The sequence below is a fragment of the Micromonospora sp. NPDC049203 genome (assembly GCF_043197215.1).
Taxonomy (GTDB): Bacteria; Actinomycetota; Actinomycetes; order Mycobacteriales; family Micromonosporaceae; genus Micromonospora.
The window spans coordinates 500,776-614,821 of record NZ_JBICSV010000002.1 but is presented as its reverse complement, the minus strand read 5'-3'; the positions used below and the strand labels follow the sequence as shown (position 1 = coordinate 614,821).

The window sequence follows — 114,046 nt, the reverse complement described above, 5'->3', positions numbered from 1 at the left end:
CCGGCCCGGATCCGCGCCGTGGAGACCGGTTGCTGCCCGCACACCGCCATCCGGGACGACATCGGGGCCAACCTCGACGCCGTGGACGAGCTGGCCGAGGCGGTCGGCCCGCTGGACCTGGTGCTGGTCGAGAGCGGCGGGGACAACCTGACCGCCACGTTCAGCCGGGGCCTGGTGGACCGGCAGATATTCGTGGTCGACGTGGCCGGCGGGGACAAGGTGCCACGCAAGGGCGGACCGGGGGTGACGTCCGCCGACCTGCTCGTGATCAACAAGACCGACCTGGCCCCGATGGTGGGCGCGGACCTGGCCGTCATGGACCGGGACGCGCGGGCCCGGCGCGGCGACCTGCCGACCGTGTTCCTGTCGATCGTCGGCGACCCGACGGCGGGGCGGGTCGCCGACTGGGTCCGCCACGAACTCGCCCACCACGCGGCAGTGCACCCGACCGCCGCGCGGGTCGGCCCGGCCTGATGCGCGCGTACGCCCGGCTGGTGGCCCGGGCCGACGGCCGGGGCGGCACGGTCCTCGCCGAGCTGCGCGGTGAGACGCCGCTGCTGCTGCGGCAGACGCCCGGCGGCGGTCGTGGCGTGACCGTGTACGTCGTCGGCGGTGCGGCCGGCCCGCTCGCCGGCGACGACCTGCGGCTGGAGATCGACGTGGGACCGGGGGCGGCAGTACGGCTGCACACCGTCGCCGCCTCGGTCGCCCTGCCCGGCCGGCCCGGCGTCGTGTCGCGGATGGCGGTCCGCGCCGTGGTGCGCGACGGCGGCGTACTGCACTGGCTGCCCGAGCAACTGGTCGCGGCCGCCGGCTGCGCCCACCTCGCCGAGTCCCAGGTGGAGCTGGCCGCGGGGGCGAGGCTGACCTGGCGCGACGAGGTGATCTGCGGCCGGTACGGCGAAACGCCGGGCGGCGCGGTCGTCCACACCCGGGTCGACTACGACGGCCGGCCGCTGCTGCGTCAGTCGCTCGCAGTGGGACCGGGCGCGCCCGGCTGGGCCGGCCCCGCGGTGCTCGGCGGCGCGTCGGCCACCGGGTCGCTGCTGGTGGTGGACCCGTCGCTGCCCCACGATCCCGCGACGGTCGAGGGCACCGTCGCCCGGCTGCCCCTGGCGGGTGGCCCGGCAACACTGTGGACCGCCACCGCTGCCGACGCGCACACGCTGCGCGCCCACCTCGAAGGTAAGCCGCTGCTCACCGAGGTGGAGTGAGGCGGGGGTCAACGGCGAAGGCCGGCCGCCTCGGCGTCGTCGCGGCGACCGGCCGGGTCGAGCCGGGCGATCAGGTCGGTGAGGTGGTCGAGCAGGGCGGTGTCGGCCGGTACGCCCGCCTCGGCGAGGCTGGCCCGGACCCGCTCGTCGAGGCGGGCGTGCTCGCGGCGGCCCCGGGCGGTCAGGTAGGCCCGGATACGCCGGCGGTCCAGCGGGTCGATCCGCCGGAACACCAGGTTACGGTCGACGAGCTGGTCGACCAGCTTGGTGAGGGTCCCCGGCGGCAACGACGCCTCGGCGGACACCTCGCTCATCGGATGGCCCTGACCGTCGGCCAGCAGGCAGAGCACCCGCCACGCCTCGGCGGTCAGGTCGTCGTCGGCCAGAACGGCGGCCAGCCGGCGGGAGAGCAGCCGTTCGGCACGGGTGAGCGAGCGCAGCAGATCGGCTGGCGCCCCGGGCACGTCTGACATGGGACTCCCTGGGCCGGTGGCCCTGCCATGGTAGCGACTCGTCCCGGTCCGTGGAGAGCTATGGTTTTCCCACGTCGGCCGGGCAATCATGGGCTCATGTCCGCGCCGGCACCGCCGTGGCTCACAGTCGATCGGGCCGTGGTCAGCATCGCGCTGGTCTACCCGATGCGCGGGCCGGCGGGGATGTTCGGCCCGACCTGCGAACTCTGCGCCCAGCTCGCGGTCGAGGAGATAAACGCCGCCGGCGGGGTGCTGGGCCGCGAGGTGCGGCTGGTGCCGGTCGACGGTGGGGCCCCGCCGGCCGAGGTGGCCGCCCAGGTGGAGGCGCTGGTGTCGGTGGGCGCCGTGCAGGGCGTGACCGGTTGGCACATCTCCTCGGTGCGGCAGGCGCTCGCGCCCCGGGTCGCGCACCGCGTGCCGTACGTCTACACCGCACTGTACGAGGGCGGTGAGCGTACCGAGGGGGTCTATCTGACCAGCGAGACTCCGGACGCCCAGCTGTGGCCCGCGATGCGGCTGCTCGCGGGGGAGCAGGGCGTGCGCCGCTGGTTCGTGGTCGGCAACGACTACGTGTGGCCCCGGCGTACCGCGCGGGCGGCCCAGCGGTACGCGCTGCGCGGCGGTGGCCGCGTGGTGGGGCAGGCGTTCCTGCCGTTGGAGACGCACGACTTCGACGACGTGTTGCGCCGGATCGAGCGCAGCGCGGCCGACGCCGTGGTGATGCTGCTCGTCGGCGCGGACGCGGTGCGGTTCAACAGGGCGTTCGCGCGTGCCGCGATGGACCAGCGCTGCCTGCGGCTCAGTACCCTGATGGACGAGAACATGCTGCTGGCCAGCGGGGCGGGCGCGACGCGGCGGCTCTACAGCACGGCGGGTTTCTTCGCCGGCCTCGTGACGCAGGAGAACCTCGACTTCCACGGCGAGTTCGCCCGCCGGTTCGGGGTGGAGGCGCCGCCGCTGGGCAGCCTGGGGGAGTCCTGCTACGAGGGCGTGATGCTGCTCGCCGCCCTGATCGGGCAGGCCCGCACCCTCGACGTACGGGCGATCGAGACGGCTGCCGACACGGTGGCGTACCACGGGCCGCGAGGTCGGCTGGAGCTGCGTCGACGGCACGTGCGCCAGCGGATCTACCTCGCCGAGGCCGACGGTCTCGACTTCACAGTGCTCGCCCAGATCTGACCGTCAGGTATCGACCCTTGACACGTCCACCCGGCCCGGCCCTAAGATGCTTCCTGCGTGAAGTATCTACCTCCGGGGCGGATACCGCGAATGCCTGTCCACCGTCGGCGGAATCTGTCCGCCGGCCATTGTGGTGGCGCAATTCTTCGGCGAAATAATCACGGCTGACACCGTTTCCCGTGGGGCGGTGTCAGCCGTTCTCGCACGCGTTCTCTCCGGGTGCCCGGGAAACAGTCAATTAAGGACTGGGAAACCTCCGCGCAATCATGCCGGTCAACGCTTTGCGTGCCCGTATCCGATGCGATGACCACAGGCGACGTCCACCCGTCGACCTCGGCATCGCCAACTCCACCGGACCGCACCGACCGTCCTTTCGCTACTTGAGTGCACCGCAGGGAGACTAGATGCCACTTCTTCGGGGCCGCCGCATCCTGGCGGGTGCCATGACCCTCGTCGCCGCGGCGGCCATGACCGCGTGCGGCAGCAAGACCAGTGACGCGGGCGGCGCGGCCGGCGTCACCGCCGACGTCTCCGGCGACACCGTCAAGGTGGGCCTGCTCAACTCGCTCTCCGGCACCATGGCGATCAGCGAGGTCACCGTCCGCGACTCCATCATGCTCGCCGTCGAGGAGATCAACGCGGCCGGCGGCGTCCTCGGCAAGAAGATCCAGCCGGTCGGGGAGGACGGCGCCTCGGACTGGCCCACCTTCGCGGAGAAGGCCGAGAAGCTCATCTCCGAGGACCGGGTCGCAGCCGTTTTCGGCTGCTGGACGTCGGCCAGCCGCAAGGCGGTCAAGCCGGTGTTCGAGAAGAACAAGGCGCTGCTGTTCTACCCGGTGCAGTACGAGGGGCTGGAACAGTCGCCCTACATCTTCTACACGGGCGCGACGACCAACCAGCAGATCGTTCCCGGGCTCGACTATCTCAAGGCTCAGGGAACGAAATCGGTCTACCTGGTCGGCAGCGACTACGTCTTCCCGCGAACGGCGAACAAAATCATCAAGGCGTACGCGGCGGCGAACGGCATGACGGTGGTCGGCGAGGATTACGCGCCGCTCGGGTCCACCGAATTCGGCACGATCGTCAACAAGGTCAAGTCATCCGGCGCGAAGGCGGTCTTCAACACCCTGAACGGCGACAGCAACGTGGCGTTCTTCAAGGAGTACAAGTCGGCCGGGCTGACCGCCGCCGCGATGCCTGTGGTGTCGGTGTCCATCGCCGAGGAGGAGGTCAAGAGCATCGGCACCCAGTACCTGGAGGGTCAGCTGACCGCCTGGAACTACTACCAGACCACGCCCGGCACGGCGAACGGCAAGTTCGTGGCCGCGTACAAGGCGAAGTACGGCGCGGACAAGCCGACGAGCGACCCGATGGAGGCCGCCTACGTCAGCGTCTACCTGTGGAAGGCGATGGTCGAGAAGGCCGGCGCGTTCGACGTCGAGAAGGTCCGCGGCGCCTCCGACGGAATCACCTTCGACGCGCCGGAGGGCCTGGTCACCGTCGACGGCAAGACCCAGCACATCGCCAAGACCGCCCGCATCGGCAAGGTCGGCGCGGACGGCCTGATCAGCGAGGTGTGGAACTCCGGCAAGCCGATCGCGCCGGACCCGTACCTCAAGACCTATCCGTGGGCGAGCGGCCTGAGCTGACGACGCCGGCCCCGGGCGGGCACCGCGACGCCGCGCCCCGCCCGGGTCCCTCGACCAGCAGTACGGGAGTACCCACCGTGACAGTCCTCTTCGGTCAACTCTTCACCGGCATCAGCATCGGCGCGGTGCTGCTGCTCATCGCGCTCGGGCTGGCGCTGACCTTCGGCCAGATGAACGTCATCAACATGGCGCACGGCGAGTTCATCATGGCCGGCGCCTACACCACGTACGTGCTGCAACAGAGCATCACCGGCGCCGGCCTGTCGCTGCTGGTCGCGCTGCCGGTGGCGTTCGCGGTCGCCGGCACGATGGGGGTGCTGCTGGAGATCCTGCTGATCCGCCGGCTCTACGCCCGTCCGCTGGACACCCTGCTGGTCACCTGGGGCGTGTCCCTGATGCTGCAACAGCTAGCCCGGGACATCTTCGGCAGTCCGAACGTGCAGACCCGCGCGCCGGACCTGCTCACCGGCAACGTGGCGGTGCCCGGCGGGCTGACGGTCGCCAACAACCGGCTGTTCATCCTGGCCCTGGCCCTGGCCGCGGTCGCCGCCCTCACCTTGGCGCTGCGGCTCACCCCGCTCGGGCGTCGGATCCGCGCGGTGGTGCAGAACCGCGACCTCGCCGCGGTGTCCGGCGTCCCCACCGCCCGGGTCGACCGGACGACCTTCTTCCTCGGCTCGGGCCTGGCCGGGCTCGCCGGGGTGGCGCTCACCCTTCTCGGCCCGATCGGCCCGACCATGGGCACCAACCTGATCATCGACGCCTTCCTGGTCGTCGTGGTCGGCGGGATCGGTCAGCTGAAGGGCAGCGTGATCGTCGCCTTCGCCCTCGGGGTCCTCCAGGCCACCGGGGAGTACCTCACGACCCTCAGCGTCGCCAAGGTGATCGTCTTCGTGGCGATCGTCGCGTTCCTCCAGTGGCGGCCACAGGGCCTGTTCACCCTGCGGACCAGGAGCCTCGCATGACCGCCGTGACACCCGCGCCGCCGAGCACCGCCGGCGCACCGGCCCCGGCCGGCATCGCGCCTCCGAGCCGGCCGGGTGGCCGGTCCCGGCTGCGTGCGGCGGCGGGGTTCGCGTTCGGCGCGGCGCTGCTGTTCGCCGTCGCGCCGCTGGCGCTGTCGGACTTCCGGCTGGCCCTGCTCGCCAAGTACCTCTGCGTCGCCATGGTGGCCGTCGGCATCGGCATCGCCTGGGGGCGCGGCGGCATGCTCACCCTCGGCCAGGGCGTCTTCTTCGGCCTGGGCGGCTACGCGATGGCCATGCACCTCAAGCTCGCCGACGCGGGTCCCGGTGGGATGCCCGACTTCATGCAGCTGTACGGGCAGCTCGACGAACTGCCAGTCTGGTGGCGGCCGTTCGCCAGCCCGTGGTTCGCGCTGCCGGCCACGGTTCTGCTGCCGATGGCAGTCGCCTTCGGGCTCGGCTCACTGGTGTTCCGCCGCCGGGTGCGGGGCGCGTACTTCGCGATCCTCAGCCAGGCTCTCGCCGCCGCCATGGTGATCCTGCTGATCGGCCAGCAGGGGACCACTGGTGGCACCAACGGGCTCACCGACATCCAGGGCTTCTTCGGCTACGACCTGGACGACCCGGTCAACCAGCGGATGGTCTACTTCATCATCGCCGGCGTCCTGCTCGCGCTGCTCGCGCTGGCCCGCCAGCTCATCCACAGCCGCTACGGGGAACTGCTCGTGGCGGTACGTGACAGCGAGGAGCGGGTCCGTTTCCTCGGCTACGACCCGGCGTCGGTCAAGCTCGTCGCGTACGTGGTGGCGGCGGGTATGGCGGGCCTCGCCGGCGCGCTGTTCGTGCCGGCGGTGGGCATCATCTCGCCCGCCCTCATCGGCATCGTCCCGTCGATCGAGTTCGTCATCGGTGTGGCGGTGGGCGGCCGGGCCACGCTGCTCGGGCCGGTGCTCGGCGCGGTGGCGGTCGCCTGGGCGCGTACCGCCCTGTCCGAACGTTTCCCGGGCACCTGGACGTACCTGCAGGGTCTGCTCTTCGTGGTGGTGGTGGCGTTCCTTCCCGGCGGCCTGGCGTCGCTGTGGGCGCTGGCCCGCCGCCGCGCCGAGCGGGCGGAGGCGCACCGATGAGCGACGACCGGCTGGACGGGCTGTCCGTCCGTGACGTGCGGGTCAGCTTCGACGGCTTCACCGCCGTCGAGGGCGTCTCGCTGGAGGTTCCCGCCGGTGACATCCGGTTCCTGATCGGGCCGAACGGCGCCGGCAAGACCACAGTGGTCGACGCGATCACCGGTCTGGTGCGGGCCACCGGCTCGGTGCGCTTCGGCGACCAGGAGCTGCTGGGTCGCCCGGTGCACCGGATCAGCCGGCTCGGCATCGGCCGGACGTTCCAGACGTCGACGATCTTCGAGGAGCTGTCGGTCGTGCAGAACCTCGACATCGCTGCGGGCGCCCGCCGCGGCTGGGCCACCCTGGCCCGGCGTCGGCGGGGGATCCCCGACGAGGTGGCGGCCGCGCTGGAGACCATCGGGTTGACCGGCCGCGCCGACCAGCTCGCCGGCACGCTCGCGCACGGCCAGAAACAGTGGTTGGAGATCGGCATGCTGCTGGTGCAGGACGCGCGGCTGCTGTTGCTCGACGAGCCGGTCGCCGGGATGAGCCACGAGGAGCGCGACGCCACGGGCGCCCTGCTGGAGACGGTGAGCCGGGATCGCACGGTGGTGGTGATCGAGCACGACATGGACTTCCTGCGTCGCTTCGCGCGCAGCGTCACAGTGCTGCACGCGGGGAGGGTGCTCAGCGAGGGCACTGTGGCGCAGGTCCAGGCGGACCCGCGCGTGCAGGAGGTCTACCTCGGCCACCCGGTCGACGCCGGGTCGGTCCCCAGCGGTCTGGAGGCATGATGCTGACCCTGCGTGGGGTGCACGCCGGATACGGGCGTTCCCGGGTGCTGCACGGCGTGGACCTCGCCGTCCCGCCCGACGGGGTGGCCGCGGTGCTCGGGCACAACGGCGCCGGGAAGAGCACCCTGTTGCGGGTCGCGGCAGGCCTGCTGCGCCCGACCGCCGGCACCGTCGAGCTGGACGGCGAGGACGTCACCCGTCTCGCGCCGCACGAGCGGGTGGCGCGTGGCATGGCGTACGTCCCGCAGGGCCAGCAGTGCTTCCCGCACCTGACGGCGGCGGAGAACCTGCGCCTCGTCGCCGACGGCCGGCGCGACGGCGCGGAGGCGACAGCGGAGGTGCTGGACCTGTTCCCGGCGCTGCGTCCGCTGCTGCGGCGGCGCGCCGGGCTGCTCTCCGGTGGTCAGCGTCAGCAACTCGCCATCGCCCGCGCGTTGATCACCCGGCCGCGGCTGCTCATGCTCGACGAGCCGACCGAGGGCATCCAGCCGTCGGTGGTCGCCGAGATCCAGGAGCGGATCGTCGAGCTGACCCGGCAGTCCGGCTTCAGCGCGCTGCTCGTCGAGCAGCACCTCGGGTTCGCGCTGCGGGTGGCGAACCGCTACCACGTCCTCGAATCCGGCCGGGTCACCTCGCACGGCGACGGGGGAGTGACGGCGGAGCGGGAGGTGCGCGCGGCCCTCGCGGTCTGACCGATACGTCGGTATCGATTTACATTGACGGCTGTCTTTACTAAGATCGTGGCTGGGAGTCGCCAAGCGCTGCTGGGCAGCAGTGCCGTCCACCTGGTGGGCGGCTTGAATCGATCGGCGTCCTTCTCCGGGGTGGGCACCCAGCGAGGGCCACTGGGCGTCGGCGCATCCACTGGAGCATCATGAGAATCTCACGGACAGCACGCCGTCTGGGACTGGCCGCGGTCGCAGTTCTCGTCGCCTCGTTCACGATGGTCGTGGTCAACCAGGCCGGTCCGGCCTCGGCGCACGGATCGGTCACCAACCCGCCGTCACGCAACTACGGATGTTACGAGCGCTGGGGTGCCGACCACCTCAACCCCACGATGGCGCAGACCGACCCGATGTGCTGGCAGGCGTGGCAGGCCAACCCGAACACGATGTGGAACTGGAACGGCCTGTACCGCGAGAACGTCGGCGGTAATCACCAGGCCGCGGTGCCGGACGGGCAGCTGTGCAGCGGTGGTCGCACCCAGAACGGCCTGTACGCCTCGCTCGACGCGGTCGGCGCGTGGACCGCGAAGCCGATGCCGAACAACTTCACGCTGACGCTGACCGACGGTGCCAAGCACGGTGCCGACTACATGTTGATCTACATCACCAAGCAGGGTTTCGACCCGACCACTCAGCCCCTCACCTGGAACAGCCTCGAACTGGTGCTGCGCACCGGCAGCTACCCGACCACCGGGCTCTACGAGGCGCAGGTGAACGCGGGCAACCGCACCGGGCGGCACGTCGTCTACACCATCTGGCAGGCGTCCCACCTCGACCAGCCGTACTACCTCTGCAGTGACGTGATCTTCGGTGGCGGCGGCAACCCGCCGCCGACGACCCCGCCGCCCACCACGCCGCCGCCCACCACCCCGCCGCCGACGACTCCGCCGCCCACGACCCCGCCGCCGGCCGGGAACGGTGCCTGCACCGCCACCTTCCGCAAGACGAACGAGTGGTCCGGTGGATTCGGCGCCGAAGTCACCGTCCGGGCCGGCAACGCCGCCATCTCCGGATGGACGGTGGCGTGGACGTGGCCCAACGGCCAGAGCATCACCAACTCCTGGAACGCGACGGTCACGTCGAGCGGCTCGTCGGTCTCCGCGTCGAACGTCGCCTACAACGGCTCCCTGAGCGCCAACGCCACCACCAGCTTCGGCTTCAACGCCTCCTGGAACGGCACCAACTCCACACCCAACCTCACCTGCACCGCTCGGTAACAGCGTCTGCGGTGGGGTGGCGCGTGCCGCACCACCCCACCGCCGGCGCCCTCCGCCACCATCAGGAACCGCGACGAGGTGAGGAACGAGCATGATTTCCCGGGTGAGCGTCAGCGGCTGGTACCGAAGCCGCTTCGTGTGGATCGAGGTGTGCCTGCTGGCCGCGTCGCTCGGCGCGGCCGCCGTGGTCACCTCGACCACCCCGAAGACGGACCCGGCAGTTCTCCGCCAGGAGATCCTGACCCGGATGCGTACGACCCTCGAACAGGCGGACCCGGCACAGCACCAGCACGCCGGGCACACCCCACAGGTGCCAACCGGAGAGCAGGCCGTGCCGGCGGTCGTCTGCGGAGTCCATGTCTACGGCCACGAGCCCACCGGGGCCGCCACGTTGGCCGACGTCCAGACGGTCTACGGCTTCCACCTCTGCGGCGTCGCCGAACAGAAGCGCCATTGGGACGGGGCGGTCAAACTCGTCGGCCCGGTGATCATGGACATGACCACCCGGCCTCCCGGCATCAAGGTGGTCGAGGCGACCGCCGGCGTCAGGTTCGTCGACCGGCTACGGGAGATGTTCCCCGACAAGTACGAGGAACTGGCACTCAGGGAGGCGTTGCCCGCATCGGAGATGGCCGACCTGCGGCGCCGGTACGACGCCGCCGCCGGCCTCTGACCACGCCGACCGGCCGGCTGGGGCGGCACGCGGCGGCCAACGCGCGACGTACGCGCTCGGTGAGCGGAGCGAAGCCTGCCGATTGTCGCCCCGGCCTGGCATGGTGGAGGCATGTGCCGGAACATTCGCGTGCTTCACAACTTCGAACCACCCGCGACCGACGACGAGATCGAAGCCGCTGCCCTTCAGTATGTTCGCAAGGTCAGCGGCGCGACTCGGCCGTCGGCGGCAAACGAGGAGGCGTTCGCCGAGGCGGTCCGCGTCGTGGCGGAGGCCACCCGGACCCTTCTCGACAGCCTCGTGACGAAGGCGCCGCCCCGCGACCGGGAGATCGAGGCCGCCAAGGCGAAGGCGCGCGCGGCCGAGCGCTACGGGCGTCGAGAGGATGATGGTCCCGCCCTGGCCGGATGACCGCCTTCGTGGTGCGGCACGGGGCCGAGCCGATGATGTCCGCGCAGCGCGACCGACGTGCTGCTTCGTGGTCGCGTGTCCGTCGTCGCTGCCGCGCGGTCTCGTCGTGGCCTCGCGGGCTTCGTGACCGATGAGGAATATCTGACCCGGCCGGGTACCTACCGTGGCGTCGCGCCGTCCGCCCGGCGAGTGGGGAGCCGGCGACGAGCGGCGGGGCGGCTCCTCGGTGTCTGTCCTGGGTCGGCGTTCGCGGCCGTTCGTGCACGCGCATCGCGGTCCGCGCCGTCGTACCCCGCGCCGTCGTGCCCCGCGCCGTCGTGCCCCGCGTAGCGCGGGTGACTCCGTGCCGCCCCGGCCTGGTCAGCCGACCCGGCGCCGTGTCCCCGGGCACGGATCCCATCGATGTCAAGAAATACCAGCATGTCGCGCCGATGTCGGGCGGCTCGTCGGCGCACCCGCGGCCCTGCGCATTTTGGAAGATGCACATCTGCCCGGCGGACTCGAAGATCGGTGCGTCGGGTCGGTCGGGGGGAGATTGCCGGTCGGCACATGCGAGAGGGGGAAGCGGTGTCGAACGGTTCCATCGCGTCCCGCATCCACGAGCAGGCTGAGCGGACGCCCACGGCGACGGCGTTGCGCTGGCGGGACCGGCTGGTCAGCTACGCCGAGTTGGTCGAGCTGGCCGCGAAGGCGTCCGCCCATCTGGCCGGCGTGCCGACGGGCGAGGCTCCGGTGGCGGTGCGCGCCACCAAGTCGCCGGAGTCGGTGGCGGCGGTGCTGGCCTGTCTCGCCGCCGGGCAGCCGGTGCTGCTGCTCTCCAGCGACCTGGGTGCGCAGGTCTTCGACGCGCTCGTCGAGCGGGCGGGGTGCGCCGCGGTCCTCGCGGTCGACGACGGGGGCCTGCGGGTCCGGCCGGTCCCGGTCGCCCGGACGGCGCCCGCGCTCCCGCCGGGCACCTGTCTGCTGCTGACGACCTCCGGATCCACCGGGCTGCCCAAGATCGTCCCGCTGCCGGCCGCCGGCGTGGGCCGGTTCGTCGACTGGGCCGCCGGCCAGTTCGGCGTCACCGCGGGCACCCGGGTGCTCAACTACGCGCCACTCAACTTCGACCTCTGCCTGCTGGACGTGTGGGCCACCCTGTGCCACGGCGGCGAGGTGGTGCTGGTCGACCCGGCCCGGGCGGCCCAGCCTCGCTACCTGCTGGAGTTGTTCGCGCAGGCCGGGCCGGCTGTCGTCCAGGCGGTGCCGATGTTGTTCCGGCTGCTCACCGAGGCGGGCGACGGCAGTGCCTTCCCAGAGGTCCGGCACGTCCTGCTGACCGGCGACCACACCCCACGCCGGGTCCGTGCCGCGCTGCCGGCCGTGTTCCCCCGGGCGACCTTCCACAACGTGTACGGGTGCACCGAGACCAACGACAGCTTCCTGCACACCTTCGGCCCCGAACAGGCCGCGACGGACGACGTGCTGCCCCTGGGCCGGCCCATCCCCGGGGTGGAGGTCGCACTGCTCGACCAGGGGCAGGTGCTGACCGGCCCCGGCACGGGCGAGCTCGTGGTGGCCACGCCCTTCCAGGCCGACGCCTACCTCGGTGACGAGGCCCCGGGGGACCGGTTCTTCCGCCGGGTCACCGACCGGGGCGAGCGCACCTGGTACCGCACCGGGGATCTGGTCCACCGGGGCGCCGACGGCCGGCTCACCCTGGCCGGTCGCAACGACTTCCAGGTCAAGGTCCGCGGCGTACGGGTCAACCTCGAGGAGATCGAGCGGGTCATCCAGACCCACGACCAGGTCGTCGAGGCGGTCGTCGTCGCGTTGCCCGACCCGGCGGCCGGCACCCGGCTGTACGCCGTGGTCCGTACCGGAGGCGACGGCCCGAGTGGCCTCGCCCTGCGCACGTACTGCGCCGCCCGGCTCACCCGGGTGGCGATCCCCGAGATTTTCCGCCTGGTCACCGAACCGCTGCCGGTGGGACCCACCGGCAAGGTCGACCGCCGTCGGGTCTGTGACCACCTGATGAGGGAGCTGATATGAGCCTCGCCGACGAGATAACCCGGTACGTGGTGTCGGAGTACCTTCCGGGCACCGCTCCCGAGGAACTCGATTCCAGCTACGACCTGCTCGACACCGGTGTGGTGGACAGCCTGCGGCTGCTCCAGCTCATCGCCTGGCTCGGCGAGCACTACCGGATCCCCATGGACGACCTGGACATCTCGCCGGACAACTTCCGGTCGGTCGACGCCATGGCCGCCTTGGTCACCACCGCCCGAACCCACGCCGCCATCGGCTGACCGGACGAGGACTGAAACTGATGATCGTTCGCACGAGGGAAGAGATCGAGCCCGTGGAGTGGGGCAACGGTCTCAGCTACCGGTACCTGCTCACGACCGACAAGATGGGCTTCACTGTGTGCCACACGGTCGTACGCGCAGGGACCAAGTCGCGGCTGGAGTACCGCCGCCATCTCGAGGCATGCTTGTGCGTCGGCGGTCAGGGCTCGGTGGTGACCGCGGACGGCTCCCAGACCTGGGAGCTGCGGCCCGGGGTGCTCTACGCGTTGAACGAGCACGACGCCCACTTCCTGATCGCCGCGCCCGACACCGATCTCGAGCTGATCAGCATCTTCAACCCGCCGCTCGTCGGCACGGAGCGACACAACCTGGACTCCGTCGAATTCTCGCAGTACTGAGGCCGGGCATGCGCTGGAATGACGAACAGCGGGCTTTGCGCGACGCGGCCGAGCAGGTCGGACGGCAGGTCGGCGCGGACCATCTGGAGCGGGACGCCAGCGGCGAGTTCTCCTGGGACGGGTGGAAGCGCCTCCGCGCGACCGGGTTGTTCGGACTGCCCTTTCCCGAGGCGTACGGCGGCCTCGGCCGTGACCTGCCGACCACGATGTACGTCCTGGAAGGGCTCGGTTACGTCTGCCGCGACGCCGGGCTGACCTTCTCCGCCTGCACCCACCTGGTCAGCACCGGAGTCCCGTTGCAGCGCTTCGGCTCTCCGGCGCTGCGGGAGCGGTACCTGCCGGAGATCGCCGCCGGCACGATGATCGGCGCGCACGCGATCACCGAGCCGGCCGGCGGCTCCGACGTGACCAACATGGCCACCACCGCGACCGCGCAGGACGACCACTTCGTGCTGCGCGGCAGCAAGGCGTTCGTCAGCAACGGCCCGATCGCCGACCTGGTGGTCGTCTACGCCCGTACCGGCCGCCCCGGTAACCCGACAGCGGTCACCGCGTTCCTGGTCCGGCGGGACTCGCCCGGACTGAGCGTCGGCGGGCCGATCGGCAAGATGGGGCTGCGCACGTCCCCGCTGTCGGAGGTGTTCCTCGACGACGTGCGGGTGCCGCGCGACCATGTCGTCGGATCGGTCGGCGCGGGCCTGCTGGTGCTCGACGCGGTGATGCGGTGGGAGATCCTGTGCGGTTTCGCCGGGGTGCTGGGCGAGATGCAGCACCGCCTGGAGCGGTGCGTCGAGTACGCCCGCACCCGCGTCCAGTTCGGGGCCGCGATCGGTTCCTACCAGTCGGTGTCGAACCGGATCGTCGACATGCGCATCGACCTGGAGACCTCCCGCAAGTGGCTCTACGACACCGCCGAGCGGATGGCCGCCGGGGAGAACGTCGCCACCGATGTGGCGATCGCCAAGCTGGTCGTCAGTGAGAGCAACGTCCGGTCCGCACTCGCCGCCGTGCAGGTATTCGGCGGATACGGCTACACCACCGAGTACGGGCTGGAAAAGGACCTGCGCAACGCGGTGTCCGGAACCATCTACTCCGGTACCTCGGAGATCCAACGTCAGCGGGTGGCGGCCCTGATGGGGCTGGGTCGGACCGCCCCGGCGGCCGGCTCGACAGGGGGGCGCACGACATGAGTGACATCGACCCGGCACTGGTACGGGCCACCGAGTTCCTGGACTACGACTCGCCCGTGGTGCGCGGCTTCGTCCGAGATGCCCTCGGCGACGACGCGGGCGGCTCGGACGTCGACAAGGCGGTCCGGTTGTACTACGCCGTGCGGGACGGCATCCGCTACGAGGTGTACGGCGCGGACCTCTCCCGCCGTGGGCTCACCGCCAGCGGGGTGATCGAGCGCGGCTTCGGTTTCTGCGTACACAAGTCGATCCTGTACGCGGCGGCGCTGCGCGCGGTCGGCGTGCCGAGCCGGATCGTCTACGGCGACGTCCGCAACCACCTGGCCTCGCCCCGGCTGCGGGAACTCGTCGGCGGCGACATCTTCCGCTTCCACAGCCTGACCTCGGTCCACCTGAACGGCACCTGGGTCAAGGCGACTCCGGTGTTCAACAAGATGCTCTGCAAGCTCTACCAGATCAGGCCGCTGGACTTCGACGGGCTGTCCGACAGCCTGTACCACCCCTTCGACGAGCAGGGCCGGCAGCACATGGAGTTCCTGCTCATGCGGGGGGAGTTCGACGACGTCCCCTACGACCTCGTGGTGGAGGGCATCCGTTCGGCCCATCCGCTGCTGTTCGCCAGCTCGCACACGACGGCCGCGGGCTCGCTGGTGGCCGAGGCGACGGCGCCGGACGGCTCCCGTGCCGGGGGTGACCAGGTCCCCGCCTGAGTTCCGGTCCGGTCGGCGGATCCGCGCGGCGTTCGCGCGGATCCGCCGTTCGGCGTGCCGTCGCGCCGCTTCGTCGCGTGGTGGCCGGGGCCGGCAACGTGAGAGAAGACAACGGAAGGCCGGCCTGGCGATCATGGAAGCAGCGCCGGCCGCTGCGACGCCCGCCACGAGCCGTGCGGTCAGCTGAACCGTTCACCCTCGCTGCCGGCAGCGTCAGCTACCGGAGTTCGGAGACCAACCATGGCGAAGATCGGCAAGAGGATGCGCGGCATGCAGCAGTCCTCGATCAGGGCGATGACCGCGCGGTGCCAGGAACTCGATGCCATCAACCTCGCGCAAGGGCTGTGCCAGGTGCCGCCGCCGCCGTCGTTGCTGGTCGAGAGCGCCCGCGATTTCGGGAAGGTGGACCACTCGTACAGTCCCGCCGAGGGCCTGGGCGTCTTCCGGGACGCGGTCGCCGACCGCCTCAAGCGGCACAGCGGGCTCAGCGTGGACCCGTCCACCGAGGTCGTGACCACGATCGGCGCGACGGGCGGTCTGCTGGCGACGCTCACGGCGCTGCTGGACGCCGGTGACGGCGTGCTCGTCTTCGAGCCCTTCTACAGCTACCACCTGTCAGCGCTGAAGGTGCTGAACCTGCGCCCCGAACCGGTGCGGCTCGCCGCGCCGACGTTCGAGATCACCGAGGAGGGCCTGCGGGCCGCCATCACCGAACACACCCGCGCGATGATCGTCTGCACGCCGAACAACCCGAGCGGGCGACGGTTCACCGAGGCGGAGCTGATGATCGTCTCGGCCGTCGCCGAGGAACACGACCTGCTCGTCATCAGCGACGAGGTGTACGCGGACATCTACTTCGGTTCCGACCCGCACCTCGCCCCGGCGACCGTCGGCGGCCTCGGCGAGCGGACGCTGACGATTTCCTCGCTGTCGAAGTCGTTCAGCATCCCCGGCTGGCGGCTGGGCTACGTCTGCGGCCCGGCCCCCCTGATGAGTACGGTGCGGCTCGCCGCCGACGCGCTGGTGGGATGCGCGGCCACCCCGTTGCAGGAGTTCGGCGCGCGGGCGCTGCGGATGGGTGACGACTACTACCGCGACCTGCGTGCCACGTACGACGGCAAGCGCCGTGCCCTGGCGGCCGGCTTCACGGCCGCCGGGCTGTCGCCCAACGAGCCCGAGGGTGCCTACTACCTGCTGGTCGACTGTTCCGCCATGGGAGTGGCGAGCGGGACGGAGGCAGCCGAGGTCCTGCTGGAGAGGACCCGCATCGGCACGGTGCCCGGCGAGGCGTTCTACCTCAACCCGCCGGAGCGGCCGTACGTGCGGGTGTCCTTCTCCCTCTCGAACGACGTGATCACCGAGGTCGTCACGAGACTGGCGAACGGGGTGCTGTGACAGGGCCGGGCCGGCGGCCCCGCACGGGGCCGCCGGCCCGGGCGCTGCCGTGCGTTCCGGCCGGCCTCACCGCTTGGTGACGGCGAGCACCTGACTGTAGTAGCGGGTGAGGTGCCGGTCGTAGTAGAGGAACTCGTAGGGCACGCCCTCGTGCTGGCCGACCTCCGACCACTCGTCGCTGTCCACCAGCTCGTGCAGGTCGCTGACCCAGTTCGCCTCGTCGGTGTACTGGCTCTCGAAGGCCAGCGGGCTGGAGAGCACGAGCAGGCCGCCCGGACGCAGCAGCCGCGCCGCCGCCGACACGACCTGGCGTGGGTCCGGCACCCGGTCGACGACGTTGAGCACGCTGACGAGGTCGAAGTGGCCGGCCTCCCGGGGCACCTGTTCGGCCGGCACCGGGTAGACGGTGGCCTTGTCGTCCGGCTTCGGGATGTCCGCGGCGTCCACGAGGCGGAAGTCCGGCCGCTCGGAATCACGCGGTGGCATGGGGAACCAGCCGTCGAACGGCTCGCCGCACAGCAGGCGCCGCGCCCACACGTTGAACATGTCGGCCGGTTCCGACAGCACGCGCTCCTCGTCGCCGAAGCCGCGGCGGGCCATCTCGTACAGGAAACGGCCCGTGCCGCCACCGACGTCGAAGACCCGGGCCGGCGGCTCCGCGGACGGCCACCACTGCACCACGAGGTCGGCCGTCGCGCGGGCGAAACGCCCCGCGACCGGCGGCTCGGCCCGCGCGAGGCGGCGGTCCGGCAGGGCCTCGGGCAGGACGACGTCCCCCCAGTCGGTGTACAGGTAGCTACCGAGGAAGGCCTGCGAGGCGTAGTTCTCCATGACCTTGGGTGAAACGGTCGACACGTCACTCTCCTGGTCGGCCCGGCGATTGGTCAGGCCAATGCTGCCCGCCGGAGATCGACCAGTCATCTCCCATGTTGCTTCATGCCGGCACGATGTGATGTTCCGTCCGCGCTCCCTCGGCGCGGGTCATCGCTCCGCCCGCACCGGCTCGCCGCCGGCAGGACTCCCGACGCTCTTCTCGGACACGAAATCGCTCCGGACGACCCGAAGCAGCGCGACACCCAGTCCCGCCGCGGCGGCGACGCCGGCCATGACGAGGAAGGCGGAGATGCCGAGCTGGGTGTAGGCGAGAGCACCCAGCAGCGGGCCCACGACCATTCCGGTGTCGGACACCATTCCGAAGGCCCCGAAGGCGCGCCCGAGCAGATGCCGCGGCACGCGGTTCACCCCTTGCCGGGTCACCAGGTACAGCACCGGCTGAGCCGTCATGAACAGCAGCAGGCCGGCACCCATCGCCACCACGCCGTCGAACAGGCCGACCGCGGCGAGACCGACCGCCTCGGCGCCGAGGGCGTACGCGGCGATCACCAGCAACGGCCGGGACTCCACGAACCCGGCGCAGGTCATGGCCACGACCATGAACATCGCCAGCCCGGCCGTGTAGATCGCCGAGGTGTAGGCGACCCCGTTGCTCGTGAACGTGTCGAGGTGCAGGGGGACCACCGGTTCCAACGCCGAGAACAGCGCGTTGTTGATCAGGTCGAGCACCGCGAAGAGAGCCACCAGGAGAACCAGCGGGCGGACGGCTCCCGTGCTCCATCGCTCTGCCTCGGCGGCCGGCGGCTCGGCCTCCACCGGCTCGGTCCGGAGGCCGAGCAACAGCACTCCGCCGGCGGCGGTCACCACCGCGCCGGCCAGGAACACCCCGGTGAATCCGAGTACGGGGTGCAGCAGACCGACCACGGCGGGACCGAGCACCATGCCGGCCGTGCAGCAGCCACCGAACCAGCCCAGCACGCGGGCTGATCCGTAGCGCGAACGGGCTCCCAACGAGCTGGCCAGCTGGTAGAGCACCGGCATGGTGAGCCCCTCGGCCACACCCCAGGCGAGCCGCCAGGCCAGCACCTGCCAGCCCGCGGCGGCGAAGGCCAGACCGAGCACTGCGGCTGCCGTCAGGCTCATCCCCAGGAAACCCAGCACCTGCGGACGTGGCGTGCGGTCGACCAGGATCCCGCCGATCGGCTGCGTCAGTGCCTTGGCCACGGCGAAGCCGCTGAACGCGGCGGCGATCTCCAGGGCGGACATCTGGAACCGCCCGGTCAGCTCCGGCACCAGGGGCACCAGCATGGTGTACGCGATGTTCATCATCACCGCGGACAGCAGCAGCGCCGCGATCCCGGTCCGTCTGCCGGTGGTCATGGATGCTGCGCTAGTCCCTCGTAACCGGCCACTGTCAGCAGGCCTTCGTGCACGGTCGTCAACCGCGGGCGGTAGACGTCGACGTCCTGCGGGTCGGCCGCGTACCACAGCCCCCAGAGGTGGGTGCCCTTGAAACCGTGCTGCTTCTTGAACGTGTCGTTGCCCCGGCCGAACTCGATGACGTCCCAGCCGCGCTCCACACCCTGCGCGAGGAGTTCGTACAGCATGAACGGATAGGGGCTCACCTCGTGGTAGACGCTGGCGTCGGTGCCGGCGCCCCAGATGTAGAGCCGGCGGTCGTGCTCAAGCGACACGGACACCCCGATCGTCCGGTCCTCCCAGACGGCCCGGATCAGACTGGCGTACGGCGTGGACAGCACCGCCTCCAGGGTGGTGCTGTCGTACAGCGCCGGCCAGCCGTGCTTGACCGACGAGCCGTTCGTCAGCTCGAGAACCCGGTCGATCTGCGCCACCGCGTCAGGGCCCGTCTCCTCGACGAGTTTGACGCCCTTCTCGGTGGCCCGGCGCCAGCGGCGTCGCCAGTCGGTCCGCTTCCTCGTCTTGACCTCGCCCATCACCGGGTCCGGTCCGCTGCCCGGGTTCTTGTAGTAGGCGGTGTCCAGGCGGGCGAAGACGTCGGGCGGCCGGACGGCGGCCCACTGGCGGGCCGGACCGGGTGGCAGGTTGAGCACCAGGACCCCGGCCGCACCGAGGTCTCGCGCCTGCTCGCGGGTCTCGTCGACCAGGGCGGCCACCGCCGACTCGTCACCGGCCAGATATGCCGGGCCGTAGACGGAGTAGATCGAGCCGACAGTGAGTACCGGCCGGTCCCAGACGACGCCGCTGCCGGTGTCGTTCTCGAGGCCCTGCCAGAACGGCGAGTATTCCAACAGGTAGCGCGGCGCCCGACCCGGGTGGATGACACGTCGCCGCTCGATGGTCGCCCGTGTCCACGCGTCGAGCCATTCCTGGGTGTCGAACACCGTCGGCCGGTGGGACTGCGCCTCAGAGGACGGCGTGACGGTCATGGAAACTCCTCCGTACCGCGGACATTCCACCTCTCAAACTAGGCCCGGACCGCGCTCGCGGGCGAGAGCCGCTTCCGAAGAGCGCATTTTCCGAGATGGATGTCCGAACACCCGCACGATCGAAGATGCTCATCGCGCCGGGCGGTTGCGACGATGGCGCTCATGACGCGATCCATCGCCTGGCATGACGGCATGACGGGCGGGGACCACGGCTTCGGCGGCCCTGCGGGCTCCGTGACGGCACCGGGCCTCGGCGCCGGCGCGCCGCTCGACGACGTGCTGCCCGAGCAGGTGAAGGACCTGAGCGAGCAGTTCGACGGCTACCTCGTCGAACTACGTGCCGCGCGGCGCGAGATCGACGAGTACGCGACGTACTGCGTGCGCAACGAGCTGCCGGTGGACGAGCCGGTGCTCGCGCAGCTGGTAGCCGCGACGCACCAGGTCGGTATGCGGATGGCCCGGCAGCAGCAGGCCCTGCTCGCCGCCTCCACCACGGACGCGGCGGACCTGCTGGGCGCGAGCGAGGCGGTCCTGCGGTTCGGCGTGGCGACGCTGGCCTATGTGCGGCACTCGCTCGACTGGTCCGCGAAGTCCTACGGGCAGTCGGCCCAGGTGCAGTTCTTCGGCACCCAGTCCGAGGCGTGGCCGACGATCCACTACGACCGCAACGGTACGCACGCGTCCGTGATCCGGGTCGAGCGCCAGCTGCTGGAGTTGCTCGGCCTCCCGCCTGACCGGTTCGCAATCGGGGTGACCTCCTCCGGCATGGCGGCGTACACCTGGATCGAGGCGTTCCTGCTGCGGGACCGGCTCCGTGCGGGCGACACGATGCTCCTGGCGCCCTACATCTACTACGAGGCGGCGCAGCAGCTCCACGCGCTGCCCGAGATTCGGGCCGAGCGGGCGACCGGGTACACCGTCGAGGAGTTCATCGCGGACGTCGTCCGGCTCCGCCCGAAGGTCATCTTCGTCGATCCGCTGGCGAACAACGTGCGGCAGCGGATGTTTGACCTCCCCGAGCTCTTCCGGCGGCTGCGCGAGGTGGTGACCGAACGCTGCACCGTGGTCGTGGACGGGACGATGACCGGCGCGTCGCTGCAGCCGGCACTGCTCGCCTCCGACGACCGGCTGGAGGTCATCTACTACGAGAGCTGCACCAAGTACCTCCAGTTGGGCATGGACTTCGCCCTCGCGGGTCTCGTGGCGTACCCGATCGAGCTGGCCGAGCGGATGGACATGCTGCGCCGCAACACCGGCCTGGTGCTCGCCCGGCACAACGCCGAGCTTTTCCCGCGCTACGAGGTCTCGGTGCACCGCAGGAGAATGCGACGGATCTGGGCCAACGCCGAGAGGGTGGCGACCCTCCTGCACGCCGATCCTCGGGTCAGCTCGGCCGGGATGGTGCACCACCCGGTGCTGCCGCACCACCCGGACCGGCGGCTGGCCGCCGACCTGCCCTACGGCAGCGGCATCGTGACGTTCCTGTACCACGATCACGTACGCAACGAATGGGACAATCTCGACACTGTGGTCGACCACATCCTGGTGCGGGCCAGGACGCGTGGCATCCAGGTCACCAAGGGCGTGAGCTTCGGCTACTCCGTACCGAGGGTGTGGGCGCAGAGCGTCAGCACCACCGAGGAGGAGTACAGATATGTGCCGATCCCCGACGACGAGCCGCGGTTCCTCCGGCTCTACGTGGGGGACCGGATGCATCAGGTGGAAGGCCTCGTCGAGGCCATCGCCGAAGCCATCGTGGGATGACAGGAGGCGGTATGGGTGACCTGATTGACGGCTTGGACGGATGGGTGCTCCGGCCGGGGGACCGTGACTACGACGACGCACGCGCCGCCTGGAACGGGATGGTCGACCACCGGCCCCGGATGATCGTCAAATGTGCGAGCGTGCGGGACGTGGTGGCCGCCGTGCGCACCGCGCGCGACGCCGGGCTGGAGATCGGCGTGCGGTGCGGCGGACACGCCGCACTCGGGCCGGCCGTGCCGGAGAACGGTCTGCTGATCGATCTCCGGCCGCTGCACGGTGTACAGGTCGACCCGGCACGTCGCACCGCCGTCGTCAAGGGCGGAACACTGCTCGGCGCGGTCGACCGCGGATCACTTCCGCACGGTCTGGCGACCACGACCGGAAGTGTCTCGCACACCGGGGTCGGCGGGTTCACGCTCGGTGGCGGCATGGGCTGGCTGGCCAGGCAGTACGGACTGGGCTGCGACAACGTGCTGTCGTTCGAGGTGGTCACGGCGGCGGGGGAGGTGCTGCGGGCGAGCCGGACCGAGCATCCGGACCTGTACTGGGGGCTGCGCGGCGGTGGCGGGAACTTCGGCGTGGTCACCGAGTTCGAGTTCCGGCTGCACGCGGTCGACCCGCGGGCGCTGGTGGCGGAGCTGACCTTCCCGATCGACGCCGGTCCGGCGGTGCTGCGCGGCTGGCGGGATCTCAGTGCCATTGCGCCGCGCCAGGCCACGTTCACCGCGTCGGTCTCCGACGCGGAGGTCACCGTCGGGTACGTCTGGGTCGGCGATCCCGACCAGGGCAAGGGCCTCGTGCCGGAGCTGTGCGGGCTGAGCCGGCCGGTGCGCGAGCGGGTGTACGAAGCGAGCTATCACGAGCTGCAGACCAGGGACGACGAGGCGGATCGGCACGGCCTGCGCCAGTTCTCAAAGGACCACTACCTGTCGACGTTCCCGGACGCGGCGATCGAGGCGTACCTGTCCCGTGGGGCGCGGGACGGCAGCGGCGAGGGACTGCCGGGCGGCTGGCTGGAGGCGTACGGCGGGGCGATCGCCGAGGTGCCGGACGAGGAGACCGCGTTCGGCCACCGGCAGACGCTCTTCGAGTTCGGGGTCCGCTCGTCGTGGACCGATCCCGCCGAGGACGCCGACCGGATCGCGGTGACGAAGCAGGTGGCGGCGGCGCTCGAACCGTTTGCCAGCGGGGTCTACGTGAACATGCTCAGTGACGACGGGACCGACGGTGTCCGCCGTGCCTACCCGCCCGCCAAGCTGACCCGGCTGGCCGAGGTGAAGCGGGCCTACGACCCGGACAACGTGTTCCACCTCAACCAGAACATCAAGCCGGCGCCCTGATCGTCGCCGACCCGCGAATGCGGAAACCCGCCAGGTCGCGTCCGGCGGAAGGGAGGACGCGACCTGGCGGGCCCGGATGGTTCAGGGCATCAGGCTGCCGCGATGGCCTCGATCTCGAGCAGCCAGGACTCGTCCCAGCATCCGGTGATGATGATCCCCAGAGCGGGCCGGTGGCCGCCGAGCATCTCCTGCCTGATCTTGGAGTTCATCTCCCGGTCGGAGCGATCGGCCAGGTAGGTGGTGACCTTGACGAGGTTCTCGACGGTCATCCCGGCCTCGTGCAGCACCGCCAGCACGTTGCGCCAGACCAGCCGGCACTGTGCCTCGAAGCCCTCCGGCACCGCTTCCTCGGCGGTCAACGGCGCTTGACCGGTGATGAAGAGCAGCCGCTGCGCACCGGTGACGAGCGCACCCTGGGAGAGCCCCGGATCGGCGAGATGCGGGGGATCCACGTTGGTGAAGTTCATGCCAGCGATGCTAAGAAGTCCCTACCCGGGTGTCATCCTCGTGCGTGCTCAGTTGCCCCGTGGACGACCGGGCGCTCCGGTCCCGCACGGCCGGGACGACGGCGATCAGCAGCAGCGCCGCGGTCAGCGCGAAACCGGCCGGGTAACTGAGGATGTCGGCCACGAAACCGAATCCCACGGCGCCTATCCCGAGCCCGGCGTCGTAGGCGAAGTTCCACAGCGCGCTCGCCCGGCCGAACTCGGCCTTGTCGACCCGCTCGAACAGCATCACCATCGTCACGTTCTGCCCCGCGCCGAAACCGATGCCGAACAGCACCATGCCCGCGATCACCGCGACCGGGCTGTCCAGCCAGACCACGCAGAGGGTGCCGACGGCCGCCGAGAGCACGGCCGGGACCAGCAGCCGGGACACGCCGTGACGGTCGGCGATCCAGCCCGCGGCCCAGCGCGCCAGCGCGACCAGGCACGACTGGATGAGCAGAGCCAGCGCGGCCAGGCCGCGTGAATCCGCCGACACCGCCAGCGGCAGGAAGGTGGCGAACACGCCCGAGGCCACCGCGAGTGCCGTGAAGATCAGCGTCGGGCGGGCCAGTGCTCCTGTCATCCCCTTGAAGACCCTGGGCTCCTGCTCGACCCGGCCGGCCCTGGACGGCAGGAGGAGCACGGCGATCACCCCGGCCAACCCGATCACCGTCATCGCCGTGAAGATCGTCGAGAATCCGACGTGGTCGGTGAGCCACACCCCGGCCGGCAACCCCACGACGGCCGGTATCGCGCAGATGACCCCGTACAGCCCGAGGGCTTCCCCGCGGCGTTCGGGTGGGACCAGTTCGGCGACGAGGGCGCCGCCGGCGACCACGAAGATGCCGAACCCGGCGCCCCGCACCAGCGACACCGCGATGACCAGCTCCACCGCCGCCGAGACGGTCAGCAACAGCGACGGCACCGCCAGCAGGAGCAGCCCCAGCGTCAGCACCGTCCGATAGCCCCATCGAGCCAGCAACTTCGGTGCGGCCAGTTCCAGCAGCACCGTGGACAGCATCATCGCACCGGTGGACAGACCGGCACCGACGTCGCCCGCGTCCGACCCGCCGGCATAGAGCGGGACGACCGACAGGAGCAGGAAGAAGTTCGTGAGCGCGCCGAACGCGGCCAGCAGCAACAGGACCATCTGGCGGTTCAGGATCGGCGTCGGAGTGGTCGTCCGCCCCTGGCGCTTCGAGAGGTCGGCCGCTCCCGTGCTGCGCGCCTGCTTCGCGGGTGGCGCCTGCGGGTCGACATCCATGACAGCGTCGTATCCCCTCACCGGCAATGTAGCCCAAGATTCGTGACAAGTGTGCCCATGCCTACCGACCAGGTCGACGTGATCCGGCAATTGAGCAATTTGGAACAAGATTTCGTGGCGTGGCCACAAAGTAGCATCAGAGCTGGCGTGACGATGTCCGCCGGAGCGGCGTTCCCGGTACAGCCGGCCCGAGTTGGAGGAGCACGTTGCCAGAGCACACGCGGTCGACGGCCGACGACAGCGGCGAGCCGCGGGTCCTCTCCGGCGGCCCGCCGGCAACCACGGGGCCGGTCGGCGACGTCGCCGGGCCGCAGGCGTCCGACCAGGTTAAGGACTTGGTCAAAGCGCTGGACAGCTGCGCCTGGGAGCTGAGCACGGCACGGCACGACATCGACGAGTTCGTCGGATATTGCGAGCGCAACACGCTACCGGTGGACGAGCCGGTCGTCGCCGCCCTGGTCGCCGCGGCCGACGCGGCCGGCGAGCGCATCGCCGAGCAGCGGCACCTGCTTCTGACACTGTCCGCGATCGACGCGAGCCTGCTGTCGGCGAGCGAGCTGGCGCTCCGCTTCGGGTTGGCCACGCACTCCTATGTCCGTGGTGCGCTGGAATGGCGTTCGGCCGCATTCGACCAGTCGGTGGCCGTGCAATTCTTCGACCTCCGGGCGCAGGGCTCACCAATCGTGAACTACGAGCGCTACGAGCACGATCCGGTGCGCCGGGTCGAGGCGCAATTGCTCGACGTTCTCGGCCTGTCACCGGAGCGCCATTCGATCAGCGCCACCTCGTCCGGTGTCGCCGCCTACACTCTGGTCGAGGCATTCCTGCTGCGGGAGCGGTTGCGCAACGGCGACCTGGTCCTGATGGCGCCGTACATCTACTTCGAGGCGTCCGAGCAGTTGGTCACGCTGCCGTTCGTCCGGGTCGAGCGGGCCTCCGGGTACGGCGTCGAGGAGATCATCGCCGATGTCGTGCACTACCGGCCGCGAGCCCTCTTCGTGGACCCGCTGTCGAACACGGCCGAGCAGCGGATGATCGACCTGCCCGGCCTGCTGGCCCGGCTGCGCTCGGTGGTCATCGAGCGGACCACAGTCGTGATCGACGGCACCATGCTCTCCGGTGGCATGCCGGCCGACCTGCTGAACAGCGACGACAAGGTCGAGGTGCTGTACTACGAGAGCGGCTCGAAGTACCTCCAGTTGGGCATGGACGCCGGCATGGCCGGCATGGTGGCCTACCCGGTCGAGTTGCGGGAGGCCTTCGACCGGCAACGCCGCAACACGGGATTGATCCTCTACCGGCACGGCGCGGACCTGTTCCCGCGGTATCAGCGATCCTTCTATCGCCGGCGGATGACGCGGATCGGCGCGAACGCCCTGCGGATCGCCGAGTTGCTGCGCGGCGACCACCGGGTCACCGATGCCGGCGCGGTCTTCTACCCCGGTCTGCCCGACCACCCCGACGTCCGGATCGCCGAGCGGCTGCCGTACGCGGGTGGGTGTGTGACGTTCCTGTTCCACGACCGGGACCGCAACACCAAGGGTGAGCTCAACCTGCTGTTCGACCGGATCTTCGCCTACGCCCGCGTCTCGGGCGTGCAGGTGACCAAGGGAGCCAGTTTCGGCTTCTCGATCCCACGAGTGTCCGCCGCGGACGCCTTCGCCGAGGGCGAGCCCCCCTTCCTGCGGCTCTACGCGGGCGACCGGGCCGACCAGCTCGAAGCGCTCGCCGAGGCGTTCGCCCAGGCCCTCGCCGACCACGTCGGCGTGTCGCCCCGCGATCTCGCGGGTGACGGCTCACCCCGGATTTCCCGAGTCCCATAACTGCCGCCCCAACGGGAGCCCTTGGATGCGCAATGTGCTCATCATCGACTACGCCGGCCGGGGCCACGCCTTCGCCGACCTGTTCGTGAGAACCGACCCGGACGTCACCGTGCACCTCGCCCCCGGTTGCGCGGCGATCACGGACGATCGCATCGTCTCGGCGCCCTGGCTGGACATCTACCACTCCGGCCCGGTCGTGGAGTACGCCCGGGAGATCGGCGCGGACCTGGCCATGCCGGCCCATCCCAGATCGCTGACCGAAGGGTTCGTCGACGAGCTGCGCGCCGCGGGGATCCCCACCATCGGCCCGGACCGGTCCGCGACCCGTCTCGAGTCCAGCAAGAAGTTCACGAAGGAACTGTGCGTGAAGTACGGCATCCCGACCGCGGGATACCGGTACTTCGAGGATCCGGCGGCCGCCATCGCGTACGTGCGCTCGGTCGACGGCCCGCACGTGGTGAAGGGCAACGAGTCGTGCCAGGGCAACGGCGTCTTCATCTGCGACACCGAGGCCGAGGCGATCGACGCGATCAACCGGCTGATGGTCTCCCGGGACTTCGGCCCCGGCGGACGAACCATCATCATCGAGGAGAAGCTGGTCGGCCGGGAACTCCTGTACTTCGCGCTGGTCGGCGGGGAACACCACCTGATGCTGCCGATGGCGGTCGACTACCCCCGGTCCGACGACGGCAACCGCGGCGTCATGTGCGGCGGCATGGGCGCCTTCTCGCCGAGCCCGGACGACACACCCGAGGAGATCGAGAGGTTCGAGCGTCAGATGCTGCGGCCGCTGCTTGCCGCGATCAACGCCGAGGGACTCCACTACACCGGGGTGATCTACGTCGGCTGCATGCTCGTCGGAGACCAGCTCCACCTCATCGAGATCAACGCCCGGATGGGTGACCCGGAGGCCGAGGTGGTGTTCCCCCGGATCACGACGAACTTCACGGAGGTGGCCGCGTCCATCCTGGACGGCAGCCTCGACCGGCAACCGCCGCTGGCCGTCACCGACGAGTGTTTCGTGAACGTCGTGGCCACCCAGGGGCCGACCAGGGAGCCCGGCCGGTCCTTTCCCGGCTGGCCCTACGGGGAGTACGGCCGCGGCTATCCCATCACCGGTCTGGACGCCGTGGACCGGGACCGCTGCCTCGTCTTCTACGGTGCCGCCCGCACCCGGCCCGACGGCCAGCTGATCACCGACGGGGGCAAGAGCATCAACCTGGTCGGTCGCGGCGCCACGCTCGACGAGGCGGCCTCGCACGCCTACCAGGCGATAGCCGAGGTGAGCTTCCAGGGCATCCGGTACCGCAACGACATCGCGAAGGCCATGCCGTGGGATTGACGCCGGACCAGGCCCGGCGCCGGTGACGACAGGGGGACCGTCCTGCGGGAGGACGGTCCCCCTGTCATTCCGGCAGGCTTCACCCCGGCAGGACGAAGGGGATGGTGAGCCCGTCGTGCGCGTGGGCGCACCGGCATTCCCCCTGGTCACCGAGCCCCGCCACGGTCCGCAACACGAGTTCGCGCAGCCGCTCGACGTTCTCGGAGAACACGCGGAAGACCTCGTCCTGTGCCACCGCGCTCTCCTCGTCGATGCCGGCGTCGAGGTCCGTGACGAGGGCGATCGAGGTGTAGCACATGGCCAGCTCGCGAGCCAGCGACGCTTCCGGAAGGCCGGTCATGTTGATCAGCGACCAGCCCTGCCGAGCGTAGTACTGCGACTCGGCGCGGGTGGAGAACCGCGGGCCGTTGATCACGACCATCGTCCCTCCGTCGACGGCGGGCTGCCCGAACTCGGCCGCGTTCTTCACCACCGCGGCCCGTCCGTCCGGGCAGTACGGATCCGCGAAGCCGACGTGCACGGCGCCGGTGTCGAAGAAGGTGGCGGCGCGGCCACTGGTCCGGTCGACCACCTGGTCGGGCACGACGAACGTGCCCGGCCCGAGCTCGGGGCGCAGCGAGCCGACCGCGCAGGGGCCGAGGACCTGGCGTACGCCGAGCGACCGCAGGGCCCAGAGGTTGGCACGGTAGTTGATCACATGGGCCGGGTGCCGGTGGCCCTTGCCGTGCCGGGGCAGGAAGACCACCTCGCGGCCGCCGACCACGCCGCGCACCAGACTGTCGGACGGCTCCCCGTAGGGAGTCTCGACGCTGACCTGCTCGGCTTCCTCCAGCAGCGAGTACAGCCCGCTGCCACCGATCACACCGACCGGCGTGCTTCCCGCCATGATGCCGCTCCTTCCCGCTGCTTCGTGGTGCTGGCGAACTCGGCCAACCGGCCGGCGGCGGTGGCGATCACCGCGTGACTCTTGCAGAACGCGAACCGGACGAGGTGCCGCCCCGCCTCGGTGTCGGCGTAGAACGCCGAGCTGGGGATGGCGACCACGCCCGCCTTGGTGGCCAGGTCCTGGCACAGCGCGGTGCCGTCGAGGTAGCCGACCGACCGGGCGTCCGCCTGGAGGAAGTAGCCCGCCTCGCAGGAGAAGCACTGCCATCCGGACGAGGTGAGCGCGTCCCGTAGCGTGTCGCGGGCGGCCATGAGACGCGCCCGGAGCTCGTTCAGCCAGCCGTGCCGTTCGGGCAGCGCCGCGGCGACGGCGTACTGGAACGGCGTGCCGCCGGCGAAGGTGAGGTACTGCTTCACCGTCCGCACGGCGGCGACCATCCGCGCGGGCCCGCACGCCCAGCCGATCTTCCAGCCGGTGGCGTTGAAGGTCTTGCCCGCGGAGGAGATGGTGAGCGTTCGTTCCGCCATCCCCGGCAGCGAGGCCAGCGGGACGTGCCGGATCCCGTCGAAGGTCAGGTGCTCGTAGACCTCGTCGGTGACGGCGATCAGGTCGTGCCGGCGGCAGACGGCGGCGATGTGGGCCAGCTCGGCCGCCGAGAACACGGTGCCGGTCGGGTTGTGCGGCGTGTTGACCAGCACCGCGCGCGTGCGTGGGGTCACCGCCGCGGCGAGCTCGTCGGGATCGAAGGTGAAGCGGTCGTGCTCCGGACGCAGCGGTACGGTGCGCCGGCGGGCCCCGGCCATGGTGATCGCCGCGCTGTACGAGTCGTAGTAGGGCTCGAACACCAGGACCTCGTCGCCCGCCGGGACCAGAGCGGCGATCGCGGCGGTGATCGCCTCGGTGGCGCCCGCGGTCACGAGGATCTCGGTGTCCGGGTCGTACGGTGTGCCGTAGTCGGCCGACCGCTGCTCGGCGATCGCGCGGCGAAGCTCGGGCACACCCGGCAGCGGCGGATACTGGTTGTGCCCGGCGAGCACCGCCTCCGCTGCGGCCTTGAGCAGTTCGGGAGGGCCGTCGCTGTCCGGGAAGCCCTGACCGAGGTTGATCGCGCCGGTTCGGTTCGCCAGCGCGGTCATCTCGGCGAAGATCGTGCTGCGGAAGGCCGCGAACTTGGGGACGAGCACGTCGTTGCTCACTCAGGCCACCTCCGTTCTCGCGCCGAACCCGGCGAGGTCGTCGACCACCCGGTGGGTGCCGAAGTCGGTCTCGCAGCCGGGCCGGCGTACGCCCACGGCCCGCCAGCCCGCCGTCCGGGCGGCGTCCAGCTCGGCCCGGCTGTCGGACAGGAACAGGATGTCGCTGCCGTCCGCGCCGATGGCGTGCGCGATCCTCCGGTAGGAAGCCGGGTCCCGCTTGGGGCCGCCGGTCACCGTGTCGAAGTGCCCCGCCAGGTAGCCGAGCAGATCCCCCTGGTCGCTGCGGGAGAACCAGAGCCTCTGGGCGAGCGCGGAACCGGAGGAGTAGATCCAGCAGGGCGTGCCGAGCCGGTGCCACTCGGCGAGTGCCGGCGGCACGTCCGCGTAGAAGACACCGGACAACTCACCGGCCAGAAAACCCTGCTCCCAGATCAGCCCGTGCAGCGTCTTGAGCGGGCTGTGCTTCGCGTTCTGGTCGTGCCAGTCGAGCAGCGTCCGTACCACGTCGTCGAGGTCGTAACCGTCGCCGAGCAGGCCGCGAACCCCGGCGACCACCTCGCGGGTGCCGGGGCGGTCCTGCCGCACCCAGCTCTCGATCCGATCGCGGGCGTAGGGGAACAGCACGTCGTGCACGGCTGACAGCGGGCTGACCGTGCCCTCGATGTCGAGGACGACCGCACCGGTCATGAGGTGGACGCGGGAGCGAGCAGTTCGTCGAGGGTCGGGATCCGGGACGCGATCTCCGAACCGGTGAACTCGGCCACCCAGCCGTCCTCCTCCTGGAAGAACCGGATGGCGCAGAAGTGCGGCCGGGTACCCATGTCGAACCAGTGCGTCGTGCCCGCCGGGACCGACATCAGGTCACCGGCCGTGCAGACCACGGCGTAGACCTTGTCACCGAGGTGGAGGTAGAAGCATCCGCTGCCCTCGACGAAGAAGCGGATCTCGTCCTCGTCGTGGGTGTGCTCGTTGAGGAACTTCGTCCTGGCCGCCTCCGCCTTGGCCGGCCACTCCGGGTCGGCGTCGTTCGGCACCATCCGGACCACGTCGACGAGCGGGTACGGGCCCTCGGCCGAGAGCCGCTCCACCTCGGAGGCGTAGGCGGCGAGCACCTCCTCCTGCCCGGCGTCCGGGGCCAGCGGGACGGTCGCCCAGCGCTCGAGCCGGATGCCGTGCGGCGCCAGCTCGGCGGCGATCTCGGCGATGTCCTCGGTGCGCGTCAACACGTTCGTACCGTCGTCCTTGGGCATGACCTGTAGCAGGGTCATCTCAGATCTCCTTGTCACTGATGGCACGTCATGAGCGGTCGACCAACAACGTGAGCTGGCACATCGCCTCCAGGCATTCCATGCGGTTGCGGGCGATGTCCAGCGTCGGCCCCCACGTGGTCGCCCCGTGATTGCCGATGAGCATCACCGGCGGCGCGTCCGCGGCGATGCGGTCGAGGACGTCGCCGGCGATGTGGGGCACGTGGGCGTGGTTGTCGAACACCGGAACGACGACCTTGGACGGATCGGAGAGTCCGAGCCCTTTGATGATCTCCAGGTCCGTGAACGTCACGTTGTCGGCGCCGCGCCGCGCCGCCAGGATCGCCGTCGCGGTGGCGTACGGCGGGTGGGCGTGGACGACCGCCTGGGACTCGGCGGACAACCGGTACAGCGCCGCGTGGATGGTGGTCTCGGCCGACGGCCTCGGGGCGTCGGCCCGCACCGGGCGCGCGTCGTCGATGCGGACCTCGACCACGTCGGCGCCGGTGATCGAGCCCTTGCTGACGCCGCTGGCGGTGATGAGGGCGGTCTCGCCACCGGGCATCCGGATCGAGAGGTTACCCGCGGTGCCCTCCAGCCAGCCGCGGGTGTAGAGCGCGGCGGCGGTCTCGGCCAGGGCGTTGCCCGCGCCGTCGACGGACCAGGTCATGAGACCGGCTCACCCACTGGCGGTGCCGACAGCGGCGTCGTCAGCGGGCGGAACGGCCCGGATTCGGTGACGACGGCGGTCACCAGCTCCGCGGGCGTGACGTCGAACGCGGGATTGAACACAGCGGTGCCCGCCGGCGCGACCTCCACCCCGCCGAACGCGGTGACCTCACCGGCCGCGCGCTCCTCGATGCGGATCTCCGTACCACTGGCCAGCGACATGTCCAGGGTCGACTCGGGTGCGACGACGATGAAGGGGACGCCGGCACGGTGCGCGGCCAGCGCGAGCGAGTAGGTGCCGATCTTGTTGGCCACGTCTCCGTTCGCGCACACCCGGTCCGCCCCGACCAGGACGCAGTCCACCATGCCCGAGGCCAGAGCGGCCGGCCCGGCCGAGTCGACCAGCATGCGGTGCGGGATGCCGGCCTCGGCCAGTTCCCACGCGGTGAGCCGGGCGCCCTGCAGCAGCGGCCGGGTCTCACCGAACAGCACCTCGGCCACGTGGCCGGTGCCGGCGAGAACGCGGATGGCGCCGAGCGCCGTGCCCCACGCCGCAGTGGCCAGACGGCCCGTGTTGCAGTGGGTCAACAGCCGTAACGGCTTCCGCCCGCACAACCGCCGGACGAGTTCGGCGGCCTCGTCGGCGGCTGCGCGGTTACGCTGCTCGTCCTCGACGAGGATCGCGTTCGCCTCGGCGAGCACGGCGTCGGCACCGCCGCTGAGCTCGCCGATCACCCGGCGTACCGCCCAGCTCAGGTTCACGGCGGTCGGCCGTGCGTCGGCTATCCGCCGGGCGTCGGCGCGGACGGCACCTTCGTCGCAGACGCCGTCGCGCGTGTGCGCCCGCGCCGACATCGCCACCGCGAGCGCACCGGCGACTCCGATGGCCGGGGCCCCCCGGATGGCCAGGCGCTGGATGGCGTCGATCACTTCGCCCGGCGTGGTGAGCCGCAGCAGCCGGTACTCGTGCGGCAGGGCGCACTGGTCGACCGCTTCGACGGCACCGTCCCGCCAGGCGATGGAGAGACTCATGCGCGTCAGTCTCGCAACCGGCCGGGCGGGCGGGCATCTTCGATCGTGCGGACAGTGCCGAGGGCGGATCCTCGGTCGTGCGGACGGCCAGCCCACGCGGGCCGGCAGTGGCGGTAGAGCAAGGCGAGAGGTGCGTTGCGTCTCCGGAATCGAGAAGCATGGCTGCATCGACAGAGATGCCGAGACCGGTAGGGGTGGCGATGACCACGAACGAACTCGACCGTGCGCCAGTCGGACCCGGCGGAGTTGATCGCAGGGAATGGGCCAGAGTGGCGGCCGAGGTGCTCGGGTGCGCGACCGAGACGATCGAGGAGCGCGCCGACACCGCATCCTTCATCGATCTGGGCGGCACCTCCCTGCGAGCGGCCGACTTCGCCGCCCGGGTCGAGCGCCGGCTGGGCGTCGCGCCACCGTTGCGCGCACTGCGGGCGGCCGTGCCGCTCACGGAGGCCATGGCGCAGGCGACCGCGTACCAGCCGGTGTCGGCCGGCGACGACAGCACCGCCGTGGACCGGCCGCTGCTGACCGGCCAGGCCGGCATGCTCCTGGCCGAGGACATGATCGACGGTCGCCCGGTGCGGGTGATCTTCACGGCGGAGAGCGCCGTACCCTTCGATCCGGAGCGGCTGCGGTCGACGCTGGCCGCGCTCACCCGCAACCACGAGGCACTGCGCACCATCTTCACCTCCGGCGCCGCCGCGCGTGCCGAGCGCGAGGCCGCCGCGTCCTCCCACGGCGGGTACGTCTCCGGGTCTCCGGGCGACGACTTCAGCCGCCGGGTGCTGCCCAGCTGGGAACCGCGGCTGATCGAGCAGCGGCTGTCACCGCCGGCCGGCGGTGACGTGGTGGCCATCGTCCACGGCCAGCTCTCGGCCGCGCCGGGGCTGCTGCGGCCGTTCGAGGAGCCGCCGATCCTGTTCGTGCACACCCGGGTCGAGGGCGGACCCGACCTGCTGAGCGTCCTGTTCCATCACACGTTGATGGACGGGTGGGCGCTGGGCCGGTTCTGGCACGCGTTCGCCCACGCGTACGCCACGGGCGTCGCCGAGCCCGGGCCTTCGCCCGACCTGATCGCGGCCTGGCATCGGGAGATCAGCGAGAACGGGCGGCTGGCGGAGCTGACCCGGCTCGCCGTCGAGGACCTCGCGGGGCTGCCCGACACCGTGCCACTGCCCGTCGACCGCAAGCGGCCCGAGGTCCCCGACGTGACGGGCGTGCACCTGCCGTTCAGCCTGAGCGCCGAGCTGCGGAACCGTGTCGAGGCGACCGCGCACCGGCTCGGCGTGCCCCACACCGTCGTCGTGTGCAGCGCCTGGGCGATGGCCGTGGGGCGTCGGGCCGGTCTGCGGGACCTGGCCATCGGCGTCGCGATGTCCGGGCGGGAGGCCATTCAGCTGCACGACGTGCTCGGGCTGTGCGTGCGGATCGTACCGGTACGTTTCCAGATCGGCGGCACCCGTACGGTCGCCGAGCAGCTGCGCGCCTGGGCCGCCTCCTGGTCCGCCGCCACCGGCCGCTCCGAGCTGCCGTTCGAGGAGATCATCCGGGCGCTCGGGAAGGAGGAGGTCCGCGATCGGACGCCGGTCATCCAGGCCGTGTTCGAGGCCCACGACGAGCTGGTGGGCGACCGGCTGCGCGCGGGTGGGCTGGACCTGCGGCTGCACGAGGGATACGGCGGCTCGTCCATGATGGAGACGACGCTGTTCCTCACCAACTGGGGTGAGCGGCCGTCGTTGCAGCTGGAGTACCAGCCGAGCGTCTTTCGGCCGGACGAGGCGGTCGCCCTGATCGAGGGCTTCACGGCGGCGCTCGAGGAGCTGGTCACGGACCTGGACGCGCCGGTGTCGACGGTGCGGGCCATCTCGGCGGGGCAGCGGCGGTGGCTGGAGGAGCTCTCCGACGGGCCGGCCACCGACTGCGAGGCGGATCTGTGGCACCTCTTCGAGGAGACGGCAGAGCGTTTTCCGGACGAGGTGGCGGTCGATGACCTGACGTACGACGAACTGCTCGCCGCCGTGCGTACCCAGGCCGCCGCCCTGGCCCAGGTCCGCCCGGGCGACCGCGTCGTGCTGGCCGTACCCCGCGGCGTCGCCGAGGTCGTGGCCGTGCTGGCGGTGCTGCATCGAGGAGCGACCTACGTGGCGGTGGACCAGGCCGCCCCACGTGACTGGCTCGCCCAGATCCTCCGCCAGGTCTCGCCCGTGGCCGTCATCGGCGCGCCCGAGGTGGCCGAGCTGGCCGGCCGGCCGTCGGTCGAACCGTGGACGCCTGCGATGCCGCTGGAACCCGGGCCTGAGCCGGCGCCCGCCGACCCGGGCCGCTTCGCGTACATCGCCTTCACCTCCGGCTCCAGCGGAAGGCCCAAGGGCGTTCCCGTGCCGCACCGCGCGGTGGTCCGCCTCATCCGCGACGCCGACTATGCGCGCAAGGGCCCCGGCGAGCGCTTCCTGCGGGCCGCGCCCCTGGCGTTCGACGCGTCCACGTTCGAGATCTTCGGGTCGCTGCTGTCCGGCGCCGGCCTGCAGGTCCTTCCGGACGGGCCGGTCGCCCCGACCGAGCTGGCCCGGTTCCTGATCGAGCGTGAGGTCACCGTCGCGTTCCTGACCACCGGCCTGTTCCGGCTCATGGCCGACCACCGGCCCGAGGCGTTCGCGCGTATGCGTCAGGTGATCACCGGTGGTGAGGTCACACCGCCACAGCAGGTGCGGCGCGTGCTGGAACGCCACGAGGGACTGCGGATCAGCCTCGCCTACGGCCCGACCGAGTGCACCACCTTCACCACGATCCACCACTTCGACTCGCCGGCCGAGGTGAGCGACCCGCTGCCGATCGGCCGGCCACTGACGGGCACACGGTTGTTCGTGCTCGACGACGAGGGTCACCCCGTGCCGCCAGGCGCGGTCGGTGAACTCTGCGTCGGCGGCATCGCGCTCGCCGAGGGCTATCTGGACCAACCCGAGGAGACCGCCCGCGCCTTCGGCGCGAAGGCGCCGGACACGGGCGAGCGCCTCTACCGCACCGGAGACCTGGTGCGTTGGGACGGTCGTGGTCGCCTCATGTTTGTCGGTCGCCTCGACCAGCAGCTCAAGGTACGCGGGTTTCGCGTCGAGCCCGAGGCGGTGGCGCGGCGGCTGCGCGAGCACCCGGGAGTGCGCGACGCGGTCGTCGTCGGCGAGGGCAAGGTCGCCGACCAGCGGTTGATCGCCGGGGTCATCCCTGAGGGCCCGGCCCCGTCGGCGGCCGAGCTGCGGGCCTGGGTGGGCCAGACGCTGCCGGCCTGGGCCGTGCCGGAGCTGTGGGCCTTCATCGAGGCGTTCCCCCTCACCAGGAACGCCAAGGTCGACCTGCGGGCGCTGGCCGCGCAGGCGGTGGCGATGGGGAGCGGGCGATGACCGGCCTTGAGACCGTCCTCGGCACGCACCCCCGGGTGGAGCGTGCGGCCGTGGGAGACGGTGTGATCTATGTGGTACCGGCCGACCCACGGCAGCCCGAGTTCGTCACGCGCTGGCGCCGGCTCTATGACGACCTCTACTCCGCCGACTCCGAGGCGGCCGGGCACACCTCCGACTTCAGCGGCTGGACCAGCAGCTACACCGGAGAGCTCATCCCGACCGACCAGATGGAACAGTGGCGCGGGGCGACCGTCCGCCGCGTGCGTGCCCTGAAGCCGTCGCGGGTGCTCGAGGTCGGCGTCGGGTCGGGACTGCTGCTCTGGCACCTGGCCCCCGACTGCGTCGAATACCGGGCCACCGACTTCTCGCCGGTCACCATCGCGAAGCTGCGGGCCCGGCTGCGGGGCGCGGGCGTTCCCTGGGCGGGCCGGGTGCACCTGCGGGCGGCCGAGGCCGTCGAGACCGACCGCTTTCCCGAGGGTTACTTCGACACGGTGATCCTCAACTCGGTGACGATGCACTTCCCCGGGCACGGGTACCTGCGCCGGTTCATCGAGCAGGCGCTGCGGGTGCTGGCGCCGGGCGGCCGGTTGTTCGTCGGTGACAACCGGAACCTGAGCCTGCTGCCGCAGTTCCTCACCGAGGTGCAGCGCACACGCGACCCCGCGGCCTCGCCGGCCGAGATCCGTGACCGGGTACGCGAGGCGGCCGTCACCCAGCAGTGGATGCTGCTCGCCCCGGAGTACTTCGTCGCCACGGCGCGGGAGCTGCCGGACGTGGTGGGCGTCGACATCCAGCTCAAGCGCAGCTCCGCGGTGAACGAGCTGACCAGCTTCCGGTTCGACGCGGTCCTGCACAAGGGGCCGGCACCGGTCCGCTCACTCGCCGGTGTGCCCCGGCTGCGGTTCGGCGATCTGCCCGACGGTGCCGATCTCACCGGACTCACCCGTCAGCTCACGGAGCGGGCGGGCGAGGACCTGCGGGTGACCGGTATCCCGAACCGGGCGCTGACCGCACTCGTGGCCGCGGCGGATGCCATCGAGCGCGCCGAGCCGGTCCCGCCCGGGGAGGCATGGGGTTGGCTGCCGGAGGATCTGCACCTCCTCGCCGAGCGCCTCGGCCGTACGGTCGTGGTGACCGCATCGGCGCGTCCGGACGAGATGGACGCCGTCTTCCTCGGCACCGACGCGGCCGAGCCGCTGACCGACCTCTACGAGGTGCGGGAACCGATCGAGTCGGCGGCGCACTACCTGAACCACCCACAGGCGGCGGAGCTGGCCGAGGACATACGCCGCTTCGTCGCCGAACGGTTGCCCGAGTCCGACGTCGCCCCGATCAAGGTCGTCAGCGCGCTGCCTCCGGCCGTCGAGAAGCGGCTGCGCGACCTCGGCCGGCACGACGGGTCGTGTCGTTGACGGCCGGTCCAGGCCGGCCGGACGGCCAGGGGCGCACGTCCGTCACGGGCGTTCAGAGATCACGGATCGGACGGTAGCGGACGGTGAGCTCGGCCAGCGGGTCTTCCTGCAGTGTCGCGCGCAGCCGGATCGGGGTGCCGCCCGGGTTGTCGTACAGCCGGATACCGTCGCCGAGCAGCACCGGTGCGATGTGCAGGTCGATCTCGTCGATGAGGCCGAGCTGGAGCAGCTGCCGGCCGATCGAAGCGGAGTGGATCTCGACGTTCTTGCCGTTGGCGGCCTTCACGGCGATCCGCAACGCCTCGGCGACGTCACAGGTCAGGAACGTGACGCCGGGCGACGGCTTGGCGTCCTCGGGGTGGTGGGTGAGGATGAAGACCGGTCCGTCCCAGTCGCCGTAGGGCTTGGTGTCGCCGTACTTGTCGTAGCCGTCCCGACCGCCGAGCACGGCGCCGAGGGTTTCGATGTACGGCTCGATGATCCCCGGAGTGTCGGAGAGACCGTCCATCCAGTCCATCGAGTGGTCCGGTCCCGCGACAAAGCCGTCCAGGGACATGGAGAAGTGCCAGAGCACCTTGCCGTCGGCGGTCTGTGGCGTGAATTCGTGCATGGTGACCCCCAGCCTGGTTGCGGTTTGCAATCGGTGCACCATATGCCAAAGAGGAGTGGATCGCAATCAATTCGGGGGTGGTGTGTGCCGCGTGTCGGAGCCGCCGGACGTCACCTGGGCAAGCTCGAAGAACAAAACGGACATTGAGTTCGATAGTCTTGCTCCCCGCTGGAGGCCCGTCCCGGGTCCACCGGTGACGGAACGGACCAGGAGGATGCCTGATGCGACCCCCCACTGACGACATTGAGCCGGCTCGGGCCGGCAGACGCGAGTGGATCGGGCTGGCGATGCTGGCCCTTCCCGCGTTGCTGCTGTCCGTCGATGCCAGCGTGCTCTTCCTGGCACTCCCGCAACTGAGCACCGACCTGGGCGCCACCGGCGTCGAGCAGCTCTGGATCATCGACGTGTACGCCTTCCTGACCGCCGGGTTCCTGATCACCATGGGCGGTCTGGGCGACCGGATCGGCCGGCGCCGGATTCTGCTCGTGGGCGCGGCCGCCTTCGGGCTCATGTCTCTGCTCGCGGCGTACTCGACCACCCCCGAGATGCTGATCCTCGCCCGGGCCCTGATGGGTGTCGCGGGCGCCACCGTGATGCCGTCGGCGCTCGCCCTGATCAGCAACATGTTCCGCGACCCACGGCAGATGGGCCTGGCCGTCGCGGTCTTCATCGGCTGTTTCATGGGCGGCGCGGCGGTCGGTCCGGTGGTCGGCGGTGCCATGCTGACCAGCTTCTGGTGGGGCTCGATCTTCCTTATCAACGTGCCGGTGATGCTGGTGATCGTGCTGGCCGGGCCGGTGTTGCTGCCGGAGTACCGTGGCCCGGACGGCGGCAGGATCGACCTGGTCAGCGTGGTGCTGTCGCTCGGTGCGATCCTGCCTGTCATCTATGGCCTCAAGAAGCTGGCGCGCGACGGGTGGGCGGTCCCGCCCGCGCTCGCCCTGGTGGCCGGGCTGGTGATGGGCTTCCTGTTCGTGCAGCGGCAGAAGCGCCGGCGGGATCCTCTGCTCGACCTGAAGCTCTTCCGGCATCAGGCTTTCACCGGCGCCCTCATGATCATGATCATCGGCTCGGTGATGATGTCCGGCATGTCGCTGATCTTCACGCTCTTCCTCCAGTCGGTGCGCGGCCTGACGCCGCTGGAGACCGGGCTCTGGAGCGTTGTCTCCGCGGCGGCGCTCGTCTCCGGCTCGATGACCGCGCCGATCCTGGCCCGGAGAATCCGCCCCGGCGTGGTCATCGCCATGAGCCTGGTCGCGTCGGTGGCCGGCTTCCTGCTGATGACGCAGGTGCAGAAGACCGGCCCGCTGGCCCTGCCGATCGTCGCCATCGCGTTGGTGTCGTTGGGCGCCGGCGGTTTCGCGTCGATCGCCACTGGTCTCGTGGTCAGCTCGGTGCCTCCGGAGCAGGCCGGCTCGGCGTCGTCGGTCTCGTCGATGAGCGGCGAGCTGGGCGTCGCGTTGGGCATCGCGGTGATCGGCACCATCGGCACGAGCATCTACCGTGGCCTGCTGGATGTGCCGGCGGGCGTGCCGGGAGGCGTTGCCGAGACGGCCCGGGAGAACATCACGGGCGCGGTCGCCGCGGTGGCCGGCCTCCCGAGTTCCACCGGCGCGGCCCTGCTCGAGGACGCACGCGCTGCCTTCACCACGGCGCTGCAGAGCGTGGCGGGGATCTCCGCGGTGATCGCCACGATGCTGGCGGTGGTGGCTGTCACGGTGCTGCGCCGGTTCCCACCCACGGGCGGGACGCCGGATGCCACGGGCGACGGCGATCCTGCGGCGGGGCCGGCGGTGACCAGGGAGGCGTCGGCCCAGGTCTGACGCCGCCGCGAAACGCAGACGCCACCCCCGCCGGGGGTGGCGTCTGCCGTTGTGGAGGGCGGGGGCGAGCCGGGACGATGCGGGCGGCCGTCAGTCGAACCGCAGGGCGACGTGGTGCTCCAGAGCCATCCTGCGGATCGCGGTCAGCGCGACCTCGAGCAGGACGCTGCGGGCGGCCGCCTCCCCCCGGTTGGGCTTCTCGGGAGAGAGCAGGTCGAGCTCTCGGACGACGAGGCGCTCAGCCGCCTCGGCGTACGGGGAGAAGAAGTCCATCTCGCAGTCACAGCCCAGCTGTCGCAGTGCCGCCAGCACCTGCGCCAGGTGGCTGCTGACGGGCGATTCCGGATCGACCCGCCAGCCGTGCTCCTTGATCAGGATTTCGACGTCCTCGCGTGCGGCACGCAACACGTCGGCGTTGTCCGGCCGGGGATCCTCCTGCGGGACCTGCGTGCGGTTGATGACGTCGAAGAGCCCGGGAAGGGGGAGTGCCTCGTCTCCGATCGCGGTGAGGAGGGCGCGGACCGTGGTGAGGTCGAGTTGGCCGATGGTGGTGAGCGCGCGGATCAGTCGTAGCCGACGCAGGTGTGCCTCGCCGTATACGGCCTGGTTGCGGCCGGTCGGCTCGCCCGGCGGGAGCAGGCGTTCGCGCAGGTAGAACTTGATCGTGGGAACCGGTACACCGGTCTGTTTGCTCAGATCCGATATTCGCATGGAAACCCCCATATTCCGCGGGCATCTGTTCCCTGCATCAGTTCGTCCCGCGAGCCCGGTGTGATTGTACTTTGACGGGCCATGTCGTGGCTGTGTGAAAGAAGACGGGTGCCCTGGTTGACACCAAAAGCGGCACCGACCGGAGCCGAGGCCGCTTACGGTCGCACTACGTAACTGTGGCGGATCGTTAACTCGCCGGCCCGACGGTGCCCGGAGTCGATTATCACTGCCGTTTTCTACCGTCGGGTAATAGCGATTGATTGAGGTGGGCCGTCAATTAGCGGACAGTATTGACGGGTGGAGTCCGGCGGCGCGCGCCTCAGGCCGCTGCCCAGCGTGGTGCGTCACGGGTGCCGCGACGGTGCTGGCGGGAATCTCATTGAGTCGCGTTGCCGACGGTCTCCCTCGTGCGGATGGATTGTGCGGGCATGCATATTGTCGATGCGGCACGTTTCCGGTGTCTTCTCTGTCCGTGCTAGGTAGCGTCGCGGCTACGGTGCGTGACGAGGTTGGCGCCCTCGCCCTGCTTCATCCAGGGCCGCGGCGTGCGCCGTGACCGGGTGTGGTGGTCCGGGGTCGGCTTGCCGCGGCGGACCACCGGGTGGGCCGACCGCAGGTCGGAGTGCTCGGGCCGGGGGTGAAGCGGGGTGCGCGGCGTCCGGGGCCTGCCAGGGGTCGTCCGGCGGTCGACGCGCGGCCGGCGTCGTGGGTGGGTGGTTCGGGCCGGCGGGCGCGGGCGGGGTGTCGGCTGCTGACCGTCCTGTGTCGATTTGTAATGCCAGTGTGGCCTGGTCTGTCCAGGCGGGCGAAGTCGTTTCTGAGAAGAGTCGGCGGACCGGCTGCTAATGGTGTAGAACGTCCGTATTCGAGCACTTCATGAATGAATGCTGCATCGACGGTGTCGATTTTAGGTTCAAGCATCGGCGAGTATCAGTATCCATTCCGGCAGATGTGCCCTGGGCTGCGGATTCCGGCGGCAGCAGATAGTTTCAATATCCAGAACTACTTCACGTGTGCGCTGCGTACCCGGGTGGTAAGTGGAGGGTATTGATCGCCCACAGGGGGTCGGCTAGCCTGTCTCCGGGGATCAAAGAGTTCCACATCGATCGATGGTAACGCTGTCCCGAGAGCAATTTGGGCGATTATTTTTATGTCGCTGTCCAGGCGACCGTAAATTGTCGTCAGAATTGCGCTGCCACTCTAGATTCGTCAACTGTCATGAGGGGGAGACCATGCAGGACGTTGCCGAACGGGCCGTGCTACGGGCGATCGAAGCCATGCACGAGCGGCTGGGCGATGAGCTGACCGTCGACGACCTGGCTCGCGCCGCGATGTTCAGCAAGTTCCACTTCACGCGGATCTTCCAGCGGTTCACCGGCGTCTCGCCCGGCCGCTTCCTGTCGGCGTTGCGCCTGCAGAAGGCCAAGCAGCTGCTTGTCTCCACGTCGATGAACGTCGCGGACATCAGCGTACGGGTCGGGTACAACAGCGTCGGCACGTTCAGCTCGCGCTTCAGCCGCAGCGTCGGCATGTCGCCGACCGTGTACCGCCGCCGCGCCGGCTACGCCGCCGCCATCCAGGCCGCCACCGACAGCGCGAGCCGCCGATCGAACGCCCGGCTGTCCTGCCGGCTGCGGCTGCCCGAGTCGGACGACGCGGTGATCTTCCTGGGCATGTTCGCCCACCGGATCCCGGAGGGCCGACCGGCGCGCTGCGCGGTGCTGGAGCAACCCGGCCGGGTCGTCTTCAACTCGGTGCCCGTCGGCACCTGGTACCTGCTCGCGCAGTCGGTGTCGCTGGACGGAGCCGGAACCGGGACGGACATCGCCGACCGGCCCGTGTCGGTCGCCACCTACGGCCCTTTCACGGTACGGGCCGACTCGACGATCATGGCGGATCTCGAACTGCGGCCGGCCCGCGACCTGGACCCGCCGGTCCTGCTCGCCCTGCTCGACGCACGCAAGTACGCGATGGAGCGGATGAGCGAGGAGCGGGACACCCAGCCGGAATTCGAGCGCAGCGCCGCCTGACCGGCGTCACTCCTCCGCCAATCGGACGCGGCCCGGCAGCCGGGACAGTGACCATCCGTTTCGCCACACCAGGAGGGAGCGTCATGACCACGGTCGGTACCGGCGTCCACGTCGCTCTCGACGGCGCGACGCTCGGCCTTCCCGATCTGCGCCGGATCGCCGAGGACCACGTGCCGGTCGCGCTCGGCACCCGGGTGCTGGAGCGCGCGGCCGTGAGCCGGCAGCAGGTCGAGCAGACCGTGCGGCAGCACCTCCCGGTGTACGGGGTGGCCACCGGCTACAGCGAGATGGTCCGCCTGCTCACCGAAGCGACCGACGAGACCGAGTTGCGGACCGGCCTGGTACGCGGTCACAGCGCCGCCGTGGGACCGCTGCTCGGCGAGCCCGAGGCGCGGGCCGTGACCACCGCACGACTGAACGCCCTCGCCAAGGGGCCGTCGGCGGTTCGGCCCGTGGTGCTCGAACGTCTCGCGCTCCACCTCAACGAGGGTCTGACGCCGGCCGTGCCGGAGACCGGACTGCTGGGCGCCGACGGGGACCGGGCCGCGCTGGCCCACATGGTCGGCACGCTGCTCGGCGAGGGGCACCTGCTGCGGGACGGGGTGCGGACGCCGGTCGGGCCGGTGCTGCGCTCGCTGGGCATCGAGCCGCTGCGGTTGGACGTCAAGGAGTGCCTGGCGCTGCTCAACGGCACCTCGGCCATGACGGGCGTGGCCGCCCTGGTGGCCGAGCACGCGCTGGCGCAGGCACGGCACGCCGAGATCGCCGCGGCGCTGGTCGTCGAGGTGCTGCAAGGCTCGCCGAGCCCGTTCCAGGCGGCCGGCCATGAGGCCCGCCCGCACGCCGGCCAGATCGCCAGCGCCGCCAACATGCGTGCGCTGACCGGCGGCAGCAGGCTGATCAGCGACCACGCGGACCGCCGTCGGCGAGTGGCCGCCAGGATGACGGGCGGCAACGGCGACGGGGCCGTGTTCGGCGCCGACGTCGTTCTCCAGCAGGCCTACTCGTGGCCCTGCGTCCCGCAGGTGATCGGCGCGGTCCGGGACACCCTCGGGCACGCCACGCGCACGCTCGAGATCGAACTCAACTCGGCCGACGACAGTGCGCTGTTCCCACCGGACCGGGACGTGCCCACCGGCCAGCCGGTCGCCTTCGTGATGGACTTCCTGACCATCGCGCTCGCCCGGCTCGGCGCGTCCTCCGCCCGGCGCAGCAGCCGGCTGCTCCACCGGCGCGTCGACGACGGCCTGCCGGAGAGCCTGATCAAGGGCGGTCCCGGCTCCGCCGGCACGCGGTACCGGGCCACCGCGCTGGTCGCGGAGAACCGGACGATCGGTCCGGCCAGCACCGGCGGCCCGCCCGGTGACGACGACGAGGACCGGGCCAGTGCGGGGCTGGTCGCCGCCTGTAACTGCCGGCGGGTCCTGGGCAACAACTTCCTCATCCTCGCTTTGGAGCTCCTCGCCGCCGCTGCGGCGGTGGACGTCTCCGGGCGCCTCGACCGCCTCAGCCCGGCTGCCCGGGTCACCTACAGCACCGTCCGGTCGCTGGTGCCCACCCTCGCCGACGACCGCTACCTGGCCGACGACGTCCAGTCGGTCGCCGACGAGTTGGCGCGCGGCACGTTGCTCGACGCCCTCGACGACGCCGGCATCAACCTCCAGTAAGGAGAAGTTCCCATGACCATCACTCCGGAAGCTCCGCAGGCGCCCAGCGCGCTCTCGCTGCAGCAGCAGTTCCTCTGCATGTTCGCCCAGGGCTTCGAGGCCGGGCCGTTCGGGCCGCACTACGTGGAGGTCGGCGGGTGGCGCATCCACGGACGCGTCGACGGGCAGGTCCTGCGCCGGGCGTTGGCCGACGTGGTGCAACGGCACGAGGCGCTGCGTACGGTGCTGCACCTGGAGAACGGCGGCGGCACCCAGAGCGTGCTGCCCGCCCGGCCGCCCGAGCTGCGCGAGGTGGAGCTGGACGGCTCGCCCGGCGTGGACCGGGACCAGCGCGCCGAGGAACTCATGATCGAGATGGAGACCCGGCCGTTCCCGATCGACGAGGTTCCGTTGATGCGGGCCGTGCTCGGCCGCTTCGACGAGCAGGACTCGGTGCTGGTGCTCTGCACCCACCACAGCGCCGCGGACGTCTGGTCGCTCCAGGTGATCCTGCGGGACCTGGCGGAGTGCTACGCGGCGCGCGTCGCCGGGGACGAGCCGCGGCTGCCCGAGGCGACCCAGTACCGCGACTACGTCTCCGCGCAGCAGGAGGAGGCCGCGGGGCCGACGGTGGCGGCCGCACGTGCCTACTGGCGTGAGACGCTGCGCGGCGCCCGGATCCTGGTCGAGCCGACGCACCGCAACGAGCAGGCCCCGGCGACGAGTTACCACCGCTTCACCACCGACGAGCACCTCAGCACCGAGGTGTCCCGGCTGGCCCGGGAGACGCTCAGCTCGCCGTTCATGGTGCTGCTCGCCGCGTTCGCCGTCTTCGTCCACCGGCGCACCCAGGCGACCGACATCACGGTGCCCACGTTCGCCCCGGGCCGCCAGCGCGGCTTCCAGGCCACGGTCGGGTCGTTCTTCAACTTCCTCCCGCTCCGGGTGGACCTGCGCGACTGCCGCTCCTTCCGGGACGTCGTCACCCGCACCAGGACTGCCTGCGTCGGCGCCTTCAAGCACGAGCTGCCGCTGCTGCACGTGCTCGCCGAGGCGCCCGAGCTGATGGCCTCGGTGAGCCCCGACGCGGTGCCGTGCCTGTTCCAGGCCGTCCAGCCGCCCTACCTCATGCAGGGCAAGCGAATCGGCGACCTCGAGTACACGGCGATCTGGCGGCGGGTCAAGCCGCAGCCGGTCGGCTCCGAGACCCCGGACGGCATCATCTGGTCGATGCACCTGGGCAAGACCGAAGTGGTCGGTGGGCTCAGCTTCAGCCGCCACCTGTTCGAACGCGCCCAGATCGAAGAGCAGGTGGCCGGATACCTCGGCGTGATCGCCGAGATGGCGGCCGACCCGGACGCGGCGATCTGAGAGGCTGACCCATGACCGTCACCGCGAACGACGTGCAGGGCGCGGCCCTGTCATCCGAGCCCGACGTCACCCCGGCCGTGCTGATCGAGCGGGCCAGGGCTCTGGGGTCCACCCTGGTGGCCCGCCAGCGGGAGACCGAGGAGCGAACGTACTACGCCGAGGACACCCACCGGGCGTTCCGGGACGCGGGCCTCTACCGCATCACGGTGCCTAAGCGCTACGGCGGCTACGAGTTCGGCTTCGACACCTTCCTGCAGGTCGTGATGATCCTGACCCGTGCCTGCGCGTCGACCGGCTGGATGTACTGCCTGGGCGCGGCGCACTCGCTGTTCGTCGGCACCATGTTCGGCGAGAAGGCGCAGGCCGAGATCTTCAAGGATCGTGACTTCATCGCACCGCTCGTCAACGCCCCGCACGGCACGGCCCGGCGCGCGGCGGACGGCGGCTGGATCCTGAACGGCGTCTGGAAGTACTGTTCCGGCGCGCCGTACGCGACCCACCTCATCGGCAACACGATGATCATCGAGGAGGGGCAGCCGCCGCGCCCGCTGCTGTTCATCGCGCCCCGCGACCAGTGGGAGATGCTCGACGACTGGGGCTGGCAGCTCGGCCTCAAGGGCAGCGGGTCGCACAGCATCCGGATCTCCGACGGGCACATCCCCGGCCACTTCGGCCTGGAGCTGGACTTCAACGAGATCTCGGTCACCGGTGGCACCCCCGGGCGTGACCTGCACGAGCACCCGCAGTACGGCGGTGCGCCGGCCAGCTCGATGGCCCTGGAGGGCGCACACATCGCGGTCGGCATGTGCCAGGGCGCGCTCGACGCGTACACCGAGTTGATGTTCTCCCGGCCCACGATCCTGCCGCCGTTCCCGCCCCGGGTGGAGGACCCGGACTTCCAGCTCTGGTACGGGCAGGCCAGCAGCATGATCGACGCCGCCGAGACGCTCGTGCTCGCCACGGCCCGGCGCTGGCACGAGCTGTCCGAGCAGCCGGTCGGTGCGTTCACCGCCGAGGAGGACCTGCGGATCGCGCTGACCTGCCGAGAGGCCACGTCACTGGCCTGGCGGGCCGTCGACGAGATCATCCAGCCGACCGGCGGCAGCACCTCCGTACGGGAGGGAGAGCGCCTCGAACGGGTCTGGCGGGACCTCTCCACCGGCCGTACGCACGTCAGTTCCGCCGTGCTGCTCACCACCATGGCCAACCGCGCGTACACCCAGATGCGGCTGCGGCGCGAGCACCGGTGACGGTGATCGCGGCGCCGGGGTCAGGCCGGCGTCGCCGGCCGCGGACACCGTCCGCCGGCTGACGGCGACCGGCCGGGACGCACCGGGCGGTGACACGGATGCGTGTCACCGCCCGGTGCGTCCCCGTCTCCCGGCCGGACGGTGCGGCCCGGCTGTGGGCGTGCGCCGCACACACCGGTGCGGCGTCGCGTGCGGCTCAGGGGGCGCCCTCCGGTGAGGGCCGGGGCACGGCCCGGAAAAGGCGCCAGCCGCTGCCTTCCACTCGGGAAGGCAGCGGCTGGTTCGCCGACCGCGACTGTCGGTCAGGCGCCGAGCCGGAGCCGCTCCGGCTCCGACTGCGGCAGCGCCTGCGGGGCCTGGCCGTCGTTGGCGGCGCCCGAGTCCACCCGACGCGCGTACTCGTCGAGCAGTTGCTGAGCCTGGTCGTTGGCCTGGCTGAACCGCGCTACCAGGTCCGCGCCGCCGACCAGCACGTCGTGCATGGCCTGCACGGCCGTGCTCTGGACGGGCAGGAAGTTGCCCATCACCGCCCCCCGGGTGGCGGGGGAGTCGGGACTGGCCCGGAGCTGGTCGACGGCGGCCCGCTCGTGCGGGTTCCGGTCGTACCAACCCTCGCTGGCGAGCAGGGCGATCGACGCCTCGGTGGAGGGGACGAACGCCCGCCCGTGGTCATAGACGGCGCGGGCGTTGCGCGGGCTGTTCAGGAACTGCATGAGGGCCAGCGCGCCGTCCCGGGTCCGCTCGTCCAGCCCGTCGCGCAGCCACAGCGACTCGCCGGCGATGACGCTTCCCGAGTAGCCGGCCCGCTCGTTGTACGGCATCGGGCTCGCCTGCACGTGGAACCCGGCCCGCCGGGCCGCCCGGACGATGGGACCGGCCTCGACCGAGGTGCTGATCATCATCGCCGTGTCCCCGGCGGCGAACGTCTCCATGCAGCCCCACCAGTCCGACGACTTGCCGGTGTAGAGGTAGTGGCCGGCCCGGTGCAGGTCCCGCCACCAGGTCGCGTAGGCCAGCATCTCCGGGGACGTGTAGTGCACCTTCTCGCTGCGCCCCGACCTGCCGTTGTCGTGGTCGGCGGTCAGCCCGCCCTGCTGGGCCACAGACTGCTGGAACAGCCAGCCGAAGTTGGGCCAGGTGATCCCGCCACGGCGCGCGCCGTTCCGGCCGGCGACGGCGGCGCAGGCGGCCTCCACCTCCGACCAGGTGGCCGGCGGCTCGGTGATCCCGGCCGCGCGCAGCGCGTCCATGTTGGAGTAGAGCAGGAGAGTGGAGGTGTTACGTGGCATCGACCGCAGCTCGCCGCCGAACGTGTGGTAAGCGCGCATGTTGGCCACGATGTCGTCGAGGACCACCGGCTCGCCGAGGATCTCGTCCCGCCCGCCCACCGCCTCGGTCACCGAGGTGAAGAACGGCCGTCCCTCCGGGTCGCGGAGGTCCTGAACCTCCTGGAGATACGTGTACTGGTACGAGGCGATGTGCGGCGCCGTGCCCTCGCGTGCGGCCCGGGCCATCTCCCGGGGGAAGGCGCCCACGTTGACGGCCTCGACGACGGCCCGGTACTGCGGATGCCTGCGGTTGAACTCCTCCGCCTGTCTCCGGACCGGGTCGACGAGTTGTTGCCACATCGGCCAGCGGTTCAGCCAGAGCTTGATTGTGATCTTGTCGGCTGATTCATGCATCAGTCCTGCCACCTCAGGTCGGCGCCGGGGATATTCATAGGGTTCTCATGCTCTGCGCCGTCAGCAGCTGTCGCATCTCCTCGCTTGCCCCGGACCGTCCGCAGGCGGGCACGCGGGAAGAGGACCTTCCCCGGCACGGCGGGCCAGACTTCAGATCCGGAGGCCGGACCTGAAGTGGAGGACTCCGCCATGACCGCACCCGTTCTCGCGCCGGGCGCGCCGGTGCACCTGCTCGTCCGGCGCCGCGCCGAGGCGGCGCCGGAAGCCACCGCCATCTCGTGGGGAGACGAGGCCGTCTCCGCGCGCGACCTCGACCGGCACGCCGCACGGATCGCCGCCGCGCTGGCCGGCTTCGCCGGTCGCCCGGTCGCCGTACGGGTACCGGCCGGACCGGACCGGTACGCGGCGCTGCTGGGGGTGCTGCGCGCCGGCGCCGTGCTGCTGTGGTCCGGCACCGGGGCGGCCGGCGAGCGCGGTCGCGCCATCCTCGACGCGGTGCGCCCGGCCGCCGTGCTGACCGGCGGTGCCGGCGACGAGCTGAGCGACTGGCACACCGGGCGCACCGGTGTACCGCAGATCGATGTGACAGCCCTGCCCGACGCGACCGCGACCGAGCCGTCCGTTCCGCCCGGGGCCTGGGCCTACCTCGCGCACACCTCGGGTTCCACCGGCCGGCCCAAGGGCGTGCCACAGACGCATGCCGCACTGGCGCAGTTCAGTACCTGGTTCGCCACCGAGTTCGGACTGGCTCCGGGCGTACGGGTGGCGCAGTGGGTGGCCCCGGACCACGACCCCGCGCTGTGCGAGACGTTCGCGACGCTGGTGGCCGGCGCGGTGCTCTGCCCGGTGCCCGACCCGATCCGCGCCCACCCCGGCCGCCTGCTCGCCTGGCTGTCGGCGGAGCGGATCGACGTCCTGCAGACCGTGCCCAGCTTCGCCCGCCAGTTGCTGACCGAGAGCACCGAGCGGTCCCGGGTGCCCCTGCTCCTGCGTCGCCTGCTGCTCATGGGCGAGGCAGTGCCGGAAAGCCTGGTCCAGGGATTCCAGGCCGCGGCGCCCCGGATGGCCCTGGCAAACATCTACGGCCCGACCGAGACGGTCGCCGCCACCTGGCACCGGATTCCACGCGGGTTCCGGGGCACCGTGCCCATCGGGCGGCCGATCCCCGGCCGGGACGTGCTGGTCCTCGACGAGCGGGACCGCGACTGTCCGCCCGGAGTGGTGGGTGAGATCGTGGTCGGCAGTCCGTACGTGACCCCGGGCTATCTCGGCGACGACGCCGGTGGGCCGGCCTTCCGCCCTGTGCCCGGCCGTGGGCCGGGGCCCTGGTACCGGACCGGCGACCTGGGCCTGCGCCGCGACGACGGGCTGCTGGAGTTCCGGGGCCGCCGGGACCAGCAGGTGAAGATCCAGGGGCATCGGCTGGAACTGGCCGAGATCGAGTCGATTCTGCTCGAGCACGGCTCCATCGCCGAGTGCGCCGTGCTCGCCGTGACCGGTGCCGACGGCATCGTCACCAGGCTGACCGCGTACGTCGTGCCGCGGGAGGGGCCGGACCCGGCACGGTGGCGCGCGCACATGCGGCAGCGCTTCGGTGACGTGATGCTGCCGATGACGTTCCGGGTTGTGCCGCACGCGCTGCCGCGCAACGAGACGGGCAAGGTCGACCGCCGCCGGCTGACCGGACTGGACCAGCCGCCGGCCCCGGCCGACGGACAAGACAGCAGCTCAGGAGATGCGCCGCGGTGACCTGAGCGGCCAGAGTCACACCTAACGGCGTTCGGACTCGAGGAGAATCAATGGACACAGTCACCACGCTGCCACGAGCGGAGCTGCTGCGGCGTGCGGCCGAGCTCGGCCCGCTGCTGCGGAACAACGCACAGGCGTCGGAGGAGCAGCGGCGGCTCAGCATCGAGACGCTCGAAGCGCTGGGCGGCTCCGGCCTGCTGCGCATGCGGGTCCCGCGGAGCTACGGCGGCTACGAGTCCGACATGCGGACCGTCGCCGAGGTGCTGGCCGAACTCGCGCGCGGCGACGGCTCCGCGGCCTGGACCGCGTCCGTCTGGCTGATCAGCAGCTGGATGGTCGGGCTGTTCCCCGACTCCGTGCGCGCGGAGGTGTTCGCCGATCCGGACGTGCGGATCAGCGGCATCCTCAGCCCGACCGCCATGGCGACGTCGGTCGACGGTGGCTACCGGGTCAACGGCAAGTGGTCGTTCAACACGGGCTGCCTGCAGAGCGACTGGAACGTCAACGCCGCCGTCCGGCCCACCCCGGACGGCCAGTTCGAGCCCGTCATGGTCCTCGTCCCGATGAGCGAGCTGCAGGTCATCGACGACTGGCACACCACCGGCATGCGCGGCTCGGGCAGCGTCTCCACCGTGGCGGACAACGTCTTCGTGCCCGAGGACCGGGTGCTGCCGATGGGTCCGGTGATCGGCGGGGCGCACCCGCTGCAGCAGGACCCCTCGGCGCCGATGTGGCGGGCCCCGTTCATGCCGATCGCCTGCATGACTGTGGGCGCCGTCGCCTACGGGCTGGCGCAGGCGGCGCGGGACGCGTTCCTCACCCGGCTGCCGGGCCGCAAGATCACCTACACCGACTACGACGAGCAGAGCGCCGCGCCGCTGACCCACCTCCAGGTGGCCGGCGCGACGCTCCGGGTGGACGAGGCCGGCTTCCACATCCTGCGCACCGCCGACCGGATCGACGCGAAGGCGGCCACCGGCGAACCGTGGACGATCGAGGAGCGGGTCCAGGCCCGGCTCGACCTGGGCGCCGCGTGCCTGCGCGCCAAGGAGGCAGTCGACCTGCTGGCCGGTGCGAGCGGCGGAAGCTCGCTCCAGCTCGACGTGCCGATCCAGCGCATCGAGCGCGACATCAAGGCGCTGAACCTGCACGCGATCATGCATCCCGACACCAACTTCGAACTGTACGGGCGGGTGGCCTGCGGGCTCGCCCCCAACACCCAGTACCTCTGATCTCCTGCCAGGAGGAGCGACATGACCACTCAGCAGCAGCCGGCCACCGCGGACATCGCCGAACGGGTCGCGGCCATCTGGACGGATGTCCTGGGCGATCGGTCCGGCACGTTCTTCGAACTCAACGGGCAGTCCATCGCCGCCGTGCAGATCGCCGCGGCGGTCGAGGAGCAGCTCGGTGTCACTCTCGACATCGGGGACCTGTTCGAGGACCCGGATCTGGAGACCCTGACCCGTAACATCCTGGCCCGCGTCGAGGGGTGACGGGGATGGCCGACCTGACCCACGTCACCCCGGCCGCTCCGCTGGACGACGTCGTGGCGATCCTGGAACGCGACGGGGCGGTGATCGTCGAGGACTTCGTCGACGGCGAGACCCTCGCCGGGCTCCGGGCGGACCTCGAGTCCGGCCTCGATGCGGCCGGCTACAGCGAGAGTGGTTACGACGGGCAGAAGACCAAGCGGCTGTCCAGCCTGTTCCACTGGTCGCCGCGTCACATGTCCACAGTGGTCACCCAGCCGCAGTACCTCGGTGCGGCCCGGCGCCTGCTGCAACACCCCACGCACATGTGGATCGGCAAGGTCCGGATGGAGGTGACGCCGAACATCCAGGTCAGCTTCACCCAGGCGATCCGCATCGACCCGGGGCAGGGACGGCAGCCGTTGCACCGCGACGACGCGATGCACCTGTGGCGGCATCCGGGCCCGCCGTGCCGGCTGCAGCTGATGCTGGCCATGACGGACTTCACCGCGGCGAACGGCGCGACCCTGGTCATCCCCGGCAGTCACCACTGGGACGACGAGCGGGCCCCGACGTACGCCGAGACGGTCCCGGCCGTCATGCCCGCCGGTTCCGCGCTGCTCTGGCCGGGCGGCGTCTACCACGGCGGCGGCGCCAACACCACTGACTCCTCGCGGATGAGCCTCTCCGTCGCGCTCGACCTGGGTAACCTGCGGCAGGAGGAGAACCAGTACCTCGCGGTCCCGCGGGAGACAGTGCAGACCCTGCCGGAGGAGGTGCAGCGGCTGCTCGGCTGGGACCGCTGCCCGCCGGGTCTCGGCCAGGTCGCGACCCAGGACCCGCATCTGTTGCTGGAGCGGACGCTGGAGGAACTCACCGCCCGGCCGCGCGGTGCGAATCCGTTGATGTAGGGCCGGCCGGGTCCCACCCGAACCGGTGGCGCGCCGGACATGAGCCGGTCCGTGCCGTCGCCTGACGCAGCCGGTGCGCTCTGCGAGAGCAGGCGCACCGGCTGCGTCGTGTGATCCCGCCGGAGACGGCCACCGCCCCGGCCGGCCGGGGCCGGCTCACCGGCCCGCCGGCGTACCCGTCACGCTCTCGCCTGCGGTGCGTTCCCGCTCGGCGGCGTACGCGGCTTCGAGGCGCTCGAAGGCGCCGGGGCCGTGCCGCGGGCTCGGCGGCGCGCCCAGGTGGCGTACCCGGAGCTCGTCCATGAGTTCGTCGAGGAACGCCGGGCCCGCGTCGCGCATGAACTGCTGTCGGCTGCGGAGCGCGTCGTCGCCGCGGCGCCAGTCGAGCCCCCAGTCGCCGAGGGCGTAGAGGATCGGCAGGGTCTGGATGCCACTCTCGGTGAGGCTGTAGAGAGCGCGCTGCCCCCGCGCCGCGGTGCCGCGGGTGAGGATCCCCGCCTCGACCAGCCGCACCAGGCGGTCGGCGAGGATGTTCGACGCGATGCCCTCGACCGATCCGGTGAGCAGCGCCCTGAAGTATCGTCGGTCGCCGAAGATGACGTCGCGGAGCACGAGCATCGACCACCGGTCGCCGAGCAACTCGACGGCGGCGTTGATCGGACACCCGGATCGTTGTTGCACGCTTCCTCCTTGACAGGTATGTCGCTCTACATATAGTGGTTGCGGAACGCAACCGCTACCGGGAAGAGGCGATGATGGGCCGCTTCGTGTACTGGATGAACGTGTCCCTCGACCTCCGGATCGAGCAGGTGCCGGGTGACAACGGCGCCGGCGAGTGGCTGCGCATCGACGAGGAGCTGCACCGGGAGTTCAACGCGCGGGCGCGCGCACTCTCGATCATGGTCCAGGGTCGCGTCATGTACGAGATCATGGAGGAGTACTGGCCACGCGCGCGGGGGGACGAGTCGCTGCCGGACTTCCTGCGGGAGTACGGCGAGATCTGGACCGCCGCGCCCAAGGTGCTGGTGTCCCGCACCCGCCGCCACGCCGACCACAGCACCCGGATCATCGGCGGTGACGACGCGATCGAGCAGCTCGCCGACCTCCGCGCCACCACCCCCGGTACTCTCGGGGTGGGCGGCGCGACGCTGGCCACGCAGCTGCTGCGGGCGAGGCTGCTCGACGAGCTGCTGCTCTTCACCCACCCGGCGATCCTCGGCTACGGCCGGCCGCTCTTCGACGACTACGACATGCCCATCGACCTCGACCTGATCGAGCAGCGGTCGTTCAAGCAGGGCGTCACGATGCATCGCTACGCCGTCTGCGACGCGAGCGAGACGAGCCCCTGACAGCGCTCAACCGGGCCCGCCGGTCGGTCAACCGCCCGTTCCACCAGGCTGAACCGTTCTCGTGGCGAGATCGAGGTCGGCGGCGCGGGCGAGCTGATCCCGGGTCCGGGCGTCGCTGAGAAGCGGCTCGTCGAACTCCCGGGAACCCGAACGGACGGCCGCCAGCACCCGGTCCAGGAACAGGAGCATGCTGTCGGCCGGCGGGAGCCGGTGCGACTCGGACGTGCCCCCGACGTCCACCCGCACGGTGGGGGAGAGGTCCGGCGGCGCCGAGAACGGGCGCTCGAAGTCCACACCGACGCCGGGGCCCAGCAGGTGGAGGGCGTTGCGGTAGCCCGTCGTGAAACCGAACTGGCCGACGAGCGTGCGGTCGCCCGGATAACCGGCCAGCACGCTGTAGGCGAGTTCCAGGCCGTCGGGGGCACGGTCGCCGACGATGACCTGGAGGCGGTCGGGCTCGGCATCCCACAGGACCCGGCCCAGGGACGCGAGGTAGGGGCCGGTGTCCAGCAGGGCTCCGCCACCCCGCGAACGGTCACGGCGGAAGTCGGTGGCGGGCACCGGCGGGGTGAAGACCGCGACGGCCTTGGTGAACGTCGCGTCCAGCGCGCCCGCCCAGGCGAACATCGGATGGTACGAGTAGCAGGTCGCCTCGGCCAGGACCAGCGACGACCGCCGGGCCAGTGCGACGGCCGACCGCGCCTCGGTCAGGGTCGGGAACGCGGGCTTGTCGACCACCACGTGGTGTCCCGACCGCAGGGCCCACGCGACGGCCTCGGCGTGCTCGCCGTTGGTCAGGGAGATGTAGACCAGGCCGGGCCTGCGGCCGGTCAGGGTACGCCAGTGCGTGCCGTCCCGGCGGCTCACCACGGTGATCGAATCGAAGGGAAGCGCCGCGGCGGCGGGCAGGACCCGCCGCTGCGCGAAGCGCGACCGGCCGATCAGGAGGAAGTCCACGCGACTCCTAGAGAAGGCAGGCCATCAGGCTGCGGGCCTCGACGTTCACGTAGTAGCCCGCCGACACCAGGCGGTCCAGCAGGCCCAGTGTCATCCAGCGGTGGGTGGGCGGCACGTCCACCTCCTGGCCGGGCCGCAGTTCGATGACCACGTGCCGGGTGTCGGCCCGCAGGAAGCGGCCGCCGTCCTCCGACTGCACCGAGCTGTGCCGGACCTGTGACACCGGGGCGGAGAGATACTCCACCAGCGGGGGAAGATCGGACGGGGTGCGGTAGTAACCGGGGGCCAGCTGGATGCTGGCGGCCAGCTCCAGCCGGTCCGTCAAGCCGGGCTGCACCAACGCCTGGACCAGGAACTCGAGCGCGCCGCCCCGGCGCCGGCAGAGGAACGCGACCAGGTTGCCGGGCACCGGCTCCAGCATCGGCTGGGTCCAGCTGGTGACCTCGCGGCTGGTCGCGGTGATCTTGAGGCCGACGACGCGGAAGTAGCCGCCGTCGCGGTGCCGGATGCCCTCGTCGTCGGCGATCCAGCCGTCCAGGCCGGACAGGGCGGTGCGGTGGACGTCGAGCGTGTAGAGCTCCTTCTGGTCGATCAGCCAGGTCATGGCGTCGGCCAGGTCGGCGTCCGAGCGGCTGCGGCGGTGCGAGGCGACCACGGCCGCGTGGAAGTCGTCCTCGGGGTCCGGCCCGTTGCCGGCGTAGGAGATGCAGGCCAGCACCGTACGGGCGTTCATGTTCACGTGGCCGGCGGCCAGCTGTGCCCGAAGTTGCCCGAGGGTGAGCCAGGCGAAGTCGTCGAGGCGCGGCACGTCCACGTCCGGCGGAATCTCGACGATCATGTTGCGGTTCCGTTTGTGCAGGTACCACGACGCGTGTTCGGAGAGCAGCCGGTCGACCAGCACCCGGCCGCGCGAGGGGCGCAGGAAGTGTTCCAGGTACGGGGTGGGCCGCCCACCGTGCACGCGCTGGTAGTTGCTCTGCGTGGCCTGCACGGTCGCGGCGTACTGCACCAGGCTGCTGTTGCCGGGCTCCATCTTGACCTGCATGAGGAAGTGCGGCACGCCGTGGAACCGCTTGACCAGGATGCCCAGGATGCCGATGTCGGGCTGCACGATGATCGGCTGGTGCCAGGCGGGCACGGGACCGAAGTTGGTGCGGACCGCGAGGCCCTCCACGCTGAAGAAGCGACCCGAGGTGTGCGCCAGCCGGTCCGTCAGCCGCCATTCGGGCAGCGCCGACAGCGGCACCTCCGTCACCTCGTACGTGGCGGAGGCAGACCGCTGCTTCAGGAACAGGTCGGCGTCGACAGGCCCGTCGGTGACGAGCGCCGAGGCGAGGAACCCGGGTCGCATCAGATCGGCCCGGACAGCGAGGGCAGTGGGAAGACGAGCTTCCCGCCGGCGGCGACGAACTCCCGCTCCCGTTCGAGGAAGCCCTGCCGGTGCACCCAGGGCAGCACGAACAACTGGTCGGGGCGGCGGGACTTGGCCTCCTCCTCGGAGACGATCGGGATTCCGGTGCCCGGGGTGACCGCGCCGTGCTTCTCCTCGCTGACCTCGCCGATGCACGGCAGGTCGTCGGTGGTCAGGCCGCAGTACTGGAGGATCACGTTGCCCTTTGTCGACGCGCCGTACCCGACGGTGTGCAGGCCGGCCCGGCGCGAGCGGTCGAAGAACGCGCGCACCTGGTCGCGGTGCTCGGCGACGCGGCGGGCGAACGTCTCGTACGGCTGCTCGGTGTCGAGCCGCAGCGCCGCCTCACGCTGCCGGACGCGCTCGATGCCGGCGTGGTCGATCCGGTGCTTCGACGGGTCCTTGACCAGGGTGACGCAGAGGCTGCCGCCGTTCACGTCGGTGATCTCGGCGGTGGTCAGGGTGAGCCCGGCCCGTGCCGCCATCCACTCGATCTGGCGCAGCTGGTAGTACTCCAGGTGCTCGTGGCAGATCGCGTCGTACGCGGGAATCTCCAGCAGCGGCAGCGCGTAGCTCATCTCGATCATCCACACGCCGTCGTCGGCCAGGATGTCGCGCACCTCGGTCATGAAGCCCAGCGGGTCGGGCAGGTCGTAGAACATCGCGATCGCGGTGACGATCTTCGCCTTGCGGTCGCCGTACCGCTCGGTGAAGCCGTCCCTGGTGAAGAAGTCGGAGATCAGGGCGATGTCGTCCGGGTAGTACTGGCGCCACTTCTCGCCGGTCGGATCGACGCCCACCCGGGTGACGTGCGACGGGTACGCCTTGAGCAGGGTCCCGTCGTTGCTACCGATGTCGAGCACCAGGTCGCCCGGACTCAACTCGACCAGGCCGGTAAGGGCGGCCACCTTGCCGTTCAGGTGATTGATCATGAAGGGGCGGATGCTGGAGCGGTAGCCGTAATGCTCGCCGTACATCAGCGACAGGTCGGCGGTGTGCCGCATCTGCAGGAGTCCGCAGCCGCCCAGGTCACACCGCACAAGCTCCAGTGGGGCGATCTGTACGTCCTCGCCGGGCCGGGGGAAGATGCCGGTGAGTGCCTGCATCCCCAGGTCCAGCACCGGCACCAGATTGCGGTTGCCGCAGATCCGGCAGGCCGTGCATTCGGTGACCGTTCCGGTGCCGATGGTCATGATGCCTCCCATGGTGAGTGACGGGCGCTCAGCGGTCGCGGCGCGCCGGCTTGTCCGCTCAGACCGCCACGGCCGGGGTGCGCCGTTCGACCGCCGTGCGGAACAGCGAGGCCACCTGCTCGACCTCGGCGTCGGTGAGTGACTGGTGCAGGGGCAGCAGAAGGGTCGTCGCGGCGGCGGCGTCGGTGCCGGGCAGGCGGGCGTCCGAGCCGTACAGCGGAACGCGGTGCAGCGGTGGATAACGGAATGTCGTGTAGACGCCGTTCTCCAGCAGTTCCTCGGCGATGCCGTCACGCAGCGCCGGATCCACCTGGACCCAGTAGAAGTAGTGCGTGGACCGGTGTTCCTCGGGCGGCTGCGGGCAGAGCCGCACGCCCCGCAGGCCCGCAAGCGCCCGGTCGTAGGCGGCGCAGATGTCGCGGCGGCGCGCCACGAAGCCGGGCAGGCGGCGCAGCTGGACCTGGCCGATGGCCGCGGTCATGTCGTTTCCGATGAGCCGCTGGCCGACCTCGTGGATGGTCTGATCCCACCAGCGGCGCGGGTCGCGGGCCATCGCCGCGAAGGCGCCGCGGTCCTGCATGCCGTGGTAAGCCAGGCGGTGGGCGCGCCGGGCCATCTCCGGATCGCGCAGATAGATCATGCCGCCGTCGCCGGTGGTGATGATTTTGCGTGAGTCGAAGCTCCAGATGCCGACGTCGGCGAAAGTGCCGCACGCCTTCCCCGCCACCTGGGAATAGACCGCGCAGGCGGCGTCCTCGACGAGCGGGATGCCGCGCTCGCGGCACAGCTCGGCGATCCCCACGACCTCCCCCGGGTGACCGCCGTAGTGCAGGATCGTCACCGCCTTCGTGCGCGGGGTGAGGCAGGCGGCGATGTCCGCCACCGACGGGTTCAGGGTGTGCGGGTCGACGTCGCAGAACACCACCCGGGCGCCGGAGGCGGCGATCGTGTTGGCGTTGGCCACGAAGCTCACCGAGGGCACCACGACTTCGTCGCCCGGACCGAACTCGAGCAGCCTGGCGGTCAGCCCCAGCGCCGAGGTGGCCGAGTTGAGGAAAAGCAACGTCTCCGGCGGTACGCCGAGGTGCTCACCGAAGGCGCGCTCGAACTCCCGCGTCCGAGGGCCGTAGCCCAGCCAGTTGCTGTCGAATGCCTCGCCGACCGCCGCGAGCTCCTCGGCACCCACACTCGGCTGAAACACGTTGATCATGCGGCGTCCTTCCGGCCTACGTCCAGCAGGGCCTGCGCCTCGGCGGTGGCCCGGTGGAGCGGGCGGCCGGGTCAGTGCCTTCATGCTCGGCGACCACGGCCGGCGGGTGCATCTTCGTCGGTGCCGTCCGCGGCAGCACGTGAACACCAGGCCGGCACCAGGGCAAGCGAAGAGGTGCGACGGCTATCGCGCCGGTGATGGCATCGATGCGCAACCAGGCGTTCTTTCCCCACACCAATCGGGAGCATCACATGACCACGGTGGAAACCGATGTCCGAGTCGAGTTGAACGGCGAGACGCTCGACGTGCCGCAGGTGCGCCAGGTTGCCGAGGAGCACGTGCCGGTAGTCCTCGGCGAGCGGGTGCTCAGCCGCGCCGCCGCGAGCCGGGAGCAGTTCGAGGAGACCGTCCGCAGCAACGTTCCGGTCTACGGCGTGACGACCGGCTACGGCGAGATGATCTACATGCTCGTCGACACGGCCAAGGAGACCGAGTTGCAGACCAACCTGGTCCGCAGCCACAGCGCCGGCGTCGGTCCGCTGTTCGCCGAGGCCGAGGCACGCGCCGTGGTCGCCGCCCGGCTGAACGCGCTGGCGAAGGGCCACTCCGCGGTTCGTCCCGTGGTGCTCGAGCGCCTCGCGCTCTACCTCAACGAGGGCCTCACCCCCGCCGTACCGGAGATCGGCTCACTCGGCGCCAGCGGAGACCTGGCCCCGCTCGCACACATCGCCAGCACCCTGATCGGCGAGGGCTACCTGCTGCGCGACGGCGACAAGACGCCGACCGGGCCGGTGCTGCGCTCGCTCGGCATCGAGCCGCTGCGGCTGCGCTTCAAGGAGGGCCTCGCCCTCATCAACGGCACCTCGGCGATGACCGGTGTGGGCGCTCTGCTGGCCGAGTACGCGCTGGCCCAGGCCCGACACGCCGAGATCGCCGCCGCACTGGTCATCGAGACGTTGCAGGGTTCGATGAGCCCGTTCCAGCCGGAGGGCCACGACATCGCCCGGCCGCACGCCGGGCAGATCGCGAGCGCCGCCAACATGCGCACGCTGATGGCCGGCAGCAAGCTCACCGTCGAGCACGCCGACCTGCGCAAGCAGGTGGCCGCCAGCAAGGAGAACGGCAACGGCAACGGCGGCAACGTCTACCGCTCCGACGTCTACCTCCAGAAGGCGTACTCGCTGCGGGCCATCCCGCAGGTCATCGGCGCGGTGCGGGACACCCTGTCGCACACCCGGCTCAAGCTCGAGATCGAGCTGAACTCGGCCAACGACAACCCGCTGTTCTTCACCGGCAAGGAGATCTTCCACGGGGCGAACTTCCACGGTCAGCCGGTGGCCTTCGTGATGGACTTCCTGACCATCGCGCTCACCCAGCTCGGCGTCCTCTCCGAGCGGCGCAGCAACCGGCTGCTCAACCGGCACCTCAGCTACGGTCTGCCGGAGTTCCTGGTCAAGGGCGAGCCGGGTCTCAACAGTGGCTTCGCCGGTGCGCAGTACCCGGCCACCGCGCTGGTCGCGGAGAACCGCACGATCAGCCCCGCCAGCACCCAGAGCGTCCCGTCCAACGGCGACAACCAGGACGTGGTCAGCATGGGCCTGATCGCCACCCGTAACGCTCGCCGGGTGCTGCGGAACAACCACATCATCCTGGCCCTGGAGTTCCTCGCCGCCGCGCAGGCCGTGGACGTCTCCGGCCGCCGGGACCGGCTCAGCCCGGCCGCCCGGGTCACCTACGACACGATCCGGTCGCTCGTGCCGACCCTCGACGAGGACCGCTACATGGCCGACGAGCTCGAACTCGTCGCCGCCGAGCTGGAGCGCGGCACGCTGCTCAAGGCCCTCGACGACGCCGGCGTCCGCCTGAACTGACGGGAGAGTCTCATGACCGGCACGCGGACCGCGTATCGCACCTGCCCGCTCTGCGAGGCCGTCTGCGGCCTGCGCCTGACCCTCGACGGTGACCGGGTCACATCGGTGACCGGTGACAAGGACGACCCGTTCTCCAAGGGCTACCTGTGCCCGAAGGGCGCCACCCTGGGCCGCCTCGACGAGGACCCGGACCGGCTTACCGGCCCGATGGTCCGCGAGGGTGAGGCGTGGCGCCGGGCGGACTGGGGCGAGGCGTTCGCGATCGTCGCCCGGGGGCTGGAGGGAGTCATCGCCGAGCACGGGCGGGAGGCCCTGTCGCTCTACTACGGCAACCCGACCTTCCACACCATGGCCGGCATCCTCTACCGGGGTCCGCTGGCCATGGCGCTCGGCACCCGCAACGTGTTCTCGGCGAGCACCGTCGACCAGATGCCCAAGCACGTGGCGTCCGGGCTGATGACCGGCGACCCGTGGGCGGTGGCGGTGCCCGACCTCGACCGCACGGACCACCTGCTGATCATCGGAGCCAACCCGGCGGTGTCGAACGGCTCGCTGTGCGCCGCGCCGGACTTCCCGGGGCGGATGCGGCGGCTGCGCGAGCGCGGCGGGCGCATCGTGGTGCTCGACCCGCGCCGCACCCGGACCGCCGAGCTGGCCGACGAGCATGTGTTCGTCCGGCCCGGCAGTGACCCGGCGCTGCTGTTCGCCATGGTGCACACGCTGCTGGACGAGGAACTGGTGACGATCCGGGTGCCGGTGGCCGGCCTCGACCGGCTGCGGGAGCTGGCCGCGCCGTTCACGCCCGAACTGGTGGCCCCGTTCTGCGGCGTCGACGCGGAGACCGTCCGGCGGCTCGCCCGGGAGCTCGCCGCCGCGCCCACCGCCGCCGTCTACGCCCGCATCGGCACCTGTACGGCCGAGTTCGGCACCCTCGCGCAGTGGTTGGTGGACGTGCTCAACGTGCTGACCGGAAACTTCGACCGGGCCGGCGGGGTGATGTACGCGAAGCCGGCCACCGCCGAGGTGCACAAGAGCCCCGAGCCGTTCACCGCGGGGCGTTGGCGCAGCCGGGTGAAGGGCTTCCCCGAGACCCTCGGGGAGTTCCCGGCCGCCACCATGGCCGACGAGATCGAGCAGCCCGGCCCCGGTCAGGTACGGGCTCTCGTCGTCGTCGCCGGCAATCCGGTGCTGTCCACTCCGGACGGCGGACGGCTCGACCGGGCGCTGGAGAGTCTCGACTTCATGGTGGCTGTCGATCCGTACCTGAACGAGACGACCCGGCACGCCCACGTCATCCTGCCGCCGCCGCGCACCCTGCAGATGGCGCACTACGACTTCCTCATCTCCACCATCCAGGTACGCAACTACGCCCGCTACTCCCCGGCGGTGGTGCCACTCGACGCCGGGCAGCGCAGCGAGGCCGAGATCCTGGAGCGGCTCACGCTGATCGCGATGGGACTGGGCGCGCAGGCCGACCCGTCCGGGCTGCCAGAGCAGATGCTGGGCCAGCTCCTGTCGGCGATCCCGGTGACGACCCGCGCCGAACTGGACGGCGAGGACGGCCCGGATCTGCTGCTCGACGCCATGCTGCGGATGGGCCCGTACGGCCTGACCCGCCGGAAGCTGCTCGACCACCCGAACGGGATCGACCTGGGCCCGTTGGAACCCCGGCTGTCCGAGATCCTCAAGACGCCGTCCGGGCGGGTCGAGCTCGCCCCCCAGCCGCTCGCCGAGGACACCGGGCGGTTGCGGGCGGCGATGATCCGCCCGCCCGCGCCCATGGTGCTGATCGGACGCCGGCACCTGCGCTCGAACAACAGCTGGATGCACAATGTGCCGACGCTCACCGGCGGCACCAACCGCTGCACCCTGCAGATCCACCCGGACGACGTGGCCCGGCTCGGCCTCGGCGAGCGGGCACGGGTCAGCTCGGCCTCCGGCGAACTGGAGGTCGAGCTGGAACCGACCGACACGATCATGCCCGGGGTGGTGAGCCTGCCGCACGGGTGGGGGCACCGGCGTACCGGCCAGCGGGTGGCCGCCGGTCGGGCCGGGGTCAATGTGAACGAGCTGACCGGTGGTGCCGTGGACGTGCCCTCCGGCAACGCGGTCTTCAACGGTGTGCCGGTCGCCGTGGCGCCGATCGGCGGCTCAGTAAGCGGCTCAGTAAAGCAATCTGGAAGATCTTAGGCCGCGATCGACGACCATAGACTCCCGCTCACCTAACCGAGTGGGGGGAACAGCGATGAGAAGACGGGCGATCCTGGTCGCGGGCGGATCGGTGGCGGGCGCGGTGATGCTGTCGCGGGGGGCGGCGGCGACCACCAGCGGGCCGGACGCGTCAGCCGCGGCCCACCACCACGCGCACGGTCCGGCCGGAGCCACCGCGCGCAAGGCGACGACGCTCAGCGTCACGCCGTTCCAGACGCGCATGCCGGTGCCGCCGGTCGCGGTGCCGAAGCGGCAGACGGCGGACTGCGACGAGTACGAGGTCCTGGTGCAGCCCGCCCAGCTCGAACTGGTGCCGGGTATCAGCACCGCGGCGCTCACCTACGGCGGCGGCTGGGTGGGCCCGACCATCTACGGCCGCACCGGCCGGCCGGCCAAGGTGACCTTCCGCAACAACCTCGACACGCACACCAACGTGCACCTGCACGGCGGCCACGTGAAGGCGATCGACGACGGGCACCCGATGGACATGATCCTCCCGGGTGCCGCCAGGACCTACTACTACCCGAACAACCAGCGCGGGGCCACGCTCTGGTACCACGACCACGTGCACGGCGACGAGGCCGAGCACACCTACCGCGGGCTGCACGGCTTCTACCTCGTCAACGACCCGGCAGAGAAGGACCTGGGGCTGCCGACCGGCTCGTACGACGTGCCGATCATGTTCACCGACGTCCAGATGGACACCGACGGTTCACTGATCTGGGGCTTCCCGAACGAACGTGACCTCGTCGTGGTCAACGGGAAGGTCAAGCCGTTCTTCCCGGTCGCCGCCCGCAGGTACCGGTTCCGTGTCCTGAACGCGACGAACGAGGGCAAGTACACGTTCAGCATCGACAAGGGGAAGATGTGGCAGGTCGGCTCGGACGGCGGTCTGCTGCCCGCGCCGGTGGCCCGGACCTCGCTGACCCTCAGCTCGGGCGAGCGGGCGGACCTGCTCGTCGACTTCACCGGCCTGCCGGTCGGCACCTCGGTGGTGCTCAGTGACGCCGTCAAGGGACCGGTGCTGCGTTTCGACGTGCGCTCCACCGCCGCCGATCCCAGCCGGTTCCCGCTCCGGCTGCGCCCGCTGCCCACGCTGCCCGTGGCCACCAAGCAGCGTGAGGTTCACCTGGGGTTCGACTTCAGCCAGGAGCCGCCGTACCCGATGGTCAACGGGAGGTCTTACGACCCGAATCGGGTGGACTTCAGCATCAAGCGTGGCACGACCGAGATCTGGACCGTCTACAACGACGACGTCGAGGCCGGCATCGACCACAACTTCCACCTGCATCTGACGCAGTTCCGGGTGCTGGGCCGCACCGGCGCGCCGATGACCGCGGACGACGCGGGGCTCAAGGACACCGTGCTGATCCCGGCCGGAACCTCGGTGCGGCTGCAGGCCACCTTCACCGACTACCTGGGCCGGTACGTCTACCACTGCCACTTCCTCGAGCACTCCAGCATCGGGATGATGGCGCAGATGGAGATCGTGCCCTGAGCCGGGCGGCGCCGGCGCGGCGCTGAGCACCGGCGGAGATGCCGTGCTGGCCACCCCGATGTGACGCTGTCGGCATGACCGTCATCTCGAACGTGGTTGCGCCGTCCGCATCCCCGTCCGCCCCGACCGAGTTGACCGAGTTGACCGAACGAGCCCGGGCCATGGTGCCCGGGCTCGTTCCACGACAGCGTGACGACGGCGGTCGCCGGCTGGTCGGGGGTACGCCCGCCCGGCCGTCCCGGCGTGGCGGAGCACGGCGATGACCGGGCCGCTGACCGGGGACGAGTACGTCGAGAGCCTGCGCGACGGCCGCGAGGTGTTCCTCTACGGCGAGCGGGTCAAGGACGTCACCACCCACCCGGCGTTCCGCAACCCGGTACGCATGACCGCCCGGCTCTACGACGCGCTGCACGATCCGGCCCAGCGCGACGTGCTGACCGCGCCCACGGACACCGGATCGGGCGGCTTCACCCACCCGTTCTTCCGCACCCCGCACACCGTCGACGACATGATCGCCGATCAGCGTGCCATCGCGGCCTGGGCGCGGATGAGCTACGGCTGGATGGGGCGCAGCCCCGACTACAAGGCGTCGTTCCTCGGCACGCTCGGGGCCAACGCCGGCTTCTACGCGCCGTACAGCGACAACGCGGAACGCTGGTACCGGGAGTCCCAGGAGAAGGTGCTCTTCTGGAACCACGCGATCGTGCATCCGCCGGTGGACCGTAACCGGCCGCCGGACCAGGTGGCCGACGTCTACATCCGGGTGGAGCGGGAGACGGGCGAGGGTCTGATCGTCAGCGGCGCCAAGGTGGTCGCCACCGGGTCGGCGCTGAGCCACTACAACTTCATCGCCCACTTCGGCCTGCCGGTGCGAAAGAAGGAGTTCGCGCTGATCGCCACCGTGCCGATGGGCGCGCCCGGCGTGAAGCTGATCTGCCGTCCGTCGTACGGGGCGAACGCCGCCGCGGTCGGCACACCGTTCGACTACCCGCTCTCGTCGCGGCTCGACGAGAACGACACCATCCTCGTGCTCGACCAGGTGCTGGTGCCGTGGGAGAACGTGTTCGTGTACGGGAACCTCGGCAAGGTGCAGATGTTCGCCGGCCAGTCCGGCTTCTCCGAGCGGTTCACCTTCCACGGCTGCACCCGGCTCGCGGTCAAGCTCGAGTTCCTCGCCGGCCTGCTCGCCAAGGCCCTGGAGCTGACCGGCACGAAGGACTTCCGCGGGGTGCAGAGCCGGCTCGGTGAGGTGCTCGCGTGGCGCAACCTGTTCTGGGGGCTGTCGGACGCCGCCGCCCGCAACCCGGTGCAGTGGAAGAACGGCGCGCTGCTGCCCAACCCGCAGTACGGCATGGCGTACCGCTGGTTCATGCAGATCGGTTACCCGCGGGTCAAGGAGATCATCCAGCAGGACGTGGCCAGCGGGCTCATCTACGTCAACTCCAGCGCCGACGACTTCCGCAACCCGGAGATCCGGCCCTACCTCGACCGGTACCTGCGCGGCTCGGACGGCTCGGACGCCGAGCAGCGGGTCAAGGTGATGAAGCTGCTCTGGGACGCGACCGGCACCGAGTTCGGCGGCCGCCACGAGCTCTACGAGCGCAACTACGCCGGCAACCACGAGAACACCCGGGTCGAGCTGTTGCACGCGCAGACGGCGACCGGGCTGGTCGACGGCTACAAGGCCTTCGCCGAGCAGTGCCTCGCCGAGTACGACCTGGACGGGTGGACCGCCCCCGACCTGTGGACGCCGGAACGCTGACGGACGGGCCGGACGCACGCCCGTGCGGTACGCCCCCGCGCCCCGCCTGGCTTTGCCGTCAGCCGGCCAGCCAGCGCAGCACCGGCTGCCCGGACTGCTGCTCGGCCTCCCGGTAGCGGGGCAGGATCGAGTCCGTCACCGTCCCGCCGGCCAGTCTGAACAGCGCGGTCGAGAGGCTCAGCTGTTCGAGCCGCCCGGCGCCGACCGACACCGGCACCCCGGCGGCGGCACACACCTCGGCGACGTCGGCACCGTCGTGGACGGCGTCCAACAGCAACAGATCGAGCGGCGGGACCACATACGCCGGCAGCAGCGCGCCGCAGAGGTGGTCGAGCAGCCAGGTGATGACCTCGTCGCCCGGCCCGCGTGGCAGGTCGAGCTCGCGATACCGGCCGGTCAGGACCGCCACCTCGGCCTCGGCGATGCGGCGCCGCCCGCCGGCGACCAGCGCGGCCAGCCCGGCGACGCCGAATTCGCGGTAGAGCAGCGTGGCCTGCCGGATGTGCGCGGAGCGCAGCCTCGGCGATGCGGGGCAGTGCCGGTCGTGGACGAGGATCGACCGTAACGCCGTGCGCGGCACGACCGCGGCCGCCGCGTAGCAGAGCCCGAGGACGTCGGCGAGCCCCTGCTCCAGCCCCCGGTCGGATCCGTCCGGCCCGACGTCCGCGGCGGCGTGCACCAGCCTGCGCGCGGCCCGGGTGATGCTCAGGAACGGCCGCAGCCCGGACAGCCGCAGGTAGGCACCGGGCTCGAGCCGGTGCCGGGCGGCCTTCGACGGGCCGATGGAGATGGACGTGCGCTCAGACGCGGCGTACGGATCCGGCAGAACCGACCCGACCGTGACGGTCATTCCGGCCACGTCCAGGCCGGCCGCCGTGAGCCGGTCGCGCAGCGGTCCCGCCGCGGCGAGCACCGCGTGCTCCGTACCGCTGCTGCCGAGGGCCAGCGGCGCGTCCGCCAGCTCGCGGAGCTGGGCGGCGGTGAGCCGGCGGGCGGCGGCGGCGTCGTCCGCGCACTCCCCGCTGTCGCCGTCCAGCGACGCGCCGGCCCGGCGCAGCAGGTCGATCGCCTGCCTGGCCGGCACGACGTCGTCCAGGGGCAGGTGGGGCTCGACACCGGAGAGGAAGGCCTCTACGTTCGCGAAGCGGCAGGGTGCCAGATGGATGCCGGCGAAGAGCCAGTCCCGCATCGTTTGCGTCATCAACGCCTCTTTCAGGTTATTTCCCTTGGATTGTGACAAGATCGGCGCGCGAATCAACTCGCATCGTGCTCTCTGCCGGGCGAGCACGCGCGGCGGAGACCGGTGGCACCGGGTGGTCCTCCAATCGTGCGTTGAACCCGCCGTCTGCGCTGCCCCGACGGCAGGCGCGTTCCCGGGGGACCGGGCACAGAGTTGGGCCCGTCGTGCGGGGGGAAGCACGACGGGCCCGGTTCGGGACGGCGGGGCTCAGCCCGACTGTGCGAGCGTCGGCTGACGCGGCCGGTCGACGGGGGCGCTCCGGGCGAAGGCGCCGCGCAGCACGCGCCACAGCGTCGCGGGGCGCATCAGCGCCTGTGGGGTGTCGACCATGCCCGCGGCCCGCAGGTACGCCGTGGTGACCTTCGGGTCCCGGGTCGCGGCGACCTGCACGAGCCGCAGGTAGCGCTGCACCATCCGCATCTTGAGAGACCGGTGGCCGGGCACGTCCGGGAAGTTCAGGTCGACCGTCGTGGTCATCTCCCACGGCGCGTCGATGCAGTCGCGGGCCAGGTCGCGGAAGTACGCGGCCGGGTCGGGTTCGCCGTGCGCGCTCAGGTGGCGCCGGATCGTCAGGGCGGCGACCGCGGCCACCGTCATGCCCTGCGCGTACACCGGGTTGAAGCTGGTGACCGCGTCGCCGGTGACCAGCAGGCCGGCCGGCAGGCGGGACATCCGCTCGTAGCGCCGGCGCAGCGTGACGGGATAGTGGAAGGGGACGGGCTCGTCGATCGGGCGGGCCGACTTGAGGGCGTCGGCGATGTCCGGGATCGCCAGCGACCGGATGAAGTCGTAGAAGCCCTCCTGGTCGGTCGGCGGGTGGTCGCCGAGCAGGCCGTAGGCGGTCAGTTCGACCTTGCCGTGGTCGGTCTGGGTGAAGATCGCGCCACGCGGCGAGGCGGGGTACGCCACCGGGATGATGGCCAGGTCGCCGTGCCACGGGTCGTCGTCCAGTTCGTAGTGCTGGGTCACGTATCCGAGGTTGATCTTGATGCGCTCCTCGGGGACCCGCTCGTAGCCGAACCGCTCCAGCATGGCCGGGGTCCGCGAGCCGCGGCCGGTGGCGTCGACGACCAGGTCGGCCTCGATCACCTCGTCCCGGTCGTTGTCCAGATCACGCAGCCGGGCGCCGGTGACGCGGGCACGGTCCGGTGTCGTCTCCAGCTCGACGATGTCGCGGCGCTCCAGGAACCGCACGCCGGACAGCTGCTCGACGCGCTCGCGCAGGTGACGTTCCATCAGCGGGGCCGTGGCGGGCACCGCGATGTAGCCGATGTCCTCGCGGACCAGCGGCCGCCCGTTGAAGTACCACCGGCACGAGCCGGCGTAGTCGCCGGTCGGGCAGCCGTCCGCCACGAGTCCCTCGATGAAGCCGGGGAACAGTTCCTCGGTCACCTGGAGGCCGCGGACGTGCATGGCGTTGATGTGCTTGCCCTGCGGGCGGCCGCGACGCGGTCCCCGCTCACCGACCAGCTTGTCCCGGTCGACGATCAGGACCTCGTCGTACCGCTCGGTCAGCACTCGCGCGGCGAACAGGCCGGCGTAGCTGCCGCCGAGCACCAGCGCCCGGCGTGGATTCTTCCCCATGGGTGGCTCCACCCTTTCTCTGTGCGATGCGGCTGCTTGACGGTCAGCCGGGCATCCTGCTCATCGGCGCGGAACCGAGCAGGCCGCCGTGCACGGCGAGGTCTGGCCGGTGATGCGGGCCGAGCGGGACGGCAGGAGGAACAGCACGGCTCGGATACGTCGGCGGGCCACCGAACGGGCCACCCGACCTGGCTGCGGAACACCCTCAGCCATCGGGATGAGCGTCGCAGTCAGACGGGCGGGCTCACATCTCCCCGCTTGCCCTCATCCGGCACGATCCGGCCGGTGGTCGCACGGGCCGCCGCGAACGCCGCCCAGGCGGTCAGCTCGACCAGTTGCGCGTCGTCCGACCGGCACTGTGCGACCAGTTCCGGGGTGACCCGGTAGGACGCGTACGCGGTCAGCAGCGCCACCCGCCCGGCCGGCCGGTCCGCCGCGGGCAGTTGCTGGACCGCCTCGTCCAGCCACGCCCTGGCGCTGATCCCGGGCCCCGCGAAGCCCGGATCAGCCAGCCGGGCCTCGACGAGTTCGCGCACCCGGGCCGGGACGCTCCGTTCGCCGGCTGCGGCGATGGCGGCGCCGGCGCGGTTCAGCGCCTGGGCGATGTGCGGCACGGTCGCGGCCCAGGCGGTGCCCGCCAGCGGGCCGGCCTCGGGCAGCAGGTCCAGCGACGAGCCCGCCGCGACCTCGACCCGGCCGAGCCGGCCCAGCACCGACGCCGCGGTGCGCCGCAGGACCCGTTCGGCCGGCCTCGGCACGGCCGGCAGCGGTGAGTCCCGCAGGAACACGTTGACCATGCGGTTGATGTAGTGGAAGACCAGCACCACCCCGACCAGCTCGGCCCGTTGCTCCGGTGGGAACGGCTCCGGCCCCTCGCCGGTCCGCGCCCAGCGGACCAGGGCGCGCAGTCGGGGCTCGGTCACCTCGTCGGTCCCGCCGGCCGCGATGCGGGCGGAGTCCGGCCCGGCGAGCAGGCCGGTCAGCGCGGCGCCGTGCACGTCCAGGCAGTACGGGCAGCGGTTGGCCACCGAGACGGCCGCGGCGACCGCCTCCTTGTCGGCGCGGCTCGCCCGGCCGGACACCACCAGGGTCTCCCGCAGGATGCTCCAGCAGGCGGCCAGCACCGGTGGCGCCGGGGCGTGCAGCGCCACCGGCGGGGCCAGCATCCCGAAGTCCGTCTCGACCTGGCGGTAGACCAGCGCGACCGGTTCGGGGGCGGTCTCCGGCGGCACCGGCCGGACGTAACGGATGTGGGCCGGCGCGATGCGTCGGGTCGCCGCTCTCAGCAGTCTTCCCATCGTCGTCCTTAGTCGAGTGCGTATGCGATCTCGGTGAGGTAGCGGCCGTAGTCCGAGTGGGGCATCTCGGCGCCCAGCTCGTAGCAGGCCTCGGCGTCGATGAAGCCCATGCGCAGGGCGATCTCCTCGAGGCAGGCCACCCGGACCCCCTGCCGCTCCTGGATCACCTGCACGTACTGGCTGGCGGCGAGCAGGCTGGCGTGCGTGCCGCAGTCCATCCACGTGTAGCCGCGGCTCAGCGGTACGAGCCCGGCCCGGCGCTGCCGCAGGTATTCCTGGTTGACGTCGGTGATCTCCAGTTCCCCGCGATCCGACGGACTCAGGCCGGCGGCGATGCTCACCACGTCGTTGTCATAGAGGTAGAGGCCGGTGATCGCCTGGTTGGAACGCGGCCGCCGGGGCTTCTCGAAGATCGAGACCAGCCGGCCCTCCGTGTCGGTCTCGGCGACGCCGTAGCGCTCGGGATCCGAGACCGAGTAACTGAACAGGGTGCAGCCGTCGACCGAGCGGGCCTCGTGCTGCAGCAGGTTGTAGAAGCCGGCGCCGTGGAAGAGATTGTCGCCGAGGATCAACGCGGACCGGTCGTGTCCTATGTGACCGGCGCCGATGAGGAACGCCTCGGCGATGCCGCGTGGCTCCTTCTGCTCGGCGTAGCTGAGGTTCAGGCCCAGCCGGGATCCGTCGCCCAGCAACTGGCGCATGTGCGGGAGCACATCCGGGTTCGAGATGATCAGGATGTCCCGGATGCCGGCCAGCATGAGTACTGAGAGCGGGTAGTAGAGCATCGGTTTGTCGTAGACGGGCAGCAACTGTTTGGACGTCGCCAGCGTCAGCGGGTACAGCCGCGTACCGGTGCCACCGGCGAGAACAATTCCCTTCACCATCGGGTCCGTTCGTCGAGTCGACATCTGCCGGAAAACCAGTATGTGGCGGGCCGGCAGACCCCCAGGTCTCCTGGAATGCGGTGCGCGCAGAACCCCGGCGAGCGGCCCGGCTGTTCGCACTCTCAGAGGCGCAGCCCGCTGGGAAACGGCGTGATACTCCACTTCACCGGGCCGTTCGGGCTCCGCTCATCCAGGAGGTCGGTAACAGTGACTGTCGATCAGGACACGGATATTCTGGCGGGATTCCGGTCCGATGACGCCAACTTCAAGTTGACGCTGTGGGATCCACGGAACAACGGAGTGCGGTACCTCAAAGCACTGCTGTACAGCGTCAGCGGCCGGCTGAGCCCGCAGGACCGCGAGCGGCTGCGCAAGACCCGGAACCGGGACGTCGGCGATCCGATCACCGTTCGCCACGACGGCGACGAGATCGACATGGACTACCTGCGGGCCGTGCAGGAGGTCGGTTTCCTCGCGGAACGGGTGCGCCTGGCCGGTGCGCGAATCGTCGAGATCGGCGCCGGATACGGCCGTACCTGCCACGCGTTGATGGCCAACCACGACGTCGCGGAGTACCACATCGTGGAGCAGGAGCCCTCGCTGCGGCTGGCCCGCGCCTACCTGCGCGCGGTGCTCGAGCCCGCGCAGTACGCCAAGGTGTCCTTCCACGCGGCCGCGGACGCCGGGCGGACGTTCCCGCGTGACGTCGACCTGGCGATCAACATCGACTCGTTCGCCTGCATGCCGCCGGAGGTGGTCCGCGGCTACCTGGGTCTCGTCGACGAGCGGAGCCAGGCGTTCTACGTGAACGGCCCGGTCGGCAAGTATCTGGACAAGGCGCTGGACGACCACTCGCAGGGCACCGAACAGGTGGCCTCCGCGCTGCGCGCCGGGCTGCTGACCGAGGTGATCGACATCTTCGACAGCGAGGCCGTGCGTAAGCAGTCGCGCCGGTTCGTCTCGGCCTACACGCCGGGGGACCGCTGGGAGTGCGCCGCCGAGGCGAGCACTCCAGTGTGGAGCCACTACTGGCAGGCGCTGTACCGTTCCTCCAGCGCGCGGCAGGCCGCGTAGCCCGGGAGCAGGCCGGCGTCCAGCGCTTCGGCGAGACTGGGCGCCGCCTGGTCCCGCGGCGAGAGGATGGGATCGATGTCGGCCGGGATCGGGAGCGCGAGCTGCGGGTCGAACGGCGCGAGCGCGAGTTCGTTCTCCGGCCGGTACTCCAGCGACAGCAGGTAGTTCATCACGGTGTCGTCCTCGAGTGCGACGAAGAGATGACCGACCCCGAACGGCAGGTACAGCGCCGGACACCGCTCCTGGTCAAGCTCCACGGCGTCGTACCGCCCGAACGTCGGCGAGCCCACCCGGAGGTCGACGATGATGTCGAGGGCGCGGCCGTGCAGGCAGTAGACGTACTTCGCCGTGCCGGGCGGGGTGACTGTGTAGTGCAGGCCGCGTACCGCGCCGCGGCGCGAGACGCTGAAGTTGACCTGGGCCACCGGAAACAGGGGACGTCCGAATGCCGACGACCGGAACGGCGTACGGAAGACGCCGCGCTCGTCCGGAAAGGCCGGCGTGTCGAACGCGAGGGCACCGGCGACCAGCTTCCTGGGTGCGGATGGAATAGTCACGGCACCAGGGTCGCCGAGTCGCCGGCGCCGGTCCACTTCCGGGTTGCGGCCCGGGCGTCACCAGCAGTTCGAGGGACCGTGACCAGCCACTCCGGCCGTCAGCGGAACGTGCGCATGGGCACGCTGCGCCACGATCTCCATCGCCAGCTTGCGGACGTCCAGCAGGGCCAGCAGGACCGGTGGGTCGAGCGGACCGGCGCTGTTGAACTCCAGCGCGGAACGGACCACCGAGCGCGGTGCGACGGTGATCGGGCCGAGGCTGGCCACCGACACCGACTCGTTCACGTTTGCCTGGTAGCCGTCCGGATGGCCGCATGATCCCGGCACCGCCTGGGCCAACAGATGCCAGGTGCCGCTGGGCACGTCGTCGAGCTCGAGATGCGCCGGGTCGGCGAGCACCGTACAGCGCACCGGGCGGCCCTGCGGAATGCGTTCGGGGAAAAGGCCGGCGAAGACCAGCCGCGGCTGGCCGTCCTGTGGCATCCGGATGCGGCACTCGACGCGACCACCGGCCGACGACGTGGTGTGGGCGTCTGTTTCCGTGACGATCTGCCGCGCGAATCCGGACTGGAGCCGGTATTCGGTGGGGGACATGCCCACACTACGGCTGAACCGGGTGCTGAACGTGCCGACGCTGTTGTAGCCGACCCGCTGGCTGATATCGGCGATCCGCAGTGGGGTCGAGACCAGCAGTTGCTGGGCGTGCTGGAGCCGCAGTGCGGAAAGGAAACGGCCGGGGGAGATGCCGGTGACCCGCTGGAAAACGCGCGTGAAGTGGAATTTGCTGAACATGGCCGAGCGGGCCATGTCGTCAATCGTCAGCGGTTGGCCTAGATTGTCGCGCATTGTCGTCACTGCGCGTTTGACGGCTATCTCAATTTCCTGTTCCATTGCGCCCATTCCGGCCAATTCCGAATGCTGGCGGCCTTGTGATGTCCGTCGCTCTTCCCCGAGGCTATCTCAGGGCGGGAGCGGGCGCAATCCGCCGCGCCATCAGTTTCCCGACGCCGAATCCACGCCGGGGTGCGGCACGTGGATGTCCTGGCCGGGGCCCCTCGCCGGGTGGCGGAATGTAGATAGTGGAACGCACTGCTGCGTACTGAGAATCAGTTGTCGAACATCGCCGGAACCCAGTCGAATCCGAAATAGCGGGTAGAGCCGGGCGGATGTGGCCGGGGGTGCTCCCGTGCCGACCCGCCGGGCCGGCGGCCCTGACTCAGGCGGCGCCGGCGTATTCCTCGGCGGGCCGGTTCTGCTCGGCCAGCCGGCTCAGCGCGTAGGTGCGGACGTCGAGCAACGCGAGCAGCACCGGCGGATCGAGGGCGCGGCCCGGCCGCAGCACCAGCTCGGTGGAGATCGGCTTGCCCGGCCGGATGACGATCGGCCCGGCGGTGGCCACGGCGACCGGCCGGTCGGCGTGATCGCGGTACGAGCCGGGTGGGCGCCGGTCGGCCGAAACCGACTGCGCGAGCAGGTGCCACCGGCCCAGCGGCGCGTGGTTGAAGGTGATGTGCCGCGAGTCGCGCAGCACCGCGCAGCGGACCGGGCGGCCCTCGGGGACGCGCTCGGGAAAGAGGCCGACGAACGTCAGGGTGTTCTCCGTGGGGCCGGCGGGGTGCACCACGCAGGAGAGGCTCGCGTCGCTCAGGGCCACCCCGTCGGAGTCGGTGCGGATCTCGCTGGCGTAGCCGGCGCGCTGCCGGAAGGTGGTGGGTGACATCCCGACGCTCCGGCTGAACCGGGAGCTGAACGTGCCGACGCTGCTGTAACCGACGCTGACGCTGACGTCGGCGACATTCATCGGCGTCGAGACGAGTAGTTCCTTGGCCCGCTGGAGGCGCAGCGCGGAGAGGAAGCGACCCGGCGACACCCCGGTGACCCGCTGGAACAATCGTGTGAAATGAAACTTGCTGAACATGGCTGCGCGAGCCATGTCATCGACCGTCAATTGTCCACCGAGGCGCTCGTGCATCGCCTCGATGGCGCGCAGAACTGCCTTCTCCGACGTATCCTGCATTCTTCCCCCAGGGCTGGGCCGCGCCGCAACAATGAGATTCCGGCCTTCTCGGCCGATCCGTCACGGCGAGCGGTGGAATGCGCACCGAACAGCGCACCCCCACGTTCATGTGTCGCCAGGCTAGCCACGGCCGAGTTGGGCGGGCAACCGGATAGGCCGTCCCGCCGGGCCGAGCGCAATATTGAAGTAGCAATTGGATACCGGAGATACCCGATCACAGCTCTCCGCCGGGAAATTCTTTTCCAGAATTGCTTCCCTCGTCCGGCACGCGGGATTTTCGCGTTCGATCTGCTGATACTGGCCACACCGGCGGAAGGAGCAGCCATGATCGTCGGCCGAGTCGCAGCCTCAGTCGTGCAACGTCAGGTACGCCATGTCACACCGGTCTCCGCGCTCTCCGCGAGCGGTCTGGTCGAGCAGGTGTACCAGCAGGTGGCGGACGAGATGCGCCTGGTGATCCCACCGGCGCTCATGCATTCACCGTCCCCCCGCGCGCTGGCCGCCTACTGGACCCTCATGCGCGAGCCGGTGCTGGCCAGCGGCGCCGCCGACCGGGCCTCGAAGGAGGCCGCCGCGACCGCTGTCGCGGTCGCCACGATCTGCCCGTACTGCGTCGACATGCACTCGGTCAGCATGTACGACCTGGCCGGCGAGTACGACGCGGACCAGCTCGCCGCCGACCGCGTCGACGACATGCGCGACCCCCGGCTGCGTGAGATCAGCCAATGGGCGCGGGGCGCGCAGGAGGCGCCCGACGGACTCGGGGTGCCGGCCTGGCTCACCCCCGCGCAGAGCGCCGAGCTCATCGGCACGGTGACCGCGATGCACTACCTGACCCGGATGGTGAACGTCTTCCTCTCCAGCTTCCTGCTTCCGCCCGGCCTCACCGGGCGGGCACGGCAGCGCATGAAGCAGGGGGTGGGCCGGCTGCTGCGCGACACGTTGCGCGCGCACCGCGAGCCCGGCCGCTCCCTCGACCTGCTGCCGGACGCGCCGCAGCCCGCCGACGCCGGCTGGGCGGCGGGCAACCCGTTCATCGGCGGTGCGCTGGCGCGGGCCGCCGCGACGTTCGACGCGGCCGGCGAACGGTGGCTGTCACCCGAGGTCCGTGCCGTGGTGCGCGAGCACCTCGACGGCTGGCGCGGCGCGGACACCGGCATCTCCACGGCGTGGTGCGAGGACCTGCTCACCCCGCTCGGCCCGGCCGACCGGGCGGCCGGACGGCTCGCGCTGCTCACCGCGGTGTCGTCGCACCAGGTGGGCGACGGGGTCGTCGCCGAGTTCCGGCGTCACCAGCCCGGAGACGAGGCGCTCGTGGAGGTCACCGGGTGGGCGGCCTTCGAAGCCGCCCGTCGCATCGGAGCCCGGCAGCGTCTCGCCGCACCCCGCACACCAGGAGACGCGCCGGCCGGGAATCGCATAACACGATGAAGTCTCACCCACACACCGCGTGAGGGAGTTTCCCGATGCCCACAGTCCTCGGTTCGTTACGCCGGATGGCCCTGACTCCGTCGTTCCACGACGTGAGTTTCGCCGGGCGCGGATTTCCGGTCACGCCCACCGACGCCACCCGCGCCCTCGAAGCCATCCCGCAGGCCGTCGTCTGCGGCTTCGAGTGGGGCATCGAACTGCGGGACCAGTGGGGCCTGGAGCGCCGGCTCGACATGGTCGACGCCGAGCTGCGCGGCTTCGCGTACGAGGGCGCGACGATGGCGTTGACCGTGCGGGACGCGATGGCGGGCGGCCGGGGAACCCGTACCCGGGAACTGCTGCGCGGACCGGGTGTCCCGCACACGTTCCTGACCTACATCGGCATCGGGTTCGCGATGGCCCGCCTGCCGCGTCCACTGTGGCGCGGTGTCCTACCCGACCTCACCGGCACGCCCTACTTCCCGACCATGAGCTGGCTGGCCGTCGACGGCTACGGCTTCGACCGGGCCTACTTCGACACCCGTAGCGTGGTGGAGCGCCAGCGCCGTCCGGCGCCGTACCCGTGGCAGGGCCGCGCCGACTACTTCCCCCGCGCGGTCGACCAGGGCATCGGGCGGGCGCTGTGGTTCATCCACGGCGGAGTCCCGCAGCACGTCGACGCCGCGGTGCGCGCCTTCGCCGCCGAGCGGCACGCCGACCTGTGGAGCGGTGTCGGCCTCGCGGCCACCTTCGCCGGCGGCTGCGACGAGACCGGTCTGGCGGTGCTGCGGCGGGCGTCCGGCGAGCACTGGCGGCACCTGGCACAGGGCGCGGTGTTCGCCGCCAAGGCCCGCGACTTCTCCGGCTTCGTGCCGGAACACTCGGCGAGCACGCTGCACACGCTGACCGGCCTCACCGTGTCGGCCGCGGCGACGCTGGCCGACGACATCAGCCTGAGCCGAGCCGAACCGACAGGCCCGCCCGACTACGAGTCCTGGCGGCAGCAGATCCGCGACCACCTCGATGCGCTCGCCCACTCCCACCCCTAGCGGAGGCCGTGACATGACAGCCTGGCACAAACTGCGACGGCGCGTCCTGACGCCGGACATCTCGGAGACCAAGGTCGCGGTTCGCGGCTTCCACGCCAAGTCGGCGGAGGCCGTCGACCGGCTGGAGACCGTCGGCAGGTCCTTCCTCACCGGTTACGGCGCCGCCGCGGCGACCGGCCGGCCGGCCGACGTCGAGGCCGAGCTCGCGCAACTGCCCGAGCTCTACCGCGGTTTCGCCTACGAGGGCGCCGGGATGGCCATGGCAGTGCTCGACGGCCTGCCCACCGGACGCGGCGGGCACGTGCGATCGCTGCTCGACGGGCCGGGCGCCGACCACATCTACATGGTGTACGTCGGGGTCGGCTGGGCGATGGCCCGCCTGCCGAGATTCCGCTGGTCCACGCTGTACGGCCCGGATCCGCTGCTGCGCTGGCTGCTGCTCGACGGCTACGGCTTCCACCAGGCGTACTTCAAGACCCGTCAGTACGTCCACGAGCGGTACCAGGCACCCCGGGCCCCGAACGTAGTGCCCGGCCCGGCGTGGCACACCAACCAGGTCATCGACCAGGGCATCGGCCGAGCGAGCTGGTTCGTCTGCGGCACCGACCCGGAGCGGCTCGCCGCGCTGTTCGCCACCTTCCCGGAGGAGCGCCGGCCGGACCTGTACAGCGGGGCCGGCCTGGCCGCCACGTACGCGGGCGGCGTCGACCGCGCGGAGCTGGAGTGCCTCGCCGAGGCGGCCGGCCCGTACCGGGGTCAGCTGGCCCAGGGGGCCGCGTTCGCCGCGCAGGCCCGGCTGCGCGCCGGTCTCGTCGTCCCGCACAACGAACTGGCCACCGAGGTGCTGTGCGGCACGGACGTGGCCACGGCCGCCGCCGCCACCGACCACGCCCGTGAGGGCCTGCCCGCCGACGGCGCAGTGCCCGCCTATGCGACCTGGCGTCAACGCATCGCCGACGCGTTCTCGGCACACACCGGGGTGGAACGGCGTCGCTGACCCCGTCTCGTGCGCCCGTCCGCCCGTCCATGTGAGGAGCCCCGATCGCCCATGTCCAGAATCGCGCTGGTGGGAATGGCGTGCCGATATCCCGACGCCACCACCCCCAAGGAACTCTTCGACAACGCCATCGCCGGTCGCCGGGCCTTCCGCCGGCTGCCGGACGTCCGGATGCGGCTGGAGGACTACTGGGATCCGGATCCCCGTACCCCGGACCGCTTCTACGCCCGTAACGCGGCGGTCATCGACGCGTACGAGTTCGACCGGATCGCGTACAAGGTGGCCGGCAGCACGTACCGTTCCACCGACCTGACGCACTGGCTGGCTCTCGACGTGGCCGCCGGAGCCCTGGCCGACGCCGGCTTTCCGATGGCCGAGGGCCTGCCCCGGGAGCGCACCGGCGTGATCGTCGGCAACACGCTCACCGGCGAGTTCTCCCGCGCCAACCAGCTGCGGCTGCGCTGGCCGTACGTGCAGCGCACGGTGACCGCGGTGCTGCGCGAGCGTGGGTTCGCCGACGAGGACCTGGACGCTCTCCTCGACGACCTGGAGCAGACGTACAAGAGCCCGTTCCCGGCGGTCGACGAGGACACCCTGGCCGGCGGCCTGTCCAACACCATCGCCGGGCGCATCTGCAACCACTTCGACCTGCAGGGCGGCGGCTACACGGTGGACGGCGCGTGCTCGTCCTCGCTGCTCTCGGTGGCCACCGCCTGCAAGGCGCTGGCGGACGGCGAGCTCGACGTCGCGGTGGCCGGCGGGGTGGACCTGTCGGTCGACCCGTTCGAGGTCATCGGGTTCGCCAAGACCGGGGCGCTGGCCACCGGCGAGATGCGCGTCTACGACCGCGGCTCGAACGGGTTCTGGCCGGGCGAGGGCTGCGGCATGGTCGTGTTGATGCGTGAGAGTGACGCGCTGCGCGGCAACCACCGCATCTACACCACGATCGCCGGCTGGGGCATCTCCTCCGACGGGCGCGGCGGCATCACCCGGCCGGAGACCCGCGGCTACCACCTCGCCCTCAACCGGGCGTACGCCCGCGCCGGCTTCGGCATCGAGACCGTGCCGCTGTTCGAGGGGCACGGCACCGGCACGAAGGTGGGCGACTCCAACGAGCTGACCGCGCTCAACCAGAACCGGCTGGCCGCCGACCCGGGCGCCGCGCCCGCGGTGATCGGGTCGGTCAAGGCGATGATCGGGCACACCAAGGCCGCGGCCGGTGTGGCCGGGCTGATCAAGGCGTCGATGGCGATGCACAACGAGGTCATCCCGCCGACCGTCGGCTGTGTCGACCCGCACGAGGTCTTCGAGTCGCCGGACGCCGCGCTGCGCGTCGCACGTCGGGCCGAACCGTGGCCGGACGACCGCCCGGTGCGTGCCGGCGTGACCGCGATGGGCTTCGGCGGCATCAACACGCACCTCGTCCTGGACCGCGGCGAGCCGGTGCGCAAGGTGCGCTACGGGAGCCGTACCCGGGCCATCGCGGCCGGCGCCCAGGACGCCGAGCTGCTGGTGTTCGACGCGCTGACCCCGGCCGAGCTGCGCGAACGGCTGAAGCGGGTGGCCGACTTCGTGCCGTCGATCAGCTACGCGCAGCTCAGTGACCTGGCCGCGACCCTGCACGGCGAGCTGCGGGAGCTGCCCTGGCGGGCGGCGGTCGTGGCGCACTCCCCGTCGGACGCGACGAACCGGTTGAAGGCGGTGGTCGACGCCCTGGACGCCGGCGAGCCGCAGTTGTTCGCCGACGGGGGTCGTACCTGCTTCGGACAGATCGGCGACGGGGAGATCGGCTTCCTGTTCCCCGGGCAGGGCTCCGGCAAGGGCACCAGCGGTGGCGCGCTGCGCCGGCGCTTCGCCGAGGCCGACGAGGTCTACCGCGCCGCCGCGCTGCCCCGCAGCGGCGACATGGTCGCCACCGAGGTGGCCCAGCCGCGCATCGTCACCGGCTCGATCGCCGGCCAGCGCGTGCTGCGGACCCTCGGCCTGGAGGCGGTCGTGGCGGTCGGGCACAGCCTCGGCGAGCTGACCGCCCTCCAGTGGGCCGGGGCGATGGACGACGAGACCGTGCTGCGCCTGGCCGCCCTGCGCGGCCGCACCATGGCCGAGCACAGCTCCTCCGGCACGATGGCCGGTCTGTCCTGCGGGCCCGAGCAGGCCGAACGGCTGATCGCCGGACTGTCGGCGGTCGTCGGCGGGCACAACGGACCCGGACAGACCGTGATCAGCGGCAGCGTCGAGGCCGTCGAGCAGGCCTGCCGGCGGGCCGAGGAGGCAGGCGTCGCGGCGACCCGGCTCGCCGTCTCCCACGCGTTCCACTCGTCGCTGGTCGCCGAGGCCGCGGGCGCCTTCGGCGGCCTGTTGCGCCGGGAGTCCTTCGGCACACCCGACCGGCGCGTGGTCTCGACGGTGACCGGTGAGGAACTGCCCACCGATACCGACCTGGCCGACCTGCTCACCCGGCAGATCACCGAGCCGGTGCTGTTCGCCCAGGCGGTCGCCGTGGCCGCCAAGAACGTCGACCTGCTCATCGAGGTCGGCCCCGGCCGGGTGCTCAGCGGCCTGGCGAGCGGCGTGGTGGACGTGCCGGCGGTCGCGCTGGACACCGACGACGAGTCGTCGGTCGGCCTGCTGCGGGTGCTCGGAGCGGCCTTCGTGGTGGGGGCCACCGACGTCGACCCCGCGCTGTTCCACGGGCGGCTGGTGCGCCCGCTGGCGGTGGGCACGGAGTTCAGCTTCTTCGAGAGCCCGTGCGAGGCCGCGCCGCAGGTGCCGGCCCGCAACCGCGGCGGGATTCCGGCGGCGCCGTCCAGCACGCCGGAGGCGCAACCCGTGTCCGGCCCGGCCGGTGAGTCGGTCGCCGACCTGCTGCGCCGGATGACGGCGGAACGGGCGGAACTGCCGCCCGAGCTGGTCGACATGAACAGCCGGCTGCTCGACGACCTGCACTTCAGCTCGATCACCGTGGGCCAGATGGTGAACCGGGTGGCGCAGAGCATCGGCATCCCGCCGAGCCGTACGCCCGCCAACTTCGCCACCGCCACCCTCGCCGAGCTGGCCGAGGCCCTCGAAGGACTGCGCGGGTCGGAGACGGTCGAGGGCGTCACCGAGGCCGCGCCGATCGTCACCGGCGCCGCCGACTGGGTGCGGTCCTGGCGGGTCGACCTCGACGAGCGCGACGTGCCGGCGGCGGCCGGCGTCGAGCAGCGCGGCAGCTGGCAGGTGCACGCCCCGGCGGAGCACCCGCTGGCCGAGCCGCTGCGGGCCGCGCTCGAGCGCGGCGACGTCGGCGGCGGCGTTCTGGTCCTGCTGCCGACCGACTGCGAGGAGGCGGATCTGGCCGAGGCGCTCGCCGGGGCCCGGGCCGCGGTGACGGGCGCCTCCGGTGGCCGGTTCGTCCTGGTGCAGCACGGGCGGGGCGCGGCAGGTCTGGCCAAGACCCTGCACCTGGAGGCGCCGCACATCCGCACCACTGTCGTACACATCGCGCCGGAACCCGACGCGGTGGACCGGATCGTCGCCGAGGTCGCCGGCACCACGAGCTTCACCGAGGCGTGGTACGAGGCCGACGGCACCCGCCGCGTGCCGGTGCTGCGCCCGTTGCCGGTGAGCGCGGAGCGCACCGAGGCGGCGCTCGACGAGTCCGACGTGCTGCTGGTGACCGGCGGCGCCAAGGGCATCACCGCCGAGTGCGCCCTGGCCATGGCCAAGGACAGCGGTGCCCGGCTGGCCCTGCTCGGCCGCTCCGACGCGGCCACCGACCCGGAGATCTCGGCGAACCTGGCCCGCATCGCCGAGCAGGGCGTCACCGTCCGGTACGCGCGGGCCGACGTCACCGACCCGGCCCAGGTGCGCGCGGCGGTCGAGTCGCTCACCGCGGAACTCGGCGGTCCGGTGACCGCGGTGCTGCACGGTGCCGGGCGCAACGAGCCGACCGCCCTCACCGGCGTGAACGAGGACCTGGTCCGTCGCACGCTGGCACCCAAGGTGGACGGCCTGCGCAACGTCCTCGACGCCGTCGGCGGCGGTGGGCTCAAGCTGCTGGTCGCGCTCGGCAGCATCATCGGCCGGGCGGGGCTGCGCGGCGAGGCGCACTACTCGATCGCCAACGAGTGGCTCGACGACCTGGTCACCCGCTACGGCGCGGACCACCCGGACTGCCGCGCCCTGGTGCTGGAGTGGTCGGTCTGGTCGGGCGTGGGCATGGGCGAGCGGTTGTCAGTGGTCGAGACGCTGGCCCGCGAGGGCGTCACCGCCATCACCCCGGACCAGGGCCTGGCGATGCTGCGCCGGCTGCTCGCCGACCCGTCGGTGCCGTCCACCGTGGTGATCAGCGGCCGGACCGAGGGCATCCACACGGTCGAGCGGGAGAACCCGCCGCTGCCGCTGCTGCGCTTCGTGGACCGGCCGCTGGTGCGCTACCACGGCGTCGAGCTGGTGGTGGAGACGGAGCTGAACGCCGGCACCGACCCGTACCTCGCCGACCACCTGCTCGACGGCAACCTGCTGTTCCCGGCGGTGCTGGGCATGGAGGCGATGGCGCAGGTGACCCGGGCCCTGACCGGCTGGACCGGAGCGCCGGCGATCACCGACGCCCGGTTCGAGCGGCCGATCGTGGTGCCGCCGGGCGGCAGCACGACGATCCGGATCGCCGCGGTGCGCACCGACGACGACGCGGTCGACGTGGTGATCCAGAGCGAGGAGACCGCGTTCGCGGCCGACCACTTCCGCGCCCGGCTGCTCCGGCGCGACACCGGCCCGGCCGGCGGCGCCCCCGACCAGGTCGGCGAGGGGATGCCGCCGGTGGCCCTCGACCCGGCCGTGGACCTCTACGGCGACGTGCTCTTCCAGGGCGGCCGGTTCCAGCGGCTGCGCGGCTACCGGCGGGCGCAGGCCCGGGACGTGGACGTCGTGGTCGAGGCGCTGCCGCAGACCGACTGGTTCGCCGCCTTCCTGCCCGGCGCGCTCGTGCTCGGCGACCCGGGCGTGCGGGACACCCTCATGCACGGCAACCAGGTCTGCGTGCCGGACGCGACGCTGCTGCCGGTGCGGGTGGACGAGCTGCACCCCGCCGGTGACCGGCTCGACCGGGCCGGTGAGCTGCGCTACTGCGCCACCGAGCGCAGCCGGGACGGCGACACGTACGTCTACGACATCGCCCTGCGCGACGCGGACGGCTCGGTCATCGAGCGCTGGACCGGACTGCACCTGCGGGCGGTACGCAAGCGCGACGGGCGCGGCCCGTGGGTGCCGGCGCTGCTCGGGCCGTACCTGGAGCGCACGATCGGCGACCTGGCCGGCATCCGGGCGGCGGTGGTGGTCGAGCCGGACGACCCGGGCGACGACACCGGCGACCACGTCGGCACGCGGCGGGTACGCACCGCCCGCGCGGCCTGGCGGGCCGTCAACCGCCCGGTGAACGTCCGGTACCGCCCGGACGGGCGGCCCGAGATCGACGGGAACCTGACGCTGACCGCGTCGCACGGCGCCGGTCTCACCCTGTGCGCGGTGGGGGAGGGGCAGCTCGGCTGCGACGTCGAGCCGGTCACCGCCCGGACGGAGGACGACTGGAAGGGGCTGCTCGGCCGGCACCTCGACCTGGCCCGCCTGATCGCCGAGACGTGTGCCGAGCCGCTGGACGTGGCGGCCACCCGGGTCTGGTCGGCGATCGAGTGCCTGCGCAAGGCGGGCTCCTCGGCCGAGGCCCCGCTCACGCTCGCCGGAACCGAACGCGCTGGCTGGGTCACCCTCGCCTCCGGCGACATCCGCATCGGCGCCCTGGCGGCGACGGTACGCGGCGGCGCCGTCGAGCCAGTGGTCTTCGCCGTACTCGCAAAGGAGGGCCAGTGAAGTACTTCGAGTATCGCCACACCGTGGGCTTCGAAGAGACCAACCTGGTGGGCAACGTCTACTACGTCAACTACCTGCGGTGGCAGGGCCGGGCGCGCGAGCTGTTCCTCAAGGAGCGTGCCGCCGAGGTGCTCGCCGATCTGCAGGACGACCTGAAGCTGTTCACGCTCAAGGTGGACTGCGAGTTCTACGCCGAGATCACCGCGTTCGACGAGGTCTCCATCCGGATGCGCCTGGTCGAGCTTGGTCAGACCCAGCTGCAGTTCGGCTTCGACTACGTGCGGCTCAACCCGGAGGGCGGCGAGACGCTCGTCGCCCGGGGGATGCAGCGGGTGGCGTGCATGCGCGGCCCGAACAACCGGACCGTGCCGTCGCGGGTACCGGAGGCGCTGGTGCGCGCGTTGGAGCCGTACACCCATCAGTTGGCGAGGGCCCGCTGATGACCGAGCTGCAGACCGAACGCGAACCGGTGCCGCAGGTGCAGGACACGGCCCTGCTGCGGCGCACCTTCGGCTCCTTCGCGACCGGGGTGACGGTGGTGACGACCGGCGGCGACGAGCCGCACGGCATGACGGCGAACAGCTTCACCGCGGTGTCGCTGGAGCCGCCGTTGGTGCTGGTCTGCGTCGACCGCAACGCCAACATGCACAGCGCCATGGTGCGGGCGGGCACCTTCGGGGTGTCGGTGCTCAGCGCCGGTCAGGAGAAGGTGGCCCGGCACTTCGCCGGGCGCCGGCCGATCGGCGTCGCGGAGTTCGCCGACACCGACTGCCTGCGGGGCGCCTGGTGCGACGCCCCACTGATCGCCGGCGCGGCCGCGCACTTCGAGTGCGAGCTGTGGCGCACGTACGACGGCGGCGACCACAGCATCTTCGTCGGCCGGCTGCTCAGCATGGCGGGCAGCAGTGACGAGGACGTACTGGTCTTCCTGCGCGGCCGGTTCGGGCGGATCGAGTGCGACGCGGCCGACCGGAGGGCGGCATGACCGCCGCCTTCACGCCCACCGACACCCCGTCGCGGGGGCGCGCCCTGCCGGGGCCGTCCCGGCGGTCGGCGCTGCGGCTGCTCGCCCAGATGAACCGCGACCGGCTGGCCATGATGACCGGCGCCGCACGGGAGTACGGCGACGCCGCCCGGCTGCCGGTCGGGCACAAGGCGCTCTACTTCTTCAACCATCCCGAGACTGCCAAGCACGTGCTGGCCGGCAACGCCGCCAACTACCGCAAGGGCATCGGCCTGGTGCACGCCCGGCGGGCGCTCGGCGACGGCCTGCTCACCAGCGAGGGCGAGCTCTGGAAGGAACAGCGCAAGGTGATCCAGCCGGCCTTCCAGAGCCGGCGGATCGCCGAACAGGCCGGGGCCGTCGCGGCCGAGGGAGCCCGGCTGGTCGACCGGTTGCGGAGCCGGATCGGCGCCGGCCCGGTGCAGCTGGTCGACGAACTCACCGGCCTGACCCTGGGCGTGCTCGGCCGCACGCTGCTCGACGCCGACCTGCACGAGTTCGACGGGATCGGCACCGACTTCGCCCGGGTGCAGGACCAGGCCATGTTCGAGCTGGAGACGCTCAGCATGGTGCCGATGTGGATCCCGCTGCCGCACCAGATGCGGTTCCGAAAGGCGCGGCAGCGCCTGGAGGTCGTCGTCGAACGCCTGGTGGCCGAGCGACGCGCGCGCAGGACCGACGCCGACGACGTGTTGTCCCGGCTCATCGTGTCGGCCGACCGCGAGGCCGACCCCCGCACGGGGCGGATGCGCCTGCGCGACGAATTGGTGACGCTGCTGCTGGCCGGGCACGAGACCACGGCCAGCACGCTGAGCTGGAGCCTGCACCTGCTGGACCGGCACCCGCAGGTCTGGCAGCGGGTGCACGACGAGGCGGTCGAGGTGTTCGGCGGCCGGGCTCCCGAGTACGACGACCTGCGGCGGCTGACCTACACCTCGGCCGTCATCTCCGAGGCCATGCGGTTGTTCCCGCCCGTCTGGCTGCTTCCCCGGATCGCGATCGAGGACGACGTGGTGGGCGGCTACCGGGTGCCCGCCGGAGCGGACGTGCTCGTCTCGCCGTACACCCTGCACCGCCATCCGGCCTTCTGGCCGGAACCGGACCGGTTCGACCCGGAGCGCTTCCTCGGCGACGCCGGGACGGACCGGCCGCGGTTCGCCTACATCCCCTTCGGAGCCGGCCCCCGCTTCTGCGTGGGTAACCACCTCGGTCTGCTCGAGGCGGTTCTTGTGCTCGCCCTGCTCTGCCGCGACCTGCGGCTGACCGGGCTTCCCGGCCGACCGGTCGTCGCCGAACCGATGCTGTCGCTGCGCATCCGCGGTGGACTGCCGGTAACGGTGCAGGCCGCCTGACCCCTGAATGGAGAGCCTCTTGTCAACGCCCACGATCGGACGGCCACGGCGGATGTTGCCGGCCCTGTTCGCGATCCTGCTGGTCGCCGGCCTCTACGCCATCGCCCGCGCACCGTCCGCATCAGCCTCGGAGCGGGCCGAGATCTCGTCCCGCTACCAGTTCACCGAACTCCCGATCGCCCTCCCGCCGGGTCTGCCGAACAACAACGTCCGCCGGGTGAACCAGGACTACCAGCACATCCGCTCCTGGATCTCGTCGGTCGGCGCGAGCATCGCCGTCAACGATCTCACCGGGGCGGGCGTCCCCCAGGACCTCTGCCTGGTGGACACCCGCAGCGACTCCGTCATCGTCACCCCCGTACCCGGAACCGGGACCCGGTATGCGCCGTTCGTGCTGGATCCCGCGCCGCTGCCCAGCGGCCCGGGGGTCGCGCCGATGGGTTGCACGCCCGGTGACTTCAACCAGGACGGTCGGATGGACCTGCTGACCTACTACTGGGGTCGCACGCCGATCGTCTTCCTCAACAAGCAGGCCGGCGCCTCGACGTCGCTCAGCAAGGCGACCTACCAACCGACCGAGCTGGTGCCCCAGTCGCCCTCCGCGGACGGCAGCTACCACGGCCCGCTGTGGAACACCAACGCGGTGGCGGTCGCCGACTTCGACGGTGACTCGCACCCTGACATCGGGGTGTTCAACTACTTCCCGGACAGCGGGGTACTCGACCCGGACTCCCCGCGCAACGTCGAGATGAACCACTCCATGTCCCGGGCGAAGAACGGCGGTGGCGCGCACGTGCTGCGCTGGACCGGCGCCACCGGCGGCGACCGGCCCTCGGTGAACTACCAGGAGCAGCCCGGCGCCGTGCCGCCGAAGCTGGCGTCCGGTTGGACGCTGGGAGCCGGCTCCGCGGACCTGGACGGCGACCTGCTGCCCGAGCTGTACCTGGCGAACGACTTCGGCAACGACCACCTCCTGCACAACGTGTCCACCCCCGGAAAGATCAAGTTCGCCGGTACGGAGGGACGCCGCGGCGCCATGACGCCGAAGTCGATGGTGCTCGGCCACGACTCGTTCAAGGGCATGTCGATCGACTTCGGCGACCTGATGGGCACCGGCCGGTTCGACATGTTCGTCAGCAACATCACGACCCCGTGGGGCATCGAGGAGAGCAACTTCGTCTGGCGCAACAACGCCGCGAACGAGCAGGAGGCGGGCCGGAAGCTCCGCAAGGGCATCGCCCCGTACGACCAGAAGGCCGCCGAGCACCAGATGGCCTTCACCGGCTGGGGCTGGGATGCCAAGATGGCCGACTTCGACAACAGCGGGCGCCTGGCGGTGGTGCAGGCGGACGGCTTCGTCAAGGGCACCATCAACCGCTGGCCCTGGCTGCAGGAACTGGCCATGAGCAACGACCTCATGTTGCAGAACCCGCACATGTGGCCGAAGGCCGAGCCCGGTGACGACATCGCCGGACACCAGAAGCTGGCGTTCTGGGCGCCGGGCAAGGACGGCAAGTTCCTCAACGTCAGCGAGGACCTCGGCCTCGCGGTGCCGGTGCCGACGCGCGGGATCGCCGTCGGTGACGCGGACAACGACGGTGGCCAGGACTTCGCGGTGGCCCGCCAGTGGGACGCGCCCGTCTACTACCGCAACGCCAAGGCCGGCAAGGGGAACTTCCTCGGGCTGCGGCTCTTCCGCCCGGCGCTCGGCGACGACCGGGCCCGTACGCCCGCGTACGGCGCGCAGGTCTGCATCAAGAGGGCCGACGGCCGGATGCAGATCTCGCAGCTCGACGGTGGCGGCGGGCACAGCGGCCGCCGCAGTTTCGACGTCTTCTTCGGGCTCGGCGACGCCGGCTCGCAGCCTGTCGAGGCCACCGTCAAGTGGCGTGACGCCAACGGGGTCGCCCGCAGCCAGACGCTCGACCTCACCAACGGGTGGCACGACGTAATGCTCACCGAGCAGGCAACGGAGGTACCAGGACGATGACCGACACCGAGGTTCGGACCGCGACGAGGACCCGGCCGGCAGAGCCGCTGGTCTCACCAGCCGCGGCCTCCGGAGAGGCGGCGCGTGAGCCCGCCCGCGTCGACTCCGCCGACCCCCGCTACAAGGCGCTGCGCAACTTCGCCATCTCGATGAGCGTCTTCAACATCCTCGGTTACACAGTGCTCGGCTTCGAGCAGCCGTGGCTCTGGCCGCTGCTGGCCCTGGCCGTCGGCTACACCGCCGAGATCGCCATCGAGTCGGTGGCGGCGTGGGCCAACGGCCGCCGGCCGGAGTACGCCGGCAACGGCGCGTGGGGCATGTACACCTTCCTGCTGCCCACCCACATCACGGCGCTGGCCTGCAACATGCTGCTCTACGCCAACGTGCACTTCTGGCCCATCGCGTTCGCCGTCGTGGTGGCGATCGGGCAGAAGTACGTCTTCCGTGCCCCGATCAAGGGACGGATGCGCCACTTCCTGAACCCGTCGAACTTCGGCATCACGATCACCCTGCTCGCCTTCTCGTGGGTGAACATCGCGCCGCCGTACCACTTCACCGAGTCGGTGCCGGACGCGATCTCGTTCATCGTCCCGTTCGTCATCCTCACGGCGGGCACCGTGCTGAACGCCATGCTCACCAGGAAGGTCCTGCTGATCATGGGCTGGGCGGGCGGCTTCGTCATCCAGGCACTGGTACGGCACTGGATCTGGGACGTCTCGCTGTGGGGCGCGCTGGTGCCGATGACCGGTGTGGCCTTCGTCCTGTTCACCAACTACATGATCACGGACCCGGGCACGACGCCCTCGACCGGCCGCGCGATGTTCATGTTCGGCGCCTCGGTGGCCACCGTCTACGGCATCCTGATGGTCTTCAACGTGGTCTACACGCTGTTCTTCGCGGTCACCATCGTGTGTGTCATCCGCGGCCTGTACTGGTGGGTGCGTTCGTACCGGGAGAGCCGCCGGCCGCAGCTGGCCCCGGCCCTGGCCTAGGCACGCCGCCACGCCGACCAGTGTGGGCGTCGCCGCCGTACCCGTGACGGCGGCGGCGCCCACACCGTCGCGCCCGAGCCCGGCCCCCGCCGGACGCTGAGGTCGCTTTTCAGGAGATGCCCCGGGTTCGGGCGTGAGGCCAGACTGGGCCCGGTCGCGTCGTCCGGGTGACACCCGGCCGCCCGGCACCCCAAGCCGCCGGGCGATCGCGGATGCCCCGAGCCCGAACTCACCTGGCGTTCAAGCGGGAGGCGTTTATGAGCATCGTCGACGTGAGGCGCAAGGCCTTCCACCATCTTCTGGTCAGCACCGTGCTGGTCTCGATCATCAACGTCACCGTCTGGTTCGGGGTCACCTTCTATGTGTACGTGCAGACGCGCTCGGTGTTCGCCACGGGAGTGATCTCCGGGCTCTTCCTGGCGATGTCCGCGCTGACCGGCATCTGGTTCGGCAGCCTGGTCGACCGCCATCCGAAGAAGACGATGATGCAGGTGTCGTCGGTGGTGTCGCTGGTGCTGTACCTCGTGGCCTTCGTGATCTACGAGACCGCGTCGCCGGAGTCGTTCACCGACCCGACCAGCGTGGTCCTGTGGACGCTGGTGGTGGTGCTGATGTTCGGCGTCGTCACGGGCAACGTCCGCCTGATCGCACTGCCGACGCTGGTGACGGTCCTGATCCCCGAGGAGTCCAGGGACCGCGCCAACGGCCTGATCGGTGCCACCATCGGGGTGGTCGGCGTCGTCACGAACGTGATCAGTGGCGTGCTCGTGGCGGTCGACGGCATGTTCTGGGTGCTGGTCCTGGCCCTGGTGGTGCTCGCCGCCTCTGTGGCGCACCTGCGCCTCGTGCCCGTTCCCGAGCGCGCGGCCACCGACACCCGTCCGGGTGAGGCGGCCTCCCACGGGCCGGCGCCCGACGTGGCCGTGCCGGGCGGCATGGTGGATCTGCGGGGCACCATTCGGGTGATCGGCCAGGCGTCCGGGCTGGGTGGCCTGATCGTCTTCTCGGCGTTCAACAACGTTCTCAGCGGCGTGTTCCTGGCGCTGATCACCCCCTATGGACTGACGCTGATGTCGGTCCAGGCGTGGGGGTTGCTCTGGGGCGTGCTGTCCACGGGCTTCATCGTCGGCGGGCTGATCATCGCCCGGACCGGCCTGAGCAGGAACCCGGTGCGGTTGCTGCTCATCGTGAACCTCTGCCTGTGGGCGGTCACCCTGCTGTTCCCGGTGCGGTCCTCGATCATCCTGCTGTCCGTGGGCATGTTCATCTACACCCTGCTCCAGCCGTACGCGGAGGCCTCCGAGCAGACGATCCTGCAGAAGGTGGTGCCCTACGAGCGGCAGGGGCGCGTCTTCGGCTTTGCGCAGAGCGTCGAGCAGGCCGCCTCACCGCTGGCCGCGTTCCTGGTCGCGCCGATCGCCCAGTTCCTGGTCGTCCCCTTCATGACCGACGGCGCCGGTGCCCGGGCGATCGGCGGCTGGTACGGCACCGGCACCGACCGCGGCCTCGCGCTCATGTTCATGCTGAGCGGCGTCGTCGGCCTGATCGTCACCGTCCTGGCGATGCTGAGCCGTTCGTACCGACAGCTGAGCCGGCGTTACACGCAGTCCCCGGCGGCTTCCGCCGAACTGAGTCCCACCGGGCAGCGGTGAGACGAACACGCCGCCGGTGTGTATTCACCGGCGGCGTGTTCGGTCTGGTCGAAAGGGACGTCAGGAACGGTCGCGCGGGCAGTTCTGATAGACCGCGAGCACCCAGTCGTCGTTCTCCTTGACGAGGATCCACGACGCCCGGATCGCGTTCTCGGGCGCCAGCTCCTCGGCGCCGGCCTCGATCACCCCGCCCTCGGTCAGCAGCGCCACGGCGCCCGGACCGAGCGGCCGGATCGCGATCGGCGTCCCGGTGACCGTCGTACCGCGGTAGGGGCCGGCGTACGCGTTCGTCATGAACTGCCTGATGGCCTCGCGTCCCTGAACGAGGACGCCGGGCAGGATCAGCGTCCCGTCCTCGGCGAACAACCGGGCGAAGGCGTCGGCGTCGTGCTCACGCCACGCGTTGACCATGCGCGCCGGGACGGCGGCGATGGCGGCCTGTTCGGTGGATGCGGTAGTCGAAGTCATCGGCTCTCTCTTTCTCGACGAGACGGCGGAACGGCCGTCCCCATCGTGTCCACATCCGTGCCCGCGTAGCGCCTTCACGCGTGCGCAGCATCGTGCCGCAAGCCCAGAGATGACCCCGAACGGCGCAGCGAATGAACATGAGAATTCGATTCGACGTTCGCAGAAAGGCGGTGCAGGGATGCCACCGGAATCCACGCGGTTGACCGATTCCGAGGTGATGACGCTCGAGGCCTTCGCGGACACCATCATCCCCGGAGAGCGGCGGCACGCCACCGACCGAGCCGTCGCCGGCGCGGCCGACGGCGGGGGCGCTGTCGCGTCCGGCGCCGTCGATCTGATGGCGTCCGAGGAGGGCGGCCTCGGCGGGCTGCTGCCGACGCTCGTGATCGGGCTCAACGACCACGCGCAGGCGTACGCCGACAAGCACGGCCTGACCCTCGACGACAGCGTTCCCGCCTTCGTCGCCCTGGACTTCGACGACCGGACCGCGTTGGCCGCCGAGCTGATGGCGCCACGCACCGACGAGCAGGACCTGTGGGTCCCGCTCGCCATGTTCAGCGTGATGGCCTGGGACACCGGTGCCTCCGTGCACACCACCGAGGCCCTGGCCGCCGGCCACCCGGGCCTGACCACGATGGGCTTCAACGGGCCCGACGCCGACGGCCTGTGGCGCTTCCCGGACTTCTCCTACCGCCGGGTGCTCGCCTCCCCGCACCCGCACACCACACCCTCGGGAGATCCCGCATGACAGGTATTGAGACCACCGACGTCCTGGTGATCGGCAGCGGCTTCGGTGGCGCGATCCCGGCCTACCGGCTCGCTGCCGGCGGCGCCCGCGTCGTCGTGCTCGAACGCGGTCCGTGGCTCACCGGCGAGGAGTTCGAGCACGACTTCAAGTTCGGCAGCTCGAGCACCCGGGCCTTCGAGTTCACCATGGGCGACGGCATGAACATCCTCGGTGGCAACTGCGTCGGCGGCGGCAGCGTCGTCTATTTCGCGGCCATGCCACGGGCGCCCCGGTACGCCTTCGAGCGGCTCGGCGGCGCGGGACGGCGGTTGTGGCCGAGCAGCATCAACCGTGCCGAGCTCGATCCCTGGTACGACATGGTCGCCGAGTCGCTGCCGATCACCCGTCAGGACTGGAACGACGTCACGTACTCCGGGGGCCTGTTCGGGGCGGCGTGCGCGCACGCGGACCGTACGGCCAACCCGGTGCCCGCCGCCATCGACCGGGACAAGTGCACGAACTGCAACTGGATGATGTCCGGCTGCCGGTTCGACGCGAAGCGCTCACTGCTGCTCAACTACCTGCCCGGGGCGCTGGCGCACGGCGCCCGGATCCGGCCCCTGCACGAGGTGCAGCGCATCTCGCGCACCGACGACGGCTACCGGGTGCACTTCAACACGGTGGACGAGGTGGACTACCGCAACGTCACAGGCAGCGGCGCGATCGACTGCAAGGTCGTGATCGTCGCGGCCGGCGCGGCGGCGACCCCGGCGATCCTGCAACGCTCCGAGGCCGACCTCGGCGAGATGCCGGCCGCCGTGGGCCGGTACTTCTCGGGCAACGGCGAGCGGCTCAACACGGCGGTCGTCGACGAGAACCGGGTGCGCGAGGTGCTCGGTCTCTCCCGCCCCGACGGGCGGGCCTACGAGGGGTACCAGATCGGCAAGGGCCCGGTCTGCGCCAGTTGGGACCGGCTCGACGGGAACCTGCCGGAGTTCCACCGCTACTCGCTGGAGCAGCTGTACTTCCCGCCCGGCTTCGGCACGATCCTCGCTCAGGTGCGTGACGCCACCGGGCCCACGTGGTTCGGCGTCGAGAAGAAGGAGATGCTGCGCCGCTGGCAGTCGTGGCTGACCATCTTCATCATGTCCGAGGACGACAACGAGGGTGTCTTCGGCCCGCCGCCGGAGACCGGCAACGCCGACCGGGTCTCGCAGCAGATGCTCAGCCGCGGCCCCCTGCGTTACGACCCGACGGCGAACACCCGGGCCGCCTGGGCGCGGGCCGACGCGGACGTGCGCGACATCCTGGAGCGTGACGGCCTGGCCAAGGTGATGCCGTGGAGCAACGAGGTGATCGGGGCCTACACGGTGCACCCGTTGTCGTCCTGCCGGATCGGCGACGACCCGCAGACCTCCGCCCTGGACGACACGCACGAGTTGCGCAACCACCCCGGCATCTTCGTCACCGACGGCTCGTCGGTGCCCGGTGCGTTGACCGTCAACCCGGCCTTCACCATCGCGGCGCTGGCCGAGCGGGCGGTGCCCCGGATCGTCGAGGCGGTCGCCCGGCGCGGTGTCGGGGTGCGGTACGTGGCCGAGCCGCCGGAGGCGCGCACCAGCAGCCGCCGTCCTCTCCTCGCCCAGGCGTGAAACGGCCGGGTCCGCCTCGACGGACCCGGCCGCTTGCCGGGACGTGCCCCGGCCGCTCAGGGCCGGGGCACGTCGAAGAGGGCGGGGAACTTGTTGATCAGACCGAGGTCACCGCGGGCCTTCAGCCTGCCGCGCAGGAAGAGCATGCGGGCGTTGGCGTTGCCGGTGGTCATCTTGACGAAGTTGACCGCGTCGAGGTGCAGCACCAGCCGCGGCGTGCGCGCCGGTCGCGGGGACACCGTGCACCGGCCGCCGGCGATCTCCAGCTCGAAGACGTCCTCCTCGCCATCGGCGGGGCCGGTCACGTGCCAGTGCACCACGGCCTGGAGGGCACCGGCGCGGTCCGCCCGGAACACGTCCGGCATGCCGTCGATCAGGTCGCCGAGAACCGTCTTGCGCCGGTCCCCGGCGACCAGCTCGCGCAATTCGGCGTCCGAGGCCTTCTTGACCTGTCGCGCGAAAGTAGCCGCGCCTTCCGCGGGGTTCACCATGGACACCATTCGGTCACTCCATTCAGGTGCAAAGAGGGATTCTTCAATTCTTTTCGCCGGCCTGCACCCCGGGCCAACTCCCAGAATGCGTAGAGGTACGCCATGACATTTCTGATCACCGGCGGCTCCGGCTTTCTCGGTTCGCACATCGCGGCCGAGCTGGTCCGCCGTGAGGTTCCGGTGCGGCTGCTCGTACGGGATCCGCAGCGGGCCCGGAAGGCGCTGGAGCCGCTCGCCGCCGGTGCCGCCGGTGTGCCGATGGCGCTCGGGGACGTCACCGATCCGGCGGCCGTGGTGGCGGCGCTGCGCGGCTGCGCCGGGGTGCTGCACGCGGCGTCGGTCTACAGCTTCGATCCGCGCCGGCACGCCGAGATGCGCGCGGTCAACCGCCGCGGCACCGAGGTCGTGCTGGCCGCCGCCCGTGACGCCGGTGTGGACCGGGTCGTGCACGTCTCGACGTTCGGCGCGCTGCTGCCCGCGACCGGGCCGATCACCTCGGATGCGCCGGTCGGCGCCCCGCGGGAGCCCTACCTGGCCAGCAAGGCGGAGGCCGACCGGGTGGCCCGGCAGTACCGGCGGGACGGGCTGCCGGTGCTCGTCACCTACCCGCCGGCCCTGCTCGGGCCGCACGACCCGCGTCTGGGTGACCAGACCCGGCGGGTGCGCGACGTGCTGCGTGGCCTCATGCCGATCTGGCCGGACGGGGGCTTCCCGATCGGGGACGTCCGCGACGCCGCCGCCTGGCACGCCGACGTGCTGATCCGCGGCGGGCCCGCCCAGCTCGCCGCGCCGGGCCGGTTCGTGCGCACCCGGGAGCTGCTGCGGGCGCTGCGTGACGTCACGGGCCGCCGGCTGCCGGCCGTGCACCTGCCGGCCGCCGCGTTGCTGCCGGTGGGCCGGCTCGCCGGGCTCGCCCAGCGGGTGCTGCCCGTGCACGTCCCGGTCGAGCACGGCGCCATCTACGTCTGCGGGGTGGCCCGCCCGCTCGACGACGCGCCGGCCCCGCGGCCGCTCGTCGACACCCTGGCCGACACCGTTCACTGGCTGCGCGAAGCGGGTCACCTGAGCGCGGCCCAGGCCGGCCGGGCGGCCACCCGCAAATCTATCGGAGTCTGAATACCGCACGGCAGAAGAATGATGGTCTTCAGTGCGCCGATAAGGTGACTCGTCGACGTCGTCACATCGGAGGAGACGAATGATGGGACAGAAATCCGGGGTTCTCGCCCTCGTGAACGGGCGCTATCATCGGGTCACGCTGCGACTCTTTCTCATCGTTGTGGTCGCGCACTGGGCCGAGCATCTCGTGCAGGCCTACCAGATCTGGGTGCTCAACAAGCCGCGCCCCCAGGCTCGCGGGGTGCTGGGACAGTTCTGGCCCTGGCTGGTCAGCTCCGAGTGGCTGCACTACGGCTATGCCATCGTGATGCTGGTATTCCTGTTCCTGCTGTTCCCCGGCTTCTCCGGGCGCTCGAAGGTGTGGTGGGGGATCGCGCTCGGGCTGCAGTTCTGGCACCACATCGAGCACCTGCTGCTGCTGATCCAGGCGCAGACCGGCACCTTCTTCTTCGGCGGCACGGTGCCCACGAGCATCGCCCAGCTGGTGATGCCCCGGGTGGAGCTGCACCTGTTCTACAACTCCGTCGTCTTCATCCCGATGCTGATCGGCATGTACCTGCACCTGCGCCCGACCCCGACCGAGCGGGCGAGGGTCACCTGCGACTGCGCGGCACCGCAGGCCAGCTTCTCGCCGGGCATTCCCCGTCCGACGACGGCCTGACATGCCACGGCTTCTCCGGAACGCGGTGCTGCCGCTGCTCGCGGCGTCGGTGCTCCTGCTCGCACCGGCCGCCGCGGTGGCGGCGACGGTCAGCGACCCGGCCGACGGCGCGGCCCTCGCCGCCGCGCCGCGGCAGGTCACGCTGACCTTCACCCGCGCCCCGGTCGCCGAGACGTCGCGGGTCAGGGTGGTGTCCGGCGACGGCCGCCCGGTCGACGGGCCGGGCGGGCCGGTCCGCGCCGGGCTCAGCCTGACGCAGCCGGTGGGCATCGCGCGAGCCGGTGACTTCACCATCGTCTACTCCGTGACGTTCGCCGACGGCGGGCAGGAGCAGGGCACCCGCCGTTTCCGTGTCCTCACCGATCCGGCCGCCGACGACAGCGGCGCCCACGCCGGGCACGGCGGGCACGACGTCGACCCGGTCAGCGCCACGCTGCTGGTCATCGACGGCCTGGTCGTCCTCGCCGTGGTCTTCCTCCTGGTCGTCCGCCGGCCCGGCGCCGCCCCCGTCGCCTGGCGCCTCCCCTCGAGCGAAAGGAACCCCGATGACCGCACTGCCTGACGTCTACGTACAGCTCGCCGCCCAGGGCGAGGAGGTCGACCGGCTGGTCGCGGACCTCGACGCCGCGGGCTGGGACCGGCCGACGCCGGCTCCGGGCTGGACCGTCGCGCACCAGATCGCCCACCTGACCGCCACGTTCCGGATGGCGGAGACCGCGGTCTCCGCGCCCGACGACTTCCGCGCGTTCACGGCGTCCCTCGGGGGCGACTTCGACGCCAACGTGCGGCGCGCCCTCGGCGTCTACCTCGGCGAGCCGCGCGACGTGCTGCTCAAGAAGTGGCGGGCCGGGCGGGTGGCGGTCGACGAGGCGCTGGCCAAGACCCCGCCCATGCAGATCGTGCCGTGGCTGGTGCGCCCGTTGCCGGCCGCGGTGCTGGCGGCGGCGGGCATGATGGAGTTGTTCGCCCACGGGCAGGACATCGCCGACGCGCTGGGCGTGCGTCGCACCCATGACGACGGGCTGCGGCACCTCGTCGACTTCATCTCCCGCACCTGGGATTTCGGATACCAGTCCCGCGCTCTGGAGACGCCCGACGCTCGGCTGCGGTTCGAGGTGACCGCGCCGTCCGGCGCCCTCTGGACGTACGGCGCGGACGACGCGACCGACGTGATCAGTGGGCCTGCCGTGGACCTGTGCCTGCTCGCCACCCGCCGTCGGCACCGCGATGACCTGGCCCTGACCGGAACCGGCGCGGAGGCGGACCGGTGGCTCGACATCGCCCAGGCGTACCGCGGCCCGGCCGGAGAGGGCCGCCGTCCAGGCCAGTTCGACCACTGAGAACAGGCCCAGTCGCCGCGACTGTTCAATTACTACAGTCGACATTCCCAGCGTGCAGGATTTCTGCGGTAGCTCTGTCGTGACGATCGTGGCAGACTCGCGGCAAGGTCACTCGGCGACGGGGGTGGGTTTGCGCATCTCGGAACTGGCCCGGCGGGCCGGCATGCCGATCCCCACGGTGAAGTTCTACCTCCGTGAAGGTCTGTTGCCGCCGGGGACGCCGACCGCGCGTAACCAGGCGCGGTACGAGGAGTGTCATCTGGAGCGGCTGCGCCTGATCCGGGCGCTCACCACGGTGGGTGGGTTGGAGATCGGCGCGGTGCGGGGTCTGTTGACGGTGCTTGAGGATCCGGGTGTGACGTTGGCGGGGGTTTATACGGGGCTGGACCGGGTGGGGTTCACCGCTTCACCGTATCCGGCTGATTTCGACGGTGTGGAGGCGGCGCGGGCGGACATCGATGCGCTGGCTGACAGGTTGGGGTGGGACGAGGAGGCCACGCGGTCGGGGCGTGAGTCGTTGGTTCAGGTGCTTACCACGTTGCGCGCTCTCGGCTGTGATGCTCATGGTCGGTACTTCCTGACGTTCGCGCAGGCGGCGGGCAGCGTGGTGGATGCGGAGATGGGTCTGGTCCAGGGGTCCGACCGTGACGCCAAGGCTGAGGCCATGGTGCGCAGTGTGTTGTTCGACGTGTTGATGTCGGTGATGCTGCGGACGGTCCGCCGAAACGCGGTGGCCGTGCGGTTCGGCGGCTGACACCCACTCCTTCGTCCGGTCGGTCACCAGAGCGGTGTCGTTTCTCCGACGTGCGGGGCACGGCCGCAATGCGGAAGATGTCTGCCTGGCACCGCGCCCGGAACAATGAACTCTCGGCGTTCCACGATGGAAGGGGCCGCGATGCCACCCGGCGCGACAGAGCTGGACCTGCTCGGGACACCCGGAACAGAGCACGGAGACGGCACCGGCCCCGGTCCGGGGTTCTCCCGATGAGCGCGCCGGCGATCGAGACCGCGGGCCTGGCCAAGTCCTTCGGCGCCAACCGCGCGGTCGACGGCGTCGACCTTACGGTACCCGCCGGCACCGTCTACGGCCTGCTCGGCCCGAACGGGGCCGGCAAGACCACCGTGGTGCGCATGCTCGCCACGCTGCTGCGGCCCGACGGCGGCAGCGCCCATGTCTTCGGCAAGGACGTGGCGGCCGATCCCGACGCGGTACGCCGCCACATCAGCCTCACCGGCCAGTACGCCTCCGTCGACGAGGACCTGACCGGCGCGGAGAACCTGACTCTGCTGGCACGCCTGCTCGGTCACTCCCGGTCTGGTGCCCGTACCCGCGCCGAGCGGATTCTGGAGGCGTTCGGACTGACCGACGCGGCCGACCGGCAGGTGAAGAAGTACTCCGGGGGCATGCGCCGGCGCCTGGACATCGGCGCCAGCATCCTGAACACTCCGGACCTGCTGTTCCTGGACGAGCCGACGACCGGCCTCGACCCGCGTAGCCGCAACCAGGTCTGGGACATCATCCGGCTGGTGGTGGCGAACGGCACAACGGTATTACTGACCACGCAGTACCTGGACGAGGCCGACCGGCTGGCCGGACGCATCGCGGTGATCGACCACGGTCGGGTGATCGCCGAGGGCACGCCCGGGGAGCTGAAGTCCTCGGTGGGCGCGGGCACGATCCACGTCCGGATTCGCGACGCCGCGCAGCGGCTGGCCGCCGAACGCATCCTGGCCACCGCCCTGGAGACGACGATCGACCTGGACGCCGACCCGGTGGCGTTGTCGGCGCGTACCGCGGGCTCCGAGCAGGGCGCCACCGAGCAGGCCTCCCGCGCCCTGGCGGCGCTGGCCGGCGCCGGGATCGTCGTCGACGACTTCGCCCTCGGCCAGCCCAGCCTGGACGAGGTCTTCCTGGCTCTCACCGACCGGCCGGCACATGAGGAGGTCAGCGCATGAGCACCGCGACGAGCGCCCCCGATGCGCCCACGGTCTACATCCCGTCGGCGGAGACCCTTGCCGCGGTGCTGGCCCGCGACGAACGCCCACCGCGCCCGAGCTCGCTGTCGGCGTCACTGACCTTCGGCTGGCGGGCCATGCTGAAGATCAAGCATGTTCCCGAACAGCTTTTCGACGTGACGGCCTTTCCGCTCATCATGACGCTGATGTTCACTTACCTCTTCGGCGGGGCGCTGGCCGGCTCCACGGGTGAGTATCTGCAGTTCTTCCTGCCCGGCGTCATGGTCACCAGCGTCGTGATGATCACCATGTACACCGGTGTGGGCCTCAATATCGACATCGAGAAGGGCATCTTCGACCGCTTCCGCACCCTGTCGGTCTGGCGCCCCGCACCCCTGGTCGGCATGATCTTCGGCGACGTCGTGCGCTACATCCTGGCAGCCGTGGTCATCATGTGCGTCGGCCTGGTTCTCGGCTTCCGCCCCGAGGGCGGCCCAGCGGGCGTGGCCGCGGCGATCGGCCTGCTCGTGGTCTTCTCCTTCGGCTTCTCCTGGGTGTGGACCATGGTCGGTCTGCTCCTGCGCTCGGACAAGTCGGTGATGGGCTTCAGCTTCCTGGTCCTGATGCCCCTGACCTTCCTGAGCAACGTCTACGTCGACCCGCGCACGATGCCGGGCTGGCTGCAGGCATTCGTCGAGGTGAACCCGATCAGCCACCTGGTGACCGGCGTCCGTTCGATGATGGCCGGCGACTGGGACATGGCCGAGATCACCTGGACGCTGGCCGCGGCAGCGGCCCTCACGCTGATCTTCGGTGCCCTGACCATGCGCCTGTACAACCGCCGCTGAACCCTGCCGGCAGTGGGTGGACCCGGCCGGATGCCCGAGTGCGGCCGCAACACGTCTCCTGGATGGTGCCGATGACAGCCGTGACGCGGGATGACTGGACGCGGGCCCGGGCCGCTGTGCTCGACACCGGCCGACGCTTCGACGCGCTCGTCAGATCCGTACCCGATCCCGCGGCGATGGCGACCGCGGAGTGGTCCATCGCCGACTCCGCCGCCCATGTGCTGTCCATCGGCTCACTGTGTCTGCTGTTGCTCGACCCCGACGCGCCACCGCTGCCGGTGCCGGGCCTGCGTGAACTGCTGTCGGACACCAACGTCGACACCGTCGCCGACGCGAACTCCCACGTCATGCGGCACCTCACCGAGCGCGACCCGCGGGTCGTCCTGCACGAGCTGCGGACGTCGATCGAGCGCATCCTGCTCGTCACCCGTACCGCCGACCCGGCCTCCACCGTCACCTGGCTGGGCAACGCCCAGGTGACAGTGGCCGGGGTGCTCGCACACCTCGTCAACGAGATGCTCGTGCACGGCTGGGACATCGCGCGGGCGGCCCGCCTGCCGTGGCGGATGCCGGACGCCGACGCGGGGCTGTTCTTCGACCTGTTCCTCGTCGACATGATCCGTAACGACTACGGCGCGCTGCTCAACCCCTCGGTCCGCATGCCCCGCCGTCGCATCGCGGTCCAGTTCCGCTCCGCGCACACCACGACGGCGACATTGGCGCTGGACCGGGGCCGGGTCGTGGTCGCGCCGCCCGACGACCCGTACGACGTCAGCCTGACCTTCCGCCCGGCCCGCTTCAACCTGATGCTCTTCGGCCGCGTCGGCGCGCTGCGCGCCGCGGCCGCCCGGGACGTGATCGTCGGCGGCCCCCGCCCGTGGCGGTTACGGGCCTTCCTGCGGGTCGTGCACATGCCCAACAACGCCCGTGCCTGAACGGTGAGCCCATCGGTCCGCCTTCAGACCGAGACGGACAGGGCCGGGCCGCGGCAGACGCCGTCCACGGGCACGGGCGGAGACGACACGGCGAGCGAACGGCCGCAGGCTTGAGGCATACACCGATCCCCCCTCGACCGGAGGCTCCAAACGTGACAGCACACGACGTGATCGCCGATCTGACCGCCGGTGCCGAGGACGTCGACCGCATGGTCGCCGGTCTCACCGACGAGCAATGGACACTGCCCACGCCTGCCGAGGGCTGGACCGTCGCCCATCAGGTCGGTCATCTGGCCTTCGTCTTTCGCATCGCCGGCCTCGCCGCCGCCGACCCCGAGGCGTTCATCGCCCTGACCCAGCGCATCGGCACCGGCTTCGGCGCCTTCGACCGGGCTGTCAACGCCGCACTGGCGGAATACCTCGTGCTGCCGCGGCAAGCGCTCCTCGCCCGGTGGCGGGCCGAGCGTGACGCCGGCGTCGCGGCACTCGCGGCCGTTCCGGACGGGACGCTCGTACCGTGGCTCGTCCGGCCGATCCCGGCGCCCGTACTGTGCGCGGCCGGCATGACGGAGCTCTTCGCCCACGGCCAGGACATCGCCGACGCGCTCGGCGTTCAACGGCGACACACCGACCGCATCAGGCGGATCGTGGAGTTCGTCGTGCACACCTGGGAGTTCGGCTACCAGGCCAATGACCTGACCCCGCCGGCTGAGCAGTTCCGCTTCCAGGTCACGGCGCCTTCGGGCGAGCAGTGGACGTTCGGCCCGGCCGACGCGGCCCAGTCGGTCACCGGCTCCGCTGTCGACCTGTGCCTGCTCGCGACCCGCCGCCGCCATCACAGCGACCTGGGCCTCGTCGCCACCGGCGCGGACGCGCGCACGTGGATCGGGTTGGCGCAGGCCTACCGTGGCCCGGCCGGCAGGGGACGCGCGGCCGGTCAGTTCGCCGGCTCCCGGTCGCCCGCCTGACAGCGGGCGACGCCCCCCACCCGGCCGGGTTCGGCGGGAACGCGCCGGCAGCGGCGCCGCCGCACCCGGCCCGCGGCATGGCCCGCCGACTGGCCGCCACGGATGAGGAAGCGCCCATGTCCGGCACGACTCCGCCGTGTCGACAGTGGAGCGCTACGGTGTCCTCGCCCTCAGGGACCCGCGCAGGACCCGTAGGACGATGCCCGGCCTGAGCAGTGACGCCGGAGGCTGCACGAGGTTGAGCACCCGCAGGAACGCCGCGCCGAGCACCGCGTCGTGGCTGGCCGCGACATGCAGCCGGTGCACGAACCTGTTGGTGAGCCGCACCCGGGCCCCGCGCCGGCCCGGCACCTCAGGGAACCGCAGGTCGGTGCCGACCGCGATCGCCCACGGGCCGTCGATGATCCGGGCCGCGCCACGGAAGAAGCGAGGCGCGATCGCGGTGCCGTGCTCGGTGAGCAGGCGGCGCAGCAACAGCGCCTCCAGCGCCGCGACCGTCATGCCCTGCCCGTAGATGGGATTGAAGCTGCACAGGGCGTCGGCGACGACCAGGTATCCGGACGGGAACCGGCGCAGCCGCTCGTACCGCCGGCGGATGCTGGCCAGAAACCGCATCGTCACCGGCTCACCGGCCGGTGGGGCGGACCGGACGATCGTCGCGATGTGCGGTGCCGCCAGTCTCTCGGCGAATGCCGCCATGCCCGCGTCATCCGTCGGCGGCTGCTCGCCGAGCATGCCGTTCAGCGCGATCGCCACCCGGTCGCCTTCCAGAGCTGCGGCGATCCCGGCGCGGGGCGCCCCCGGTACGGCGTTCGTCAGCGCGCCGAGCAGGCCGTCAAGGTGCTCCGGGCAGCGCTGGTAGAGGCGGGTGACGTACGTGACGTCGACGCGGACCCGATCCTCCGGCGGCGGCCGGTAGCCGAGCTCGGCCAGCCACCGAGGGCTGCGGGAGGCGCGGCCCCCGGCGTCGACGACGAGGTCCGCCGTGATGGTGTACGGCGTCGCGGTCTGGCTGTGCGAGGCCACCTGGACGCCCGTGACGGTCATACCGCCGGTGTCGGTGAGCAGGCCGGTGACGTCGGTCCGCGGCACCAGCTCCACACCGGGCAGCTCGGCGACCCGGGTGCGGATCACGTGCTCCAGCAGGGGGCGGCTCACCCCGACGCCGATGAGGTCCGACGGTGCCCGCCGCATGCGGTATCCGTCGTTGTACCAGTGGACCTGCTCGTGCAGGTCGACGATGGGCGCGCCGGCGTCGCGCAGTTGTGCGGACAGCCCCGGGAACAGTTCCTCGAGCACCGACCTGCCGCGGGCCAGCAGCACGTGCAGCTGCCGGTCCTGCGGCACGTGGCGGCGGCTCGCCGGTGTGTCGGGCAGCAGGTCCCGGTCGATCACGACCACCCGCGCGAAATGCTCGCTGAGCGCCCGGGCGGTAAGCAGGCCGCCCATGCTCGCACCGATCACCACCGCTGTCGCGTCACCAGCCATGACCCGGACAGTATTGACCGGAGTTGTTCGATGTCATATTGGTTCTTGCTCGACTGTCCGACGGTCAGGTGCCGTAACCCTCTTCCACGATGCGCGTGGCCATCGGCAGGTAGTCCTCCGGCCGCTGCGGCGCGAAGGTACCCAGCCCGTCGACGTAGCGGTTGTACATGCAGAACGCCGCGGCGATGAGCACGGTGTCGTGGATCTCGACGTCGTCGGCGCCCTCCGCCCGGGCGGCGTCGACGAGTTCGGCGGTCACCGCCCGGCCGCTCTGCTGGACCGCGCCGGCGATGCGCAGCAACGCTCGCAGCTTCGGTGACACCGGCGCCGAGTCCAGGTCCGCGCGCACCTTGTCCACCACGGCCATGCCAGCGTCGAGCTGGACGGCGGCGAACGCCGAGTGAGAGGAGCAACAGAAGGTGCATTCGTTGAGACCGGACACGTAGGCCGCGATCAGCTCCCGCTCGCCGGGCGGCATGGAGTGCGGTGCGCGCAGCAGCACTTCGGCGAGCATGTTGAGCGGCTCCGCGGTCTCCGGGCGGAACCGCATCGGGCCCGTGATGCCCGGAAACTCATGCTCGTCCACGCCCAGATCGATGTAAGCCATGCCGTACCGTGGCACGCGCCGATCGGGGGGACAACTTCCTGCGTGCGCAGTTGCCGCATCGACAGTGGCCCGCTCCGCCCGCCGGCCGCAGCGGGTCAGGCAGCGCGATCCGAGGGCCGGAGAACGTGCCGGAGTTCCGAGACGCACATCATGTAGCCGGTCGGTGTCGGCAGCCGGTCGAGGTAGTAGCGCAGGTCGGCGCCGAGCGCGAACACCCGGGTCGGGGTGCCGGTGCCGCGCGCGTCCTCGATCACCCGTCGCAGCCCGTCGAGGACGGCCGGGTGCCGGGTGCGGTAGGAGTCGGCGACAAGGTGGTTGCTGCGGTCGGCGGCGAGGTAGAACTGCACCAGGTCCTTGGTGCCGACGAACAGTTCGGCGGCACCGGCGGCGCAGATGTCCGACGTGGCGTGGACCGCGGCCGGCGTCTCGATGAACGCGGACAGGGGCGTCTCGGCCGGCAGGCCGAGATGTGGTCGCAACTTCGCGAACTCCTCGGCGTCGGTGAGGAACGGCGCCGAGAGATGCACCAGGTCGGCCTGAGCGCCGAGCTGACCGCGCAGGGTGTCCAGCATGACGTGCAGCGCCTGGGGATAGGCGGCCGACCGGAGCAGCCACCGGGTGCCGTGCAGGCCCATGTCGGGGTTGGGCTCGCTCGGCACCGTGGCCTCACCGGTGATGTGGGCGGCGTCGTTGGAGCGCAGGTCGAGCATACGCAGGATCAGCCGCTGGCCCGGCCGGAGCGCTTCCACGCATGCCCGCAGCTGGTCGGCGATCGCGCGTCCGTAGGCGTGCACGGCAGCCCCGCCGCGCAGGGCGTCGATCGGGCTGAGGCCTGCGGAGAAGCACAGGAACTCCTCCCGGACGAAGAACGACTCGACGGCAGTCGTACCCCCGGCTGTGGCGTTGAGGCCGCGGATGTCGCGAAGGTCGGCGATCACGGCGCAGGCCGAGCCGAGAACGTCCGGCGGCGGACCGGCCCGGCCGACGGCCGCCGCGCCGGCGCCGCCGCCGGCGCCCACGACGACAGTCGCCCGCTCCAGGTCGAGCGTCACCACGCCGACGAGCTTGTCGAGGTCGCCGGGGTCGACGCGCAGGACGGGGATGCCCTTGGCGCGGCAGACGGACTGCATGTGGCCGGTACGCCCGCCGGAGCCGCAGACGACGGCGCGGGCCGTCGTGAGCGCGTCGTACAGCCTCGGCGTGAGTGTCTGCGCGATGACGACCGAGCCCGCCACCGGTCGTTCGGTGCGGTTGCACGGCCCGTCCACCACGGATGTGGCTCCGCCGATGAGCAGCACGCCACGGATCTGTCGTTCGGTCACTGGTCGTCCGCCTCTCCCTCGTTCGTGATGCCCAGCTGCCGCCGCAGCTCGCGTGGCGTCACCGAAATGTCCGTGAGCTTCTCGAGCGCCGCCTGGTTGACCGCGGCACGCAGCAACCGGTCACCCGTCTCGGCCCGCACACCGTGGAAGTGATCGGAGCACAGGTGGCCGGCCAGCCGCGCGTCGAGTCGCTCCCGCTCCGCCCGGGACCGCGCGGCGAGCCGCCTGACCTCCACGGTGACGGCCTGCGCGAACCCGTCGCGGGTCGTCTCGGTGAGCGTGTGGCGCAGTTCCGTCGCGGCCCGTCGTGCGGCCCCGTCGCAGCGCAGCTCGAGCCGTTCGAGAACGTGCGCGGCGACCATGACGGAGTGGTTCTTGATCGCGGCGAGGTTGAACGCGAAGGCGCCGGTGCGACCGTTGCGGACGATCTCGTCGCCCTCGCGCATCACCCCGATGGCCGAGAGCACCTCAACCGGCTCGCCGTCGGGTCGTAGCGGCGTACCCCGGGTGTCGACCTCGATGCCGCGGCCGGTGCGGTGATGGGGAGTGACGACGTCGCCGGCCAGGAGGTTCGTCCACAACGGGGACTCGACGTGCGTGTAGTCGAACTCCCGGCCGAAGTTGCACACCACCAGGTCGGCCGGGAGGACGCGGGTGCCGGCCCCCGTCGCCACGACGACGTCGAGTCGCCCCGACGCCGCCGGGCCGACCTCCTCGATCCGGCCGACGACAAGCTCGACCGAGCCGTGGTCGGGGGACATGGCCTGCTCCACGATGGCAGTCGTGTAGGGCACCGCGCCGACTCGTAGCGAGGCGATCTGCGTGCTGAACTCCTTGAGCAGCTGCCGCAGCTCGTCGGTCGGGATCTGCGCGATGACCCGCGGGAGGTAGGGCTCCCATGCCTTCGCCACCCGTTCGGTGATGATCCGCTGGTGGATGTCGGGGTGCTCCGCGGTGATCGCGGCGCAGGCGGCCTCCCACTCGGCGTGGAGGCGTGCCAGGAAGTCCGAGCGGTCCCGGTACGGTTCGAACAGCCGTCCGGGGGCGGGGAGCTGGACCACGCCGTGCTCGTGGTGCTCGGGGTACGCGCGTGGCATCGTGCCCGACTTGGAGACCAGGCGGATGGTGCCGGTGTGACCCTGGCGCAGGAGCAGGGCCACGGAGTCGTACGCGCTCAGCACCGATCCGACGACCACGACGCTCGCGTCGGGCGGTGTATCCAGCAGCCGCCGTACGCCCTCCTCCGAGTACGGGTGCCGGATGAACGCGTCATGCCCCAGCACCTGGCCGGCGAACGCCGGTTCCCGGAGCTCCATGCCGGTCGCGAGGATCACGTGATCGGCCGTCAGGGTCTTCGTGTGCCCGGCGTCGTCGCCGGAGCCCAGCCGGATGGAGGCCACGACGTGGTCCGCGTGGATGTCGAGGTCGACCGCCTCACCCTCGGTCTCGATGAGTTCCACACCGGGGTACGCCTCGGCGCGGGCCGCGGCGACGCGATCGGTCAGGTAGTCGTGGTAGATCCGGCGTGGGGCGGGGCCGTGTCCGACGAATGTGAAGTCCCCCCAGGGCGCGGTCCATCCGCTGCGATCGGCCTCGTGATTGGCCCAGCGGACGAAGTCGTGGACGTCCTCGCGGAACGCGGACATGCGGCCGGCCTGGATGTTGAACACGTGATCCCAGGGGTTGCCGTCTCGGTGGTACGCCACCCCCGCGTAGCGGTAGTCCCGGCGACGCTCAAGCAAGACGATCTCGAGGGGTTCGCGGGCGAACTGCAGGAGCCGGATGGCTGTCGCCGTGCCGGCCAGCCCGGCACCGACGATGAGGACCCGAGGACGATGCATTCCTGCCTCCTTTTTGGATACCGGCAGCATGCATCGCCCGACGCCTGTCGATCAATTTCCTCCTCCTGAGCGACGCCCGTTCGTCATTCCCGGGGATCCGTTCGATGTTGGCGGCCGGGCGCGGAACGGCGCCACTTCACCAGTGCTGAAACCGGCGGCGCCCCACGCCACACCCCTATCGTCGGGACGAGGGCGGGTTGTCGGAACGCCGACAGGCGCGGCACGATGGGCGGTCGATGTGGTGGCCTGTTCGAGAAGCCGATCATGACCCTCGCGAAAGGGGAACGCATCCATGGAACAGATGACGGTGGCTCTCGCGCAGAGCGGCCATACGGCGACCATCGCCAGCGTTCGCGATTACACCATCGTGATGGATCGTCCGTCCTCCAACGGCGGATCGGACGCGGGCCCGATGGGTGGTGAGACGCTGCTCGCCTCGGTCGGTGGCTGCTTCATGAGCACTCTCTACGCCGCCGCCGAGGCCCGGTCCACCCGGGTCGAGGGCGCGACCTGTCGCGTCACCGGCGTGTTCGAGCCGAACCCCCGGCGGTTCGGTGCGATCCACATCGAGGTGTCGTGCGACTCGTGCCCGGCCGCGGACCTCGAACACCTCGTCGTGATCGCCGAACGCGGTTGCCTGGTGGCCGCGACCCTCAGGCAGGGCATGAAGGTGACCGCGTCGGTCGCCGTGCCGCCCGCCGCCGGGTGAACAGCGGGGCCGCCGCCGAAGTGCGCACGATGGAAGATGCGCTGGTCTTCGCCGACCGATACCTTCCGGTTCGTGACCTTGCCGATGGAACCGAGCGGTAGCGTTCCGTGTCCGCCGGTGCTGTCGCCCGTCTAGCCGCACTGCGAAGGAACTCACGATGATGGATGACACGCACGCCCGGACAGCCCCGTCCACCAGTTCGCCGGTCCCGGCCACCGAGCGACAGTCGGTCTGGAAGCACGGGGTCGTCGCGGCCGTCGTCGCCGCGATCGTCACCACCGTCCTCGCGGCGATCGCGTCGGCCGCCGGTGTGACGCTCGGGAACAGCGGCGAGACCATCCCGCTCCCCATGTTCACGGTGCTGACGCTGGTCCTCTCGCTCGTCGGTGTCGCCATCGCCGCCGTCATGGCGCGCAAGGCCCGTCGACCGCGGTCCACCTTCGTGCGGACGGCGGTGGCGCTGCTCGTGTTGTCCTTCATCCCGAGCGTCACGTTCGGCTTCGACGCCGGTGCCGCGGCAACCCTGGTCGCTCTGCACATCGTCGCCGCGGCGATCGTCGTGCCGGTCGTGGCGCGGCAGCTCCCGACCACACGCTGACCCGGCCGCGGCGCCGCCGCGCCCATCCAGTTCCAGCCCTCCCTCACCAGCGGGGCGCCGACGTCGGCGCCCCGCTGGGTCGCAACTGATCCAAATCGGCCCGGTCCGCTCGCATGTCACCCCGCGAAGCTCGTCGAAACGGTCCGCCCGCGTTGCCTCTGAGCAGGCTCGGTATCCGCGCAATCTGGGAGACAGCTCCCATGCACTCGCGTGCGAAGGTAGCCCGGAAGCCTTGGAGCCTCGATTGGAAGGTGAGCGGCTGATGGCTACTGCCGTGATCCAAAACGTGCGAGATGTCCTGACCGACTACCCCGGGCTCACGGAGGTCGCGGTCCTGGCCCACGAGCACGAAGCCCTCGGCCATGTCCTGGTGGCCTACATCGTGCTGCGTAGCGTCGGCCTCAACCTCACTGAGCTGTACAAGCACCTCAGGAAGCGGCTGCCGGGCAGCATGGTGCCGGCCGCCGTCACCGTCGTCGACGCCATTCCGGTCGACTCTGGGGGGACGGCCGACCCGCGCGCGTTGCCCCAACCCGACCTGCGGGGCCTGATGCCCTACCGGCCGCCGGACACTCCCCGCCAGGAAGCGCTCTGCACGATCTTCGCCGAGGTGCTCGCCCGGCCCCGGTGCGGTATGGACGACAACTTCTTCACCCTCGGCGGCGAGTCGATCGACGCCATGCTGATAGCCAGCCGCGCCAGCGCGGTACTCGGCCGGGACATCTCGATGGATGACCTGTTCGACGCGCCGACCGTGGCGGAGTTCGACCGGCTTCTGGACCTCATGCCGCTCAGGTAGGCACCGAGACGCCGGGCGGCCGGTTCACACCGGCAGGACTCCCGACATCGCGAGCCGCCGTCAGCGACGGCCCGGGGCTCGGTCCGGTTCCCGGATCCGGGAACCGGACCGAGCCCCGGCGCGATTTCTGAACCCCGCCTCGCGGCCCGGGCTCCGGCTCGGGCGAACCGCCCCCCGTCGGCGGGCGAATCGCATGGGCAACTGTGGAGATGCGCCGGGATAAATGGGCCGGGCAGGGTGGTCAGCGAACCGCCCGTCGTCGTGCGGAAACGATGCGAGTCAAGCGGCCGGCCGGGTCTGCCAATCGGAATGAGGTTGCCATGACTAATCCGTTCGAGGACGCCGACGCCCTGTATCTGGTCCTTGTCAATGACGAGGGGCAGCACAGTTTGTGGCCGTCCGGCATCGCCGTCCCAGATGGTTGGGTCACCGCGCAGGACACGGATTCCCGATCGAATTGCCTTCGGTACGTCGAAGAACACTGGACCGACATGCGTCCGCAGAGCCTGGTCCGGGCGGAACGGGCGTGAGTGTCGTGGAAACGCTGACGGAGGCCCAACGGGAACTGGTCGTCTCGCGGTGGAACGACACGGCGCGGGACGTGCCGGAAACGGTGTTGCCGGAGTTGTTCGTGGCGCAGGTGGCGCGGACGCCGGACGCGGTGGCGGTGGAGTTCGGTGGTGTGTCGTGGTCGTACGCGGAGTTGGATGCGCGGTCGAACCGGTTGGCGCGGTATCTGGTGGGGTTGGGTGCGGGGCCGGAGCGGGTGGTGGCTGTCGCGTTGCCGCGGTCGTTGGAGATGGTGGCGGCGGTGCTGGGTGTGGTGAAGGCGGGTGCGGCGTATCTGCCTGTGGATCCGGGGTATCCGGCGGACCGGATCGGGTTCATGCTCGCCGACGCCGCCCCGCGCCTGCTCATCAGTGACCGGGCCACGGCGCTGCGGCTGCCGGACGTGCCCGGCGTCGAGCTGGTGATCATCGATGACCCCCGGGTGGCCGAGCCGGTCGCCCGGCAGGACGGCAGCGGTGTGGGGGACGCGGACCGGCTCGCGCCGCTGCGTACCGCCCACCCGGCCTACGTGATCTACACGTCCGGGTCCACCGGGCGGCCCAAGGGCGTGGTGGTCAGCCACCGCGGCCTGGCGAGCCTGTCCGGTTTCCTCATCCGGACCTTCGAGATCGGGCCCGCGTCACGGGTGGGACAGGTGGCCTCGCTGAGTTTCGACGCGGCGGTCATGGAACTGATGATGTCGCTGCCCGCCGGGGCGGCCCTGGTCCTTCCCGAGCAGGGGCAACTGGCCGGGGAGGCGCTCGCTGACACGCTGCGCGACCTGCGGGCCACCCATGCCCTGGTCGGGCCGGCCTCCCTGGCCGGGGCGACGACGGACCAGATGCCCGGCCTGGAGTGCCTGATGGTCGGCGGTGAGGCGTGCCCGGGCGAGATCGCCGCCGAGTGGTCGAAGGGCCGGCGGATGTTCAACGCCTACGGCCCGACCGAGGCGACGGTGGCCACGACGATGAGTGGGCCGCTGTCGGGAGGGGACGCCCCGCCGATCGGGAGGCCTATCTGGAACGCGCGGGCGTACGTGCTCGACGATCGGCTGAGGCCGGTGCCGCCCGGTGTGGCGGGGGAGCTGTACCTGGCCGGGCCGAGCCTGGCGCGGGGTTACCTGGGCCAGCCCGGTCTCACCGCCGGCCGATTCGTGGCCTGCCCGTTCGCGTCCGGTGAGCGGATGTACCGGACCGGCGACCTGGTGCGCTGGCGCGACGACGGTGAGCTGGAATACCTGGGCCGCGTCGACGAGCAGGTCCAGGTCCGCGGATTCCGGGTCGAGCCGGGCGAGATCGAGGCCGTGCTGGCCGGGCAGCCCGGGGTGGCCCGAGCCGTGGTGATCATGCGGGAGGACCGCCCCGGCGACCAGCGCCTGGTGGGCTATGTCGTGCCGGCTGCCGGGAGCGAGCTGGACCCGGCCGGGATCCGGGCGGCCGTGGCAGCGGTGCTGCCCGTCTACATGGTGCCCGCCGCCGTGGTGGTCCTGGACGCGCTGCCGTTGACGGTGAACGGGAAGCTGGACCGGCGGGCGCTGCCGGCCCCGACGTTCGTCGGCGGCACCGGCCGGGCGCCGTCCACTCCCGCCGAGGAAATCCTGTGCGAGCTGTTCGCCCAGGTCCTCGGTGTGGACCGGGTCGGGGTGGACGACAACTTCTTCGACCTGGGTGGACACTCGCTCCTGGTGGCCCGGCTGATCAGCCGGGTGCGGTCGGTGCTCGGGGTGGAGCTGGAGATCCGGGCGGTGTTCGACCATCCCACGGTGGAGTCGCTGGCGCGGTCGCTGGACAGCGTCGGGGCGGCCCGGCCACCGCTGGAGCCGGGGGACCGGCCGGCACGCCTGCCGCTGTCGTTCGCGCAGCAGCGGTTGTGGTTCCTGGCGCAGGTGGAGGGGCCGAGCACCACCTACAACGTGCCGTTCGCGTGGCGGCTGCGGGGGCGGGTCGACACCGCCGCGCTGACCGCCGCCCTGGGTGACGTGGTCCGGCGGCACGAGACGCTGCGGACCGTGTTCCCGGCGGTGGACGGGCAGCCGTACCAGCGGGTGGTCCCGGCCGCGCTGGCGGTGCCGGAGGTAACCGTGGTGCCGGCTCAGGAGGACGAGCTGCCGGCGCTCACCGGGCGGGCGGCGCAGCACGTCTTCGACCTGGCCGGTGAACTGCCGGTGCGCGCCTGGGTGTTCGTGCTGGGGCCGGACGAGTGCGTGCTGGTGTTGCTCACGCACCACATCGCCAGCGACGGCTGGTCACTGGGCGTGCTGCTGGCGGACCTGGGGCAGGCGTACGAGGCGCGGCTGGCCGGGCACGCGCCGGAGTGGACCGAGCTGCCGGTCCAGTACGCGGACTACACGCTGTGGCAGCGCGGCCTCCTGGGCGCCGGCCAGGACGGCGGCAGCGTGCTGGCCCGGCAGGTGGAGTACTGGCAGTCGGCGCTGGCCGGTCTGCCCGAGCGGCTTGAGCTGCCGTTCGACCGGCCCCACCCGGCCCACCGCTCCTATCAGGGCGGGCAGGTCGACGTGGACGTGGACGCGGCTGTGCACCGCGGGCTGGTGGAGCTGGCGCGCCGGCACCAGGTGACGCTGTTCATGGTGCTCCAGGCCGGCCTCGCGGTCGTGCTGTCCCGCTCCGGGGCCGGTACCGACATCCCGATCGGCGTGCCGGTGGCCGGTCGAGGCGGTGACGAGAGGCTGCACAACCTGGTCGGGTTCTTCGTCAACACGCTGGTGCTGCGGACCGACCTGTCGGGCGACCCGGACTTCGGGGAGTTGCTCCGCCGCGTCAGGGAGCAGGACCTGGCGGCCTACGCGCACCAGGACGTCCCGTTCGAACGGCTGGTGGAGGTGCTGAACCCGGTCCGGTCTACCACTCATCACCCCCTGTTCCAGGTGACGCTGGCCTCCGACGACGACACCAGCAGGGACTGGCGGGTCCACGGCCTGGAGTCCACGAACCTGCCGCTGCCCGAGCAGTCGGCCAAGTTCGACCTGTCGCTGACGTACCGGTCGCGACATGAGCCGGACGGCGCCCCCGGCGGGATCGGCGTCACCCTGGAGTACGCGGCGGACCTGTTCGACGCGAGCACCGCGCAGGCTCTGGCGGAGCGGCTGGTCCGGCTGCTGGGCCAGGTCGCCGCCGACCCGGGCCAGCGGGTCAGCGGCGTGGAGCTGCTGTCGGCGGCGGAACGCGAACTGGTCGTCTCGCGGTGGAACGACACCGCACGGGACGTGCCCGGTGTGGTCCTGCCGGAGTTGTTCGTGGCGCAGGCGGCGCGGACGCCGGACGCGGTGGCGGTGGAGTTCGGTGGTGTGTCGTGGTCGTACGCGGAGTTGGATGCGCGGTCGAACCGGTTGGCGCGGTATCTGGTGGGGTTGGGTGCGGGGCCGGAGCGGGTGGTGGCTGTCGCGTTGCCGCGGTCGTTGGAGATGGTGGCGGCGGTGCTGGGTGTGGTGAAGGCGGGTGCGGCGTATCTGCCTGTGGATCCGGGGTATCCGGCGGACCGGATCGCGTTCATGCTCGCCGACGCGGCGCCGATCGCGATGCTCACGACCCGGCAGCTCGACGCCGACCTGCCCGCCGCTGGCGTGCGGGTCGTCCTCGACGATCCGGCGGTGGCCGCCGACGTGGCGAGCCGGCCCGGCGGCGAGGTCGCCGACGGGGAGCGGATCGCGCCGCTGCTGCCCGGCCACCCGGCGTACGTGATCTACACGTCCGGGTCCACCGGGCGGCCCAAGGGCGTCGTCGTCAGCCACCGGGGCCTGCCCAGCCTGGCGGCGTTCCTGGTGCACACCTTCGAGACCAGGCCGGGGTCACGGGTGGCGCAGC

General features: G+C 71.1%; 97 protein-coding genes (2 of these 97 running past the window's edge). 64 read left to right on the top strand and 33 right to left on the bottom strand.

Annotated features, from left to right (window positions below; genetic code table 11):
* Both ureG and ACGFIA_RS07260 read left to right on the top strand, forming a co-directional pair.
* Positions 1-474: the 3' portion of an urease accessory protein UreG gene (ureG, locus tag ACGFIA_RS07265; protein WP_357386656.1), read on the top strand. The gene continues 297 nt to the left of window position 1, outside the view; only the last 474 of its 771 coding nucleotides appear in the window; its start codon lies off the left edge, out of view; the stop codon is at positions 472-474.
* On the top strand, positions 474-1,214 hold the full coding sequence (locus ACGFIA_RS07260; RefSeq protein ID WP_393259052.1) for an urease accessory protein UreD: 741 nt from the start codon (positions 474-476) through the stop codon (positions 1,212-1,214). The genes ureG and ACGFIA_RS07260 overlap by 1 nt, the downstream gene beginning before the upstream one ends.
* An 8-nt stretch (positions 1,215-1,222) precedes the next feature.
* Here the strand turns inward: ACGFIA_RS07260 and ACGFIA_RS07255 are convergent, their stop codons facing one another.
* On the bottom strand, positions 1,223-1,687 hold the full coding sequence (locus tag ACGFIA_RS07255) for a MarR family transcriptional regulator (RefSeq protein ID WP_357386660.1): 465 nt from the start codon (positions 1,685-1,687) through the stop codon (positions 1,223-1,225).
* A gap of 96 nt (positions 1,688-1,783) precedes the next feature.
* On the opposite strand from ACGFIA_RS07255, the gene ACGFIA_RS07250 reads away from it, so the two are divergent.
* The 15 genes from ACGFIA_RS07250 to ACGFIA_RS07180 all read left to right on the top strand — a co-directional run bounded on the left by ACGFIA_RS07250 (position 1,784) and on the right by ACGFIA_RS07180 (position 16,387).
* Positions 1,784-2,866 (top strand): substrate-binding domain-containing protein, encoded by a 1,083-nt coding sequence (locus ACGFIA_RS07250; RefSeq protein ID WP_357386662.1) that lies wholly within the window; start codon positions 1,784-1,786, stop codon positions 2,864-2,866.
* Positions 2,867-3,270: 404 nt separating this feature from the next.
* Entirely contained in the window at positions 3,271-4,515 is a 1,245-nt protein-coding gene (gene urtA, locus ACGFIA_RS07245; protein ID WP_357386664.1) for an urea ABC transporter substrate-binding protein, read from the top strand.
* A 77-nt stretch (positions 4,516-4,592) separates the two neighbouring features.
* A complete protein-coding gene (gene urtB / locus ACGFIA_RS07240) occupies positions 4,593-5,480 on the top strand; it encodes an urea ABC transporter permease subunit UrtB (protein ID WP_357386666.1) in 888 nt (295 codons plus the stop codon).
* Entirely contained in the window at positions 5,477-6,607 is a 1,131-nt protein-coding gene (gene urtC, locus ACGFIA_RS07235; protein ID WP_357386668.1) for an urea ABC transporter permease subunit UrtC, read from the top strand. Before urtB ends, urtC begins: the two co-directional genes overlap by 4 nt.
* The gene (urtD, locus tag ACGFIA_RS07230) at positions 6,604-7,380 is read left to right on the top strand and encodes an urea ABC transporter ATP-binding protein UrtD (protein WP_357386670.1); all 777 of its coding nucleotides are present in this window, start codon (positions 6,604-6,606) and stop codon (positions 7,378-7,380) included. The genes urtC and urtD overlap by 4 nt, the downstream gene beginning before the upstream one ends.
* The gene (urtE, locus tag ACGFIA_RS07225; RefSeq protein WP_357468146.1) at positions 7,380-8,072 is read left to right on the top strand and encodes an urea ABC transporter ATP-binding subunit UrtE; all 693 of its coding nucleotides are present in this window, start codon (positions 7,380-7,382) and stop codon (positions 8,070-8,072) included. Before urtD ends, urtE begins: the two co-directional genes overlap by 1 nt.
* A 182-nt stretch (positions 8,073-8,254) precedes the next feature.
* Entirely contained in the window at positions 8,255-9,322 is a 1,068-nt protein-coding gene (locus tag ACGFIA_RS07220; RefSeq protein ID WP_357386674.1) for a lytic polysaccharide monooxygenase, read from the top strand.
* Between the two features lie 91 nt (positions 9,323-9,413).
* Entirely contained in the window at positions 9,414-9,995 is a 582-nt protein-coding gene (locus ACGFIA_RS07215) for a hypothetical protein (RefSeq protein ID WP_357468141.1), read from the top strand.
* Between the two features lie 111 nt (positions 9,996-10,106).
* Positions 10,107-10,406, top strand: a complete 300-nt coding sequence (locus ACGFIA_RS07210; RefSeq protein ID WP_357386678.1) for a DUF2277 domain-containing protein — start codon at positions 10,107-10,109, stop codon at positions 10,404-10,406.
* 567 nt (positions 10,407-10,973) lie between these two features.
* Positions 10,974-12,437: an AMP-binding protein gene (locus ACGFIA_RS07205; protein WP_357386679.1), complete on the top strand. Its 1,464-nt coding sequence runs from the start codon at positions 10,974-10,976 to the stop codon at positions 12,435-12,437.
* Positions 12,434-12,694, top strand: a complete 261-nt coding sequence (locus ACGFIA_RS07200; protein ID WP_357386681.1) for a phosphopantetheine-binding protein — start codon at positions 12,434-12,436, stop codon at positions 12,692-12,694. The genes ACGFIA_RS07205 and ACGFIA_RS07200 overlap by 4 nt, the downstream gene beginning before the upstream one ends.
* Before the next feature lie 20 nt (positions 12,695-12,714).
* A complete protein-coding gene (locus tag ACGFIA_RS07195; RefSeq protein ID WP_357386683.1) occupies positions 12,715-13,092 on the top strand; it encodes an ectoine synthase in 378 nt (125 codons plus the stop codon).
* 8 nt (positions 13,093-13,100) lie between these two features.
* Positions 13,101-14,282: an acyl-CoA dehydrogenase family protein gene (locus ACGFIA_RS07190; protein ID WP_357386685.1), complete on the top strand. Its 1,182-nt coding sequence runs from the start codon at positions 13,101-13,103 to the stop codon at positions 14,280-14,282.
* Positions 14,279-14,992: a transglutaminase domain-containing protein gene (locus ACGFIA_RS07185; protein WP_357386687.1), complete on the top strand. Its 714-nt coding sequence runs from the start codon at positions 14,279-14,281 to the stop codon at positions 14,990-14,992. Before ACGFIA_RS07190 ends, ACGFIA_RS07185 begins: the two co-directional genes overlap by 4 nt.
* Positions 14,993-15,232: 240 nt before the next feature.
* Positions 15,233-16,387 (top strand): aminotransferase class I/II-fold pyridoxal phosphate-dependent enzyme, encoded by a 1,155-nt coding sequence (locus ACGFIA_RS07180; protein ID WP_357386689.1) that lies wholly within the window; start codon positions 15,233-15,235, stop codon positions 16,385-16,387.
* 66 nt (positions 16,388-16,453) lie between these two features.
* Here the strand turns inward: ACGFIA_RS07180 and ACGFIA_RS07175 are convergent, their stop codons facing one another.
* The 3 genes from ACGFIA_RS07175 to ACGFIA_RS07165 all read right to left on the bottom strand — a co-directional run bounded on the left by ACGFIA_RS07175 (position 16,454) and on the right by ACGFIA_RS07165 (position 19,629).
* Positions 16,454-17,242 (bottom strand): methyltransferase domain-containing protein, encoded by a 789-nt coding sequence (locus ACGFIA_RS07175; RefSeq protein ID WP_357386691.1) that lies wholly within the window; start codon positions 17,240-17,242, stop codon positions 16,454-16,456.
* 126 nt (positions 17,243-17,368) lie between these two features.
* Complete coding sequence (locus ACGFIA_RS07170) at positions 17,369-18,601, bottom strand: MFS transporter (RefSeq protein ID WP_357386693.1); 1,233 nt, start codon at positions 18,599-18,601, stop codon at positions 17,369-17,371.
* A complete protein-coding gene (locus tag ACGFIA_RS07165) occupies positions 18,598-19,629 on the bottom strand; it encodes a GNAT family N-acetyltransferase (RefSeq protein ID WP_357386695.1) in 1,032 nt (343 codons plus the stop codon). The genes ACGFIA_RS07170 and ACGFIA_RS07165 overlap by 4 nt, the downstream gene beginning before the upstream one ends.
* Before the next feature lie 162 nt (positions 19,630-19,791).
* On the opposite strand from ACGFIA_RS07165, the gene ACGFIA_RS07160 reads away from it, so the two are divergent.
* Positions 19,792-21,393 (top strand): PLP-dependent transferase, encoded by a 1,602-nt coding sequence (locus ACGFIA_RS07160; protein WP_357468134.1) that lies wholly within the window; start codon positions 19,792-19,794, stop codon positions 21,391-21,393.
* An 11-nt stretch (positions 21,394-21,404) separates the two neighbouring features.
* Entirely contained in the window at positions 21,405-22,733 is a 1,329-nt protein-coding gene (locus ACGFIA_RS07155; RefSeq protein WP_357468131.1) for an FAD-binding oxidoreductase, read from the top strand.
* An 89-nt stretch (positions 22,734-22,822) separates the two neighbouring features.
* Here the strand turns inward: ACGFIA_RS07155 and ACGFIA_RS07150 are convergent, their stop codons facing one another.
* Positions 22,823-23,200 carry a RidA family protein gene (locus ACGFIA_RS07150; RefSeq protein ID WP_357386700.1) on the bottom strand — a complete coding sequence of 126 codons (378 nt, stop codon included), beginning with the start codon at positions 23,198-23,200 and terminating at the stop codon, positions 22,823-22,825.
* A 10-nt stretch (positions 23,201-23,210) separates the two neighbouring features.
* A complete protein-coding gene (locus ACGFIA_RS07145; RefSeq protein WP_357477143.1) occupies positions 23,211-24,575 on the bottom strand; it encodes an MFS transporter in 1,365 nt (454 codons plus the stop codon).
* A gap of 116 nt (positions 24,576-24,691) precedes the next feature.
* Here ACGFIA_RS07145 and ACGFIA_RS07140 point away from each other — a divergent pair, with 116 nt between their 5' ends.
* Together ACGFIA_RS07140 and purD are read left to right on the top strand one after the other, a co-directional pair.
* Positions 24,692-26,308 (top strand): PLP-dependent transferase, encoded by a 1,617-nt coding sequence (locus tag ACGFIA_RS07140; RefSeq protein WP_357468128.1) that lies wholly within the window; start codon positions 24,692-24,694, stop codon positions 26,306-26,308.
* A 25-nt stretch (positions 26,309-26,333) separates the two neighbouring features.
* Positions 26,334-27,650, top strand: coding sequence for a phosphoribosylamine--glycine ligase (gene purD / locus ACGFIA_RS07135; RefSeq protein WP_357468124.1), 1,317 nt, complete (start codon positions 26,334-26,336; stop codon positions 27,648-27,650).
* Positions 27,651-27,729: 79 nt separating this feature from the next.
* On the opposite strand, the gene ACGFIA_RS07130 is transcribed toward purD, so the two are convergent.
* From ACGFIA_RS07130 to mtnA, 6 genes are read right to left on the bottom strand one after another with little or no spacing between them, the layout of a single operon-like run.
* Positions 27,730-28,536: an S-methyl-5'-thioadenosine phosphorylase gene (locus ACGFIA_RS07130; protein WP_357386709.1), complete on the bottom strand. Its 807-nt coding sequence runs from the start codon at positions 28,534-28,536 to the stop codon at positions 27,730-27,732.
* Positions 28,509-29,732 (bottom strand): pyridoxal phosphate-dependent aminotransferase, encoded by a 1,224-nt coding sequence (locus tag ACGFIA_RS07125; RefSeq protein ID WP_357468120.1) that lies wholly within the window; start codon positions 29,730-29,732, stop codon positions 28,509-28,511. Before ACGFIA_RS07125 ends, ACGFIA_RS07130 begins: the two co-directional genes overlap by 28 nt.
* A complete protein-coding gene (gene mtnC, locus ACGFIA_RS07120) occupies positions 29,733-30,419 on the bottom strand; it encodes an acireductone synthase (RefSeq protein WP_357386713.1) in 687 nt (228 codons plus the stop codon).
* On the bottom strand, positions 30,416-31,000 hold the full coding sequence (locus ACGFIA_RS07115) for a cupin (RefSeq protein WP_357386715.1): 585 nt from the start codon (positions 30,998-31,000) through the stop codon (positions 30,416-30,418). Before ACGFIA_RS07115 ends, mtnC begins: the two co-directional genes overlap by 4 nt.
* Before the next feature lie 28 nt (positions 31,001-31,028).
* Positions 31,029-31,649, bottom strand: coding sequence for a methylthioribulose 1-phosphate dehydratase (gene mtnB, locus ACGFIA_RS07110; protein WP_357468117.1), 621 nt, complete (start codon positions 31,647-31,649; stop codon positions 31,029-31,031).
* On the bottom strand, positions 31,646-32,680 hold the full coding sequence (gene mtnA / locus ACGFIA_RS07105; RefSeq protein WP_357386719.1) for an S-methyl-5-thioribose-1-phosphate isomerase: 1,035 nt from the start codon (positions 32,678-32,680) through the stop codon (positions 31,646-31,648). The genes mtnB and mtnA overlap by 4 nt, the downstream gene beginning before the upstream one ends.
* A gap of 269 nt (positions 32,681-32,949) precedes the next feature.
* Between mtnA and ACGFIA_RS07100 the strand changes: the two genes are divergently transcribed.
* The gene (locus tag ACGFIA_RS07100; protein ID WP_357468114.1) at positions 32,950-36,072 is read left to right on the top strand and encodes an amino acid adenylation domain-containing protein; all 3,123 of its coding nucleotides are present in this window, start codon (positions 32,950-32,952) and stop codon (positions 36,070-36,072) included.
* Positions 36,069-37,487, top strand: a complete 1,419-nt coding sequence (locus tag ACGFIA_RS07095) for a class I SAM-dependent methyltransferase (protein ID WP_357468111.1) — start codon at positions 36,069-36,071, stop codon at positions 37,485-37,487. Before ACGFIA_RS07100 ends, ACGFIA_RS07095 begins: the two co-directional genes overlap by 4 nt.
* Before the next feature lie 52 nt (positions 37,488-37,539).
* Here the strand turns inward: ACGFIA_RS07095 and ACGFIA_RS07090 are convergent, their stop codons facing one another.
* Positions 37,540-38,097, bottom strand: a complete 558-nt coding sequence (locus ACGFIA_RS07090; RefSeq protein WP_357468108.1) for a dihydrofolate reductase family protein — start codon at positions 38,095-38,097, stop codon at positions 37,540-37,542.
* A 221-nt stretch (positions 38,098-38,318) separates the two neighbouring features.
* Between ACGFIA_RS07090 and ACGFIA_RS07085 the strand changes: the two genes are divergently transcribed.
* The gene (locus ACGFIA_RS07085) at positions 38,319-39,920 is read left to right on the top strand and encodes an MFS transporter (protein ID WP_357386727.1); all 1,602 of its coding nucleotides are present in this window, start codon (positions 38,319-38,321) and stop codon (positions 39,918-39,920) included.
* A gap of 90 nt (positions 39,921-40,010) precedes the next feature.
* Here ACGFIA_RS07085 and ACGFIA_RS07080 read toward each other — a convergent pair whose 3' ends face one another.
* A complete protein-coding gene (locus tag ACGFIA_RS07080; RefSeq protein ID WP_357386729.1) occupies positions 40,011-40,643 on the bottom strand; it encodes a MerR family transcriptional regulator in 633 nt (210 codons plus the stop codon).
* A gap of 1,220 nt (positions 40,644-41,863) precedes the next feature.
* Between ACGFIA_RS07080 and ACGFIA_RS07075 the strand changes: the two genes are divergently transcribed.
* The 4 genes from ACGFIA_RS07075 (at position 41,864) to ACGFIA_RS07060 (ending at position 46,928) form a co-directional block, all read left to right on the top strand.
* Entirely contained in the window at positions 41,864-42,661 is a 798-nt protein-coding gene (locus ACGFIA_RS07075; protein ID WP_357386731.1) for an AraC family transcriptional regulator, read from the top strand.
* Positions 42,662-42,744: 83 nt separating this feature from the next.
* Positions 42,745-44,328, top strand: a complete 1,584-nt coding sequence (gene cmdF, locus ACGFIA_RS07070; RefSeq protein ID WP_357386733.1) for a tyrosine 2,3-aminomutase — start codon at positions 42,745-42,747, stop codon at positions 44,326-44,328.
* Positions 44,329-44,340: 12 nt separating this feature from the next.
* Positions 44,341-45,678, top strand: coding sequence for a condensation domain-containing protein (locus tag ACGFIA_RS07065; RefSeq protein WP_357386735.1), 1,338 nt, complete (start codon positions 44,341-44,343; stop codon positions 45,676-45,678).
* Positions 45,679-45,689: 11 nt separating this feature from the next.
* Positions 45,690-46,928, top strand: a complete 1,239-nt coding sequence (locus ACGFIA_RS07060) for an acyl-CoA dehydrogenase family protein (RefSeq protein WP_357386737.1) — start codon at positions 45,690-45,692, stop codon at positions 46,926-46,928.
* A gap of 302 nt (positions 46,929-47,230) precedes the next feature.
* Here ACGFIA_RS07060 and ACGFIA_RS07055 read toward each other — a convergent pair whose 3' ends face one another.
* On the bottom strand, positions 47,231-48,610 hold the full coding sequence (locus tag ACGFIA_RS07055; RefSeq protein WP_357389594.1) for an extracellular solute-binding protein: 1,380 nt from the start codon (positions 48,608-48,610) through the stop codon (positions 47,231-47,233).
* 189 nt (positions 48,611-48,799) lie between these two features.
* On the opposite strand from ACGFIA_RS07055, the gene ACGFIA_RS07050 reads away from it, so the two are divergent.
* Genes ACGFIA_RS07050 through ACGFIA_RS07035 form a run of 4 tightly spaced genes read left to right on the top strand, consistent with a single transcriptional unit; the run spans position 48,800 to position 52,742 of the window.
* Positions 48,800-50,359, top strand: a complete 1,560-nt coding sequence (locus ACGFIA_RS07050; protein ID WP_393259036.1) for an amino acid adenylation domain-containing protein — start codon at positions 48,800-48,802, stop codon at positions 50,357-50,359.
* 50 nt (positions 50,360-50,409) lie between these two features.
* Positions 50,410-51,591 (top strand): acyl-CoA dehydrogenase family protein, encoded by a 1,182-nt coding sequence (locus ACGFIA_RS07045; protein ID WP_393259034.1) that lies wholly within the window; start codon positions 50,410-50,412, stop codon positions 51,589-51,591.
* A gap of 21 nt (positions 51,592-51,612) precedes the next feature.
* The gene (locus ACGFIA_RS07040) at positions 51,613-51,855 is read left to right on the top strand and encodes a phosphopantetheine-binding protein (protein ID WP_357389600.1); all 243 of its coding nucleotides are present in this window, start codon (positions 51,613-51,615) and stop codon (positions 51,853-51,855) included.
* Positions 51,856-51,860: 5 nt separating this feature from the next.
* A complete protein-coding gene (locus ACGFIA_RS07035; protein WP_393259032.1) occupies positions 51,861-52,742 on the top strand; it encodes a phytanoyl-CoA dioxygenase family protein in 882 nt (293 codons plus the stop codon).
* A gap of 156 nt (positions 52,743-52,898) precedes the next feature.
* Here the strand turns inward: ACGFIA_RS07035 and ACGFIA_RS07030 are convergent, their stop codons facing one another.
* Complete coding sequence (locus tag ACGFIA_RS07030) at positions 52,899-53,423, bottom strand: winged helix-turn-helix transcriptional regulator (protein WP_393259030.1); 525 nt, start codon at positions 53,421-53,423, stop codon at positions 52,899-52,901.
* 74 nt (positions 53,424-53,497) lie between these two features.
* On the opposite strand from ACGFIA_RS07030, the gene ACGFIA_RS07025 reads away from it, so the two are divergent.
* Complete coding sequence (locus tag ACGFIA_RS07025) at positions 53,498-54,091, top strand: dihydrofolate reductase family protein (RefSeq protein ID WP_357477161.1); 594 nt, start codon at positions 53,498-53,500, stop codon at positions 54,089-54,091.
* 27 nt (positions 54,092-54,118) lie between these two features.
* Here the strand turns inward: ACGFIA_RS07025 and ACGFIA_RS07020 are convergent, their stop codons facing one another.
* The 4 genes from ACGFIA_RS07020 to ACGFIA_RS07005 are packed head-to-tail and all read right to left on the bottom strand — an operon-like array spanning position 54,119 to position 58,862.
* Positions 54,119-55,048 carry a Gfo/Idh/MocA family protein gene (locus ACGFIA_RS07020; RefSeq protein WP_393259027.1) on the bottom strand — a complete coding sequence of 310 codons (930 nt, stop codon included), beginning with the start codon at positions 55,046-55,048 and terminating at the stop codon, positions 54,119-54,121.
* Positions 55,049-55,055: 7 nt separating this feature from the next.
* Positions 55,056-56,399, bottom strand: coding sequence for an NDP-hexose 2,3-dehydratase family protein (locus ACGFIA_RS07015; protein ID WP_393259026.1), 1,344 nt, complete (start codon positions 56,397-56,399; stop codon positions 55,056-55,058).
* Positions 56,399-57,652, bottom strand: coding sequence for a class I SAM-dependent methyltransferase (locus tag ACGFIA_RS07010; protein WP_357389612.1), 1,254 nt, complete (start codon positions 57,650-57,652; stop codon positions 56,399-56,401). The genes ACGFIA_RS07015 and ACGFIA_RS07010 overlap by 1 nt, the downstream gene beginning before the upstream one ends.
* A gap of 58 nt (positions 57,653-57,710) precedes the next feature.
* Positions 57,711-58,862: a DegT/DnrJ/EryC1/StrS family aminotransferase gene (locus ACGFIA_RS07005; protein WP_357389614.1), complete on the bottom strand. Its 1,152-nt coding sequence runs from the start codon at positions 58,860-58,862 to the stop codon at positions 57,711-57,713.
* Between the two features lie 251 nt (positions 58,863-59,113).
* Here ACGFIA_RS07005 and cmdF (ACGFIA_RS07000) point away from each other — a divergent pair, with 251 nt between their 5' ends.
* From cmdF (ACGFIA_RS07000) to ACGFIA_RS06985, 4 genes are all read left to right on the top strand, one after another.
* The gene (gene cmdF, locus ACGFIA_RS07000; RefSeq protein ID WP_357389616.1) at positions 59,114-60,733 is read left to right on the top strand and encodes a tyrosine 2,3-aminomutase; all 1,620 of its coding nucleotides are present in this window, start codon (positions 59,114-59,116) and stop codon (positions 60,731-60,733) included.
* 12 nt (positions 60,734-60,745) lie between these two features.
* Positions 60,746-62,923, top strand: coding sequence for a molybdopterin oxidoreductase family protein (locus tag ACGFIA_RS06995; protein ID WP_393259023.1), 2,178 nt, complete (start codon positions 60,746-60,748; stop codon positions 62,921-62,923).
* 55 nt (positions 62,924-62,978) lie between these two features.
* Complete coding sequence (locus ACGFIA_RS06990) at positions 62,979-64,442, top strand: multicopper oxidase family protein (RefSeq protein WP_357389620.1); 1,464 nt, start codon at positions 62,979-62,981, stop codon at positions 64,440-64,442.
* Between the two features lie 259 nt (positions 64,443-64,701).
* On the top strand, positions 64,702-66,204 hold the full coding sequence (locus ACGFIA_RS06985; protein ID WP_357389622.1) for a 4-hydroxyphenylacetate 3-hydroxylase N-terminal domain-containing protein: 1,503 nt from the start codon (positions 64,702-64,704) through the stop codon (positions 66,202-66,204).
* A gap of 58 nt (positions 66,205-66,262) precedes the next feature.
* Here ACGFIA_RS06985 and ACGFIA_RS06980 read toward each other — a convergent pair whose 3' ends face one another.
* The 4 genes from ACGFIA_RS06980 to rfbA form a co-directional block, all read right to left on the bottom strand.
* The gene (locus tag ACGFIA_RS06980; protein WP_393259020.1) at positions 66,263-67,405 is read right to left on the bottom strand and encodes a hypothetical protein; all 1,143 of its coding nucleotides are present in this window, start codon (positions 67,403-67,405) and stop codon (positions 66,263-66,265) included.
* Positions 67,406-67,651: 246 nt separating this feature from the next.
* Positions 67,652-69,028: an FAD-binding monooxygenase gene (locus tag ACGFIA_RS06975; RefSeq protein ID WP_357389626.1), complete on the bottom strand. Its 1,377-nt coding sequence runs from the start codon at positions 69,026-69,028 to the stop codon at positions 67,652-67,654.
* A gap of 230 nt (positions 69,029-69,258) precedes the next feature.
* Entirely contained in the window at positions 69,259-70,326 is a 1,068-nt protein-coding gene (locus ACGFIA_RS06970; protein ID WP_357389628.1) for a carboxymuconolactone decarboxylase family protein, read from the bottom strand.
* Between the two features lie 8 nt (positions 70,327-70,334).
* Entirely contained in the window at positions 70,335-71,207 is an 873-nt protein-coding gene (gene rfbA, locus ACGFIA_RS06965; RefSeq protein WP_357389630.1) for a glucose-1-phosphate thymidylyltransferase RfbA, read from the bottom strand.
* Between the two features lie 153 nt (positions 71,208-71,360).
* On the opposite strand from rfbA, the gene ACGFIA_RS06960 reads away from it, so the two are divergent.
* Complete coding sequence (locus tag ACGFIA_RS06960; RefSeq protein WP_393259017.1) at positions 71,361-72,284, top strand: putative sugar O-methyltransferase; 924 nt, start codon at positions 71,361-71,363, stop codon at positions 72,282-72,284.
* Here ACGFIA_RS06960 and ACGFIA_RS06955 read toward each other — a convergent pair.
* The 3 genes from ACGFIA_RS06955 to ACGFIA_RS06945 form a co-directional block, all read right to left on the bottom strand.
* Positions 72,236-72,841: a dTDP-4-dehydrorhamnose 3,5-epimerase family protein gene (locus ACGFIA_RS06955; RefSeq protein ID WP_393259015.1), complete on the bottom strand. Its 606-nt coding sequence runs from the start codon at positions 72,839-72,841 to the stop codon at positions 72,236-72,238. The two genes, ACGFIA_RS06960 and ACGFIA_RS06955, sit on opposite strands and share 49 nt — an antisense overlap.
* Before the next feature lie 57 nt (positions 72,842-72,898).
* Complete coding sequence (locus ACGFIA_RS06950; RefSeq protein WP_357389634.1) at positions 72,899-73,732, bottom strand: helix-turn-helix transcriptional regulator; 834 nt, start codon at positions 73,730-73,732, stop codon at positions 72,899-72,901.
* Positions 73,733-74,057: 325 nt separating this feature from the next.
* Positions 74,058-74,858, bottom strand: coding sequence for a helix-turn-helix domain-containing protein (locus ACGFIA_RS06945; protein ID WP_357389636.1), 801 nt, complete (start codon positions 74,856-74,858; stop codon positions 74,058-74,060).
* A gap of 324 nt (positions 74,859-75,182) precedes the next feature.
* Here ACGFIA_RS06945 and ACGFIA_RS06940 point away from each other — a divergent pair, with 324 nt between their 5' ends.
* The 10 genes from ACGFIA_RS06940 (at position 75,183) to ACGFIA_RS06895 (ending at position 91,150) form a co-directional block, all read left to right on the top strand.
* Positions 75,183-76,289, top strand: a complete 1,107-nt coding sequence (locus ACGFIA_RS06940) for a carboxymuconolactone decarboxylase family protein (RefSeq protein WP_357389638.1) — start codon at positions 75,183-75,185, stop codon at positions 76,287-76,289.
* Between the two features lie 35 nt (positions 76,290-76,324).
* Positions 76,325-77,317 carry a DUF1702 family protein gene (locus ACGFIA_RS06935; protein ID WP_393259012.1) on the top strand — a complete coding sequence of 331 codons (993 nt, stop codon included), beginning with the start codon at positions 76,325-76,327 and terminating at the stop codon, positions 77,315-77,317.
* 13 nt (positions 77,318-77,330) lie between these two features.
* On the top strand, positions 77,331-78,314 hold the full coding sequence (locus tag ACGFIA_RS06930) for a DUF1702 family protein (protein WP_357468086.1): 984 nt from the start codon (positions 77,331-77,333) through the stop codon (positions 78,312-78,314).
* A 51-nt stretch (positions 78,315-78,365) separates the two neighbouring features.
* The gene (locus tag ACGFIA_RS06925) at positions 78,366-84,161 is read left to right on the top strand and encodes a type I polyketide synthase (RefSeq protein ID WP_357468082.1); all 5,796 of its coding nucleotides are present in this window, start codon (positions 78,366-78,368) and stop codon (positions 84,159-84,161) included.
* Complete coding sequence (locus tag ACGFIA_RS06920) at positions 84,158-84,601, top strand: acyl-CoA thioesterase (RefSeq protein ID WP_357389646.1); 444 nt, start codon at positions 84,158-84,160, stop codon at positions 84,599-84,601. Before ACGFIA_RS06925 ends, ACGFIA_RS06920 begins: the two co-directional genes overlap by 4 nt.
* A complete protein-coding gene (locus ACGFIA_RS06915; RefSeq protein WP_357468079.1) occupies positions 84,601-85,146 on the top strand; it encodes a flavin reductase family protein in 546 nt (181 codons plus the stop codon). Before ACGFIA_RS06920 ends, ACGFIA_RS06915 begins: the two co-directional genes overlap by 1 nt.
* A complete protein-coding gene (locus ACGFIA_RS06910; protein WP_357389650.1) occupies positions 85,143-86,516 on the top strand; it encodes a cytochrome P450 in 1,374 nt (457 codons plus the stop codon). Before ACGFIA_RS06915 ends, ACGFIA_RS06910 begins: the two co-directional genes overlap by 4 nt.
* Before the next feature lie 52 nt (positions 86,517-86,568).
* Positions 86,569-88,506, top strand: a complete 1,938-nt coding sequence (locus tag ACGFIA_RS06905) for a VCBS repeat-containing protein (protein ID WP_357468196.1) — start codon at positions 86,569-86,571, stop codon at positions 88,504-88,506.
* Positions 88,503-89,498: an enediyne biosynthesis protein gene (locus tag ACGFIA_RS06900; protein ID WP_357389652.1), complete on the top strand. Its 996-nt coding sequence runs from the start codon at positions 88,503-88,505 to the stop codon at positions 89,496-89,498. Before ACGFIA_RS06905 ends, ACGFIA_RS06900 begins: the two co-directional genes overlap by 4 nt.
* A gap of 257 nt (positions 89,499-89,755) precedes the next feature.
* Positions 89,756-91,150 (top strand): MFS transporter, encoded by a 1,395-nt coding sequence (locus ACGFIA_RS06895; protein WP_357468076.1) that lies wholly within the window; start codon positions 89,756-89,758, stop codon positions 91,148-91,150.
* A 60-nt stretch (positions 91,151-91,210) separates the two neighbouring features.
* Here ACGFIA_RS06895 and ACGFIA_RS06890 read toward each other — a convergent pair whose 3' ends face one another.
* Positions 91,211-91,618, bottom strand: a complete 408-nt coding sequence (locus ACGFIA_RS06890) for an SgcJ/EcaC family oxidoreductase (protein WP_357389656.1) — start codon at positions 91,616-91,618, stop codon at positions 91,211-91,213.
* A 178-nt stretch (positions 91,619-91,796) separates the two neighbouring features.
* On the opposite strand from ACGFIA_RS06890, the gene ACGFIA_RS06885 reads away from it, so the two are divergent.
* Together ACGFIA_RS06885 and ACGFIA_RS06880 are read left to right on the top strand one after the other, a co-directional pair.
* Positions 91,797-92,366 (top strand): DUF5987 family protein, encoded by a 570-nt coding sequence (locus ACGFIA_RS06885; RefSeq protein ID WP_393259007.1) that lies wholly within the window; start codon positions 91,797-91,799, stop codon positions 92,364-92,366.
* Positions 92,363-93,997, top strand: coding sequence for an FAD-dependent oxidoreductase (locus tag ACGFIA_RS06880; protein WP_357468072.1), 1,635 nt, complete (start codon positions 92,363-92,365; stop codon positions 93,995-93,997). The genes ACGFIA_RS06885 and ACGFIA_RS06880 overlap by 4 nt, the downstream gene beginning before the upstream one ends.
* Positions 93,998-94,053: 56 nt before the next feature.
* Here ACGFIA_RS06880 and ACGFIA_RS06875 read toward each other — a convergent pair whose 3' ends face one another.
* A complete protein-coding gene (locus tag ACGFIA_RS06875; protein WP_393259319.1) occupies positions 94,054-94,362 on the bottom strand; it encodes an SCP2 sterol-binding domain-containing protein in 309 nt (102 codons plus the stop codon).
* A gap of 228 nt (positions 94,363-94,590) precedes the next feature.
* Here ACGFIA_RS06875 and ACGFIA_RS06870 point away from each other — a divergent pair, with 228 nt between their 5' ends.
* The 9 genes from ACGFIA_RS06870 (at position 94,591) to ACGFIA_RS06830 (ending at position 102,312) form a co-directional block, all read left to right on the top strand.
* Positions 94,591-95,604 carry an NAD-dependent epimerase/dehydratase family protein gene (locus tag ACGFIA_RS06870; protein WP_357390999.1) on the top strand — a complete coding sequence of 338 codons (1,014 nt, stop codon included), beginning with the start codon at positions 94,591-94,593 and terminating at the stop codon, positions 95,602-95,604.
* Positions 95,605-95,686: 82 nt separating this feature from the next.
* A complete protein-coding gene (locus tag ACGFIA_RS06865; RefSeq protein WP_357391001.1) occupies positions 95,687-96,265 on the top strand; it encodes a hypothetical protein in 579 nt (192 codons plus the stop codon).
* 1 nt (position 96,266) lies between these two features.
* The gene (locus ACGFIA_RS06860) at positions 96,267-96,827 is read left to right on the top strand and encodes a copper resistance protein CopC (protein ID WP_357391003.1); all 561 of its coding nucleotides are present in this window, start codon (positions 96,267-96,269) and stop codon (positions 96,825-96,827) included.
* On the top strand, positions 96,811-97,605 hold the full coding sequence (locus ACGFIA_RS06855; protein ID WP_357391005.1) for a TIGR03084 family metal-binding protein: 795 nt from the start codon (positions 96,811-96,813) through the stop codon (positions 97,603-97,605). The genes ACGFIA_RS06860 and ACGFIA_RS06855 overlap by 17 nt, the downstream gene beginning before the upstream one ends.
* A 52-nt stretch (positions 97,606-97,657) precedes the next feature.
* Positions 97,658-98,359 carry a MerR family transcriptional regulator gene (locus ACGFIA_RS06850; protein WP_357391007.1) on the top strand — a complete coding sequence of 234 codons (702 nt, stop codon included), beginning with the start codon at positions 97,658-97,660 and terminating at the stop codon, positions 98,357-98,359.
* 230 nt (positions 98,360-98,589) lie between these two features.
* Positions 98,590-99,561: an ATP-binding cassette domain-containing protein gene (locus tag ACGFIA_RS06845; protein WP_357391009.1), complete on the top strand. Its 972-nt coding sequence runs from the start codon at positions 98,590-98,592 to the stop codon at positions 99,559-99,561.
* The gene (locus ACGFIA_RS06840; protein WP_357391011.1) at positions 99,558-100,409 is read left to right on the top strand and encodes an ABC transporter permease; all 852 of its coding nucleotides are present in this window, start codon (positions 99,558-99,560) and stop codon (positions 100,407-100,409) included. Before ACGFIA_RS06845 ends, ACGFIA_RS06840 begins: the two co-directional genes overlap by 4 nt.
* A 71-nt stretch (positions 100,410-100,480) precedes the next feature.
* The gene (locus tag ACGFIA_RS06835; RefSeq protein WP_357468069.1) at positions 100,481-101,344 is read left to right on the top strand and encodes a maleylpyruvate isomerase N-terminal domain-containing protein; all 864 of its coding nucleotides are present in this window, start codon (positions 100,481-100,483) and stop codon (positions 101,342-101,344) included.
* A gap of 152 nt (positions 101,345-101,496) precedes the next feature.
* Positions 101,497-102,312: a TIGR03084 family metal-binding protein gene (locus tag ACGFIA_RS06830; RefSeq protein ID WP_357468066.1), complete on the top strand. Its 816-nt coding sequence runs from the start codon at positions 101,497-101,499 to the stop codon at positions 102,310-102,312.
* A 153-nt stretch (positions 102,313-102,465) separates the two neighbouring features.
* Here ACGFIA_RS06830 and ACGFIA_RS06825 read toward each other — a convergent pair whose 3' ends face one another.
* The 4 genes from ACGFIA_RS06825 to ACGFIA_RS06810 all read right to left on the bottom strand — a co-directional run bounded on the left by ACGFIA_RS06825 (position 102,466) and on the right by ACGFIA_RS06810 (position 107,570).
* Positions 102,466-103,800, bottom strand: coding sequence for an FAD-dependent monooxygenase (locus ACGFIA_RS06825; protein ID WP_357391017.1), 1,335 nt, complete (start codon positions 103,798-103,800; stop codon positions 102,466-102,468).
* 64 nt (positions 103,801-103,864) lie between these two features.
* Positions 103,865-104,407 (bottom strand): carboxymuconolactone decarboxylase family protein, encoded by a 543-nt coding sequence (locus tag ACGFIA_RS06820; protein WP_357391029.1) that lies wholly within the window; start codon positions 104,405-104,407, stop codon positions 103,865-103,867.
* A 95-nt stretch (positions 104,408-104,502) separates the two neighbouring features.
* Positions 104,503-105,729, bottom strand: coding sequence for a putative PEP-binding protein (locus ACGFIA_RS06815; RefSeq protein ID WP_357391019.1), 1,227 nt, complete (start codon positions 105,727-105,729; stop codon positions 104,503-104,505).
* Positions 105,726-107,570, bottom strand: a complete 1,845-nt coding sequence (locus ACGFIA_RS06810) for an FAD/NAD(P)-binding protein (RefSeq protein ID WP_357391021.1) — start codon at positions 107,568-107,570, stop codon at positions 105,726-105,728. Before ACGFIA_RS06810 ends, ACGFIA_RS06815 begins: the two co-directional genes overlap by 4 nt.
* A gap of 292 nt (positions 107,571-107,862) precedes the next feature.
* Between ACGFIA_RS06810 and ACGFIA_RS06805 the strand changes: the two genes are divergently transcribed.
* From ACGFIA_RS06805 to ACGFIA_RS06785, 5 genes are all read left to right on the top strand, one after another.
* On the top strand, positions 107,863-108,279 hold the full coding sequence (locus ACGFIA_RS06805) for an OsmC family protein (RefSeq protein WP_357468061.1): 417 nt from the start codon (positions 107,863-107,865) through the stop codon (positions 108,277-108,279).
* Between the two features lie 157 nt (positions 108,280-108,436).
* Entirely contained in the window at positions 108,437-108,877 is a 441-nt protein-coding gene (locus ACGFIA_RS06800; protein WP_357391025.1) for a DUF6069 family protein, read from the top strand.
* Positions 108,878-109,139: 262 nt separating this feature from the next.
* Positions 109,140-109,676 carry a phosphopantetheine-binding protein gene (locus ACGFIA_RS06795; protein ID WP_357391027.1) on the top strand — a complete coding sequence of 179 codons (537 nt, stop codon included), beginning with the start codon at positions 109,140-109,142 and terminating at the stop codon, positions 109,674-109,676.
* Between the two features lie 320 nt (positions 109,677-109,996).
* A complete protein-coding gene (locus tag ACGFIA_RS06790; protein ID WP_357387291.1) occupies positions 109,997-110,206 on the top strand; it encodes an MbtH family protein in 210 nt (69 codons plus the stop codon).
* Positions 110,203-114,046, top strand: partial view of an amino acid adenylation domain-containing protein gene (locus tag ACGFIA_RS06785; protein WP_357387289.1) — the 5' portion only. The gene runs 1,166 nt beyond the window's last position; the window shows 3,844 of its 5,010 coding nt (coding positions 1-3,844); it begins with the start codon at positions 110,203-110,205; its stop codon lies beyond the right edge, outside the window. The genes ACGFIA_RS06790 and ACGFIA_RS06785 overlap by 4 nt, the downstream gene beginning before the upstream one ends.

Excerpts from the sequence above, each read along its gene's own strand:
- ACGFIA_RS06805 (WP_357468061.1), top strand. The coding sequence starts at position 107,863 with ATGGAACAGATGACGGTGGCTCTCGCGCAGAGCGGCCATACGGCGACC.
- purD (WP_357468124.1), top strand. The coding sequence starts at position 26,334 with ATGCGCAATGTGCTCATCATCGACTACGCCGGCCGGGGCCACGCCTTC.
- ACGFIA_RS06825 (WP_357391017.1), bottom strand. The coding sequence starts at position 103,800 with ATGGCTGGTGACGCGACAGCGGTGGTGATCGGTGCGAGCATGGGCGGC.
- ACGFIA_RS07035 (WP_393259032.1), top strand. The coding sequence starts at position 51,861 with ATGGCCGACCTGACCCACGTCACCCCGGCCGCTCCGCTGGACGACGTC.
- ACGFIA_RS06995 (WP_393259023.1), top strand. The coding sequence starts at position 60,746 with ATGACCGGCACGCGGACCGCGTATCGCACCTGCCCGCTCTGCGAGGCC.
- ACGFIA_RS06975 (WP_357389626.1), bottom strand. The coding sequence starts at position 69,028 with ATGGGGAAGAATCCACGCCGGGCGCTGGTGCTCGGCGGCAGCTACGCC.
- ACGFIA_RS07155 (WP_357468131.1), top strand. The coding sequence starts at position 21,405 with ATGGGTGACCTGATTGACGGCTTGGACGGATGGGTGCTCCGGCCGGGG.
- ACGFIA_RS07095 (WP_357468111.1), top strand. The coding sequence starts at position 36,069 with ATGACCGGCCTTGAGACCGTCCTCGGCACGCACCCCCGGGTGGAGCGT.
- ACGFIA_RS07090 (WP_357468108.1), bottom strand. The coding sequence starts at position 38,097 with ATGCACGAATTCACGCCACAGACCGCCGACGGCAAGGTGCTCTGGCAC.
- ACGFIA_RS06915 (WP_357468079.1), top strand. The coding sequence starts at position 84,601 with ATGACCGAGCTGCAGACCGAACGCGAACCGGTGCCGCAGGTGCAGGAC.
- mtnB (WP_357468117.1), bottom strand. The coding sequence starts at position 31,649 with ATGACCTGGTCCGTCGACGGCGCGGGCAACGCCCTGGCCGAGACCGCC.
- ACGFIA_RS07055 (WP_357389594.1), bottom strand. The coding sequence starts at position 48,610 with ATGCATGAATCAGCCGACAAGATCACAATCAAGCTCTGGCTGAACCGC.
- ACGFIA_RS07085 (WP_357386727.1), top strand. The coding sequence starts at position 38,319 with ATGCGACCCCCCACTGACGACATTGAGCCGGCTCGGGCCGGCAGACGC.
- ACGFIA_RS06900 (WP_357389652.1), top strand. The coding sequence starts at position 88,503 with ATGACCGACACCGAGGTTCGGACCGCGACGAGGACCCGGCCGGCAGAG.
- urtE (WP_357468146.1), top strand. The coding sequence starts at position 7,380 with ATGCTGACCCTGCGTGGGGTGCACGCCGGATACGGGCGTTCCCGGGTG.
- ACGFIA_RS07025 (WP_357477161.1), top strand. The coding sequence starts at position 53,498 with ATGGGCCGCTTCGTGTACTGGATGAACGTGTCCCTCGACCTCCGGATC.
- ACGFIA_RS06950 (WP_357389634.1), bottom strand. The coding sequence starts at position 73,732 with ATGGAACAGGAAATTGAGATAGCCGTCAAACGCGCAGTGACGACAATG.
- cmdF (WP_357389616.1), top strand. The coding sequence starts at position 59,114 with ATGACCACGGTGGAAACCGATGTCCGAGTCGAGTTGAACGGCGAGACG.
- ACGFIA_RS06865 (WP_357391001.1), top strand. The coding sequence starts at position 95,687 with ATGGGACAGAAATCCGGGGTTCTCGCCCTCGTGAACGGGCGCTATCAT.
- ACGFIA_RS07185 (WP_357386687.1), top strand. The coding sequence starts at position 14,279 with ATGAGTGACATCGACCCGGCACTGGTACGGGCCACCGAGTTCCTGGAC.
- ACGFIA_RS07260 (WP_393259052.1), top strand. The coding sequence starts at position 474 with ATGCGCGCGTACGCCCGGCTGGTGGCCCGGGCCGACGGCCGGGGCGGC.
- ACGFIA_RS07195 (WP_357386683.1), top strand. The coding sequence starts at position 12,715 with ATGATCGTTCGCACGAGGGAAGAGATCGAGCCCGTGGAGTGGGGCAAC.
- ACGFIA_RS06925 (WP_357468082.1), top strand. The coding sequence starts at position 78,366 with ATGTCCAGAATCGCGCTGGTGGGAATGGCGTGCCGATATCCCGACGCC.
- ACGFIA_RS07220 (WP_357386674.1), top strand. The coding sequence starts at position 8,255 with ATGAGAATCTCACGGACAGCACGCCGTCTGGGACTGGCCGCGGTCGCA.
- ACGFIA_RS06840 (WP_357391011.1), top strand. The coding sequence starts at position 99,558 with ATGAGCACCGCGACGAGCGCCCCCGATGCGCCCACGGTCTACATCCCG.
- ACGFIA_RS07160 (WP_357468134.1), top strand. The coding sequence starts at position 19,792 with ATGACGCGATCCATCGCCTGGCATGACGGCATGACGGGCGGGGACCAC.
- mtnA (WP_357386719.1), bottom strand. The coding sequence starts at position 32,680 with ATGAGTCTCTCCATCGCCTGGCGGGACGGTGCCGTCGAAGCGGTCGAC.
- ACGFIA_RS07215 (WP_357468141.1), top strand. The coding sequence starts at position 9,414 with ATGATTTCCCGGGTGAGCGTCAGCGGCTGGTACCGAAGCCGCTTCGTG.
- ACGFIA_RS07170 (WP_357386693.1), bottom strand. The coding sequence starts at position 18,601 with ATGACCACCGGCAGACGGACCGGGATCGCGGCGCTGCTGCTGTCCGCG.
- ACGFIA_RS06980 (WP_393259020.1), bottom strand. The coding sequence starts at position 67,405 with ATGACGCAAACGATGCGGGACTGGCTCTTCGCCGGCATCCATCTGGCA.
- ACGFIA_RS06880 (WP_357468072.1), top strand. The coding sequence starts at position 92,363 with ATGACAGGTATTGAGACCACCGACGTCCTGGTGATCGGCAGCGGCTTC.
- ACGFIA_RS07045 (WP_393259034.1), top strand. The coding sequence starts at position 50,410 with ATGGACACAGTCACCACGCTGCCACGAGCGGAGCTGCTGCGGCGTGCG.
- ACGFIA_RS06985 (WP_357389622.1), top strand. The coding sequence starts at position 64,702 with ATGACCGGGCCGCTGACCGGGGACGAGTACGTCGAGAGCCTGCGCGAC.
- ACGFIA_RS06875 (WP_393259319.1), bottom strand. The coding sequence starts at position 94,362 with ATGCCGGACGTGTTCCGGGCGGACCGCGCCGGTGCCCTCCAGGCCGTG.
- ACGFIA_RS06890 (WP_357389656.1), bottom strand. The coding sequence starts at position 91,618 with ATGACTTCGACTACCGCATCCACCGAACAGGCCGCCATCGCCGCCGTC.
- ACGFIA_RS06820 (WP_357391029.1), bottom strand. The coding sequence starts at position 104,407 with ATGGCTTACATCGATCTGGGCGTGGACGAGCATGAGTTTCCGGGCATC.
- ACGFIA_RS07115 (WP_357386715.1), bottom strand. The coding sequence starts at position 31,000 with ATGACCCTGCTACAGGTCATGCCCAAGGACGACGGTACGAACGTGTTG.
- ACGFIA_RS07010 (WP_357389612.1), bottom strand. The coding sequence starts at position 57,652 with ATGACCATCGGCACCGGAACGGTCACCGAATGCACGGCCTGCCGGATC.
- ACGFIA_RS06860 (WP_357391003.1), top strand. The coding sequence starts at position 96,267 with ATGCCACGGCTTCTCCGGAACGCGGTGCTGCCGCTGCTCGCGGCGTCG.
- ACGFIA_RS07040 (WP_357389600.1), top strand. The coding sequence starts at position 51,613 with ATGACCACTCAGCAGCAGCCGGCCACCGCGGACATCGCCGAACGGGTC.
- ACGFIA_RS07150 (WP_357386700.1), bottom strand. The coding sequence starts at position 23,200 with ATGAACTTCACCAACGTGGATCCCCCGCATCTCGCCGATCCGGGGCTC.
- ACGFIA_RS06845 (WP_357391009.1), top strand. The coding sequence starts at position 98,590 with ATGAGCGCGCCGGCGATCGAGACCGCGGGCCTGGCCAAGTCCTTCGGC.
- ACGFIA_RS07190 (WP_357386685.1), top strand. The coding sequence starts at position 13,101 with ATGCGCTGGAATGACGAACAGCGGGCTTTGCGCGACGCGGCCGAGCAG.
- ACGFIA_RS07180 (WP_357386689.1), top strand. The coding sequence starts at position 15,233 with ATGGCGAAGATCGGCAAGAGGATGCGCGGCATGCAGCAGTCCTCGATC.
- ACGFIA_RS06945 (WP_357389636.1), bottom strand. The coding sequence starts at position 74,858 with ATGCAGGATACGTCGGAGAAGGCAGTTCTGCGCGCCATCGAGGCGATG.
- ACGFIA_RS07200 (WP_357386681.1), top strand. The coding sequence starts at position 12,434 with ATGAGCCTCGCCGACGAGATAACCCGGTACGTGGTGTCGGAGTACCTT.
- ACGFIA_RS06935 (WP_393259012.1), top strand. The coding sequence starts at position 76,325 with ATGCCCACAGTCCTCGGTTCGTTACGCCGGATGGCCCTGACTCCGTCG.
- ACGFIA_RS06870 (WP_357390999.1), top strand. The coding sequence starts at position 94,591 with ATGACATTTCTGATCACCGGCGGCTCCGGCTTTCTCGGTTCGCACATC.
- ACGFIA_RS06800 (WP_357391025.1), top strand. The coding sequence starts at position 108,437 with ATGATGGATGACACGCACGCCCGGACAGCCCCGTCCACCAGTTCGCCG.
- urtA (WP_357386664.1), top strand. The coding sequence starts at position 3,271 with ATGCCACTTCTTCGGGGCCGCCGCATCCTGGCGGGTGCCATGACCCTC.
- ACGFIA_RS06835 (WP_357468069.1), top strand. The coding sequence starts at position 100,481 with ATGACAGCCGTGACGCGGGATGACTGGACGCGGGCCCGGGCCGCTGTG.
- ACGFIA_RS07250 (WP_357386662.1), top strand. The coding sequence starts at position 1,784 with ATGTCCGCGCCGGCACCGCCGTGGCTCACAGTCGATCGGGCCGTGGTC.
- ACGFIA_RS06990 (WP_357389620.1), top strand. The coding sequence starts at position 62,979 with ATGAGAAGACGGGCGATCCTGGTCGCGGGCGGATCGGTGGCGGGCGCG.
- ACGFIA_RS07080 (WP_357386729.1), bottom strand. The coding sequence starts at position 40,643 with ATGGGGGTTTCCATGCGAATATCGGATCTGAGCAAACAGACCGGTGTA.
- urtD (WP_357386670.1), top strand. The coding sequence starts at position 6,604 with ATGAGCGACGACCGGCTGGACGGGCTGTCCGTCCGTGACGTGCGGGTC.
- ACGFIA_RS07005 (WP_357389614.1), bottom strand. The coding sequence starts at position 58,862 with ATGATCAACGTGTTTCAGCCGAGTGTGGGTGCCGAGGAGCTCGCGGCG.
- mtnC (WP_357386713.1), bottom strand. The coding sequence starts at position 30,419 with ATGACCGGTGCGGTCGTCCTCGACATCGAGGGCACGGTCAGCCCGCTG.
- ACGFIA_RS07165 (WP_357386695.1), bottom strand. The coding sequence starts at position 19,629 with ATGACCGTCACGCCGTCCTCTGAGGCGCAGTCCCACCGGCCGACGGTG.
- ACGFIA_RS07065 (WP_357386735.1), top strand. The coding sequence starts at position 44,341 with ATGACCATCACTCCGGAAGCTCCGCAGGCGCCCAGCGCGCTCTCGCTG.
- ACGFIA_RS06970 (WP_357389628.1), bottom strand. The coding sequence starts at position 70,326 with ATGGGAAGACTGCTGAGAGCGGCGACCCGACGCATCGCGCCGGCCCAC.
- ACGFIA_RS06790 (WP_357387291.1), top strand. The coding sequence starts at position 109,997 with ATGACTAATCCGTTCGAGGACGCCGACGCCCTGTATCTGGTCCTTGTC.
- ACGFIA_RS06910 (WP_357389650.1), top strand. The coding sequence starts at position 85,143 with ATGACCGCCGCCTTCACGCCCACCGACACCCCGTCGCGGGGGCGCGCC.
- ACGFIA_RS07075 (WP_357386731.1), top strand. The coding sequence starts at position 41,864 with ATGCAGGACGTTGCCGAACGGGCCGTGCTACGGGCGATCGAAGCCATG.
- urtC (WP_357386668.1), top strand. The coding sequence starts at position 5,477 with ATGACCGCCGTGACACCCGCGCCGCCGAGCACCGCCGGCGCACCGGCC.
- ACGFIA_RS06795 (WP_357391027.1), top strand. The coding sequence starts at position 109,140 with ATGGCTACTGCCGTGATCCAAAACGTGCGAGATGTCCTGACCGACTAC.
- ACGFIA_RS06855 (WP_357391005.1), top strand. The coding sequence starts at position 96,811 with ATGACCGCACTGCCTGACGTCTACGTACAGCTCGCCGCCCAGGGCGAG.
- ACGFIA_RS06930 (WP_357468086.1), top strand. The coding sequence starts at position 77,331 with ATGACAGCCTGGCACAAACTGCGACGGCGCGTCCTGACGCCGGACATC.
- ACGFIA_RS07210 (WP_357386678.1), top strand. The coding sequence starts at position 10,107 with ATGTGCCGGAACATTCGCGTGCTTCACAACTTCGAACCACCCGCGACC.
- ACGFIA_RS06905 (WP_357468196.1), top strand. The coding sequence starts at position 86,569 with ATGTTGCCGGCCCTGTTCGCGATCCTGCTGGTCGCCGGCCTCTACGCC.
- ACGFIA_RS07255 (WP_357386660.1), bottom strand. The coding sequence starts at position 1,687 with ATGTCAGACGTGCCCGGGGCGCCAGCCGATCTGCTGCGCTCGCTCACC.
- ACGFIA_RS06940 (WP_357389638.1), top strand. The coding sequence starts at position 75,183 with ATGATCGTCGGCCGAGTCGCAGCCTCAGTCGTGCAACGTCAGGTACGC.
- ACGFIA_RS06895 (WP_357468076.1), top strand. The coding sequence starts at position 89,756 with ATGAGCATCGTCGACGTGAGGCGCAAGGCCTTCCACCATCTTCTGGTC.
- ACGFIA_RS07060 (WP_357386737.1), top strand. The coding sequence starts at position 45,690 with ATGACCGTCACCGCGAACGACGTGCAGGGCGCGGCCCTGTCATCCGAG.
- ACGFIA_RS07015 (WP_393259026.1), bottom strand. The coding sequence starts at position 56,399 with ATGCGACCCGGGTTCCTCGCCTCGGCGCTCGTCACCGACGGGCCTGTC.
- ACGFIA_RS06810 (WP_357391021.1), bottom strand. The coding sequence starts at position 107,570 with ATGCATCGTCCTCGGGTCCTCATCGTCGGTGCCGGGCTGGCCGGCACG.
- ACGFIA_RS06885 (WP_393259007.1), top strand. The coding sequence starts at position 91,797 with ATGCCACCGGAATCCACGCGGTTGACCGATTCCGAGGTGATGACGCTC.
- ACGFIA_RS07130 (WP_357386709.1), bottom strand. The coding sequence starts at position 28,536 with ATGGCGGGAAGCACGCCGGTCGGTGTGATCGGTGGCAGCGGGCTGTAC.
- ACGFIA_RS07050 (WP_393259036.1), top strand. The coding sequence starts at position 48,800 with ATGACCGCACCCGTTCTCGCGCCGGGCGCGCCGGTGCACCTGCTCGTC.
- cmdF (WP_357386733.1), top strand. The coding sequence starts at position 42,745 with ATGACCACGGTCGGTACCGGCGTCCACGTCGCTCTCGACGGCGCGACG.